Source organism: Streptomyces griseosporeus, assembly GCF_014656055.1.
GTDB lineage: Bacteria > Actinomycetota > Actinomycetes > Streptomycetales > Streptomycetaceae > Streptomyces > Streptomyces griseosporeus.
Genome location: NZ_BNBR01000006.1, coordinates 343,682 through 455,910 on the forward strand (window position 1 = coordinate 343,682; position 112,229 = coordinate 455,910).

The 112,229-nt window shown below is 72.7% G+C and carries 107 protein-coding genes, 1 tRNA gene and 1 riboswitch (2 of these 109 running past the window's edge); of the genes, 50 read left to right on the plus strand and 58 right to left on the minus strand.

Annotated elements, in window-relative coordinates; all coding sequences use genetic code 11:
• The 4 genes in view from IE308_RS28140 to IE308_RS28155 are tightly spaced (at most 11 nt apart) and all read right to left on the minus strand, a layout consistent with a single transcriptional unit that may run on beyond the window.
• Positions 1–1,224, minus strand: the 5' portion of a protein-coding gene (locus IE308_RS28140; protein ID WP_190220065.1) for an ATP-binding protein. The gene continues 699 nt to the left of window position 1, outside the view; the window shows 1,224 of its 1,923 coding nt (coding positions 1–1,224); its start codon is at positions 1,222–1,224; its stop codon lies off the left edge, out of view.
• An 11-nt stretch (positions 1,225–1,235) separates the two neighbouring features.
• Complete coding sequence (locus IE308_RS28145; RefSeq protein ID WP_190220066.1) at positions 1,236–2,834, minus strand: acyl-CoA carboxylase subunit beta; 1,599 nt, start codon at positions 2,832–2,834, stop codon at positions 1,236–1,238.
• On the minus strand, positions 2,831–4,516 hold the full coding sequence (locus IE308_RS28150) for an acyclic terpene utilization AtuA family protein (RefSeq protein ID WP_190220067.1): 1,686 nt from the start codon (positions 4,514–4,516) through the stop codon (positions 2,831–2,833). Before IE308_RS28150 ends, IE308_RS28145 begins: the two co-directional genes overlap by 4 nt.
• A complete protein-coding gene (locus IE308_RS28155) occupies positions 4,513–5,307 on the minus strand; it encodes a TIGR03084 family metal-binding protein (RefSeq protein WP_190220068.1) in 795 nt (264 codons plus the stop codon). The genes IE308_RS28150 and IE308_RS28155 overlap by 4 nt, the downstream gene beginning before the upstream one ends.
• 196 nt (positions 5,308–5,503) lie before the next feature.
• Between IE308_RS28155 and IE308_RS28160 the strand changes: the two genes are divergently transcribed.
• Positions 5,504–6,247 (plus strand): class I SAM-dependent DNA methyltransferase, encoded by a 744-nt coding sequence (locus IE308_RS28160; protein ID WP_190220069.1) that lies wholly within the window; start codon positions 5,504–5,506, stop codon positions 6,245–6,247.
• Between the two features lie 35 nt (positions 6,248–6,282).
• Here the strand turns inward: IE308_RS28160 and IE308_RS28165 are convergent, their stop codons facing one another.
• The 3 genes from IE308_RS28165 to IE308_RS28175 all read right to left on the minus strand — a co-directional run bounded on the left by IE308_RS28165 (position 6,283) and on the right by IE308_RS28175 (position 10,691).
• Complete coding sequence (locus IE308_RS28165) at positions 6,283–6,729, minus strand: hypothetical protein (protein WP_190220070.1); 447 nt, start codon at positions 6,727–6,729, stop codon at positions 6,283–6,285.
• Between the two features lie 34 nt (positions 6,730–6,763).
• Positions 6,764–7,717 (minus strand): EamA family transporter, encoded by a 954-nt coding sequence (locus IE308_RS28170; protein WP_190220071.1) that lies wholly within the window; start codon positions 7,715–7,717, stop codon positions 6,764–6,766.
• An 88-nt stretch (positions 7,718–7,805) separates the two neighbouring features.
• Positions 7,806–10,691 (minus strand): FAD-binding and (Fe-S)-binding domain-containing protein, encoded by a 2,886-nt coding sequence (locus IE308_RS28175; protein WP_190220072.1) that lies wholly within the window; start codon positions 10,689–10,691, stop codon positions 7,806–7,808.
• Between the two features lie 160 nt (positions 10,692–10,851).
• On the opposite strand from IE308_RS28175, the gene serC reads away from it, so the two are divergent.
• Positions 10,852–11,970 carry a phosphoserine transaminase gene (serC, locus tag IE308_RS28180; protein ID WP_110628828.1) on the plus strand — a complete coding sequence of 373 codons (1,119 nt, stop codon included), beginning with the start codon at positions 10,852–10,854 and terminating at the stop codon, positions 11,968–11,970.
• A gap of 97 nt (positions 11,971–12,067) precedes the next feature.
• Here serC and IE308_RS37360 read toward each other — a convergent pair whose 3' ends face one another.
• Complete coding sequence (locus IE308_RS37360; protein ID WP_308440130.1) at positions 12,068–12,484, minus strand: zinc-binding dehydrogenase; 417 nt, start codon at positions 12,482–12,484, stop codon at positions 12,068–12,070.
• A 15-nt stretch (positions 12,485–12,499) separates the two neighbouring features.
• On the minus strand, positions 12,500–13,003 hold the full coding sequence (locus tag IE308_RS37365; protein WP_308440129.1) for an alcohol dehydrogenase catalytic domain-containing protein: 504 nt from the start codon (positions 13,001–13,003) through the stop codon (positions 12,500–12,502).
• Between the two features lie 66 nt (positions 13,004–13,069).
• Between IE308_RS37365 and IE308_RS28190 the strand changes: the two genes are divergently transcribed.
• Positions 13,070–13,486, plus strand: a complete 417-nt coding sequence (locus IE308_RS28190; protein ID WP_229909188.1) for a winged helix-turn-helix transcriptional regulator — start codon at positions 13,070–13,072, stop codon at positions 13,484–13,486.
• A 33-nt stretch (positions 13,487–13,519) separates the two neighbouring features.
• Here IE308_RS28190 and IE308_RS28195 read toward each other — a convergent pair whose 3' ends face one another.
• A complete protein-coding gene (locus IE308_RS28195) occupies positions 13,520–15,058 on the minus strand; it encodes a cellulase family glycosylhydrolase (RefSeq protein ID WP_190220074.1) in 1,539 nt (512 codons plus the stop codon).
• A 130-nt stretch (positions 15,059–15,188) separates the two neighbouring features.
• Positions 15,189–16,178 (minus strand): WD40 repeat domain-containing protein, encoded by a 990-nt coding sequence (locus IE308_RS28200; protein ID WP_190220075.1) that lies wholly within the window; start codon positions 16,176–16,178, stop codon positions 15,189–15,191.
• A 119-nt stretch (positions 16,179–16,297) separates the two neighbouring features.
• Between IE308_RS28200 and IE308_RS28205 the strand changes: the two genes are divergently transcribed.
• Positions 16,298–16,975 carry a GDSL-type esterase/lipase family protein gene (locus tag IE308_RS28205; protein WP_190220076.1) on the plus strand — a complete coding sequence of 226 codons (678 nt, stop codon included), beginning with the start codon at positions 16,298–16,300 and terminating at the stop codon, positions 16,973–16,975.
• Positions 16,976–17,085: 110 nt separating this feature from the next.
• Positions 17,086–17,670, plus strand: coding sequence for a Uma2 family endonuclease (locus IE308_RS28210; protein ID WP_190220077.1), 585 nt, complete (start codon positions 17,086–17,088; stop codon positions 17,668–17,670).
• Here the strand turns inward: IE308_RS28210 and IE308_RS28215 are convergent.
• Together IE308_RS28215 and IE308_RS28220 are read right to left on the minus strand one after the other, a co-directional pair.
• Positions 17,636–18,268 carry a class F sortase gene (locus tag IE308_RS28215; RefSeq protein ID WP_190220214.1) on the minus strand — a complete coding sequence of 211 codons (633 nt, stop codon included), beginning with the start codon at positions 18,266–18,268 and terminating at the stop codon, positions 17,636–17,638. The two genes, IE308_RS28210 and IE308_RS28215, sit on opposite strands and share 35 nt — an antisense overlap.
• A 131-nt stretch (positions 18,269–18,399) precedes the next feature.
• Positions 18,400–19,431, minus strand: a complete 1,032-nt coding sequence (locus tag IE308_RS28220; RefSeq protein WP_190220078.1) for a hypothetical protein — start codon at positions 19,429–19,431, stop codon at positions 18,400–18,402.
• A 1,192-nt stretch (positions 19,432–20,623) separates the two neighbouring features.
• On the opposite strand from IE308_RS28220, the gene IE308_RS37075 reads away from it, so the two are divergent.
• The 3 genes from IE308_RS37075 to IE308_RS28230 all read left to right on the plus strand — a co-directional run bounded on the left by IE308_RS37075 (position 20,624) and on the right by IE308_RS28230 (position 22,292).
• Positions 20,624–20,845 (plus strand): Scr1 family TA system antitoxin-like transcriptional regulator, encoded by a 222-nt coding sequence (locus IE308_RS37075; protein WP_229909192.1) that lies wholly within the window; start codon positions 20,624–20,626, stop codon positions 20,843–20,845.
• Positions 20,842–21,210: a DUF397 domain-containing protein gene (locus IE308_RS37370; RefSeq protein ID WP_190220079.1), complete on the plus strand. Its 369-nt coding sequence runs from the start codon at positions 20,842–20,844 to the stop codon at positions 21,208–21,210. The genes IE308_RS37075 and IE308_RS37370 overlap by 4 nt, the downstream gene beginning before the upstream one ends.
• Before the next feature lie 86 nt (positions 21,211–21,296).
• Complete coding sequence (locus tag IE308_RS28230; protein ID WP_190220080.1) at positions 21,297–22,292, plus strand: aldo/keto reductase; 996 nt, start codon at positions 21,297–21,299, stop codon at positions 22,290–22,292.
• Positions 22,293–22,440: 148 nt separating this feature from the next.
• Here IE308_RS28230 and thpR read toward each other — a convergent pair whose 3' ends face one another.
• Entirely contained in the window at positions 22,441–23,013 is a 573-nt protein-coding gene (gene thpR / locus IE308_RS28235; protein ID WP_190220081.1) for an RNA 2',3'-cyclic phosphodiesterase, read from the minus strand.
• 42 nt (positions 23,014–23,055) lie between these two features.
• Here thpR and IE308_RS28240 point away from each other — a divergent pair, with 42 nt between their 5' ends.
• Positions 23,056–23,583, plus strand: a complete 528-nt coding sequence (locus IE308_RS28240; RefSeq protein ID WP_190220082.1) for a GNAT family N-acetyltransferase — start codon at positions 23,056–23,058, stop codon at positions 23,581–23,583.
• Positions 23,584–23,593: 10 nt separating this feature from the next.
• Here IE308_RS28240 and IE308_RS28245 read toward each other — a convergent pair whose 3' ends face one another.
• Positions 23,594–24,937, minus strand: coding sequence for an MFS transporter (locus IE308_RS28245; RefSeq protein ID WP_373314612.1), 1,344 nt, complete (start codon positions 24,935–24,937; stop codon positions 23,594–23,596).
• A gap of 27 nt (positions 24,938–24,964) precedes the next feature.
• Entirely contained in the window at positions 24,965–25,402 is a 438-nt protein-coding gene (locus tag IE308_RS28250) for a MarR family winged helix-turn-helix transcriptional regulator (protein WP_110628840.1), read from the minus strand.
• A gap of 165 nt (positions 25,403–25,567) precedes the next feature.
• On the opposite strand from IE308_RS28250, the gene IE308_RS28255 reads away from it, so the two are divergent.
• Positions 25,568–25,750, plus strand: coding sequence for a ribbon-helix-helix protein, CopG family (locus IE308_RS28255; RefSeq protein ID WP_110636649.1), 183 nt, complete (start codon positions 25,568–25,570; stop codon positions 25,748–25,750).
• Between the two features lie 30 nt (positions 25,751–25,780).
• Here IE308_RS28255 and IE308_RS28260 read toward each other — a convergent pair whose 3' ends face one another.
• Positions 25,781–27,232, minus strand: coding sequence for an NCS2 family permease (locus IE308_RS28260; RefSeq protein ID WP_190220083.1), 1,452 nt, complete (start codon positions 27,230–27,232; stop codon positions 25,781–25,783).
• A 113-nt stretch (positions 27,233–27,345) separates the two neighbouring features.
• Here IE308_RS28260 and IE308_RS28265 point away from each other — a divergent pair, with 113 nt between their 5' ends.
• Both IE308_RS28265 and IE308_RS28270 read left to right on the plus strand, forming a co-directional pair.
• The gene (locus IE308_RS28265) at positions 27,346–27,627 is read left to right on the plus strand and encodes a DUF2530 domain-containing protein (protein ID WP_110628842.1); all 282 of its coding nucleotides are present in this window, start codon (positions 27,346–27,348) and stop codon (positions 27,625–27,627) included.
• Between the two features lie 96 nt (positions 27,628–27,723).
• Positions 27,724–30,114: a cation-translocating P-type ATPase gene (locus IE308_RS28270; RefSeq protein ID WP_190220084.1), complete on the plus strand. Its 2,391-nt coding sequence runs from the start codon at positions 27,724–27,726 to the stop codon at positions 30,112–30,114.
• Positions 30,115–30,130: 16 nt separating this feature from the next.
• On the opposite strand, the gene IE308_RS28275 is transcribed toward IE308_RS28270, so the two are convergent.
• A complete protein-coding gene (locus tag IE308_RS28275) occupies positions 30,131–33,256 on the minus strand; it encodes a sacsin N-terminal ATP-binding-like domain-containing protein (protein ID WP_190220085.1) in 3,126 nt (1,041 codons plus the stop codon).
• A 706-nt stretch (positions 33,257–33,962) separates the two neighbouring features.
• Positions 33,963–34,886 carry a DUF3027 domain-containing protein gene (locus IE308_RS28280; protein WP_190220086.1) on the minus strand — a complete coding sequence of 308 codons (924 nt, stop codon included), beginning with the start codon at positions 34,884–34,886 and terminating at the stop codon, positions 33,963–33,965.
• A 302-nt stretch (positions 34,887–35,188) separates the two neighbouring features.
• Between IE308_RS28280 and IE308_RS28285 the strand changes: the two genes are divergently transcribed.
• The 4 genes from IE308_RS28285 to IE308_RS28300 all read left to right on the plus strand — a co-directional run bounded on the left by IE308_RS28285 (position 35,189) and on the right by IE308_RS28300 (position 38,748).
• The gene (locus tag IE308_RS28285) at positions 35,189–36,631 is read left to right on the plus strand and encodes an MFS transporter (protein WP_110628845.1); all 1,443 of its coding nucleotides are present in this window, start codon (positions 35,189–35,191) and stop codon (positions 36,629–36,631) included.
• Positions 36,632–36,735: 104 nt separating this feature from the next.
• Positions 36,736–37,212, plus strand: a complete 477-nt coding sequence (locus IE308_RS28290) for a DUF2771 domain-containing protein (RefSeq protein WP_110628846.1) — start codon at positions 36,736–36,738, stop codon at positions 37,210–37,212.
• Positions 37,213–37,226: 14 nt separating this feature from the next.
• Positions 37,227–37,901: a futalosine hydrolase gene (locus tag IE308_RS28295; RefSeq protein ID WP_190220087.1), complete on the plus strand. Its 675-nt coding sequence runs from the start codon at positions 37,227–37,229 to the stop codon at positions 37,899–37,901.
• Positions 37,888–38,748, plus strand: a complete 861-nt coding sequence (locus IE308_RS28300) for a 1,4-dihydroxy-6-naphtoate synthase (RefSeq protein ID WP_190220088.1) — start codon at positions 37,888–37,890, stop codon at positions 38,746–38,748. Before IE308_RS28295 ends, IE308_RS28300 begins: the two co-directional genes overlap by 14 nt.
• 32 nt (positions 38,749–38,780) lie before the next feature.
• Here IE308_RS28300 and IE308_RS37375 read toward each other — a convergent pair whose 3' ends face one another.
• Positions 38,781–39,164, minus strand: a complete 384-nt coding sequence (locus IE308_RS37375; RefSeq protein ID WP_110628849.1) for a cold-shock protein — start codon at positions 39,162–39,164, stop codon at positions 38,781–38,783.
• Between the two features lie 151 nt (positions 39,165–39,315).
• Between IE308_RS37375 and IE308_RS28310 the strand changes: the two genes are divergently transcribed.
• Positions 39,316–39,576 carry a hypothetical protein gene (locus IE308_RS28310; protein ID WP_110628850.1) on the plus strand — a complete coding sequence of 87 codons (261 nt, stop codon included), beginning with the start codon at positions 39,316–39,318 and terminating at the stop codon, positions 39,574–39,576.
• Here the strand turns inward: IE308_RS28310 and IE308_RS28315 are convergent.
• From IE308_RS28315 to IE308_RS28325, 3 genes are all read right to left on the minus strand, one after another.
• Complete coding sequence (locus tag IE308_RS28315) at positions 39,561–40,187, minus strand: HAD family hydrolase (RefSeq protein ID WP_190220089.1); 627 nt, start codon at positions 40,185–40,187, stop codon at positions 39,561–39,563. The genes IE308_RS28310 and IE308_RS28315 overlap by 16 nt on opposite strands.
• A gap of 31 nt (positions 40,188–40,218) precedes the next feature.
• Positions 40,219–40,875 (minus strand): Uma2 family endonuclease, encoded by a 657-nt coding sequence (locus tag IE308_RS28320; RefSeq protein ID WP_190220090.1) that lies wholly within the window; start codon positions 40,873–40,875, stop codon positions 40,219–40,221.
• A gap of 112 nt (positions 40,876–40,987) precedes the next feature.
• Entirely contained in the window at positions 40,988–41,998 is a 1,011-nt protein-coding gene (locus IE308_RS28325) for a hypothetical protein (protein WP_190220091.1), read from the minus strand.
• 74 nt (positions 41,999–42,072) lie between these two features.
• On the opposite strand from IE308_RS28325, the gene IE308_RS28330 reads away from it, so the two are divergent.
• Both IE308_RS28330 and IE308_RS28335 read left to right on the plus strand, forming a co-directional pair.
• The gene (locus IE308_RS28330; protein ID WP_190220092.1) at positions 42,073–44,598 is read left to right on the plus strand and encodes a helicase-associated domain-containing protein; all 2,526 of its coding nucleotides are present in this window, start codon (positions 42,073–42,075) and stop codon (positions 44,596–44,598) included.
• A gap of 56 nt (positions 44,599–44,654) precedes the next feature.
• Positions 44,655–46,298, plus strand: a complete 1,644-nt coding sequence (locus IE308_RS28335; RefSeq protein WP_110628855.1) for a DNA repair helicase XPB — start codon at positions 44,655–44,657, stop codon at positions 46,296–46,298.
• A gap of 40 nt (positions 46,299–46,338) precedes the next feature.
• Here IE308_RS28335 and IE308_RS28340 read toward each other — a convergent pair whose 3' ends face one another.
• A complete protein-coding gene (locus IE308_RS28340) occupies positions 46,339–46,731 on the minus strand; it encodes a hypothetical protein (RefSeq protein WP_190220093.1) in 393 nt (130 codons plus the stop codon).
• 48 nt (positions 46,732–46,779) lie between these two features.
• Complete coding sequence (locus IE308_RS28345) at positions 46,780–47,004, minus strand: hypothetical protein (protein ID WP_190220094.1); 225 nt, start codon at positions 47,002–47,004, stop codon at positions 46,780–46,782.
• A gap of 284 nt (positions 47,005–47,288) precedes the next feature.
• Between IE308_RS28345 and IE308_RS28350 the strand changes: the two genes are divergently transcribed.
• On the plus strand, positions 47,289–49,340 hold the full coding sequence (locus IE308_RS28350) for a HelD family protein (protein WP_190220095.1): 2,052 nt from the start codon (positions 47,289–47,291) through the stop codon (positions 49,338–49,340).
• Positions 49,341–49,806: 466 nt separating this feature from the next.
• Here the strand turns inward: IE308_RS28350 and IE308_RS28355 are convergent, their stop codons facing one another.
• On the minus strand, positions 49,807–50,508 hold the full coding sequence (locus IE308_RS28355) for a copper homeostasis protein CutC (protein ID WP_190220096.1): 702 nt from the start codon (positions 50,506–50,508) through the stop codon (positions 49,807–49,809).
• 106 nt (positions 50,509–50,614) lie between these two features.
• Positions 50,615–51,286, minus strand: a complete 672-nt coding sequence (locus IE308_RS28360; RefSeq protein WP_190220097.1) for a maleylpyruvate isomerase family mycothiol-dependent enzyme — start codon at positions 51,284–51,286, stop codon at positions 50,615–50,617.
• Between the two features lie 58 nt (positions 51,287–51,344).
• On the opposite strand from IE308_RS28360, the gene IE308_RS28365 reads away from it, so the two are divergent.
• The gene (locus tag IE308_RS28365) at positions 51,345–52,016 is read left to right on the plus strand and encodes an HD domain-containing protein (RefSeq protein WP_190220098.1); all 672 of its coding nucleotides are present in this window, start codon (positions 51,345–51,347) and stop codon (positions 52,014–52,016) included.
• A gap of 10 nt (positions 52,017–52,026) precedes the next feature.
• The gene (locus IE308_RS28370; RefSeq protein WP_190220099.1) at positions 52,027–53,148 is read left to right on the plus strand and encodes a GNAT family N-acetyltransferase; all 1,122 of its coding nucleotides are present in this window, start codon (positions 52,027–52,029) and stop codon (positions 53,146–53,148) included.
• A 6-nt stretch (positions 53,149–53,154) separates the two neighbouring features.
• On the opposite strand, the gene IE308_RS28375 is transcribed toward IE308_RS28370, so the two are convergent.
• Positions 53,155–53,418 (minus strand): DUF4031 domain-containing protein, encoded by a 264-nt coding sequence (locus tag IE308_RS28375; protein WP_190220100.1) that lies wholly within the window; start codon positions 53,416–53,418, stop codon positions 53,155–53,157.
• Positions 53,415–53,807 (minus strand): DUF8819 family protein, encoded by a 393-nt coding sequence (locus tag IE308_RS28380; protein ID WP_110628865.1) that lies wholly within the window; start codon positions 53,805–53,807, stop codon positions 53,415–53,417. The genes IE308_RS28375 and IE308_RS28380 overlap by 4 nt, the downstream gene beginning before the upstream one ends.
• 56 nt (positions 53,808–53,863) lie before the next feature.
• On the opposite strand from IE308_RS28380, the gene IE308_RS28385 reads away from it, so the two are divergent.
• Together IE308_RS28385 and murQ are read left to right on the plus strand one after the other, a co-directional pair.
• Positions 53,864–54,751 carry a MurR/RpiR family transcriptional regulator gene (locus IE308_RS28385; RefSeq protein WP_268256496.1) on the plus strand — a complete coding sequence of 296 codons (888 nt, stop codon included), beginning with the start codon at positions 53,864–53,866 and terminating at the stop codon, positions 54,749–54,751.
• A 29-nt stretch (positions 54,752–54,780) separates the two neighbouring features.
• Complete coding sequence (murQ, locus tag IE308_RS28390; RefSeq protein WP_190220101.1) at positions 54,781–55,740, plus strand: N-acetylmuramic acid 6-phosphate etherase; 960 nt, start codon at positions 54,781–54,783, stop codon at positions 55,738–55,740.
• Here the strand turns inward: murQ and IE308_RS28395 are convergent.
• A complete protein-coding gene (locus IE308_RS28395; protein WP_229909195.1) occupies positions 55,721–56,374 on the minus strand; it encodes a class I SAM-dependent methyltransferase in 654 nt (217 codons plus the stop codon). The genes murQ and IE308_RS28395 overlap by 20 nt on opposite strands.
• A gap of 97 nt (positions 56,375–56,471) precedes the next feature.
• On the opposite strand from IE308_RS28395, the gene IE308_RS28400 reads away from it, so the two are divergent.
• Positions 56,472–57,053 carry a hypothetical protein gene (locus IE308_RS28400; protein WP_110628869.1) on the plus strand — a complete coding sequence of 194 codons (582 nt, stop codon included), beginning with the start codon at positions 56,472–56,474 and terminating at the stop codon, positions 57,051–57,053.
• 6 nt (positions 57,054–57,059) lie between these two features.
• On the opposite strand, the gene IE308_RS28405 is transcribed toward IE308_RS28400, so the two are convergent.
• On the minus strand, positions 57,060–58,523 hold the full coding sequence (locus IE308_RS28405) for an MFS transporter (protein ID WP_190220103.1): 1,464 nt from the start codon (positions 58,521–58,523) through the stop codon (positions 57,060–57,062).
• Positions 58,524–58,787: 264 nt separating this feature from the next.
• Between IE308_RS28405 and IE308_RS28410 the strand changes: the two genes are divergently transcribed.
• The 3 genes from IE308_RS28410 to IE308_RS28420 all read left to right on the plus strand — a co-directional run bounded on the left by IE308_RS28410 (position 58,788) and on the right by IE308_RS28420 (position 61,907).
• Positions 58,788–59,267, plus strand: coding sequence for a hypothetical protein (locus IE308_RS28410; protein WP_190220104.1), 480 nt, complete (start codon positions 58,788–58,790; stop codon positions 59,265–59,267).
• A 157-nt stretch (positions 59,268–59,424) separates the two neighbouring features.
• Entirely contained in the window at positions 59,425–61,317 is a 1,893-nt protein-coding gene (locus IE308_RS28415) for a DUF6571 family protein (RefSeq protein WP_229909197.1), read from the plus strand.
• Positions 61,314–61,907, plus strand: a complete 594-nt coding sequence (locus IE308_RS28420; RefSeq protein WP_190220105.1) for a hypothetical protein — start codon at positions 61,314–61,316, stop codon at positions 61,905–61,907. The genes IE308_RS28415 and IE308_RS28420 overlap by 4 nt, the downstream gene beginning before the upstream one ends.
• Here the strand turns inward: IE308_RS28420 and IE308_RS28425 are convergent.
• From IE308_RS28425 to thrC, 5 genes are all read right to left on the minus strand, one after another.
• On the minus strand, positions 61,900–63,081 hold the full coding sequence (locus tag IE308_RS28425; RefSeq protein ID WP_190220106.1) for an NADH:flavin oxidoreductase: 1,182 nt from the start codon (positions 63,079–63,081) through the stop codon (positions 61,900–61,902). The genes IE308_RS28420 and IE308_RS28425 overlap by 8 nt on opposite strands.
• 207 nt (positions 63,082–63,288) lie before the next feature.
• Positions 63,289–64,911: a chaperonin GroEL gene (gene groL / locus IE308_RS28430; RefSeq protein WP_110628875.1), complete on the minus strand. Its 1,623-nt coding sequence runs from the start codon at positions 64,909–64,911 to the stop codon at positions 63,289–63,291.
• Between the two features lie 321 nt (positions 64,912–65,232).
• A complete protein-coding gene (locus tag IE308_RS28435; protein ID WP_004986573.1) occupies positions 65,233–65,436 on the minus strand; it encodes a cold-shock protein in 204 nt (67 codons plus the stop codon).
• Between the two features lie 411 nt (positions 65,437–65,847).
• On the minus strand, positions 65,848–66,123 hold the full coding sequence (locus tag IE308_RS28440) for a MoaD/ThiS family protein (RefSeq protein ID WP_110628876.1): 276 nt from the start codon (positions 66,121–66,123) through the stop codon (positions 65,848–65,850).
• Positions 66,120–67,403, minus strand: coding sequence for a threonine synthase (gene thrC, locus IE308_RS28445; RefSeq protein ID WP_110628877.1), 1,284 nt, complete (start codon positions 67,401–67,403; stop codon positions 66,120–66,122). The genes IE308_RS28440 and thrC overlap by 4 nt, the downstream gene beginning before the upstream one ends.
• Positions 67,404–67,421: 18 nt before the next feature.
• Positions 67,422–67,564, minus strand: a riboswitch (SAM riboswitch).
• A 158-nt stretch (positions 67,565–67,722) separates the two neighbouring features.
• Here thrC and IE308_RS28450 point away from each other — a divergent pair.
• Positions 67,723–68,667, plus strand: coding sequence for a glucosyl-3-phosphoglycerate synthase (locus tag IE308_RS28450; RefSeq protein WP_110636655.1), 945 nt, complete (start codon positions 67,723–67,725; stop codon positions 68,665–68,667).
• A gap of 119 nt (positions 68,668–68,786) precedes the next feature.
• Positions 68,787–70,184: an alpha,alpha-trehalose-phosphate synthase (UDP-forming) gene (locus IE308_RS28455; RefSeq protein WP_190220107.1), complete on the plus strand. Its 1,398-nt coding sequence runs from the start codon at positions 68,787–68,789 to the stop codon at positions 70,182–70,184.
• Here IE308_RS28455 and otsB read toward each other — a convergent pair.
• The 3 genes from otsB to IE308_RS28470 all read right to left on the minus strand — a co-directional run bounded on the left by otsB (position 70,172) and on the right by IE308_RS28470 (position 72,973).
• Positions 70,172–71,020: a trehalose-phosphatase gene (gene otsB, locus IE308_RS28460; protein ID WP_190220108.1), complete on the minus strand. Its 849-nt coding sequence runs from the start codon at positions 71,018–71,020 to the stop codon at positions 70,172–70,174. The genes IE308_RS28455 and otsB overlap by 13 nt on opposite strands.
• A gap of 426 nt (positions 71,021–71,446) precedes the next feature.
• On the minus strand, positions 71,447–71,674 hold the full coding sequence (locus tag IE308_RS28465; protein ID WP_110628880.1) for a DUF3263 domain-containing protein: 228 nt from the start codon (positions 71,672–71,674) through the stop codon (positions 71,447–71,449).
• An 18-nt stretch (positions 71,675–71,692) separates the two neighbouring features.
• Entirely contained in the window at positions 71,693–72,973 is a 1,281-nt protein-coding gene (locus IE308_RS28470) for an ABC transporter substrate-binding protein (RefSeq protein ID WP_444545360.1), read from the minus strand.
• A 127-nt stretch (positions 72,974–73,100) separates the two neighbouring features.
• Between IE308_RS28470 and IE308_RS28475 the strand changes: the two genes are divergently transcribed.
• The 4 genes from IE308_RS28475 to IE308_RS28490 all read left to right on the plus strand — a co-directional run bounded on the left by IE308_RS28475 (position 73,101) and on the right by IE308_RS28490 (position 76,832).
• Positions 73,101–74,045: an ROK family protein gene (locus tag IE308_RS28475; RefSeq protein WP_190220110.1), complete on the plus strand. Its 945-nt coding sequence runs from the start codon at positions 73,101–73,103 to the stop codon at positions 74,043–74,045.
• Positions 74,045–75,256 (plus strand): N-acetylglucosamine-6-phosphate deacetylase, encoded by a 1,212-nt coding sequence (gene nagA, locus IE308_RS28480; protein WP_190220111.1) that lies wholly within the window; start codon positions 74,045–74,047, stop codon positions 75,254–75,256. The genes IE308_RS28475 and nagA overlap by 1 nt, the downstream gene beginning before the upstream one ends.
• Positions 75,257–75,428: 172 nt before the next feature.
• A complete protein-coding gene (locus tag IE308_RS28485; RefSeq protein ID WP_190220112.1) occupies positions 75,429–76,358 on the plus strand; it encodes a 1-phosphofructokinase family hexose kinase in 930 nt (309 codons plus the stop codon).
• A 117-nt stretch (positions 76,359–76,475) separates the two neighbouring features.
• Complete coding sequence (locus IE308_RS28490; RefSeq protein WP_190220113.1) at positions 76,476–76,832, plus strand: peptidase inhibitor family I36 protein; 357 nt, start codon at positions 76,476–76,478, stop codon at positions 76,830–76,832.
• Between the two features lie 123 nt (positions 76,833–76,955).
• On the opposite strand, the gene IE308_RS28495 is transcribed toward IE308_RS28490, so the two are convergent.
• Both IE308_RS28495 and cdgB read right to left on the minus strand, forming a co-directional pair.
• Positions 76,956–77,891 carry a carbohydrate-binding protein gene (locus IE308_RS28495; protein WP_190220114.1) on the minus strand — a complete coding sequence of 312 codons (936 nt, stop codon included), beginning with the start codon at positions 77,889–77,891 and terminating at the stop codon, positions 76,956–76,958.
• A gap of 162 nt (positions 77,892–78,053) precedes the next feature.
• Entirely contained in the window at positions 78,054–79,724 is a 1,671-nt protein-coding gene (cdgB, locus tag IE308_RS28500) for a diguanylate cyclase CdgB (RefSeq protein ID WP_110628886.1), read from the minus strand.
• Positions 79,725–80,194: 470 nt separating this feature from the next.
• Here cdgB and IE308_RS28505 point away from each other — a divergent pair, with 470 nt between their 5' ends.
• Positions 80,195–80,686: a flavin reductase family protein gene (locus tag IE308_RS28505; protein ID WP_308440131.1), complete on the plus strand. Its 492-nt coding sequence runs from the start codon at positions 80,195–80,197 to the stop codon at positions 80,684–80,686.
• A 541-nt stretch (positions 80,687–81,227) separates the two neighbouring features.
• Here IE308_RS28505 and IE308_RS28510 read toward each other — a convergent pair.
• Both IE308_RS28510 and arfB read right to left on the minus strand, forming a co-directional pair.
• Positions 81,228–82,082, minus strand: a complete 855-nt coding sequence (locus tag IE308_RS28510) for a sigma-70 family RNA polymerase sigma factor (protein ID WP_190220116.1) — start codon at positions 82,080–82,082, stop codon at positions 81,228–81,230.
• A gap of 76 nt (positions 82,083–82,158) precedes the next feature.
• Positions 82,159–82,596, minus strand: coding sequence for an alternative ribosome rescue aminoacyl-tRNA hydrolase ArfB (gene arfB, locus IE308_RS28515; protein WP_110628889.1), 438 nt, complete (start codon positions 82,594–82,596; stop codon positions 82,159–82,161).
• Positions 82,597–82,761: 165 nt separating this feature from the next.
• On the opposite strand from arfB, the gene IE308_RS28520 reads away from it, so the two are divergent.
• The 3 genes from IE308_RS28520 (at position 82,762) to IE308_RS28530 (ending at position 85,838) form a co-directional block, all read left to right on the plus strand.
• The gene (locus tag IE308_RS28520) at positions 82,762–83,337 is read left to right on the plus strand and encodes a TerD family protein (protein WP_110628890.1); all 576 of its coding nucleotides are present in this window, start codon (positions 82,762–82,764) and stop codon (positions 83,335–83,337) included.
• A gap of 108 nt (positions 83,338–83,445) precedes the next feature.
• Positions 83,446–83,985: a GNAT family N-acetyltransferase gene (locus IE308_RS28525; RefSeq protein ID WP_110628891.1), complete on the plus strand. Its 540-nt coding sequence runs from the start codon at positions 83,446–83,448 to the stop codon at positions 83,983–83,985.
• A 218-nt stretch (positions 83,986–84,203) separates the two neighbouring features.
• Entirely contained in the window at positions 84,204–85,838 is a 1,635-nt protein-coding gene (locus tag IE308_RS28530; protein ID WP_373314615.1) for a M4 family metallopeptidase, read from the plus strand.
• A gap of 60 nt (positions 85,839–85,898) precedes the next feature.
• Here the strand turns inward: IE308_RS28530 and IE308_RS28535 are convergent, their stop codons facing one another.
• Positions 85,899–87,332: a M1 family metallopeptidase gene (locus IE308_RS28535; RefSeq protein WP_229909231.1), complete on the minus strand. Its 1,434-nt coding sequence runs from the start codon at positions 87,330–87,332 to the stop codon at positions 85,899–85,901.
• A gap of 7 nt (positions 87,333–87,339) precedes the next feature.
• Between IE308_RS28535 and IE308_RS28540 the strand changes: the two genes are divergently transcribed.
• On the plus strand, positions 87,340–87,840 hold the full coding sequence (locus tag IE308_RS28540; protein ID WP_110628893.1) for a hypothetical protein: 501 nt from the start codon (positions 87,340–87,342) through the stop codon (positions 87,838–87,840).
• Between the two features lie 7 nt (positions 87,841–87,847).
• On the opposite strand, the gene IE308_RS28545 is transcribed toward IE308_RS28540, so the two are convergent.
• On the minus strand, positions 87,848–88,489 hold the full coding sequence (locus IE308_RS28545) for a hypothetical protein (protein WP_190220118.1): 642 nt from the start codon (positions 88,487–88,489) through the stop codon (positions 87,848–87,850).
• A 2-nt stretch (positions 88,490–88,491) separates the two neighbouring features.
• A complete protein-coding gene (locus IE308_RS28550; RefSeq protein ID WP_110628895.1) occupies positions 88,492–89,262 on the minus strand; it encodes a pentapeptide repeat-containing protein in 771 nt (256 codons plus the stop codon).
• Between the two features lie 125 nt (positions 89,263–89,387).
• Between IE308_RS28550 and IE308_RS28555 the strand changes: the two genes are divergently transcribed.
• Together IE308_RS28555 and IE308_RS28560 are read left to right on the plus strand one after the other, a co-directional pair.
• The gene (locus IE308_RS28555; protein ID WP_110628896.1) at positions 89,388–90,566 is read left to right on the plus strand and encodes an NAD(P)-binding protein; all 1,179 of its coding nucleotides are present in this window, start codon (positions 89,388–89,390) and stop codon (positions 90,564–90,566) included.
• Positions 90,567–90,634: 68 nt separating this feature from the next.
• Positions 90,635–91,615, plus strand: coding sequence for a zinc-binding dehydrogenase (locus IE308_RS28560; protein WP_190220119.1), 981 nt, complete (start codon positions 90,635–90,637; stop codon positions 91,613–91,615).
• Between the two features lie 65 nt (positions 91,616–91,680).
• On the opposite strand, the gene IE308_RS28565 is transcribed toward IE308_RS28560, so the two are convergent.
• Together IE308_RS28565 and IE308_RS28570 are read right to left on the minus strand one after the other, a co-directional pair.
• Entirely contained in the window at positions 91,681–93,078 is a 1,398-nt protein-coding gene (locus IE308_RS28565) for an NAD(P)/FAD-dependent oxidoreductase (RefSeq protein ID WP_190220120.1), read from the minus strand.
• Between the two features lie 11 nt (positions 93,079–93,089).
• On the minus strand, positions 93,090–93,749 hold the full coding sequence (locus IE308_RS28570) for a rhomboid-like protein (protein ID WP_190220121.1): 660 nt from the start codon (positions 93,747–93,749) through the stop codon (positions 93,090–93,092).
• Between IE308_RS28570 and IE308_RS28575 the strand changes: the two genes are divergently transcribed.
• Entirely contained in the window at positions 93,748–94,665 is a 918-nt protein-coding gene (locus IE308_RS28575) for an aminoglycoside phosphotransferase family protein (protein WP_373314617.1), read from the plus strand. The two genes, IE308_RS28570 and IE308_RS28575, sit on opposite strands and share 2 nt — an antisense overlap.
• 62 nt (positions 94,666–94,727) lie before the next feature.
• Here the strand turns inward: IE308_RS28575 and IE308_RS28580 are convergent.
• Positions 94,728–94,801: transfer RNA gene (locus IE308_RS28580), tRNA-Thr, on the minus strand.
• A gap of 217 nt (positions 94,802–95,018) precedes the next feature.
• Between IE308_RS28580 and IE308_RS28585 the strand changes: the two genes are divergently transcribed.
• The 3 genes from IE308_RS28585 (at position 95,019) to IE308_RS28595 (ending at position 97,611) form a co-directional block, all read left to right on the plus strand.
• Positions 95,019–96,107, plus strand: a complete 1,089-nt coding sequence (locus tag IE308_RS28585) for an ABC transporter ATP-binding protein (RefSeq protein WP_110628900.1) — start codon at positions 95,019–95,021, stop codon at positions 96,105–96,107.
• A gap of 208 nt (positions 96,108–96,315) precedes the next feature.
• Positions 96,316–96,774, plus strand: coding sequence for a hypothetical protein (locus IE308_RS28590; protein ID WP_190220123.1), 459 nt, complete (start codon positions 96,316–96,318; stop codon positions 96,772–96,774).
• Positions 96,775–96,879: 105 nt separating this feature from the next.
• Positions 96,880–97,611, plus strand: coding sequence for a nucleotidyltransferase family protein (locus IE308_RS28595; protein ID WP_110628902.1), 732 nt, complete (start codon positions 96,880–96,882; stop codon positions 97,609–97,611).
• Between the two features lie 127 nt (positions 97,612–97,738).
• Here IE308_RS28595 and IE308_RS28600 read toward each other — a convergent pair whose 3' ends face one another.
• The 6 genes from IE308_RS28600 to IE308_RS28625 form a co-directional block, all read right to left on the minus strand.
• On the minus strand, positions 97,739–99,418 hold the full coding sequence (locus IE308_RS28600) for a DoxX family membrane protein (RefSeq protein ID WP_190220124.1): 1,680 nt from the start codon (positions 99,416–99,418) through the stop codon (positions 97,739–97,741).
• A 137-nt stretch (positions 99,419–99,555) separates the two neighbouring features.
• The gene (gene rlmB / locus IE308_RS28605; RefSeq protein WP_190220125.1) at positions 99,556–100,497 is read right to left on the minus strand and encodes a 23S rRNA (guanosine(2251)-2'-O)-methyltransferase RlmB; all 942 of its coding nucleotides are present in this window, start codon (positions 100,495–100,497) and stop codon (positions 99,556–99,558) included.
• A gap of 106 nt (positions 100,498–100,603) precedes the next feature.
• Entirely contained in the window at positions 100,604–102,001 is a 1,398-nt protein-coding gene (cysS, locus tag IE308_RS28610) for a cysteine--tRNA ligase (RefSeq protein WP_190220126.1), read from the minus strand.
• A 77-nt stretch (positions 102,002–102,078) separates the two neighbouring features.
• Positions 102,079–102,576 (minus strand): 2-C-methyl-D-erythritol 2,4-cyclodiphosphate synthase, encoded by a 498-nt coding sequence (gene ispF, locus IE308_RS28615; RefSeq protein WP_190220127.1) that lies wholly within the window; start codon positions 102,574–102,576, stop codon positions 102,079–102,081.
• Complete coding sequence (ispD, locus tag IE308_RS28620) at positions 102,566–103,318, minus strand: 2-C-methyl-D-erythritol 4-phosphate cytidylyltransferase (protein WP_190220128.1); 753 nt, start codon at positions 103,316–103,318, stop codon at positions 102,566–102,568. The genes ispF and ispD overlap by 11 nt, the downstream gene beginning before the upstream one ends.
• A gap of 311 nt (positions 103,319–103,629) precedes the next feature.
• The gene (locus IE308_RS28625) at positions 103,630–104,112 is read right to left on the minus strand and encodes a CarD family transcriptional regulator (protein ID WP_003953493.1); all 483 of its coding nucleotides are present in this window, start codon (positions 104,110–104,112) and stop codon (positions 103,630–103,632) included.
• A gap of 656 nt (positions 104,113–104,768) precedes the next feature.
• Between IE308_RS28625 and IE308_RS28630 the strand changes: the two genes are divergently transcribed.
• A complete protein-coding gene (locus tag IE308_RS28630) occupies positions 104,769–105,428 on the plus strand; it encodes a copper chaperone PCu(A)C domain-containing protein (protein ID WP_190220129.1) in 660 nt (219 codons plus the stop codon).
• Positions 105,429–105,511: 83 nt separating this feature from the next.
• Here the strand turns inward: IE308_RS28630 and phoP are convergent, their stop codons facing one another.
• Together phoP and phoR are read right to left on the minus strand one after the other, a co-directional pair.
• Positions 105,512–106,192 carry a two-component system response regulator PhoP gene (gene phoP / locus IE308_RS28635; protein ID WP_190220130.1) on the minus strand — a complete coding sequence of 227 codons (681 nt, stop codon included), beginning with the start codon at positions 106,190–106,192 and terminating at the stop codon, positions 105,512–105,514.
• Positions 106,189–107,481: a two-component system sensor histidine kinase PhoR gene (gene phoR, locus IE308_RS28640; RefSeq protein WP_110628910.1), complete on the minus strand. Its 1,293-nt coding sequence runs from the start codon at positions 107,479–107,481 to the stop codon at positions 106,189–106,191. Before phoR ends, phoP begins: the two co-directional genes overlap by 4 nt.
• A 237-nt stretch (positions 107,482–107,718) precedes the next feature.
• On the opposite strand from phoR, the gene phoU reads away from it, so the two are divergent.
• From phoU to IE308_RS28655, 3 genes are all read left to right on the plus strand, one after another.
• Positions 107,719–108,408 (plus strand): phosphate signaling complex protein PhoU, encoded by a 690-nt coding sequence (gene phoU / locus IE308_RS28645; protein ID WP_110628911.1) that lies wholly within the window; start codon positions 107,719–107,721, stop codon positions 108,406–108,408.
• 442 nt (positions 108,409–108,850) lie between these two features.
• The gene (locus IE308_RS28650) at positions 108,851–109,099 is read left to right on the plus strand and encodes an SCO4226 family nickel-binding protein (RefSeq protein WP_110628913.1); all 249 of its coding nucleotides are present in this window, start codon (positions 108,851–108,853) and stop codon (positions 109,097–109,099) included.
• A 198-nt stretch (positions 109,100–109,297) separates the two neighbouring features.
• Positions 109,298–109,879 (plus strand): hypothetical protein, encoded by a 582-nt coding sequence (locus tag IE308_RS28655; RefSeq protein ID WP_229909201.1) that lies wholly within the window; start codon positions 109,298–109,300, stop codon positions 109,877–109,879.
• 61 nt (positions 109,880–109,940) lie between these two features.
• Here IE308_RS28655 and IE308_RS28660 read toward each other — a convergent pair whose 3' ends face one another.
• On the minus strand, positions 109,941–110,870 hold the full coding sequence (locus IE308_RS28660; protein ID WP_110628914.1) for an NADP-dependent oxidoreductase: 930 nt from the start codon (positions 110,868–110,870) through the stop codon (positions 109,941–109,943).
• 130 nt (positions 110,871–111,000) lie between these two features.
• Here IE308_RS28660 and IE308_RS28665 point away from each other — a divergent pair, with 130 nt between their 5' ends.
• Positions 111,001–112,229, plus strand: the 5' portion of a protein-coding gene (locus IE308_RS28665; protein WP_190220131.1) for a class I adenylate-forming enzyme family protein. It continues 115 nt past the right edge of the window; only the first 1,229 of its 1,344 coding nucleotides appear in the window; the start codon lies at positions 111,001–111,003; its stop codon lies beyond the right edge, outside the window.

Genomic DNA, 112,229 nt, shown 5'->3' on the forward strand with positions numbered 1-112,229 from the left:
CTCCTCGTGCCGCAGGGAGCGCACGAGGAGGTCGCGGTTGGTGACCGGGCCGTGCACGGCGGCGCGTTCCAGCGCGCCCGCCAGCTTGCGCAGCGCCTCGGCGCGCGTGGGGGCGTGCGCGACGACCTTGGCGAGCATCGGGTCGTAGTGCACGCCGATCGTGTCCCCGTCGGTGTACCCGGTGTCCAGGCGCACCCCGTCGGGCACGGCGAGGCGGTGCAGGGTGCCGGTCTGCGGGGCCCAGTCGCGGGCCGGGTCCTCCGCGTACAGGCGGGCCTCGATCGCGTGGCCCCGCGCGCGGGGCGGCTCACCGGCGAGCGGGTGGCCCTCGGCGATCCGGATCTGCTCGGCGACCAGGTCGAGGCCGAAGACCTCCTCGGTGACGGGGTGTTCGACCTGGAGGCGGGTGTTCATCTCCAGGAAGTGGGCGCGTCCGTCGGCGACGAGGAACTCGACGGTGCCGGCGCCGACGTAGGAGACGGCGCGGGCGGCGCGCACGGCCAGCGCGTGCAGCTCGCGTTCGAGGCCGGTGCCGAGGCCGGGCGCGGGCGCCTCCTCGATCACCTTCTGGTGGCGGCGCTGCAGCGAGCAGTCGCGGGTGCCGAGCGCCCACACCGTGCCGTGCGCGTCGGCGAGGATCTGCACCTCGACATGGCGGCCGTGCTCGACGTACGGCTCGACGAACACCTCGCCGTCGCCGAAGGCGCTCGCGGCCTCGGCGCGCGCGCCCTCCAGCGCGGCGTCCAGGTCCTCCAGGCGGCGCACGATCCGCATGCCGCGCCCCCCGCCGCCCGCGGCGGCCTTCACCAGGACGGGCAGGTCGGCCTCGGTGACGTCCTTCAGGGCCTCGATGCCCATGAGTTCCTTGGCGCGGGTCTTGGACGCCATCGCCTCGATCGCCGACGGGGGCGGGCCGATCCACACCAGTCCCGCGTCCGTCACGGCACGCGCGAAGGCGGCGTTCTCGGAGAGGAAGCCGTAGCCGGGGTGGACGGCGTCCGCGCCGGCGGCGAGTGCCGCCTTCACGATGAGGTCGCCGCGCAGATACGTCTCCGCGGGGGCCGCGCCGGGCAGCCGTACCGCTTCGTCGGCCACGCGCGCGTGGAGCGCGTTCCCGTCCGCGTCGGAGTGCACGGCGACCGTGCGGATGCCCAGCTCGCGGCAGGTGCGGAAGATCCGGCAGGCGATCTCGCCCCGGTTGGCGACGAGCACAGAAGTGATCACTGGAAGGTCCCTCACATCCGGAAGACGCCGAAGCCGCCGCGCGCGCCCTCGTAGGGCGCGGTGTGCAGGGCGGACAGGCACAGGCCGAGGACGGTGCGGGTGTCGCGCGGGTCGATGACGCCGTCGTCGTACAGCCGCCCGGACAGGAACATCGGCAGCGACTCGGACTCGATCTGCTGCTCCACCATGGCGCGCAGCGCGGCGTCCGCCTCGTCGTCGTACGGCTGTCCCTTCGCGGCGGCGGACTGGCGGGCGACGATGGACAGCACGCCGGCGAGCTGCTGCGGGCCCATGACGGCCGACTTGGCGCTGGGCCAGGCGAACAGGAAGCGCGGGTCGTAGGCGCGTCCGCACATGCCGTAGTGGCCGGCGCCGTAGGAGGCGCCCATGAGGACGGACAGGTGGGGCACGCGCGAGTTGGAGACGGCGTTGATCATCATCGCGCCGTGCTTGATGATGCCGCCCTGCTCGTACTCCCGGCCGACCATGTAGCCGGTGGTGTTGTGCAGGAACAGCAGCGGGATGTCGCGCTGGTTGGCGAGCTGGATGAACTGGGCCGCCTTCTGTGACTCCGCGCTGAAGAGCACGCCCTGCGCGTTGGCCAGGATGCCGACCGGATAGCCATGCAGCGCGGCCCAGCCGGTGACCAGGCTCGTGCCGTACAGCGGCTTGAACTCGTCGAAGTCGGAGGCGTCGACGATCCGGGCGATCACCTCGCGCGGGTCGAAGGGGACCTTCAGGTCGCCGGGGACGACGCCGAGCAGCTCCTCCGGGTCGTGCTTCGGCGGCTCGGCCGGCCCCGGGTCCGGGTACGCCTTGCGGTGGTTGAGGCGGGCCACCACGCGCCGGGCCTGCCGCAGCGCGTCGGGTTCGTCGACGGCGAAGTAGTCGGCGAGGCCCGACACGCGCGCGTGCATCTCCGCGCCGCCCAGGGACTCGTCGTCGCTCTCCTCGCCGGTGGCCATCTTCACCAGCGGCGGCCCGCCGAGGAACACCTTGGCCCGCTCCTTGACCATGATCACGTGGTCGGACATGCCGGGGATGTAGGCGCCGCCCGCGGTGGAGTTGCCGAAGACGACGGCGATCGTGGGGATGCCGGCCGCGGACAGCCGGGTCAGGTCGCGGAAGATCGCGCCGCCCGGGATGAAGATCTCCTTCTGGGACGGCAGGTCGGCGCCCCCCGACTCCACCAGGCTGATGCAGGGCAGCCGGTTGGCGAGGGCGATGTCGTTGGCGCGCAGCGCCTTCTTCAGCGACCAGGGGTTGGAGGCGCCGCCGCGCACGGTCGGGTCGTTGGCCGTGATCAGGCACTCCACGCCCTCGACGACGCCGATGCCGGTGACGAGGGAGGCGCCGACGGGGTAGTCGCTCCCCCAGGCGGCGAGCGGCGACAGCTCCAGGAACGGCGTGTCGGGGTCGAGGAGCAGTTCGATGCGCTCGCGGGCGAGCAGCTTGCCGCGCTTGCGGTGCCGTTCGACGTACTTCTCGCCGCCGCCCGCGAGCGCCTTGGCGTGCTCGGCGGCCAGCTCGTCGAGCTTGGCGAGCATGGCCTCGCGGTTGGCCCGGTAGTCGGGGCTCGCGGGGTCCAGGGCCGTCTGCAGAACCGTCACAGCAGAACCTCCGGGATGTCCAGGTGGCGGGCGCGCAGCCACTCGCCGAGGGCCTTGGCCTGCGGGTCGAAGCGGTGCTGGGAGGCGACGCCGGCGCCGAGGAGGCCCTCGACGACGAAGTTCAGGGCCCGCAGGTTTGGCAGCACGTGCCGGGTGACGGACAGGTCGCGGCTCTCCGGGATCAGCTCCCGGAACCGCTCGACCGTCAACTCGTGGGCCAGCCACCGCCAGGCGTCCTCGGACCGGACCCATACGCCGACGTTGGCGTCCCCGCCCTTGTCCCCGCTGCGGGCTCCAGCGACGAGCCCGAGGGGCGCGCGGCGGACCGGCCCCGACGGAAGGGGGGTCGGCAGCCCTGGTTCCGGTACGGCGGTGAGCGGGCGGCTGTCGGCGGGCGGGGCCACCGGGACGCGGCGCCCGTCCGGCAGGACCGCGGTGTGGGCGACGGCGTCCTGGGGGACGTACGCCGCCTCGAACACCCCGTACGGCGCTCCCTTCCCGGGCGGGGCGAGCACGTGGAAGCCGGGGTAGCCGGCCAGCGCCAGCTCCACCGCGGCCCCGCTGAGCGCCCGCCCGACGGCCTCCTGCCCAGGGTCCCGGACGACGAGCCGCAGCAGCGCGCTCGCCTCCTCCTCGGTGCCGGCGTCGGGCCGGTCGGTGCGGACGAGCGTCCAGCGGGCCTCGGCGACCTTGCCGAGGACGGGCTCCATCTGCGCCCGCACGAGCGCGGCCTTCGCCTCGATGTCCAGGCCGGTCAGCACGAAGACGACCTCGTTGCGGAAGCCGCCGAGCCGGTTGACGCCGACCTTGAGCGTGGGCGGCGGGGCCTCGCCGCGCACCCCGTCTACGCGGACCCGGTCGGGGCCGTCCTGGGTGAGCCGTACGGTGTCCAGCCGGGCGGTGACGTCCGGTCCCGCGTACCGGGCGCCAGCCGTCTCGTACAGCAGCTGGGCGGTGACCGTGCCGGTGTCGACGAAGCCGCCGGTGCCGGGGTGCTTGCCGATCACGCTGCTGCCGTCGGCGTGGATCTCGGCGAGGGGGAAGCCGGGCCGCCGCAGGTCCCGCTCCCCGTCGTTGAAGAAGGCGTAGTTCCCGCCGGTGGCCTGGGTGCCGCACTCCAGGACGTGCCCCGCGACGACGGCGCCCGCGAGCTGGTCGTGGTCCGTCGGCGCCCACCCGAAGCGGGCGGCGGCGGGGCCGGTGACCAGGGCGGCGTCGGTCACCCGCCCGGTGACGACGATGTCGGCGCCCGCGCGCAGGCACTCGGCGATGCCGAAGCCGCCGAGGTAGGCGTGGGCGGCGAGGGCGCCGGGGTGCCGCGCGGTGAGGTCGTCGCCCTCGACGTGCGCGACACGCACCGGGAGCCCGAGCTGCCCGGCCAGCCTCCGTACGGCGTCGGCGAGCCCCGCCGGGTTCAGCCCGCCCGCGTTGGCGACGATCCGCACCCCGCGCGCGTGCGCGAGCCCGAGACAGTCCTCCAGCTGCCGCAGGAAGGTACGGGCGTATCCGGCAGAGGGGTCCTTCAGCCGGTCGCGGCCGAGGATGAGCATGGTCAGTTCGGCGAGGTAGTCGCCGGTGAGGACGTCGAGGTCGCCGCCGGTGAGCATCTCGCGGAGGGCGTCGGAGCGGTCGCCGTAGAAGCCGGAGAAGTTGCCTATGCGCAGAGGGCCCTCCGGGTTCACCTGGCCTCCCCCTTGGGTGTACGTCCGCTGCCGGGCGGCCCCGCGAAGGCCTGGGCGATGTCCAGCCAGCGGTCGGCGTCCGGGCCGGTGGCGGTCAGGGCGAGGTCGGCGCGGTGGGCGCGCTGGGTGACGAGCCGGCAGAAGTCGACGGCGGGGCCGGTGACGCGCTGGGCGGCGTCGGGCGGGCCGTAGCTCCACGTGCCGCCGTCCGGGGCGGCCAGCTCGACACGGAACTCCTCGCTCGGCGGTGTCAGCCCGTGCGCCCCGAAGGCGAAGTCGCGGGTACGGACGCCGAGACGGGCGATGTGCCGGAGCCGGTCGGTGGGGGCGAGGTGAACGCCGAGCGCATCCGCGATGTCCAGGCCGTGTGCCCAGGTCTCCATCAGGCGGGCGGTGGCCATGGAGGCGGTGGACATGGGCGGCCCGTACCAGGGGAAACGGGCCCCGGGCGGGGCGGCGCGCAGGGCCCGGTCGAGCGCCGCGCGCCCCTTGCGCCAGCGGTCCAGCAGCTCGGCGGGCGGCAGCGCGGCACCCTCGTCGGCGCCCTCGTCGACGAAGGTGCCGGGGGCGGCGAGGGCCTTGTCGACCAGGGCGCGGAAGGCGTCGGCGTCGGTGACGGCGGTCAGCGCGGACTGGTCGGTCCAGGCGAGATGGGCGATCTGGTGGGCGACGGTCCAGCGGGGGGCGGGGGTGGGGAGCGCCCAGCGCTCCGGCGCCAACTCGGCCACGAGCCGGTCGAGTCGGTCGCTTTCCGCACGCAGGTCGTCGAGGACGGGCGTCGGGTCGGCCATGGGGGGAGCATGGCAGCGGGGCCGGAAACAATCAAGCATGCTTGCATGATTTTTGGGAGTCGGGGATCAGCGGGGCGGAAAGACCGCGGCGGCGGCCGCCCCACAGCCCAGAATCGCGTCGCTCGTGCCGTCCCGCGCCGGCTGCCCGGTGGAAATTGGCGCGCCCCGGCCGGGGCGGTCGTCGTAGCGTCGGCGCATGCTCGATGAAGACGGTTACTTCGGGGAGTCCGTCGCCGCGTCTTACGACGAGTCGTCGGCGGAGATGTTCGATCCGCGGGTCGTGGAGCCCGCCGTGGACGTGCTGGCCGAGTTGGCCGGGGCCCGGGGGCGGGCGCTGGAGTTCGGGGTCGGGACCGGGCGGGTCGCGCTGCCGCTGGCGGCGCGGGGCGTCGAGGTGCACGGCATCGACTTGTCCCGGGCGATGGTCGAGCGGCTGCGGGCCAAGCCGGGTGGGGACGGGATCGGCGTCACCATCGGGGACTTCGCGACCACCGAGGTCGAGGGGACGTTCTCCGTCGCCTACCTCGTCTACAACACGATCATGAATCTGACCTCGCAGGACGCCCAGGTCGACTGCTTCCGCAACGCCGCCGCCCATCTGGAGCCCGGCGGCTGCTTCGTCATCGAGGTCGCGGTGCCCGATCTGCGGCGGCTGCCGCCCGGGCAGGACGCGGTGCCGTTCCGGGTGGAGGAGGGGCGGCTCGGCTTCGACCTGTACGACGTCGCCACCCAGTCCGTCACCTCCCACCACGTCACCGTCAAGGACGAATGCGGGCGCCACCTGGCCGTCCCCTTCCGCTACGTCTGGCCCGCCGAACTGGACCTCATGGCCCGGCTCGCGGGGATGCGGCTGCGGGCGCGGTGGGACGGGTGGACGCGGAAGCCGTTCACCAGCGAGAGCCGGCAGCACGTGTCGGTGTGGGAGAAGTGCGTGAGCTGAGCCGCTCGGGGGCGCGCGTCAGCAGCCTTACGACCTCACAGCGTCACCAGGCAGTACAGGTGCTCGCCCGCCTTCCGGGCGCCGGTGGCCAGCGCGGCGAGGTTCGTCAGGAAAACGGCCAGGTCCTCGGGGTCGGCTTCCCCTCCGAACTCCTCGATGCGGGCCCAGTGCGGGGCCGTCTGCCGGAGGCGCTCCGGCGGCGCGGTCGCCAGGGCGTCGCGGAGTTCGTCGGTCAGGGTGAGCAGCCAGCGGCTGTCCGCCTCCGGGGAGCTGAGGAGGTCGTTGAAGCGGGGGCGTTCGACGATGTCGTCGTACGGAACCTCGGTGAGCAGGCTCTCCACGGCGCCCAGCTGGACGTACGGGTCCACGCCCTTGACCAGCAGGGTGGGGAACCCGGCCGCTTCCGGACCGCCGTCGAGCCCGTGGGCGGTGAGTGCCGTGTCGTCGCCGGGCGCACTGAAGTACGCGTAGAGGTTGCCCATGGGCCCATCCTCGCGGACGCCACCGACAAGCCCCTCACGCCTCCGGTGCCACCCGCCTCCGTCTGCCCACCTGGGTTCGCACCGCGCCCATGCTTGCCGCGATCACCAGGGCGATGGCTATCGCCTCCGTCGCGGCCAGCGACTGGTGGAGGATGAGGAAGCCCGCCGTGGCGGCGAGGGCCGGTTCCAGGCTCATCATGATCGCGAAGGTGGAGGCGGGGAGGCGGCGCAGGGCGAGGAGTTCGAGGGTGTAGGGCAGGACCGAGGAGAGGACGGCGACGGCGGCGCCCAGGCCGATGGTCACCGGGTCGAGGAGCTTCGTGCCGGACTCGGCGATGCCCAGCGGCAGGAACAGCACCGCGCCGACCGCCATCGCCAGGGCCAGGCCGTCGGCCTGGGGGAAGCGGCGGCCGGTGCGAGCGCTGAAGATGATGTACGCCGCCCACATCGCGCCCGCGCCGAGCGCGAAGGCGACGCCCAGCGGGTCGAGGCCGGAGAAGCCTCCGCCGCCGAGGAGGAACACGCCGGCCAGGGCGAGCCCGGCCCACACCAGGTTGATCGCGCGGCGGGAGGCGAGGACGGACAGGGCCAGCGGGCCCAGGACCTCCAGCGTGACGGCCGGGCCGAGCGGGATGCGGTCGACGGACTGGTAGAAGAGGCCGTTCATCGCGGCCATGGCGATGCCGAAGACGACGACCGTGCCCCAGTCGGTGCGGGAGTGGCCGCGCAGGCTCGGGCGGCACACCAGGAGCAGGATCACGGCCGCCACCAGCAGGCGCAGCGACACCACGCCCAGGGCGCCGGCCCGGGACATCAGCTTCACCGCGAGCGCCCCGCCGAACTGCACCGAGACGCCCCCGGCGAGCACCAGCCCGACGGGTCCCAGCGCGGCCCGGCGGGACAGGGCGGGTCCTGTGGAGTCGGCGGGGGTGGCGGTGGTGGTGGTCGGCGTCGCCGGGGTGGTCGAGGGGGCTTCGGGGGTGGTCACGGGCGGTTCCAGGGGATCGGCACGGAGTGTTCATCGTGATGCACTGCAGGGTCCAGAGTAATGGACCCCGTCAGGTGTGTGAAGGCTTTTAGGGGCTGACCTCCTTGTCGGCGTCGCCGTCCTCCAGACTCGCCGCCAGTACCTCCGCGAGGTGCCGGCCCCGCACCCCGGCCAGTTGTTCCAGCTGGGTGCGGCAGGAGAAGCCGTCGGCCAGGAGCACCGCGTCCTCGGGGGCGTCGCGCACCGCCGGCAGGAGCTGGTCCTCCGCGCAGGCGCGGGAGACCTCGAAGTGGCCCCGCGCGAAGCCGAAGTCACCCGCCAGGCCGCAGCAGCCGCCCGCCAGGTCGCCGGTGAGGCCGGCCGCCTCGCGCAGGCGGCGGTCGGCGCCGTCGCCGAGGACCGCGTGCTGGTGGCAGTGGGTCTGGCCGGTCGCCGGGCGGTCGACGCGGGGCGGGGTCCAGTGCGGCGCGTGGCGTTCCAGGGTCTCCGCGAAGGTCAGGACGCGGGCGGCCAGGCGGGCGGCGCGCGGGTCGTCGTGGAGCAGTTCCGGCAGGTCGGTGCGCAGGGCCGCCGCGCAGCTCGGCTCCAGCACGACGACCGGCGCCGCCGTCTCCAGCACCGGCTCCATCAGGTCCAGGGTGCGCCGCATGACCGCACGGGCCCGGTCCAGCTGGCCCGTGGAGACGTACGTCAGGCCGCAGCACACCCGGCCCCTGCCCCGCAGCAGGCTCAGCGGGTCCAGGGCGACCGTGCGGCCGTCGCCCACCGGGGGCCGCTTCAGGTGCAGCGTGGGCGGCAGCGCCACCCGCAGGCCCGCCGCCTCCAGGACCCGGACGGCAGCCCGGCCCACCGAGGGCGACAGGTGCTCGGTGAAGGTGTCCGGCCAGAGGATCACCAGGTCGCCGTCGCGCCGCGTGGCCCGGTGGCGCTCCCACCAGCGGGTAAACGGCTCCCGGGCCAGGCGGGGGATCGTCCGCTCCGGGGCGATGCCCGCGAGGCTTTTCGCCACCCGGGCCAGCGGGCGGGTCGCCGTCAGCGCGTTGAGCAGGCCGGCCGTGCGGGTGCGGGACACCCAGCGCAGCCACTGCGGCAGGCGGCCCATCGAGTAGTGGGCGGCCGGGCGGCGGCGCCCCGCGTAGTGCTGGTGCAGGAACTCCGCCTTGTACGTGGCCATGTCGACCTCGACCGGGCAGTCGGAGCGACAGCCCTTGCAGGACAAGCACAGATCCAGCGCGTCCCGCACCTCCTCGGACCGCCAGCCGTCGGTGACCAGCTCGCCGGCGAGCATCTCGTGCAGCAGGCGGGCCCGCCCGCGCGTGGAGTGCGCCTCCTCGCCCGTCGCCCGGAAGGACGGGCACATGACGGCCGGGCCGGACACGGTCGCCGTACGGCGCTTGGCCACGCCCACGCAGCGGCGGACCGCCGCCGAGAAGTCGCCGCCGTCGGCCGGGTAGCCGAAGGCGACCGGAACCGGCTCGCGGGGGAGGACGGAGAAGCGGAGGTGGGAGTCGAGGGGGGCCGGGCGGACCAGGACACCGGGGTTGAGGAGGTCGTCCGGGTCCCAGACGGCCTTGGCCCGCTCGAAGACGCCCACCAGCTCGGGGCCGTACATCCTCGGCAGGAGCTCCGCGCGGGCCAGTCCGTCGCCGTGCTCCCCCGACAGTGAGCCGCCGTGCGCCACGACCAGGTCGGCCAGTTCCCCGGCGAAGCGGCGGTAGCGGGCCACGCCCGCGTCGGTCACCAGGTCGAAGTCGATGCGGACGTGGATGCAGCCGTCCCCGAAGTGGCCGTACGGCGTGCCGCGCAGGCCGTGGGCGGCGAGCAGCGCGCGGAAGTCCCGCAGGTAGGCGCCGAGGCGGGCGGGCGGCACGGCGCAGTCCTCCCAGCCGGGCCAGGCCTCCGAGCCGTCCGGCATCCTGGTCGCCGTACCCGCCGCGTCCTCCCGGATCCGCCAGAGCGCCCGCTGCCCCGCCGGGTCGGTGACGATCGCCGCGTCCCCCGCGTCGGCGGCCCGCACGATCGCCTCCGCACGCGCGCGTGCCTCCCCCGGCGTCTGTCCGCCGGTCTCCACGAACAGCCAGGCACCGCCCGCCGGCAGGGCCGCCGCCGACGGCACCAGGTCGGCCGCCATGCCCTCCACCGTCAGCGGCCGGAACGGCAGCAGGCTCGCCGCCGCCTCGGCCGCCGCGCCCTCCTCGCCGTACCCCAGCACCGCCAGCGCACGCGCCCGCGGCGCCTCCACCAGCCGTACCTCGGCCTGGGTGAGAACGCCCAGCGTGCCCTCGCTGCCGCAGAAGGAGCGGGCCACGTCCGCGCCCCGCTCCGGCAGCAGCGCGTCCAGCGCGTACCCCGAGATGCGGCGGGGCAGGTCCGGGAAGCCCGTGCGCAAGCGGGCCAGTTCCCCCTCGACCAGCTGCCGCAGGCCCTCCGGGGCGCCCGCCCAGCCCCGCCCCAGCCGCAGGCGGGCACCGCGCGCGGTGATCACGTCCAGCTCCCGCACGCTGTCCGCGGTGGTACCCCAGGCCACCGAGTGCGAGCCGCAGGAGTTGTTGCCGATCATCCCGCCGAGCGTGCACCGGCTGTGCGTGGAGGGATCCGGGCCGAAGCGCAGGCCGTGCGGCGCGGCGGCCTCCTGGAGGCGGTCGAGGACCAGGCCCGGCTGGACGACGGCCGTGCGCTCCTCCGGGTCCAGCGATACCAGCCGGTTCATGTGCCGGGTGAAGTCCAGGACCACGCCCGTGCCCGTCGCCTGCCCGGCGATCGACGTGCCCCCGCCCCGGGCCACGACGGGCACCCCGTGCGTCCGGCACACCTCCAGTGCCGCGGCCACGTCGTCGGCGTCCCGCGGGGCGACCACGCCCAGCGGGACCCGCCGGTGGTTGGAGGCGTCCATGGTGACGAGCGCCCGGGCGGTGACATCGAAGGCCACATCCCCCCGGACGGCCTTGCGCAGCGCCTGCTCCAGATCCGACATGCCTCCAGCATGCATCCGCTCACCGTCACCGGACGTTGTCCACAGCCCCGCCCTCCCGCTCATATCGTCGTACGAATTCACGAGTCCATCCCGCGACGCGCTCGTCTCATCCGACGGACACGTTTCCGTCCGGTTTCGCCCAGCGGATACCCTCCGACTCGTGGCCGACATCCAGATTCCCGCTGACATCAAGCCCGCCGACGGTCGTTTCGGCGCGGGTCCCTCCAAGGTGCGGACCGAGGCGCTGGACGCCCTCGCCGCCACCGGAACCTCCCTCCTCGGCACCTCCCACCGGCAGGCCCCCGTCAAGAACCTGGTCGGGCAGGTCCGTGAGGGCATCCGTGAGCTGTTCCAGCTCCCCGAGGGCTACGAGGTCATCCTCGGCAACGGCGGCTCCACCGCCTTCTGGGACATCGCGACCCACGGCCTGATCGAGAACAAGTCGCAGCACCTCACCTTCGGCGAGTTCAGCTCGAAGTTCGCCAAGGCCGCCAAGCTGGCCCCCTGGCTCGCCGAGCCCACCGTCGTCTCCGCCGACCCGGGCACCCACCCCGAGGCGCAGGCCGAGGCCGGCGTGGACGTGTACGCGTTCACCCACAACGAGACCTCGACCGGTGTCGCCATGCCGATCAAGCGCGTCCAGGGGGCCGACGAGGGCGCCCTCGTCCTGGTCGACGCCACGTCCGGCGCGGGCGGCCTGCCCGTCGACGTCGCCGAGACCGACGTGTACTACTTCGCCCCGCAGAAGTCCTTCGCCTCCGACGGCGGCCTGTGGATCGGCGTCTTCTCCCCCGCCGCGATCGAGCGCGCCGAGCGGATCCACGCCTCCGGCCGCCATGTCCCGGAGTTCTTCTCCCTGCCGACGGCGATCGACAACTCCCGCAAGAACCAGACGTACAACACCCCGGCCCTCGCCACCCTCTTCCTGCTGAACCAGCAGCTGGAGTGGATCAACGGCCAGGGCGGTCTGGACTGGGCCACCGCGCGTACCAAGGACTCCTCGACCCGGCTGTACGCCTGGGCGGAGGAGTCCAAGTACGCCACCCCGTTCGTCACCGACCCGGCCAAGCGCTCGCAGGTCATCGGCACGATCGACTTCTCCGACGAGATCGACGCCGCCGCCGTCGCCAAGGTGCTGCGCGCCAACGGCATCGTCGACACCGAGCCGTACCGCAAGCTCGGCCGCAACCAGCTGCGCATCGCGATGTTCCCGGCGATCGACCCGGCGGACGTCGAGGCGCTGACCAAGTGCGTCGACTACGTGATCGAGAAGCTGTAGCCACCCCGGTACGACGAGGAAGGGCGCCCGGTCCACACCGGGCGCCCTTCTTCCTCCGTCCCGGCAGGGGCACGCGCGCGTGGCCGCCCGCCGCCTCTCACGGCACCAGCACGAGTTTCCCCGTGGTGCGCTTCGCCTCGATCGCCCGGTGCGCCTCGGCCGCCTCGGCCAGCGGGTACGTCCGCTCGACCGCGACCCGCAGCCGGCCCGTCTCGATGCGTTCGGTCACCGGCTCCAGCGCCTGCCCGGCCGGCTCCGCGGTCACCCACGCGTACCGCAGGCCACGGGCCGCGGCGGTCGCCTCGTCCACGCCCGGGTCGATCGCCGCGCCGACGAGCAGCCCGCCGGGCCGCAGCACGTCCAGCGAACGCCCCCCGTAGGCGCCCCCGACCAGGTCCAGCACGACGTCCACCTGCGCCACGGCGTCACGGAAGTCCACAGCGGTGTAGTCGACGAGCTCGTCCGCGCCCAGCTCCCGCAGCCAGTCATGCTTGGCCGGCCGCGCGGTCCCGATGACGTGCGCGCCGCGCTACGCGGCCAGCTGTACGGCGACATGCCCGACCCCGCCGGCCGCCGCGTGGATCAGCACCCGGTCACCGGGCCCGACCCGGCCCAGCGCGTCGAGGGCGGTCCAGGCGGTGACCGCGGCCAGCGGCACGGCGGCGGCGTGCGGCAGGTCCAGGTTCTTGGGCTTGGGGGCCAGCGCGGCGGCCGGGGCCGCCGTGTACTCGGCGTACGCGCCGCGCCGCGAGACCGGCAGCATGCCGTACACCTCGGCGCCCGGCGCGAACCGGGTCACGCCGGGTCCGACGCGCTCGACGACACCGGCCACGTCGTTGCCCGGCGTCCAGGGCAGCGCGACGAGGTCGGGCACCCGGCCGGACCGCAGCACCGCGTCCCCCGGATTGACCCCGGCACCGCCGACCCGCAGCAGCACTTCCCCGGCGCCGGGCTCCGGCACATCGGTCTCGGTACAGGTGAGGACCTCCGGGCCGCCGAACGCCGTCTGGACAATGGCATGCATACGCGTCATGCCTTCATCGTCGGGGCGGCCGACTCCCCGGCGGAAGAAGGCACTTCACAGATATCGAGGTTCCTCGTGGATACCGGCTTCGACCTGAGGAAACACGGCGGCGTGGACGTCTTCCTGCGCGACTGCCCCACCCGCGCGGTGCTGGAGCTGATCGCGAGCAAGTGGACCATGCTGGTGCTGGTGGCGATGGAGGACGGACGGCCCATGCGGTTCGCCGAACTGCGCCGGCGTCTGGACGGCGTCACCCCGAAGGTCCTGACCCAGACCCTGCGCGCGCTGGAGCGCGAAGGCCTGCTGACCCGCACCCTGTACCCGACGGTGCCGCCCCGCGTGGAGTACCGGCTGACCGGTCTGGGCCGCGAGTTGGGCGGGCTGATCCAGACCCTCACCGACTGGTCGCAGGCGAACATCACCGCCATCCGGGCCGCTCGCCGGGAGTTCGACGAACGCGCCGAACAGGAGACCGAACCCGTACGGCGATGAGGGCGCCCGGCACCGGGGCCGGGCGCCCCGCTCTCAGGAGGCCGTGCAGCTCACACTGGGCGCCGCCCCGCCCCCGGGCGCTCCCCCGAAGCCGAAGCTCGTCGAACCGCCGGCCGACAGCGCGCCGTTGTGGGCCGCGTTGGTCGCGGTGACGCTCTGGCCGGACTGGGTGACGGTCGCGTTCCAGGAGTTGGTGATCTTCTGGGTGCCGGAGTAGGTCCAGGTCACCTTCCAGCCGGACAGCGCGACGGTGCCCGTGTTGGTCACCTTCACCTCGGCGTTGAAGCCGCTGCCCCAGTCGTTGGTGACGGTGTACGTGGCGCTGCACGCGCGCGTGCCGTCACCGCCGCCGCCCCCGCCTCCTCCGCCACCGCCACCGGTGCCTCCGCCCGTGCTCGGGAACAGCGGCGCCTTGATGCTCTTGAGGTACCCGTCCTTGACGGTGTCGACGGTCGTCCAGTCGCTGTTCAGGATGCCGCCGGTGTCACCGGAGTTGGGGTTCAGGGACCAGTACGTCCAGTGGAAGGAGTCGGCGCCGTACGCCGACGTGGAGCGCAGGTACGTCACCAGCACGGCCAGCCACTTCTGGTCCACGGTCGACTGGAGGGTCGTACCGAACTCGCCGACCCACACGGGCGCGATGTTCTGCTTGAAGATGTAGCCCCAGTACTTGTCCCAGACGCCGGGCATGTTGTCCGGGAACGACGGGTCGCTGAACCAGGTCTGCTGGGCGACGCTGGTGGCGTAGTCGTGGGCGGAGTAGACGAGCCGGTTCGGCACGTCCAGCTGGACCGGGTACTGGGCGACGCCCATCAGGTTGCCGCCCCACCAGCCGGAGACGCCGTTGACGGTCTGCACACCCTCGACGAAGACCAGCAGGTCGGGGTTGACGGACAGCACGGCGTTCCCGCCGCGCTGGGCGGCCAGCCGCCAGTCCTTCGTGGTGTCGCCGCAGCCCCAGCAGGCCGGGTCGTGGGGCTCGTTGTGCAGGTCGATGCCGATGACGGTGTCCTGGCCCTTGTAGCGGGCGGCGAGCGACTTCAGGTTGGCGATCCACGTCGACTCGGGAACGGACGCCGTGTACCAGAGGGCGCTCTGGCCGGCGGAGTCGGGCCGGTGCCGGTCGAGGATGACCTTCAGGCCGTCCTGTCCGGCGTACGCCACGATCTTGTCCAGGACCTGCAGCGAGGTGAGGCCCGCCAGGTCGGCGTTCATGCCGCTGGAGGTGTTGACGCTGTCCGGCATGGTGCCGGGCTTGAGGATGTCGTCGCTGAAGGGGATGCGGAGGGTGTTGTAGCCCAGCGACCTCATCTGGTCGATCATGCTCTTGTAGTCGCGGGACCACAGGCCGTGGACGACGTGGTTGGACGTCTCGAAGCCGAACCAGTTGATCCCGGCGATACGCACCGGCTGCCCGGCCGCGTCCAGGATCTGCCGGCCGCTGGTGTGCCAGTAGCCGGCGCCGGGAGCGGCGGCGGCGTCGGCGGCGGCACCGGCTGTCTGCGCACCGGCCAGCGGTATCAGGAGCGCCGCGGCCATCGCGCACAACGCTCTTCGCACACTGCGGAACATGACGCAGGTTCCTCTCGGGGTAGCGCGGCCCCGGAACGGATGGGAGCGCTCCCATGCACCGCGCACCACCCAGGTAACTGGCGTCTCAGGAGAGCGTCAAGTCTTACGGCACAGTAGGGAGTTGGGACTTTCAGGAACGACGGAAGAGCCGGCGCGCGCCGAACAGGGCGGCGCAGACCACCGCCACGGCGAGGGCGCCGTTCCTCACCCCGTCGCCGGAGCCGCCGTCGTCGGAGCCGCCCGAGCTGCCGGAACCGCCCCGCGCGCCGGACGGCTTCCCGCCCCCGCCGGACCCGCCGCCCCCGGGCGCGTCCTCGGCCTCCACCTCGCTGTCGGCGCCCTCGCTGCCGTAGAGGAGCTTGGTGCCGTCGGCGGAGTAGGTGACGGACTCGCCCTGGCGCTGGAACGGCACGTCGAGCTGCTCGACCCGCTGGAGCCGGCCGCCGTGGAAGTCGTAGAGGATCCCGCCGAAGTAGCCGCGCACGGCGAGGCGTTCGCCGTCCGGGGACAGGGCGGCGTCGGTGGCCCACAGGTCGACGCCGGCGACGGGCCGGAAGATGTTGGCGCCGGAGGCGGTGAGGTGGGCGGGGCCCTCGTACAGATGGCCGCCGTCCTCGTTCTTGTCGACGATGTAGACGCGGCCGGTCTTCGGGTGGACGACCAGGGACTCGGCGTCGCGGGGCCCGTCGGCGTACTTCACGACGTACTGCGTGGCGCGCACGGTCGCGTCCTTGAGCTGCTTCGGCTCGGGCAGTTCGTAGATCCACACGTACGGCCACCGGCCGCCGAAGTTGTCGCCGATGTCCCCCACGTAGATGCGGTTGTCCGGGCCGATGGAGATGGCCTCGACATCGCGCGGTGAGCCGATGCCCTTGAGGGTGAGGGTGGCCAGGGTGCGGCCGGTGGCGCCGTCGACGGCGTACAGGTAGGGGCCGTCGTCGCTGTCGTTGTGCGTCCAGAAGACGCCCGGGTGCAGCCGGGAAGCGGCCAGGCCGCTGGACTCGGTGATGCGCGGGTCCTTGATCGTGAACCCCTCGTCCCCTCCGGCGGCGGACGCGGCGGGCGCGGCGAGGGCACCCAGGAGGAACGCGGCGGAGAGCAGGGCGAAGGGTCGGCGCATGGGTCAAGCGTGCCATTGCGCGGGCGGGTTCGGCTCAGGCGCTCGGTGGACCGGGGGCGTGGCAGGCCTCACACGCCGGGGCGGGCGTGGAGCGGCGCACGATCCCGCATCATGAGCGGATGCTCAGGTTGATGCCCGTCGGTGACTCCATGACGATCGGCAGCACGGGCGAGCACACATGGCGTTACCGCATGTGGCAACACCTGTGCGCGACGTACGGCGACCCGTTCACGCTGGTCGGCCCGCGCGAGACGCTGTACGACCAGCATGCCGGGGCCCCGGTGTCGTACGCCTACGCCGAACCGGACTTCCCGCGCGCCCACCTGGCCGGCTGGGGCGAGGGCTGGCTGCACATGGCGCCGCTCGTCGGGGACGCGGTACGGCGGCACCGGGCGGACGTGCTCCTGGTCTCCCTCGGCCTGATCGACCTCGGCTTCTACACGAACGCCGAGCAGACCGCCGAGAACGTGCGCCTCTTCGTGGCGGAGGCACGGGCGGCCAACGCGCGCGTGCGCATGGTGCTGCTGCCGGTCATCCCCAATGTGCGCGCGCTGAACGACGAGCCCTTCGCCGCGCAGGTGGCGTCCTTCAACGAGCTGCTGGCCAAGACGGTGGCCGACCTGGACGAGCCCCGCTCGCCACTGCTGCTGGCGTCGACGCCGGACGGCTGGGACATCGACGGCGACACCTACGACGGCACGCATCCCAACGCGAGCGGGGAGCGGAGGATCGCGGGGGCGTTCGCGGACGCCATGCACCAGGCGTGGGGGCTGGGCGGGGCGTACGAGGGGGCGTGAGCCTCCTTGGTGACGAGGAGGTGTGAGCCTCCTCGGTGACCTGGTCACCGTGCGTATCGTTGTACTGCGCGGCTGCGCTCGCATCGGGGCAGCCGGCGAGGAGCGCCACGATGACCGTCGTCGAAGACAGGATCGAGATGGCCGATGACAGCGGCGAGCTGACTCTGGACGACCTGTTCGAGTCGCTTGAGCGGACCACCCCCGAGGGCTACAAGGTCGAGATCGTCGAGGGGGCCATCTTCATGTCGCCGCAGCGGGACACGCACTGGGAGATCATTCTCGACATCATCGAACAACTGAGGACCAAGTACCCCCGCAAGCGGGTCAAGTCCGACGTCCGCATCGACTACCCGGGGCACCTCAACGGTTTCGCGTCCGACGTGACGCTGGTGGCGGAGGGCGCCGAGAAGACGCCCGCCGGGCTGTGGCGGTGCAAGGACGTCGAGTTCGTCGCCGAGGTGATCTCGAAGGGGACCGCGCAGAACGACTACGGCCCCAAGAAGGCGGCGTACGCCGTCGCCGAGGTGCCCGTCTACCTGGTCGCCGACCCCTACCAGGGCAAGTGCCACCTCTATACCCAGCCCAAGGACGGCGACTACGTGAGCGAACTGACCGTCGCCTTCGGAGCGGACGTCGACATGGCCACGACGCACCTCGGCCTCACCCTGCGGACGGACGAGTTTCCCCGGGACTGACAGCGGAGGTCCGCAGCAGGTCGGCGTAGACGATGATGTTGTCCGGGCGGTGACCGTCGCGCAGGTCGCCGCCGCAGGTGATGACGCGCAGTTCGGGGCGGGCGGTGTCGCCGTAGACGCGCTGGGTTGGGAAGTGCTCCTTGTCCACCTGCTCCACGGTGCGTACGGCGAAGACGGCGGCGGAGCCGTCGGCGCGGTCCACGGTGATGGTGTCCCCCGGGTGGATCCGGGCGACGTCCCGCAGCACGGCGGGTCCCTCGACGGTGTCGAAGTGGCCGATCAGGACCGCCGGCCCGGTCTGTCCCGGCGTGACGCCCTCCCGGTACCAGCCGATACGGTCGGCGTCCGCCACGGACGGCACCTCGACACTCCCGTCGGCGGCCAGGCCGAGTTCCAGGACGGGCGCGGTGTCGACACCGGCGGCGGGGATACGGACGCGGACGGGCTTGGAGGCGGCGAGGGGGGCCGGCGGGGACGCGAGCACCGACGCCGTCGGGGTGGGGGCGGGGGTGGCCGCCCGGGCCGGGGCGGCGATGTTCGCGCCCGCTTCGTGGGCACGGGGAGCCGGGTCGCCGTCGTGCAGTGCGGTGACGGTCATCCACCCGCCGACGACGAGCGCGGCCGAGGCCACCGCCCCGACCCAGATCAGGCGGGGGCGGGAGGGGGCGGGGGCGGTGGCGTTCACGGTGTTCCTCGGCTGCTGACGGGGGGTCGGCTGGTGACGGTAAGTCAGATACGGCTGCTGCTACGGCGCCGGCGCACCGCGTAGCCCAGGCCGAGGACTCCGACGGCAGCCGTGGCGGCACCGCCCGCGAGCAGCGGGGTGTCGATGCCCGTGCCGCCGCCCTCGACGCCTGCGGCGACGCCGCCGACCGGGACGGTCTTGGTCTGGGTGGTGGTCGTGGTGGTCGTGGTGGCCGTGGTGGCCGTGTCGGCGGGCTTGGTGGTTCCGGCGCCCGTGTTCACGCAGTCCTTGGGGAGAGCGGGGAAGGGGGTCTCACGCCAGGGGGAGTCGCCGCCCTGGTTGTTGTCGAGGAAGACGGGGGTGGTGGTGTCGGCGCGCTTGATCCACAGGCCGTGTTCCTGGTCCTCCGGGTGGGCACGGTCGACGCTGGCGACGACCTTGCCCTCGTCGGTCTTCAGTACGGCCTTGGGGCCGGCGTCGAGGCTGTTGGTCAGGTCGACCGTCCAGCCGCCGAAGCGGGAGGGGATGGTCTGGAGCACCGTGCACTTGCCGATGACGGTGATGGGGCCGGTGCCCGGTTCGAGGACGGGCGGGGGCTTGGGCTTGTCGGTTCCGGTGGTCGGCTTGGGCGTCGGCGTCGGCTCCGGCTTCGGCTCCGTCTTGCCGCAGTCCTTCGGCAGGGCCGGGAACGGCGTCTCACGCCACGGCGCGGGGTCGCCCTGCGAGCGGTCGAGGAAGACGGGGGTGGTGGTGTCCGCGTCCTTGATCTTCATCCCGTTGGTCAGGTCCTCCGGGTGGGCGCGGTCGACCGTGGCGACGGCCTTGCCCTGGTCGTCCTTCAGTACGGCGGAGGGGCCGGCGTCCAGGCTGTTGGTCAGGTCGACCTTCCAGCCGCCGTAGGAGGCGTCGATCGTCTGCGTGACGGTGCAGTGCGCGGCGGTGCCGGAGGTGGTGGCGGAGGTGGTGCCGGTGCCTTCGGCGAAGGCGACGGCGGGGGTGAGGAGCGCGCCGGCGAGCGCGGCGGTGGCGACGGCGGCGCGGAGGACGATGCGGTGGCGTGACAGACCGCTGGACATGGAAGCCCCCAGGAGGAAATGACGTGGATGAACGGCACGACCCGCGCGGTTTTCCTCCGGTCCCCCCGGTCGGCCCTGGCGGTGTGCGATGTGATCAGTGTGCGGCCCGAGCGATCTTGCTCACATAGGGGAACCGTCACCACCGTGTAACAACCACGCGGTACCCGCGTCGAGTTGGGGGCGTACTGCTGACGTGGACTGGATGGTTGCCGTGGGGGCCGCCCGCTTCTCGGCCAGTGTCGTGCTTCCACGACCCGAGTCAAGGGCGCTCCACTCCGCTGCGCTGCGCTCCGCGTCGCCTACGGCGATCGGCCTACCGGCCGACCCTTGACACGGGCCGCGGAATCACGGGGAAGAAGCGAGCGAGCGGCCCGGAAAGCGGGTGGCCGAGGCGAGCCCACCCCTACCGGCGCTGCGTAGTCCCGCCGATTGCCGGGACGCGACCGCGCCTCGCCAGCACGCCGGGTCGGCTTAGCGGCTATCCGCCGGTGGTGGCGGGTGCGCACCCCCACCCCACCAGCACGCCGGGAGGGCTCGGCGGCCACCCGCCGGTGGGCCGGTGGGCGGCGATCGGCGGCGATTGGGACGAAGCTTCCATGTGCGCCACCCCCAGCCCGGGCCCGAGGCCCCTCGCATGCAAGGTCCGCGCCAATCATGCCCATCACCCCTCCCGAGCACCCGCTCCCCACCACCGAAAGCCGCCGAACCCACCCGGCGTCCTCGTGAGGTGCGGACGCGCCACCCCCACCGGCGGACAGCCGCCGCACCCGTCCGGCGTGCAAGCGAGGCGCGACCGCGCACCCCCCACCTGCCGTCAGCCGCCAAGCCGTCCCGGCGTGCAGGCGAGGCGCGAACGCGTCCCCCAGCCCACGGCCACAGGTCAACGCCGCCAAGGGCCCGAAGGGGTCGGGCCCCCCGCTCCCCTCCGGCCGCTCGCTCGCTTCTCCCCCGTGCTGGAGCGGGGTGTGTCAAGGGGCGGCCGGCAGGCCGATCGCCGTCAGGCGACGCGGAACGCAGCGCAAGCGGAGTGGAGCGCCCTTGACTCACCCCGCTCCAGCACGACAATGGCCCAGAAGCGAGCGGCCCCACGGTCACCTCACCACGCCGGTCGCCTTCCCCACCGCCTCCCGCAACAGCCCCCCTTCCACGAACGGCACCCTCGCCGACGGTTCCGACCGCCAGACCAACGGCCATGTCACGCCGGTCAGCGCCGGTATGCCGACGTACGCGCGAAATTCTGGAGACGACCGAGCACAGTCGGCTCGCCTACGTAGAAGGGCCTAGCGGCGGCTACTTCGTCAGTGAACAGCCGGACCTCACAGAGCTGTTCGCCCGGTATGGCATTCTGCGAGCGCAGGCTCTCAGCCCCGAGGAGTCCGCCAAGCTGATCGAAGAGGTGGCACAGGGACTATGAGCGCGGACCTCCAATGGTTCAAGAGCAGCTATAGCGGCGACCAGGGGGAATGCCTGGAGGTCGCCCTGGAATGGATGAGGTCGAGCTGGAGTGACGGCGAGGGCGAATGCGGAGAGATAGCCTCCTCGACTCACACCATCCACATCCGCGACTCCAAGAACCCCACCACGCCCCACCTCACCATCTCCCCCACTGCCTGGGCCGCCTTCCTGCGGAACAGTGCGGCCATGACGGACACGGTGAACGCGGCCCTGGAGGGTGCCATCAAGCGCCGTAAGCGAGCGTCCTTTCTGGGCTGGCTGGCAGAAGGTGGGCTGCCGGACCTCACTGGCCCGATCGAGCGCCCGGCCGACACCCGGCAGTGAGCCACCGTCCTGCCATACGACGGCGACTACCCCGGATGAGGACCCCCCTTGCTTCGAGCGCACTCCACGTCGTTGGCTGAGTAACCATGAAGTACACGCAGCTCGGACGCACCGGACTCAAGGTCAGCCGACTCGTCCTCGGCACGATGAACTTCGGTCCTCAGACCGACGAGGCCGACAGTCACGCCATCATGGACGCGGCGCTGGACGCGGGGATCAACTTCTTCGACACCGCCAATGTGTACGGCTGGGGCGAGAACAAGGGCCGTACCGAGTCGATCATCGGCAACTGGTTCGCCAAGGGTGGCGGGCGGCGCGAGAAGACCGTCATCGCCACCAAGGTGTACGGCAACATGGACCCGGACGGCGGCGCCGTCTGGCCCAACCACGACAAGCTCTCCGCGGTGAACATCCGGCGGGCCGTGGACGCGTCGCTGAAGCGGCTGCAGACGGATTACATCGACCTGTACCAGTTCCATCACATCGATCGGGCGACCCCGTTCGAGGAGATCTGGCAGGCCATCGACGTCCTGATCCAGCAGGGCAAGATCCTCTACGTCGGCTCCAGCAACTTCCCCGGCTACAAGATCGCCCAGGCCAACGAGATCGCCGCCCGCCGCGGCGGGACCATCGGACTGGTCAGCGAGCAGTGCCTGTACAACCTCTTCGAGCGCCGCGCCGAGATGGAGGTCATCCCGGCCGCGCAGGACTACGGCCTCGGCGTCATCCCGTGGTCGCCGCTGCACGGCGGCCTGCTCGGCGGTGTGATCAAGAAGGAGGCGCAGGGCGGGCGCCGGACCAGTGGCCGGGCCGCCGAGACGCTCGCCGATCCGGCGAAGCGCGCGCAGCTCCAGGCCTACGAGGACCTGGTCGACAAGCACGGCCTGGAGCCCGGCGAGGTCGCCCTGGCCTGGCTGCTGACCCGGCCCGGCGTCACCGGACCGATCGTGGGCCCGCGGACGGCCGAGCAGCTTCAGTCGGCGCTCAGGGCGTCCGAGCTGGAGCTGAGCGAGGAGCTGCTGGGCGCGCTGGACGACGTGTTCCCGGGTCCGGGGCCGTCCCCGGAGGCCTTCGCCTGGTAGGCGAGCCGAAGAGCAGGCAGGATCGCGCGACGGTGGTCGGCACAGGTTTCTACCTGCCGACCGCCGCCGCCACGATCACCACCACGAACATCAGCACGAGCGCACCGGCCATGATCCGGTTCCGGGTCTTCGGGTCCACGCCCCGAGCCTAACCGGCCCCGCCGAGCGGCCAGCGCGCGACCGCCTCGTAACGGGGCTCCTCGCCGGGCACCCCCGAGCGGGGCAGCCGGCTGCGGACCAGGACCAGCTCCTCCACCGTCCACGGCTGCCCGGCGAAGGTGCGCAGCGCCTCCACGTACGGTCGTACGTCCACGGCGCGGCGGCTGCGCGCGACCGTGAGGTGGGCCTTGTAGCGTCGGTGCTCCCCCATGTCCACGCCCGCCCTGCGGCCCGCCGCCTCGGCCCGGTCGGCGAGCAGCCCCAGCGTCGTCACGTCGCCGTCGGCGCCGGTCCACAGGGCGCGGCCGTGCCCGAACTGGCCGCCGCCGCTCAGCGCCAGCGAGAACGCCTCCGTGCGGTGCGCGGCGCGCTCCAGCCTGGCCGACAGCTCCGGCACCACGTCGTCGGCCACCTCGCCGTAGAAGGCGAGGGTGAAGTGCCAGCCGGGGCGGCCCGTCCAGCGCAGCGCGTCCGCGTCGGGCAGTGTCCGCAACCCGGCCACGGCGGCGGCCAGTTCCTCGGTGGCCGGGTCCGGGGGCAGTATGGCGGCGAAAAGTCTCATGCCCCCGATAATTACCGGCGGGCGGCTTCCGCGCCCGGCAGCATGGGCGCCATGACCGACATCACGATCAGGGCCGGAGGGCCCGCCGACATACCGGCCGTGCTCGGCCTCTTCGACGGGGCCATGGAGTGGCTGGTGGCGCAGGGGCGGACCGGGCAGTGGGGGACCGAGCCCTGGTCGACCAGCCAGGGCACGGTGGACATCGTCACGCACTACCTGACGAAGGGGCAGCCGTTCGTCGCGGAGGCGGGCGGGGTGCCGGTCGGTACGCTCACGCTCACCGAGGGGCCGGGGCCATATCTGCCGCCCGCCGGTGAGCCCGAGCGGTATGTGCATCTGCTGGTCACCGACCGGCGGCTGAAGGGGCGCGGCATCGGCGGCGCGCTGCTCGCGCACGCCGTGGCGGAGACCCGGCGGGCGGGCGTCGCGCTGCTGCGGGTCGACTGCTACGCCGGGGACGACCGCAAGCTGGTCGCGTTCTACGAGCGCAACGGCTTCACCCCGACCGAGACGTACACCGGCGAGGACGGCTGGCCCGGCCAGGTCCTCGCCCGGCGTGTACTCCCCTGACAGCCGGTCCTCACGCCGCCGCCGTCAGTTCCTCCCGGCGCTCCCTCGGCACGAACCGCACGTGCGGGTGGCCGCCGTTCCAGCCGACCGACAGGCGCAGGCCGCCGACGCGGGCCAGGACCAGGGCGATGGCCGTGGCGGCCAGGGCCGAGATCACGCCGCCGACGGCGAGGCCGGCCCGGACGCCGTACGCGTCGGTGATCCATCCGGCGATGGGCGCGCCGACGGGCGAGCCGCCCATGAACACCATCATGTAGAGGGCCATCACCCGGCCGCGCATGGCCGGGTCGGTGGCCATCTGGACGCTGGTGTTGGCGGTGACGTTGACCGTCATGCCGAACATCCCGATGGGTGCCATGAGCAGGGCGAACAGCCACAGCGACGGGGCGAGCGCGGCGACCGTCTCCAGGACGCCGAAGGTCACCGCGGCCGTGATCAGCACCCGCATCCGGGCCGTGCCGCGCCGGGCGGCGAGCAGGGCGCCCGCGAGGGAGCCGACGGCCATGAGGGTGTTGAAGAGGCTGTAGGAGCCCGCGCCCGCGTGGAAGACGTCGTCGGCGAAGGCCGACAGGTACACGGGGAAGTTGAAGCCGAAGGTGCCGATGAACCCGACGAGGGCGATCGTCCAGATCAGTTCCGGGCGGCCCGCGACATAGCGCAGGCCCTCCCTGAGCTGGCCCTTGCCGCGCGGGGCGCGCTCGACGACGTGCAGTTCGCGGGAGCGCATCAGCAGCAGTCCGGCGATGGGCGCGACGAAGGACAGCCCGTTGAAGAGGAAGGCCCAGCCGGTGCCGACGCCGGTGATCATCAGGCCGGCGACGGCCGGGCCGACGAGGCGGGCCGACTGGAAGTTCGCGGAGTTCAGGCTGACGGCGTTCTGCAGCTGGTCGCGGCCGACCATCTCGGTCACGAAGGACTGGCGGGCCGGGTTGTCGACGACCGTGGCGAGGCCGACGAGGAACGCGGCGAGGTAGACGTGCCAGACCTGGACGTGCCCGGTGAGGGTGAGGGCGGCCAGGGCGAGGCCGGTGACGGCCATCGAGGACTGGGTGAACAGCAGCGTGCGGCGCTTGGGGAGGCGGTCCACGAGGACGCCGCCGTAGAGGCCGAAGAGCAGCATGGGCAGGAACTGCAGCGCGGTGGTGAAGCCGACGGCGGTGGCGGAGCCGGTGAGGCTGAGCACCAGCCAGTCCTGGGCGATGCGCTGCATCCAGGTGCCGGTGTTGGAGACGACCTGGCCGAGGAAGAAGAGGCGGTAGTTCCTGATCTTCAGCGAGCTGAACATCGAGGAGGTGCGGGTGGGGGTAGTAGGGGTCGGTGCGGGGGCGGAAGGTGTTCCGGTTCCCGTACTCAAAAGCGTTCGCCTCCTTGTGGTACGTCCTTACAGATGCGCGAGCTTCTCCAGCACGGGGGCGGCTGCGCGCAGCTTCGCCCACTCGTCCTCGTCGAGGTTCTCCACCAGGGCGGCCAGGAAGGCGTTCCGCTTGGCGCGGCTCTCGGCGAGCATGGCCTCGGCCTGTTCGGTCTTGCTGACGACCTTCTGGCGCCGGTCCTCGGGGTGCGGCTCCAGCCGGACCAGTCCCTTGGCCTCCAGCAGGGCGACGATGCGGGTCATCGACGGCGGCTGGACGTGCTCCTTGCGGGCCAGCTCACCGGGGGTGGCCTTGCCGCAGAGGGAGAGGGTGCCGAGCACCGACATCTCGGTGGGGCTCAGCGACTCGTCGACTCGCTGGTGCTTGAGCCGACGCGACAGGCGCATCACGGCGGAGCGCAGGGCGTTCACGGCGGCGTCGTCGTCGCCATGGGTGAGGTCCGGCATGTCTTTAGCGTAACTCATTACTCTGACTAACAACCACCGGGGGTGGGCGGGTATGCCCGTGACTCCGGCCACTGATGCGCCGGGTGACCACCGAATCACTCATTCGGGTGATCGCAGAGCGGAACGTGACACACCGCCCGGAACACTGCGGCGACCCTCGTGTGCATGGGGACCAGCGTGCTCAGCCTGCGGATAGACGGGGAGCTGCTCGAACGGCTCCGGCACCACGCGGCGAAAAGAGGAATGAGCGTCCAGGACTATGTCGTCCGGACGCTCATTCGCGATGACTTCGACGAGCGGTTCCAGGCCGCCGTCGAGGAGACGGAGAAGTTCTACGGGCTCACCTAGGCCCCGGTCAGAGCCTAGGCACCCCCGGCATCAGGTCAGGCCCAGCGCCGGCATCAGGTAGTAGAAGGCGAACACCGCCGAGACCACGTACATCGCCGCCGGGACCTCCTTGGCCCGGCCGGCCGCCAGGCGCAGCAGGGTGAAGGTGATGAAGCCCATGCCGATGCCGTTGGTGATCGAGTAGGTGAACGGCATCATCAGCATCGTCACGAACGCCGGGATCGCGATGGTGTGGTCGGCCCAGTCGATCTCCTTGACGGAGCCGGCCAGGATCAGGAAGCCGACCGCGACGAGCGCGGGCGTGGCCGCCTGGGACGGGACCATCGTGGCGATCGGCGTCAGGAACAGGGCCACGGCGAACAGCGAGCCGGTGACCACGTTGGCCAGGCCGGTGCGCGCACCCTCGCCGACGCCCGCCGTGGACTCCACGAAGCAGGTGGTGGCCGAGGAGGAGCTGGCGCCGCCCGCGGCGACCGCGATGCCGTCGACGAAGAGGACCTTGTTGATGCCGGGCATCTGGCCCTGGGCGTCGGTCAGCTTGGCCTCGTCGGAGACGCCCATGATCGTGCCCATGGCGTCGAAGAAGCAGGACAGCAGCACGGTGAAGACGAACAGGACACCGGTCAGCACGCCGACCTTGTCGAAGCCGCCGAACAGGCTGACCTGGCCGACCAGGCCGAAGTCGGGGGTGGCGACCGGGTTGCCCGGCCACTTCGGGACGGTCAGACCCCAGGCCTGGCCGCCGGCGACCGCCTCGATGATCACCGCGACGACCGTCATGGCGACGATCGAGAGCAGGATCGCACCGGGCGTCCGGCGCACGATCAGCGCGAACGTCAGCAGCGCGCCGAGGATGAAGACGAGGACCGGCCAGCCGGTGAGGTGACCGGTGCCGCCGAGCTGGAGCGGGACGGTGGTGTGCGCGGCGTCCGGGATCCGGCTGACGAAGCCGGAGTCGACCAGGCCGATCAGCATGATGAACAGGCCGATACCGATCGAGATGGCCTTGCGCAGGCCGAACGGCACCGCGTTCATCACCCGCTCGCGCAGACCGGTGGCGACCAGCAGCATGACCACGAAACCGGCGAGGACCACCATGCCCATCGCGTCCGGCCAGGACATGCGCGGGGCGAGCTGGAGGGCGACGACCGAGTTCACGCCGAGACCGGCGGCGAGCGCGATCGGGACGTTGCCGATGACGCCCATCAGCAGGGTGGTGAACGCCGCCGTCAGCGCGGTGGCGGTGACCAGCTGGCCGTTGTCCAGCTGATGGCCGTACATGTCCTTCGCGCTGCCGAGGATGATCGGGTTCAGCACGATGATGTACGCCATCGCGAAGAAGGTGGCGAGACCGCCCCGGACCTCGCGTGCAAGGGTGCTGCCGCGCTCCGAGATCTTGAAGTAGCGGTCGAGGGCGCCGTAGGCGGGCGCCTTGCCCGGCTGCTCGGGCGCGGGGACCTTGGCGGGGGCCGAGGTGGACATTTGTGAGTTCCTACGAACAGAAGTGGTCAGAGGCAAACGGTTTCAGTATGAACATATGAGTTCCTTGATTGCCATCTCCGCGCGTAGACCTGATCGCGGCCTAAACTGACCCCATGGCGAAGTGGACCCCCAAGCACGAGGCGCCGGAGCCCCTGGAGGGCCCCGTGGTCGCCACCATCACCGGCGGCACGATCGTGTGGTTCGTCCTCTTCCTGGCCCAGCTCCCCTTCTACGGCTGGTTCGACGACCACGGCCACACCTGGTGGGTGTGGACCTGCCTGGCCGGCGGCGGGCTCGGCCTCATCGGCATCTGGTACGTGCGCAAGCGGGACGCCGCCATCAAGCGGGCCGCGGCCCGCGAGGAGACCCCGGGCGAGCCCACCCCGGCTGAATAGCCTGTACAACCACGGCAGGACACCCGGTCCTCCCCAGGTCGGATCTTCCGGGCACTCGGCGGGTGAAGCCGTGAAACCGCACGTACCGTCGAATGCATGACGCACACCGATGCCGAACTCGATCCGGTGCGTGCCGTGCGGGCTCCGGCGACCCCGGCCGGCGGACTGACCGCCGCCCAGGTCGCCGAGCGGGTGGCGCGCGGTGACGTCAACGACGTACCCGTCCGCAGCAGCCGCTCGCTCGGCGAGATCGTCCGGGGGAACGTCTTCACCCGGTTCAACGCGATCATCGGCGTGCTGTGGCTGATCATGCTGTTCGTCGCGCCGATCCAGGACAGCCTGTTCGGCTTCGTGATCCTCGCCAACACCGGCATCGGCATCGTCCAGGAGTGGCGGGCCAAGCAGACCCTGGACTCCCTCGCCGTCATCGGCGAGGCCAAACCCATGGTGCGCCGGGACGGGGCCGCCGTCGCCCTGCACACCTCGGAGATCGTCCTCGACGACCTCCTGGAGATCGGCCCCGGCGACAAGATCGTCGTCGACGGGGTGTGCGTCGAGGCCGACGGACTGGAGATCGACGAGTCGCTGCTCACCGGCGAGGCCGACCCCGTCGTCAAACACCCCGGCGACCCCGTCATGTCCGGCAGCTTCGTCGTCGCGGGCGGCGGCGCCTTCCAGGCCACCAAGGTGGGCCGCGAGGCCTACGCCGCGCAGCTCGCCGAGGAGGCGTCCCGCTTCACCCTCGTCCACTCCGAGCTGCGCTCCGGCATCTCCACCATCCTGAAGTACGTCACCTGGATGATGGTGCCGACCGCGATCGGCCTCGTCATCAGCCAGCTCGTGGTCAAGGAGCACGGCTTCAAGGACTCCGTCGCCCGCACGGTCGGCGGCATCGTCCCGATGGTCCCGGAGGGGCTGGTCCTGCTCACCTCCGTCGCCTTCGCGATAGGCGTCATACGGCTCGGCCGCCAGCAGTGCCTCGTACAGGAACTCCCCGCCATCGAGGGCCTCGCCCGCGTCGACACCGTCTGCCTCGACAAGACCGGCACCCTCACCGAGGGCGGCATGGACGTCACCGAGCTGCGGCTCCTCGACGGCAGCGACGGCACATACGTCCGCCGGGCGCTCGCCGCGCTCGGCGAGTCCGACCCGCGCCCCAACGCCTCCCTGAAGGCGGTCATCGACGCCTTCCCCGACAACGACGACTGGCGCTGCACCGAGTCCCTGCCCTTCTCCTCCGCCCGCAAGTACAGCGGCGGCACCTTCAGCGAGGGCGACGGCGAGTCCAGCACCTGGCTGCTCGGCGCCCCCGACGTGCTGCTGCCGCCCGGCGACCCGGCGCTCGCCGACACCGAACAGCTCAACCGGCGGGGTCTGCGCGTCCTCCTCCTCGCCCGGGCCGTCCGCGACCTCGACGACCCCGAGGTCGCCCGGGGCGCCCGGCCCGCCGCGCTCGTCGTCCTCGACCAGCGGCTGCGGCCCGACGCCGCCGACACCCTGCGCTACTTCGCCGAGCAGAACGTCCACGCCAAGGTCATCTCCGGCGACAACGCGGTCTCCGTCGGCGCGGTCGCCGCCAAGGTCGGGCTGAACGGGGCCGCCGTGGACGCGCGCCGGCTGCCCGCCGAGCGGGACGGCATGGCACGGGAACTGGAGCAGGCCACCGTCTTCGGGCGGGTCACCCCGCAGCAGAAACGGGACATGGTCGGCGCGCTCCAGTCCCGCGGGCACACCGTCGCGATGACCGGCGACGGCGTCAACGACGTCCTCGCACTGAAGGACGCCGACATCGGCGTCGCCATGGGCTCCGGCTCCGAGGCCACCCGGGCCGTCGCCCAGATCGTGCTGCTGAACAACAGCTTCGCCACGCTGCCGTCGGTGGTCGGCGAGGGGCGGCGGGTCATCGGCAACATCACCCGCGTCGCCACGCTGTTCCTGGTCAAGACCGTGTACTCGGTGCTGCTGGCGCTGCTGGTGGTGTGCTGGCAGGTGGAGTACCCCTTCCTGCCGCGCCATCTGACCCTGCTGTCCACCCTCACCATCGGCGTCCCCGCGTTCTTCCTCGCGCTCGCCCCCAACAAGGAGCGCGCGAAACCCCACTTCGTGCGGCGGGTCATGCGGTACGCGATCCCCGGCGGGGTGGTCGCCGGGGTCGCCACCTTCGTGATGTATCTGGTCGCGCGGCACCACTACACGGGGCCGGGGTCGCTGGACGCGGAGACCAGCGCGGCGACGCTGACGCTGTTCCTGATCTCCATGTGGGTGCTGGCGATCATCGCGCGGCCGTACACGTGGTGGCGGGTGGCGCTGGTCGCGGCGATGGGGGCCGCGTTCGTGGTGGTGCTGGCCGTGCCGTGGCTGCAGGAGTTCTTCGCGTTGAAGCTGGTCGGGATGTCGATGCCGTGGACCGCCGTCGGCATCGCGGTGGTGGGAGCGGGGGTGCTGGAGGTTCTCTGGCGGGCGGTGGACCGGCGGTTTCCGGCGTAGACCGCCCTACCAGGCGTCAGTCGAACCAGCGGTCCCTCGCCAGCTCCTCCGTGCGTGAGGGATCTTCGAGCAGGGCCGCCACCTCGAAGCGGCGCGGCCACTGGCCCGCCGACCATGCCAGGCCCGCCGCCACGCCCTCCAGGGTGGACGCGTGCAGGACGCCGTCCGCGGTGACGCGCCAGTCGATCTCCACGCCGTCCACGACCAGTTCGTCGTGCTCGAGGTAGGTACCGGGCGTACGCGGGCCCAGCAGGACCCGTACCGACTCGGGTACGTCGTGTTCCGTGCCCTCGGAGTGGACCTCACCGGTGACGGACTCGCTCAGGCGGCGCACCTGGAACAGCTCCGCCAGGTCGGCCGCGCGGGACGGGCGCACCGGCAGCAGCGGCACGCCCTCGGTGAACGGCAGCAGGTCGGGCGAGTCGACGACGACCGCGTCGGCCGCGTCCACCACCCGCACCTCGCCGTCGACGACGGCCCGCAGCTCGTCCGGCAGGGTCACCTGCTCCGGGTCCAGCTCGGCCAACGCGCCGTACAGGCCGTGCAGTTGAGCCGCCGTCACGGGGCGGTCCGGGTCGGCGAGACGGTCGAGGAGTTCGGCCGCGCCGCCGGGCTCGTCGAGCAGGGCCGCCACCGACGTCCGCACGCCCAGCGCCCGCAGCACCTGCTCGTCGTCGAACCCGGTCGCGTCGGCCTCGTCGTACAGGCCGCGCAGCAGCGGGTCGCCGCCGGCCGCCAGCAGGCCCGCCGGGCGGCGGCCGTCCAGCACCGGGTGACCCCGCAGCCACCACGCGGTGTACGGCCGTACGACCTCGTGGGTGCCGTCGGGGAGGAGGATGCGGACCGGCTGGACCAGGGCGTCCCGCAGGGGCGGGCGGGAGAGCAGCGCGAGGGCCTGCGGCCAGTGGTCGTCGTCGACCAGGTCCAGGTCGCGCACGGCGACCAGTTCCGTGGCGACCGGCGGGACCGGGGTGTCCGGGAAGCGGTCGAGGATGTCCTCGCACCACACGTCGACCGCGTCGAGCAGGCCCGCGTCGTCGGGCTCGGCGAAGTCGCCCTCGCGGGGCTCCAGTTCGTCCGGGTCGAGGACGACGTCGGTGGCGCGGACGAGCGCGAACGTGGCGAGGACACCGCAGGCGGCGAGGGGCTGCTCGCCCCACTTCTCGGCCAGTTCGGCGTCCACGCAGGCCAGCTCGCCCTCCCGCATGACCTGGTGGAAGGGGCTGCCGGGCAGGACCAGCTCGCCCGCCGGGGCCGGCTCGCCGTCCTCGTCGGGCAGCGCGAGCGCGCCCAGCCAGGGCTCGTCGCCGGGCTCCAGACCGGCGTCACGGACCAGGGCGAGAACGGTGTCGGCGAGTTCCTCGGCGTCCGGGGTGTCCTCGTCCCAGCCGCCGGCGTCCTCGTCGAGGGAGGCGGCGACCGCCGCCCGCACCTGCGGCGTGGTGAGGATCGCGCGCGGGGTGGCGGGCAGCGCGCCCAGCTTCTCCAGCAGCGGGTGCGCGGCGTCCTCGTGGGCGACCTTCAGACCGAGCCGGGCCAGGATCTCCGGGTCGACCCCGGTGGTGTCCGCGGTGGGCAGCAGGACCTGCCGGGGGCCGATGGTCGTGCGGCCGTCGGCGAGCGGCACGGGCAGCCCGGAGAGCCGGTCGGGGTCGACGCCGGCGAGGCTGTCGTAGAGCCGCCGCCACCAGCCGGGATCCTTCTCCAGGCCGGCGAGGCGGTCGATGGCGTCGGTGAGCGGCACACGGGCCACGCCCAGCGTCCGCAGTTCGATACGGCGTTCCAGTCCGGCGGGCAGCAGCGTGGGCAGCACCTCGGCGAGGACCCGTACGGTCTCCACGCCCGCGCCCTCCACGACCTCCGCGTCCCGGGGCCGCAGCGACTCCGGCAGGTCCTCGTGGTCGGGGGCGGGCTCGGCGGCCGGCGGCAGGAAGGAGGTGCGCGGCAGGCGCTCCAGGATGGCCTGGCGCAGCGCGCCGTCCAGCTCGCCCTTGCCGAGCGGGCCCGGCACGAGGTCGATGATGCCGGTGCTCACCGGCCGCCAGTCGGCGAGGAGTTCGGCGTACGCGTCCGCCGCCCGCTGCACCAGGAAGTCGGTGAGCGGTCCGGCCGCGGTGTGCCGGCGGGTGGAGTCCAGCGGGAACGAGGCGATGAGCAAGGCGGGCACGCCCAGCGGTTCGTCGCTGGGGGTCGGGGCGTGCACGACCGGGCTGGTGCGGGGGCGGGCCGGGGTGCTGTCGGTGGCGTCGACCGGGACGGCCCAGGTCAGCGACCAGTGGGGGCGCAGCCGCTCCTCCACGGGGCGGTCGGCGAGCAGGTCGGGGGTGAGCGGGCCGTGCGCGGAGGACGTACGCCAGTGGGTGGTGCCGTTCTCCGAGTCCTCCACGACCGTGAAGGGGCCGTCGGTGCGGCGGCGAAGGGTGCGGGCGGGCCCGTCCCCGATCTCGACGACGACCTCCTCCAGGCCCGGCAGGGCGAGCAGCAGGGCGTCGTCGACCGCGGTGAGCAGGCGTTCGGCGAGGTCGGCGGCGGCCGCGTCGCGCAGCGGGAGCACGACGACCGTGTCGTAGGGGCCGGGGGCGGTGCCCTCGGCGGCGAAGGGGAGGCGCAGGAGCGGTACGTGCCCGTCGCGGCGGCGGATCTCGTCGCCGAGGCCGGGGCTGTGCCGGGCGGTCTCGGCGGCCAGTTCGCGGGCCTCGGCGAGGGACCAGCGCACGCCGCCGTGCCGGCCGAGGACGGCGGGCTCGTCGCTGACGGAGAGGACGGCGGCGAAACCGACGCCGAAGCGGCCGACGGCGCCCTGGTGGGTGTCCCGCTTCGCGGAGGCGCGCAGGGTGGCCAGCGACTCGACGCCGGCCGCGTCCAGGGGGGCGCCGGTGTTGGCGGCGGCGAGGACGTTGTCGCGGAGGGTGAGGCGGAGGCGGCCGGGGGTGCCGGCGCGGGCGGCGGCGTCGGCGGCGTTCTGGGCGAGCTCTACGACGAGGCGGTCGCGGTAGCCGCCGAGGACGAGTTCCTCCTCGGCGTTGGCGTCCTCGCGGAAGCGGGCGGGGCTGGTGGCCCAGGCGTCGAGGACTCCGCGGCGCAGACGGGCCGTCCCGAAGGGGTCGGCACCCTCGGCCGCCGGCCGCACGAACTTGCTCACGACGTTCACTCTCCTCATCGGGGTGAGCACGAAGGTACCGTGCCCGGCCCGACCGTCACGGGGCTCCGCCCCGCACCCCGCCAGGGGCTCCGCCCCTGGACCCCGGCCTTCGCCCACCCACCACCCGACTCGGTGGGTCGAGAAGTGCGCCAACGGGCCACCTTTGGCCCACCAAGTCACACGCCGCCGGGCGGCAACCTTCCACCCGCCCGAGACACACGCCCCGGGCGGCAACCTTCCAGCCGACCGAGACACGCCCCGGGCGGCACCCCCCACCCGACCGAGACACACCGACCGGGCGGCAGCCTTCCAGCCGGCCGAGGCGCATGCCCCGGGCGGCAACCCTCCAGCCGACCGAGACACACCGGCGGGGCGGCAGCCTTCCAGGCGACCGAGACACACCGGCGGGGCGGCAGCCTTCCAGCCGACCGAGGCACGCCCCAGGCGGCAACCCCCCACCCGACCGAGGCGCACGCCCCGGGCGGCACCCCCCACCCGACCGAGACACACCGGCCGGGCGGCAGCCTTCCAGCCGGCCGAGGCGCATGCCCCGGGCGGCAACCCTCCAGCCGACCGAGACGGGTGGTGGGTGGGCATAGGCGGGGTCCAGGGGCGGAGCCCCTGGCGGGGGGCTGGGGGCGGAGCCCCCAGGGCCTCGGGGGTCCGGGGGCGCTGCCCCCAGGGCCCTTGTGAAGCCCGGCGGAGCCTACGAGTGGCCCAGTTCCGCCGACTCCTCGTCCGTCGTCTCCGGTACGGACCCGGACGGCGCCGGCCGCAGCGGGAACGGGTCGACCCGCGTCTCGTCGATCACCGGCGGAGCCGGCTGCGGCGGCTTCGGCATCACCGCCGCCTCGGAGTGCCCCCCGCAGCCGTACGCGAGGGACACGACCCGCCCGTCCGCCGGGGAGAACTCGTTGGCGCACACCCCGAACGCCTGTCCCAGCGACCCACCGATCGGCACCAGGAACCCGCAGCTCACGCACGCCGCGGGCGCGGCCTGGGCCATCGGGGTCTTCGAGCCGAACGCCTCTTCCCAGCGGTCCGCGGCGACATGCAGGCCGTACCGGGACAGCACCCGGGCCCGGCGCATGCCCAGCTCCTCCGCGACCGCGGCGATCGAGCCGCGGGACGGCGCGGTGGCGAGGCCGGCGGGCGGGCCCTCGGTGACCTCGGCGTCCTCCGCCTCGACCAGCTCGGCCATGTCGGCGGAGACGGCCGAGTTCGGCGGGGGCTCCTCCTCGCCGGTGAAGCCGGGCTCCAGGCGCAGGTCCTCGGCGTCGGTGGGCAGCAGGTCGCCGGGGCCCATGTCGCCGGGGCGCAGCCGCTCGCTCCACGGCACCCACTCCGGCGCGAGGACGGCGTCGGGGCCGGGCAGCAGCACGACCTCGTCGAGCGTGACGATCTTGGCGCGGGAGGCGCGGGCCACGGTGACGGCCCAGCGCCAGCCGCGGTAGCCCAGCTCCTTGCACTCGAAGAAGTGCGTGACCACGCGGTCGCCCTCGGAGACCAGCCCGGCGTGCTCGCCGACGACGCCGGGCGCGGCGGCCTCCTCGGCTGCAGCGCGGGCGAGGTCGACGGCCTCGGCGCACAGGCGGTCGGGGGTGCGGCTTCGCGTGCTCGCTGCGCTCACAGGTATCGCTTCTCTCCAGTACGCCGTCTTCCGGTGCGGGTGCCTCCGGCGGCGGGGCGGAAGACGGAGCGGACACCTGGACCGCTTCGACGTCTGCGCACGCTCGCGCTCGGGCGCACCTCACCATCCATTCTGCGGGATGGCCGAGATACGCACGCTACCTGTTCGCCGCCGCTGGGCCTACACCGACGTCTTCGTTCGCCGCTTCGCGGCGGTTCTTTCCCCCTCCCCCACCCGACCCGCTTGGCCGCAAACGCGCCGTAACGGCACTACGTCCACCTATCTCGGGGCACTATGACGAGGTGGCAGCCGCGAAGTCCCCCGAAGGTGCCACCGGGATCGGTGGGGTCAAAGGAAGCAAGGCGAGCAAGGGGAGCAGCCGAGGCGGCGGTTCGGGCCGGTTCCGGGGGTCCGTCCGCTCGGTCGGGCGTGCCCTGCACTTCCCGGTGACCGGTCCGGCCCGCGGCATCCGCAAGGCGACGCACGCGCACGGCGCAGGCGAGTCGGGGCTCGGCCAGCTGATCGAGCTGCACGGGGTGAACGGCGCCGGGGATGTCATGATCACCGTCGCGCTGGCGTCGACGGTGTTCTTCTCGGTGCCGACGGACGAGGCGCGCGGGCGGGTCGCGCTGTATCTGGCGATCACGATGGCGCCGTTCACGGTGCTGGCCCCGGTGATCGGCCCGCTGCTGGACCGGCTGCCGCACGGCCGCCGGGCGGCGATGGCGGGCGCGATGCTGGCGCGGGCGCTGCTGGCGCTGGTGCTGTCGGGGGCGGTGGTCACCGGCGGTCTGGAGCTGTATCCGGCGGCGCTCGGCGTGCTGGTGGCGTCGAAGGCGTACGGCGTGGTCAGAAGCGCGGTCGTGCCACGGCTGCTGCCGCCGAAGATCTCCCTGGTCAAGGCGAACTCGCGGGTCACGCTGGGCGGGCTGCTCGCCACCGGGGTGGCCGCGCCCATCGGGGGCGGGCTGCAGGCGATCGGGGCGCGCTGGCCGCTGTACGGCGCGTTCGTGATCTTCATCGCCGGGATGTTTCTGTCGTTCTCGCTGCCGCCGAAGGTGGACTCCGCGAAGGGCGAGGACACCGCGCTGCTCGCGGCGGACGAGCAGCATCTGCACGGGCCGCATCTGAAGCCGGTGAAGCGGCCGGGGCTGCGCACGGTCGGCCCGGCGGTCACGCACGCGCTCGGCGCGAACGCGGCGATCCGCTGCCTGACCGGCTTCCTGATCTTCTTCCTGGCGTTCCTGCTGCGCGAGCACCCGATAACGGGGCAGAGCGCGGCGGTGTCGCTGGGCATGGTGGCGGTCGCGGCGGGCGCCGGGAACGCGCTGGGCACGGCGGTGGGCGCGTGGCTGCGGTCGCGGGCGCCGGAGATCATCATCGTGACGGTGGTGGCGGTCGTGCTGGGCGCGGCGGTCGTGGCGGCGGTGTTCTTCGGGGCGGTGCTGGTGGCGTGCCTGGCGGCGGTGGCCGGGTTCGCGCAGGCGCTGGCCAAGCTGTCGCTGGACGCGCTGATCCAGCGGGACGTGCCGGAGCTGGTGCGCACATCGGCGTTCGCCCGCTCGGAGACGCTGCTGCAGATGGCGTGGGTGTTCGGCGGGGCGATCGGCATCGTGATGCCGCTGAACGGCACGGTGGGTCTGTCGGTGGCCGCGGCGATCGTCGCGGTCGGCTGGCTGACGACCGTACGGGGCCTGCTGGCCTCGGCCCGCCACGGCGGCGCGTCCCGGGCGCGAGTGGCGTGAGAGTCCGCGGCCGTCCGGGGTGGAAACGCCCGCCTGGCGTAACGAACCGGGCACGTCGGCCCCCGCGTGGTCGGTGTGCGGTGGCCGCCCGATAGCCTTCGGGCATGACCATGCTGCAATCCGTCGTGCGACGCCGCCGCGCCGTCGCCGCCGCCGGCGCCGTTTCCGCCGGACTGCTCGTCCTGTCGGCCTGCGACAAGCCGACGCCGGTTTCCACGATCTCGATCGGCCGCGGCTCGGTCAGCTCCGAGGCCGCCTGCTACAACGACGGCAAGGCCCTGGACGCCAAGACGCTGACGAAGTGCGCCACCGACAAGTCCGACGTGAAGTCGATCGACCTGGGCCAGGACCAGGCGATCCGGATCGGCGTCGACCCCGAGATCGCCGAGAACGGCTGGACCATCCTGGTCAACGGCCGCCAGTTCGCCGACTTCAGCAAGAACACCTACCGGTCCGTGCCGGGCAGCGTGTTCTTCAACGAGCAGTACCAGACCGGTGGCGAGACCAACACGATCTCCATCCAGGAGGGCGAGAAGGCTCCCAAGGGCGTCTGGACGTTCAAGCTGAAGAAGGCCTACTGACCGGGGTCCGTCCGATGCGTGTCCTCGTCGCCACCGCCGTTCCCGCCGAGCGGGACGCGGTGGCGCAGGCGTTTCCCGCCGGGCGCGGCCCGGCCGCCCCGGGGCTGCTGGCCGCCGGCGTGGGCCCGGCACGCGCGGCCGCCGCCACCGCCGCCGCCCTGACCGCCGCCGAGCGCGACGGCGCCCCCTACGGGCTCGTCGTCAGCGCCGGTATCGGCGGCGGCTTCCTGCCCGGGGCGCCCCTCGGCTCGCTCGTCGTCGCCGACGAGATCACCGCAGCCGATCTGGGCGCCGAGACCCCGGACGGCTTCCTGCCCGTCACCGAGCTGGGCTTCGGCACCGTCACCCACCGCCCACCCGCGGCCCTGGTGCGGCGGGCCGCGGCCGCCACCGGCGCCCCGGCCGGGACCGTGCTGACCGTGACGACCGTCACCGGCACCGCCGCCCGCGCGGCCGAGCTGCGCGCCCGCCACCCGCGGGCCCTCGCCGAGGCCATGGAGGGTTTCGGGGTCGCCGAGGCCGCCGCCCTGCACGGGCTGCCCGTGCTGGAGATCCGCGCGGTGTCCAACCCGGTCGGCCCGCGCGACCGTGCCGCCTGGCGCATCGGGGAGGCGCTGGCCACGCTCACCGAGGGCTTCGGGAAGCTGGCACCCGTACTGGAGAGTTGGAACAGCCATGACGACCAGTGAGCCCGCGCGGTCCCTGCGGATCGCCTACTCGCCCTGCCCGAACGACACGTTCGTCTTCGACGCCCTCGCCCACGGCCGGGTCCCCGGCGCGCCCGCGCTGGACGTGACCTTCGCCGACATCGACCTCACCAACGGCATGGCCGAGCGCGGCGAGTTCGACGTGCTGAAGGTGTCGTACGCCGTGCTGCCGTACGTCCTCGGCGAGTACGCCCTGCTGCCGTGCGGCGGGGCTCTGGGGCGGGGCTGCGGGCCGCTGGTGCTCAGCCGCGAGGCCGGTCTCGATCTGACGGGGCGTACGGTCGCCGTGCCCAGCGAGCGGTCGACGGCGTATCTGCTGTTCCGGCTGTGGGCGGCGGACACCGTGCCCGGCGGGGTCGGTGACATCGTCGTCATGCCGTTCCACGAGATCATGCCGGCCGTGCGGGACGGCAAGGTGGACGCCGGACTGGTCATCCACGAGGCCCGGTTCACGTACCAGAGCTACGGCCTGCACAAGCTGGCCGACATGGGCGAGCACTGGGAGCGGACGACCGGGCTGCCGATCCCGCTGGGCGCGATCATCGCGCGGCGGTCGCTGGGCGCGGACACGCTGAAGGTGCTCGCCGAGTCGATCCGTACGTCCGTGCGGATGGCGTGGGACGAGCCGGAGGTCTCCCGGCCGTATGTCATGGAGCACGCCCAGGAGATGGACCCGGCCGTCGCCGACCAGCACATCGGGCTGTACGTCAACGAGTTCACCGCCGGGCTGGGCGAGGACGGCTACGCGGCCGTGCGCGGGCTGCTCACCCGTGCGGCGGCCGAGGGGCTGGTGCCGCCCCTCGGCCCGGACGCGCTGGAATTCCCGTAGGTCCTGTCCCGGTCCTGTCGCTGGGTGTCGGTTCAGACGTCGAGCTGGTCGGCGACCGCGCGGAGCAGGCCGGCGACCTTCTTGCCGGCGGTCTTCTCGGGGTAACGGCCGCGCTCCAGGGTCTGCGTGACGTTCTCCAGCAGGGTCGTCAGGTCCTGCACGATGGAGGCCAGCTCGTCCGGCTTCTTGCGCTGCGCGGCCGCCACCGAAGGGGTCGGGTCCAGCAGGATCACCGACAGGGCCTGGTCGCCGCGCTGTCCGGCGACGACGCCGAACTCCACGCGCTGGCCCGGCTTCAGGGTCTCGACTCCGGCGGGGAGGACCGAGGAATGGACGAAGACGTCACCGCCGTCGTCACGGGAGAGAAAGCCGAAGCCCTTCTCGCTGTTGAACCACTTGACCTTGCCGGTGGGCACGTCTGTCCTCGTCCTCGTACTCGTCGGAAAAATGCTCAATAACAACCCTGGCGGGTCGACCATGACCCGCCGGTACCAAGGCTAATGGTCTCCGGGCGGGTGACAAGACGTCGCCCGGTTGTTCCTTCGCGCTGGGAACTACCCTGGTCGGGTGCGTGACGAAACTCGAATGAATTCCGCCGAACCCGGTGACCGGCTGATCCGTGCCGGTGCGATCGTCTTCTTCCTCGGCGCCCTGGCCACTCTGGTCACCGTGGCTCCGCTGCTGCTCGGAACGACGCCTTTTCCGACGTACATGTTCGGGCTGAGCATGCTCATGGCCGTCGGATTCGTGCTCGCCGGTGCGGGCGTGCTGCGTTCGGCCGCGGCGGGGCGGCGGCAGGCGCGGGCGGCCGCTCAGGCGTCGAGGTAGGCCGAAAGCCACCCCGGGAACGCGTCGAGCGACGCGAGGACCACGTCCGCGCCGGCCTCGGCCAGCTCCTCGGGCGCGCACGGCCCGCTGGCCACGGCCACCGACAGCGCTCCGGCCGTGCGGGCGCCGCGGACGTCCCCGACGTGGTCGCCGACGTACACGTCGGCGCCGTACTCGCGCAGCGCCTCCGCCTTCTGCTCGGCCCACAGGTCGCCGACGACCACGTCGGCGTCCAGGCCGAGGTGTTCCACGTGCAGCTTGGCGTTGGCCTCGTACTTGGCGGTGACCACGACCGTCCGCCCGCCGGCGGCCTTCACGGCCGCGAGGGCCGCGCGGGCGCCGGGCATGGGCAGGGTGGCCGGGACGGCTATCCCCGGGTACATCGCGCGGTAGGTGTCCACCATGGCCTCGACCTGGTCCGCCGGGAACCAGTTCGCCATCTCCTCCACCAGCGGCGGCCCGAGCCGGGTGACGGCGAGATCGGCGTCGATGTAGGTACCGGTCCGCTCCGACAGCAGCTGGTACACGGCCCGGATGCCGGGGCGGGAGTCGATCAGGGTCATGTCGAGGTCGAATCCGACCACCGGAGCGCGGGACGTCATGACGGCCATTGTGCCGTGCGGCCCCGGCCGGCCGGCGCGGTCAGAACTCCGCGGTGTCCAGCTCGAAGCCGAGGGGGGCGGGCAGCGGCACGGTCTGCCCGAGCTTGTGCTTCGGCCCGTGCGCGTAGGAGTCGCCGGACGGCTCGGAGTAGACCCTCACCTCGCCCTCCTGCCGGTCGATCAGCAGGTAGACGGGGATGCCGGCGCGGGCGTAGCCGTGGATCTTCTTGTCGCGGTCGCGTTCGGCCGTGCTGCCGGAGGTCACTTCGGCGACGAGGAGAACCGGGGCGGGGTCGTGCCACTCGTCCTTGCTGTCGAAGCTGCCCTTGGGGGCGACGACCAGGTCGGGGACGACATGACCGGTACCGGAGGCACCGGGGACGTCCAGGCCGATGCCGGTGTAGTTGCGCAGCGAGCGGTCGTGGCGCCGTTCACCGACCTGGTGACTGAGTTCCGACACGAACTCCTCGTGTTCCCCGTTGGCCGGTGGCGTCACGTGGATCTCCCCTTCGATCAACTCCACGCGCCAGCCCCGGGGGGCCGCCGCACTGAAGAGCTCGAAGGCCTGCTCCACGCTCGCACCCGAGTAGTCGGGCACACCGCTGTCCGCGTCGCTGTCGCCGTCCGGGTCGTCGTAGGGGCCGTGAATGGCCTCGCCCTGGTACCCCGGCATGATGATCGGCTCCGCCGTCGCCATGACAGACCTCCCTCGCTCGACGCGACGTTCCCAGGGTAGGCGGGAAGCGCGTCCGGCGAATCCGGTGCGGATCACCCGAACGAGTGTGCTGTTACGTTTCCGCGCCTCGGCACTACCGCTGCCGCTGCGAGCGCCACACCAGGAACAGGGCCGACGCCAGCGCCGCGCCGCGCAGGACCCACGGCCAGGTCTCGGAGATCGCGTCGCTCATGTGGCCCTCGGCGATCGGCTCGCCCCAGCGGCCCGCGGTACGGCCCCACAGCCACACCACCCCGGCGGTCAGGGACAGGCCCGGGAGGATGACGACCGCCCACTTGGTCTCCGCGTCGGTCAGGCGGCGTGAGGCCCAGGCGATCAGCCAGCCCGCCGCCAGCGCGACCAGGTTGCCTAGCACCGCTCCGGCGACCAGGCAGGCGGCGGCGAGCAGCAGCAGGGGGTTGCTCCAGCGGGGCAGGGAGCGGGGGCGGACCCGCTCGATCACGCCGGGCTTCCCGTCGGAGGCCGGTTCGGCGTCCGTCTCGGGCTCCTCGTCCGGGGTCCCGGCGGGCTCGGTCTCCTTCTCCGCCGGTTCCTTCCGCGGTGGCTTCAGCAGGTCCGGGATCTCCACCCCGCCCACGAACCCGGGCACCTCGTCCGTGCCGGCGTCCCCGAACGGTCCCGGCTGCACCCGCCACCAGTCGGGCTGTACGGCGCTGCGGCCCAGCTCCTGGGCGCTGGCCAGGTGCGGCGGGGCGGGGACCTCGGGCGCGGGGGCGTTCTCGGGGGAATCGGCGGGCCGCGGGCGGGGCACGCGCCGCCGCTTCGCGCGGGGTGCCTTCCGTTCGTCCCGCGCGTCCTGGTCGGTGTCCCGCTGCACCGGTACCGCCGCCGCCGGTGGCTGCGGGGCCGGCGTGCCGCCGTCGACGGCGGCCGTGACCACGTCGTCGGGGCTGCCGAGGCGGTCCAGGATGCGGCGCACGGCCGCCGGGCTGTCGACGACCGCCCGGGCCCGGCGCCGGTCGATCTCGTCCCTCAGCTGCGACACGAGCCGCATCCGGGCGGCCGACGGCAGCTGTTGTTGCTGCGCCACGTCACCGACGCGGCTCAGGTACTCGTAGACGACCTTGTCGCTCTCGATCCCCACGGGAAGAAGCTATCGCGCGGCCCCCCGCCCCGGGCACGGCCGCGCTGTCGCACCCACCCGCTACCGTGGGTCGGATGAGCCCCGAGGACACGCCGGCCCCCCGCTCGCTCGCCGAAGCGCTCCGCGCGCGCGACGACGCCTCCCTGGCCGCCCTCCTGCGCAGCCGCCCCGACCTCATCACCCCCGTGCCGACCGACCTCACCCAGCTCGCGACGCGTGCCGGGACCCGGGCGAGCGTCGTGCGCGCGCTGGAGCGGCTGGACCGGTTCGCGCTGCAGACCGCGCAGGCGCTGGCGGTGGCCGCCGACCCGGCGTCGTACGAGGAACTGCTCGGGCTGATGGCCGGGGACGAGCGGGACCCGGCGGTCGCCGCCGCGCTGCCGCACGCGCTCGGCGTGCTGCGCGAGCAGGCGCTGGTGTGGGGCGGCGACGACCGGCTGCGGCTGGTGCGCACCGCGCGCGAACTGCTCGCCCCGTCCCCGCAGCACCCCTCGCCGACCGGGCTCGGCCCGACCGTGCAGGAGGCGACCGCGGGCATGTCGCCCGGGCGCATCCAGGAGATCGTGACCACCGCGGGGCTGGCCTCCACCCACGACTCGGTGTCCGCGGTCACCGCGCTCACCGCGCTGTTCGGCGACCGCAAGCGCATGGCGGCCCTGCTCGCCGGCGCGCCGGAGGAGTCCCGGCAGGTGCTGGCGCGGCTGGTGTGGGGACCGCCGTACGGGCAGGTCACGGCCGACCCGGCGGCGCATCTGCGCTGGCTGCTGGACCGCGGGCTGCTGCTGCCGACCGCGCCCGGCACGGTCGTGCTGCCCCGGGAGGTGGCGCTGCATCTGCGGCAGGGCCGCGCGCACCGGGAGCCCGAGCCGCTGCCGCCCGCCGTCGAGGCCGTGAAGGTCCACCGTCCCCAGGTGGTGGACGCCACCGCCGCCGGGCAGGCGCTGACCGCACTGGCCACGGTGGAGGAGCTGCTGAAGGACTGGCACGAGGGCGGCCCCGCCGTGCTGCGGGCCGGCGGGCTCAGCGTGCGCGACCTGAAGCGGACCGCGGTCGCGCTGGACGTGCCGGAGCCGGTGGCCGCGTTCTGGGTGGAGCTGGCGTACGCGGCCGGGCTGCTGGCCTCCGACGGCGAGGCCGACGAACGGTACGCCGCCACCCCGGCCTACGACGAGTGGCTGACCCTGCCCGCGCAGGAGCGGTGGGTGCGGCTCGCGGAGGCGTGGCTGGCGGCGACCCGCACGGCGGGGCTGGTCGGCGGGCGGGACGCCAAGGAGCGCGCGCTGTCGGCGCTGGGCCCGGGCCTGGACCGGTCCGCGGCGCCGGAGGTACGGCACCGGGTGCTGACGCTGCTCGCCGCGCTGCCCGAGGGCGCCGCGCCGGACCCGGAGTCGGTGCTGGCGCGGCTTCAGTGGGAGCGGCCGCAGCGCCGGGAGGACGACCTGCGCACCCGGCTCGCCCGCTGGACGCTGGACGAGGCGGAGTTGCTGGGCGTGACCGGGCGGGGCGCGCTGGCGGCCCACGGCCGGGCGCTGCTCGGGCTGCCCGCGCCGGACCACACCCCGCGCGCGGAGGAGCCCTCCGGCCCCGGCGACAAGCTGCCCGTCCACCACCACCGCCGGCCCGCCCCCGCCGCGCCCCTGTCCCCCGCCGAGCAGGCCGCCGCCTCGGCCGCCGCCGCGCGGCTGCTGGCGCCGCTGTTGCCGGAACCGCTGGACCACGTGCTGCTCCAGGCCGACCTGACGGCCGTCGCGCCGGGCCCGCTGCAACGCCCCCTCGCGGACACGCTCGGCGTCCTCGCCGACGTCGAGTCCAAGGGCGGCGCGACCGTCTACCGCTTCACGCCCGCCTCCGTACGGCGTGCCCTGGACGCCGGGCGCACCGCCGCCGACCTGCACGCCTTCCTCGCGGCGCACTCGCGCACGCCGGTGCCGCAGCCGCTGGCGTACCTGATCGACGACGTGGCCCGCCGCCACGGCCATCTGCGGGTCGGCGCCGCCTCCGCGTACGTGCGCTGCGACGACGACGCCCTGCTCAACGAGATCCTCGCCGACAAGCGGTCCGCCGGGCTGCGGCTGCGCCGCCTCGCGCCGACGGTCCTGGCCGCGCAGAGCGACCCGGCGACGCTCCTGGAGGGCCTGCGGGCGATGGGCTTCGCGCCGGCCGCGGAGTCCGCCGAGGGCGATGTGCTGATCGCCCGCCCCGACGCCCACCGCACCCCGCCACGCACCCCGCCGGAGCCGGTGCCGGACGGCCCGCCGATGCCGGACGCGGCACTGCTGTCGGCGGCGATCCGCGCGATCCGGGCGGGCGACCTGGCCTCCACCACCCCGCGCAAGCCCACCGACGACACCCCGCTCGCGCCGGGCGAGCTGCCGCGCACCTCGGCCGCCGAGACCCTCGCCACCATGCAGGCCGCCGTGCTGACCGGCGAGGCGGTGTGGATCGGCTTCGTCAACGCCGAGGGCGCCGCCAGCCAGCGCGTCATCGCGCCGGTCCGGGTGGAGGGTGGCTTCGTCACGGCGTACGACCACACCGCGGACGAGGTCCGCACCTTCCCGCTGCACCGGATCACGGGAGTGGCGGAGCTCGCGGACGACTGACGCCCGGGTGCGGCACACTGGACGTTTGGGCCGTTGTGGAAAGGTGTGTGCCGCGCGTGAACGGACCGCTGATCGTCCAGTCCGACAAGACCCTCCTCCTGGAGGTCGACCACGAGCAGGCCGACGAGTGCCGTCGGGCCATCGCGCCGTTCGCGGAGCTGGAGCGGGCGCCCGAGCACATCCACACCTACCGGGTGACGCCGCTCGGCCTGTGGAACGCGCGGGCCGCCGGGCACGACGCCGAGCAGGTCGTGGACGCGCTGGTGCAGTACAGCCGCTACCCGGTGCCGCACGCGCTGCTCGTCGACATCGCCGAGACGATGGACCGCTACGGGCGGCTGTCGCTGGTCAAGCACCCGGCGCACGGGCTGGTGCTGACCTCCACGGACCGGCCGGTCCTTGAGGAGGTGCTGCGCTCCAAGCGGATCGCCCCGCTGGTCGGCGCCCGCATCGACCCCGACACCGTCGTCGTGCACCCCTCCGAGCGCGGGCAGATCAAGCAGACGCTGCTGAAGCTGGGCTGGCCGGCCGAGGACCTCGCCGGGTACGTCGACGGTGAGGCGCACCCGATCGAGCTGGCCGAGGACGGCTGGGCGCTGCGGCCCTACCAGAAGCAGGCCGTGGAGAACTTCTGGCACGGCGGCTCCGGCGTCGTCGTCCTGCCCTGCGGCGCCGGCAAGACGCTGGTCGGGGCCGGGGCGATGTCCCAGGCCAAATCGACCACGCTGATCCTCGTCACCAACACCGTCTCCGCGCGGCAGTGGAAGCACGAGCTGGTGAAGCGGACGTCGCTGACCGAGGACGAGATCGGCGAGTACAGCGGCACGCGCAAGGAGATCCGGCCGGTCACCATCGCGACGTACCAGGTGCTGACGACCCGGCGGAAGGGTGTCTACCCGCACCTGGAGCTGTTCGACTCCCGGGACTGGGGTCTGATCGTCTACGACGAGGTGCACCTGCTGCCGGCGCCCGTGTTCAAGTTCACCGCGGACCTCCAGGCGCGGCGGCGGCTCGGCCTGACCGCGACGCTGGTGCGGGAGGACGGCCGCGAGTCGGACGTGTTCTCGCTGATCGGCCCGAAGCGGTTCGACGCGCCGTGGAAGGAGATCGAGGCGCAGGGGTACATCGCGCCCGCGGACTGCGTCGAGGTCCGGGTGAACCTGACCGACTCCGAGCGGCTGGCGTACGCGACGGCCGAGGCGGAGGAGAAGTACCGGTTCTGCGCGACGACGGACACCAAGCGGAAGGTGACCGAGGCGATCGTCCGGCGCTTCGCCGGGCAGCAGATCCTCGTCATCGGGCAGTACATCGACCAGCTCGACGAGCTGGGCGAGCACCTGGGCGCGCCCGTCATCAAGGGCGAGACGTCGAACGCGCAGCGGGAGAAGCTGTTCGACGCGTTCCGGGAGGGCGAGATCAGCGTCCTGGTGGTGTCCAAGGTCGCGAACTTCTCCATCGACCTGCCCGAGGCCACGGTCGCCATCCAGGTCTCGGGCACGTTCGGCTCCCGGCAGGAGGAGGCCCAGCGGCTGGGCCGGGTGCTGCGGCCCAAGGCCGACGGGCACCAGGCGCACTTCTACTCGGTGGTCGCCCGCGACACGATCGACCAGGACTTCGCGGCGCACCGGCAGCGGTTCCTGGCGGAGCAGGGGTACGCGTACCGGATCATGGACGCGGACGAGTTGCTGGCGGAGAGCTGAGGGGCCGACGCCGGCCGCCTTCGGTCGGCTCGGTTCCCGGTCACCCCTGCGGCAGTGTGAACACCAGGAGCAGGACGAACACCGGCGGCAGCAGGGAGGCCACGGCCAGCCAGGCGCGCAGGGCCGACCAGCGGCGGGTCCAGGGCAGCACCCAGGACGTGAGCCAGGTGCCGAAGGTGAGGAAGCTGCCGAAGAACAGCGTGCCGTAGATCAGGGACAGCGCGGTCTCCAGCGCCTGTGAGCAGTCGTCGGGGCCGCAGCTGTCGGTGGCCATCGCGGACAGTCCGCCGAAGAGCAGCGCGGCCGGGCCGAGGACGAGCAGGAGCAGGGTCGCGACGGTGGGCGCGATCCAGGCCAGGCGGTCGCGGTCGGCGGTGGGCGGCGGGAACGCGGGCGGCGGTGCGGCGAAGTGCGGGAGGTGCGGTGTGCTCATGGGGCCAGTGAAGCCGCGCCGGCCGGCCCGGCGCACCGGCCCGGGTACTCATCCGTCGCCGGTGCTCATACTCATCTCCTCCGGACGTCCCCTGCGGCGTACGACCGTCTCCTCGCCGTACTCGCCGAGGACGACCACGTCGAAGGCGGCACGGGCGTAGACACGGACGGCGCGGAGGGTGTCGCCGAGGAGGTGGCGGTGGCTGCCGGTGACCGGCGAGGCGCCGTGGGGGCGGGTGGGGCCGGTGGCTGGGTAAAGGGTCGCTGTGCTCATACCTCCATGGTGCGATTGCGGACATAAGATGCGCATCGGTCTGGGGGATGCTGTGTCCCTTAGGGCGGGGTGGGGCGTCCCCTAGGGGCCGGGTCGGGCCGGGCCGGGGGTTCGCGGTTGTGCCTCGGGGGTCGGGAAAAGCGTTCGCGGTGGGAATGCGCGGTCGCCTACAATCTCCGCTCTTGCCCGCCTCCCTTCGCCGGAGTGCTGTCGTCCGGTCGGAAACCGGGCGGCCCGCCCACTCGTCCAGGAGTCACCCCCGCAGGTTTTCCGGAGGCACCGCCTTGTCCACGCCCGTGTCCCAGCCCACCGACGACCCCCTGGCGCGGGAGCGCGCCCACCTCGCCGAGTCACGGGCCGCGCTGCGCGCGATGCGCGAGGACGTCGAGTCGCTCGACATCCGCGACGTCACCGCGAACTGGGTCAACGCCGAGGTGCTCTCCCGCCAGATCGACGAGCGCATCAAGGCCCTGGCCGACCTCAGCGACACCCCGCTGTTCTTCGGCCGGCTCGACTACCTCCACGCACCCGGCGCCGACCGGGCGGAGGGCGCGGAGGGCGAGCGGTTCTACATCGGGCGGCGGCATGTGCACGACGCCGACGGGGACCCCATGGTGATCGACTGGCGGGCGCCGGTCTCGCAGCCGTTCTACCGGGCGTCCAAGAAGGACCCGATGGACATCGGGCTGCGCCGCCGCTTCGGCTACACCGGCGGCGACCTCACGGCGTACGAGGACGAGCACCTGTCCGACCCGGCGGAGGCGGCCCGCACCAGCAAGCTGCTCCAGCAGGAGATCGAGCGGCCGCGTGTCGGCCCGATGCGGGACATCGTCGCGACCATCCAGCCGGAGCAGGACGAGATCGTACGGTCGGGGCTGGGCGGCACGGTGTGCGTGCAGGGCGGCCCCGGCACCGGAAAGACCGCCGTCGGCCTGCACCGGGTGGCGTACCTGCTGTACGCCCACCGGGAGCGGCTGGCCCGCACCGGCACGCTGGTGATCGGGCCGAACCGGTCCTTCCTCCACTACATCGAGCAAGTGCTGCCCGCGCTGGGCGAGTTGGCGGTGCAGCAGGCGACGGTCGACGATCTCGTGGCCCATGTCGAGGTGCGCGGCACGGACGACGCGCCCGCCGCGCTCGTCAAGGGCGACGCCCGCATGGCCGAGGTGCTGCGGCGGGCCCTGTACGCGCACGTGACCATGCCCACCGAGCCGGTCGTCGTGGTGCGCGGCTCGCGGCGGTGGCGGGTCCCCGCGTACGAACTGGAGGAGATCGTCCGGGAGTTGCTGGACCGGGACATCCGGTACGGCGCCGCCCGCGAGGCCCTGCCGCAGCGCATCGCGCACGCCGTGCTGGTGCAGATGGAGCGGGCCGGAGAGGCGCCGGACGACCGTGTGCAGGACGCCGTCGCCCGCAACAGCGCGGTGAAGGCGGCCGTGAAGGCGGTCTGGCCGGCCGTCGAGCCGGCCAAGCTGGTCCTGCGGCTGCTCACCGACGCGGATTTCCTCGCCGAGCACGCGGAGGGGATCCTCGACGCGGAGGAGCAGAAGACGATCCTGTGGGCGAAGCCCGTCCGGAGCGTGAAGTCGGCGAAGTGGTCGGCGGCGGACGCCGTGCTCATCGACGAGGTGACGGACCTCGTGCAGCGCACGTCCTCCCTCGGGCACGTGGTGCTGGACGAGGCGCAGGACCTGTCGCCGATGCAGTACCGGGCGGTGGGGCGGCGCTGTACGACCGGTTCCGCGACGGTCCTCGGCGACCTGGCGCAGGGGACGACGCCGTGGGCGACGAGGAGCTGGGAGGAGGCGCTGGCCCATCTCGGCAAGCCGGACGCGGTGGTCGAGGAGCTGACGGCCGGTTTCCGTGTGCCGACGGACGTCATCGCCTACGCCTCGCGGCTGCTGCCGCACATCGCGCCGGGGCTGACGCCGGTGGCGTCGGTCCGGGAGAACCCCGGGTTCTTCGAGGTGCGGGCGGTGGTGGGGGCGGGGGATGTCGTGGCCGCGTGCGAGGAGCTGCTGCGGAACGAGGGCTCGACGGGTCTGATCGCGGCGGACGCGCGTATCGCCGCGCTGGCGGAGGCGCTGGACGCGGCGGGGATCGGGTACCTCTCCCCCGGTGAGGAGACGACGCGGGAGACCCGGCTGACGCTGGTGCCGGCGTCGCTGGCGAAGGGTCTGGAGTACGACTACGTCGTCCTGGACGAACCGCAGGCGGTCGTGGACGGGGAACCGGACGAGCGGACGGGGTTGCGGCGGCTGTACGTCGCGCTGACGCGTGCGGTGTCTGGGTTGATCGTGACGCATGGGGCGGGGTTGCCGGGGCAGTTGACGTGACGTGGTGGGGTGCGGGTGCCTGCGGGGGCCTGTGCGGGTGCCTGCGGCGGCCTGTGCGGGTGGGTGGGTGGTTGCTCGCGCAGTTCCCCGCGCCCCTGAATGCCTGCGGCGGCCCGCGCGGGGCAGTGGGTGGCTGATGTAGCGCCATCCGCTGGTGGGTGGGTCGGGGCCGCGCCGGGGGGTATCCGTCCTCGGTGCGCCGCTGCGTCGGTCAAATCCGCACCGCCACTTTCCGCCGCCCGCTGCGGGCGGACACCCCCCGACACGTCCCCTGCCCGCCGTACGCGTCTACCGGCCACCGTGACTGCGGCAGGCCGCCCCGCTGGGGTAGCGGGTAGCCGGCGCCGCCTCGCGACTCAGCTGCGGGCAGTCGTGCCGCTGGGGCGGCACGGGTGGGCGCAGCGGCACCCGTTAGCGCCGGGCTGCGCCGCCCACCCCCGGCCCACCGCAGCGCACGGCAACCCGGTCAGCCGTCCGCGCCAGCGTCCAGTACCGACCTCCACTCCGCCACCGCCTCCACAGACACCGGCCCCTCCCAGCCCCCCGGCCGAGCCGCGCCGCCGATGTGGAAACCGGAGATGCCCGCGTCCAGGAGCCGCGGTACGTGGTCCAGGCGGAGGCCGCCGCCGACCAGGATGTGCTGCTCGTACCCCGGTTCCCCCTGCCGCCGCGCCTCCGCCAGCAGCGTGGGGAGCCCGGCGTCGACGCCTCCCGCCGCACCCGCCGTGAGGTAGGTGTCCAGCCCCGGCATCCCGTCCAGCGCCTTGCGCAGCGCGTCGCGGTCCGCGGCGCGGTCGATCGCCCGGTGGAAGGTCCAGCTGCACCCGTCCAGGGCGGACAGCACGCGCTCGACGGTCCCCAGGTCCACACTGCCGTCCGCCGACAGGAAGCCCAGCACGAACTCCTGCGCCCCCGCGGCGCGCAGCTCCCCCGCGAGCCCGACCAGCCGTGCGACATCCCCCGCGGCGAAACCGTCCGCCAGCCGCAGCATCACGCGCAGGTCGAGGTCGACCGCGGCACGGATCCCGGCGAAGGTCGCCACGGACGGGGTGAGCCCGTCGGCGGCCATGTCGGTGACCAGCTCCAGCCGGTCCGCACCTCCGGCCTGGGCGGCGACCGCGTCCTCGGGGTCGAGGGCGATCACCTCCAGGACTGCACGCTTGCTCATGGGACCCCATTCCTCGGTCGTCGACGGCGGCTACAGCCGATAAAGGGATACAGGTCTAGTCCAATCCCGAAGGGAAAGACTACGCCCGCCGCCGCGCACGCCACAGTCACCCGAAGATGTTCAGCTCCCGAGGCTCCACTCCGGTCAGCTCGTACGCCGCCCCGGCCGTCGGGCGGCCCGCGTAGAGGCGTACGAGGGTCGCCGAGTCACCGATGAAGCGCGCCACGTGCCGGTGCTGGTCCACTCCGACCCCGCCGAGCCGCAGCGGCTCGTCCACGTCGTCCAGGTCCGCCTGAAGTGGGATGTGGCCAAGAGTCTGCGTTCCCCACGCGAGGAGGGTCAGTGCGTGCGGGAGTCCCGGCCCGCCGTAGGCGTTCGGCTCGCCCAGTGCCTCCCGTACGTCTCCCGCGTGGACCCATTCGCCCAGCGCGATCAGGTCCATCCGGCCGTCCGAGCCGGCCATCACCGGGCCCGCCTCCGTCATGCCGCGCTCCAGCTCGTCGACGATCCGCGCGTTGCTCCAGGCGGACCGTTCCGCGATGTCCCTCGCGTTGTTCTCCGGCGTGAACACGCCCGGCTCGTACCGGCCCTCCACCACCCGCTTCAGCGCGGCCGAGCAGTGCGCCAGCACATCCCGTACCGACCAGCCCGGACACGCCTCCACCGGCCGCGCGTAGTCGTCGTCGGCGCGCTGTCGCAGCAGCGGGACCAGCGCGTCGCGTTCCGTGGTCAGCAGCCGTCCCGGCAGTTCCGGATCCCGTTCCCGTACGTCAGTCATGGCCCCCACGCTAGGCGCCGCACCCCCGCGCCCGGCGCAACAGCGGAAGAATGTCCCCATGGCCGACCCCGATCTCGACGCCCTCCGCAGTCGCTTCACCCGCGCCCTCGTCGCGGTGCGCGGAGACGCCCCCGCTCCGGCCCCGGAGCCCTACGCCGACAATCTGCTCGCCCGCTGGCGGGAGCCGCAGCGGCGGTATCACACGCTCGCCCACCTCACCGCCGTCCTCGATCACATCGACGGGCCGCTGGAGGAGTACGCGGGCGCGCCGGACCTGGTGCGGCTCGCCGCCTGGTTCCATGACGCCGTGTATCTGCCGGAGCGGTCCGAGAACGAGGAGCGGTCCGCCCGGCTCGCCGAGCGGGCCCTCGCCGAGGCCGGCCTCCCCGAGCGGGCCGTCGCCGAGGTCGCCCGGCTCGTCCGGCTGACCGAGACGCACGATCCGTCCGACGACGACCGCGACGGGCAGGTGCTCTGCGACGCCGATCTCGCGGTCCTCGCCGCGCCGCCGTCCGCGTACGCCGCGTACACCGCCGCCGTCCGCGAGGAGTACCACTTCGTGCCCAACGACGCCTTCCGGTCGGGGCGGGCCGCGATCCTGCGTCAACTGCTTGAGCTTCCGCGGCTGTTCCGTACGCCGTACGGGCGGGAGCGCTGGGAGGCCACCGCCCGGTACAACCTCGCGGCCGAGCTGGAAATGCTGTCGACCGCGGCGGATCCGACCGCCTAGGGTGCCGCTCATGCGTGCATGGGGCGGGGACGAAGTGGAAGAGGCCGTCGCGAGCTGTGTCGCGGCGCTGCGGCCGGCGGTCGACCGGGACTGGGCGTCGGTGCGGGCCGGGCGGGTCGAGTGGAGCTGTCGTACCACAGCGGCCCACATCGCCAGTGATCTCGTGGGGTACGCGGGGCAGTTGGCGGGGCGGGTGCAGGATCGGTACGCGCCCTTCGACATCACCGTCGACGGCAATGAGGACGGGTGGCCCGCAGCCGACAACCCCGGGCTTCTGGAGGTCATCGAGACCACCGGTGCCCTGCTCGCCGCCGCCGTCCGTACCGCGCCCCGGGACGCCCGCGGCTTCCACCCGTATCCCTTCCGCAGTGCGGACCGGGAGGGTTTCGCCGCGATGGGCATCGCGGAGGTGCTGCTGCACACGCATGACATCGCCGAGGGGCTGGGGCTGTCCTACGAGCCGCCCGCGCAGCTCGTCGAGGACCTCCTCACCCGGATCTTCCCGCACGTGCGGCCCGGCCCGGCCGCCTGGCCGACGCTGCTGTGGGCCACCGGGCGCGGTGCGCTGCCCGAGCGCGAACCGGTCACCAAGTGGCACTGGTACAACAACCCCGCCCTGCCCGCCGGGCCGCTCACCCTGTACGGCGTGACCCCGGCCGCCGCCCGTGACCTCGCCGTCGGCGGGGACGGAGGCTTCGACTGGGTCGAGGACGGGCCCTTCGACGGCACGCGGGACGCCGCCGGCATGGTGGTCAAGGCGTACGAGGCGGGCGTACTGCGTCCCGAGTGGGGGATGTTCGTGATGGTGCGCCAGGAGGACGGGCTCGCCGTGGGGGGCATCGGGTTCCACGGTCCGCCGGACGACGAGGCGCGCGCCGAGGTCGGCTACGACCTCGCCCCCTCCGCCCGCGGCCACGGCTACGCCACCGAGGCACTGCGCGCCCTGTCCGACTGGGCGCTGGCCCGCGACGACGTACAGATGCTGCTCGCGGTGATCGACCACGACAACACGGCCTCGCAGGGCGTGGTCACCCGCGCCGGATACACCCGGGCGACGACGGACGAGGAACGCGTCGCGCAGGACCAGCACGGCATGGAGGCCGCGCAGCAGTTGTACGTCCGGCGCGTCTGACGGGCGTCACGCGCCGCGCTTGCGGCGGCGCAGGCCCGCCCCGTGCAGCAGCCGGACCACCTCCCGGCTGCTCACCTCCACCGCGCCCGCGCGCACCGCGTCGGAGTACCGGTGGGAGGGCAGGTCGTAGTGGTCGCGTTCGAAGGCCCGCCGGGGCACGCCGAGGCGCTCGGCGAACCGGTGGAGTTCGTCGTACGACGTGTCGCTGACGAGGTGGGACCACCACCGGCCGTGTCCCGGCCAGTTCGGCGGGTCGATGTAGACCGTCACGACGAGGGCGTTCCGCCGGCCGCCCGGCCCAGTCCGCCGATCGCCGCGACCTTCACGCCGGCCTTGTGGCACACCCAGTGCGGGTCGGGGCCGAGTTCCGGTTCGACCTCCAGGGCGTGCGGGTCGCCGGAGCCGCACACCGGGCACAGCGGCCAGCGGCCGTACCGCTCCAGGAGGGAGTCCTGTACGTCCTGGGCGATCAGCCCGGCGAGGAACCCGGCGCCCTCCGGCCACTGTTCGACCCACCACCGCCGCTGCGCGACGGACTCCTCGACCATCGAGACGACGTCCGCCTCGGCGACCTCGCGCGCGACGAGGTCCGCGAGGACGAGGGCGCGCGCCGCGTGCAGGGCCTGCTCCAGGGGGCTGATGGGGTCCGTGCCGTCCATGCCCCCTATTGTGCGCACTCTTGACCCCGACCCCGAGCCGAAAATATCTTTCACTGGTGACCCAGGATGTGAAGGAAATTTTCGGGGGTGCCCTCGCCGCCAAGGTGCGCACGCTCGCCCCCTCGATGACCCGCTCCATGCAGCGCGTCGCCGAGGCCGTCGCCGGCGACCCGGCCGGCTGCGCCGCCCTCACGGTCACCGGCCTCGCCGAACTCACCGGCACCAGCGAGGCGACGGTGGTCCGCACCGCCCGCCTCCTCGGCTACCCCGGCTACCGCGATCTGCGGCTGGCCCTCGCCGGGCTCGCCGCCCAGCAGCAGTCCGGGCGGGCGCCCGCCATCACCACCGACATCGCGGTGGACGACCCCATCGCCGACGTCGTCGCCAAACTCGCCTACGAGGAGCAGCAGACGCTCGCCGACACCGCGGCCGGCCTGGACACCGCGCAGCTCGGCGCCGCCGTCGCCGCGGCCGCCACGGCCCGCCGTATCGACGTCTACGGCGTCGGCGCGTCCGGGCTCGTCGCGCAGGACCTCACGCAGAAGCTGCTGCGCATAGGGCTGATAGCGCACGCGCACAGCGATCCGCACCTCGCCGTCACCAACGCCGTGCAACTCCGGTCGGGGGACGTGGCGATCGCCATCACCCACTCCGGCTCCACCGGCGACGTCATCGAACCGCTGCGGGTCGCCTTCGAGCACGGCGCTACGACGGTCGCCATCACCGGGCGGCCGGACAGCCCCGTCACCCAGTACGCCGACCACGTGCTGACGACGTCCACCTCCCGGGAGAGCGAGCTGCGGCCCGCGGCGATGTCGTCCCGCACCAGTCAACTGCTGGTGGTGGACTGCCTGTTCGTCGGGGTCGCGCAACGGACGTACGACACGGCCGCCCCGGCGCTGGCGGCGTCGTACGAGGCACTGGCGCACCGGCACCGGAAGTAACCCAGGACCCGAAGAGAGCCGCCCCCCTCATGACTTCCTCCTCCACCTCCGACCCCCGGGACCTCCTGCCGGAACTGTCGGCGCTCAGCACCGAGGCCTTCCGCCCCGAGCTGGCCGACATCGACCGGCTGCCCACCCTCGACATTGCCCGCCTGATGAACGGCGAGGACACCCGCGTCCCGGCCGCGGTCGCCGCGCGGCTGCCCGAGATCGCCGCCGCGATCGACGCCGTGGCGGAGCGGATGGCCCGCGGCGGCCGGCTGGTGTACGCCGGTGCCGGCACCGCCGGCCGGCTCGGCGTGCTGGACGCCTCCGAGTGCCCGCCCACGTTCGACACCGACCCCGGGCAGGTCGTCGGACTGATCGCGGGCGGCCCGGAGGCGATGCTGACCTCGATCGAGGGCGCCGAGGACGACCCGGAGCTGGCCCGGGCCGACCTGGACGCGCTGCGCCTGACCCCCGACGACACGGTGGTCGGCGTCTCCGCCTCCGGCCGCACCCCCTACGCCGTCGGCGCGGTGACGCACGCCCGCGCGCTCGGCGCCCTGACCGTCGGGCTCGCCTGCAACGAGGGCAGCGCGCTCGCGGCGGCCGCTGAGCACGGCATCGAGATCGTCACCGGGCCCGAGCTGATCACCGGCTCGACCCGGCTGAAGGCGGGCACGGCGCAGAAGCTGGTCCTCAACATGATCTCGACGATCACGATGATCCGGCTGGGCAAGACGTACGGGAACCTGATGGTCGACGTGCGCGCCTCCAACGACAAGCTGCGCGCCCGCTCCCGCCGGATCGTCGCGCAGGCCACGGGCGCGGGCGAGGCCGAGATCGAGGCCGCGCTGGCCGCCACCGACGGCGAGGTGAAGAACGCCGTCCTGCTCCTGCTGAGCGGCGTCGACGCCGCCGAGGCCACCCGCCTGCTCAAGGAGTCCGGCGGCCGACTGCGCACGGCACTGGAGGCGGCGAGGGCCCTCAGGGGATCCGCTGGGTGATCTCCCACAGACGGCGCGGCAGCTCGCCCTCCTCGAAGGGGCGCACCTCGTCCAGCACCCAGCCCTCGGCGAGCGAGTCGACGAGGGCGCGGGAGAAGAAGTGCACGGCGAAGCCGCCGTGCTCCCAGATGTCGTCGCCGTGCCCGACGCCCGCGCCGAAGTGCGCGTCGCCGGTGTGCCGGACGGTGTAGACGAACACCCCGCCGGGCCGCAGCACCCGCCGCACCTCGGCGACGAGCGCGCGGATCTCCGCGGTGGACAGCGCCATGCACAGCAGCATGTGCGCGAACACGGCTCCGGCGGAGCGGTCGGGCAGCGGCAGCGGCTGCCGTACGTCGTGGACGGCGGCCGTCACCGGCAGTCCCGCGCGCCGGGCGGCCTCGCGGAGCTGCCCGATCCCGGCGGGGCTGAAGTCGGTGGCGTGCACGGTGAAGCCCTGCCGGGCGAAGAACAGCGCGTCGCGGCCGTGCCCCGCGCCGAGTTCCAGGACGTCCCGCACGCCGTGCGCGCGGAAGATCCCCGCGGCGTGCACGGCGGCCGCGGAGGGCTGTTCGCCGTACATCCCCGGGTGCTCGGTGTACGTCCGCTCCCAGTGCGCCCGCTGCCCGCCGGCGGGCCGCCCGTCCGCGCTCACGCTCGCCCTGCCCTTCGTCGACGGGGACAGCGTAGGCCGCTCCCGGTGACCGGCGGCCGGATCCCCCGTCCGGGGGCCGGCACGGCACACTGGGTGCATGAACCACGCCCAGCTCACCGCCCTGGGCCGTGCCCTCCGGCTGCTCGGGGAGCACGGCGAGTCCCTGTCCGCCGACACCCCCGACGCCAAGTTGCACGAGGTCAGGGCGGATCTGCGGCGTGCGCTGGACCTGCTGGAGGACAGTGTCACCGGCGGCGCGCCCAGCACGCGCTGCGCCGAGCACCCGCAGGGGCCCGTCGACGAGAGCGCCCCGGATCTGTGCCTGCTGTGCGAGACCCGGCGCCGTGCCGCCCGCCGCGCGGAGGTGGGCGGCTCCTACGCCCGGCCGCGGGGCCTCGCCGAGCCGGTCGAGCGGACGCCGACCCGCTACGGCGTGCGCGGCGACCGGCCGCAGCCGCAGCAGCGCTGGCTGGCGGAGATGTGGAACGGCCGCGAGTGGCAGCTGTGTGGCACCCCGCGCCACGACCGCCGCGAGGCCGAGCTGTACCTGGCGGCGCAGCGGCGCGGGCCCCGGCCCGCGATGGCGTACCGGCTGGTGCACGAGTTCACCGACTACGAGGTGCTGCGGGTGTGGGGCACGCCGGTGAAGGTGGACATCGAGCCGATGGGCAACCTGTGAGGCCGCTCAGGCGGTGACCTCGGAGACCTCCGCCTCGTCCGTCCCGCCGGCCGCCGCCGGGGCCTCCGCCGCCGTCCGCTGCCGCGGGATGAACGCGGCCACCGCGAACGCCAGCAGCGCCGCGCCCGCGCCGACCGCCAGCACCGTGCGGAAGCCCTCCCGGGACGGCAGGGACACCGGGCCGAGCCTGGTCGTCATCTGCGCGAGGATCACACCGGCGATCGCGCTGGCGGTGGACGTGCCGATGGACCGCATCAGCGTGTTGAGGCTGTTCGCGGCGGCCGTCTCGGACGGGTCGACCGCGCCCATGATGAGCGCGGGCATCGAGCCGTAGGTGAAGCCGATGCCGGCGCCGATGACGCACGAGACCAGCACGAAGTGCCAGACGGCGTCCATGAGGACGATGTTCAGGCCGTAGCCGGCGGCCACGATCAGCGCGCCGATCATCAGGGTCACCTTGGGGCCGCGGGCCCGGGACACGGCCGCCGAGACGGGCGCGGTGGCCATCATCACCAGGCCGGAGGGGGCCATGACCAGGCCCGCCGCGAGCATGGACTGCCCGAGGCCGTAGCCGGTGGTCTCGGGCAGCTGGAGCAGCTGCGGGATCACCAGGGACATCGCGAACATGGCGAAGCCGACGGCGATGGACGCGAGGTTGGTGACCAGCACCTGGCGGCGGGCCGTGCTGCGCAGGTCCACCAGCGGCTGCGGCGTCCGCAGCTCCCACCGGCCCCAGGCGAGCAGCACCACGACGGCCGCCGCGAACAGCCCGAGGGTGGTGCCGCTGCCCCAGCCCCAGTCGGCGCCCTTGGAGACGCCGAGCAGCAGGCAGACCAGGCCCACGGCCATGCCGATGCCGCCGACGACGTCGAAGCGCCCGCCGGTGCGCACCTTGGACTCCGGTACGAGGGCCAGGACCAGGCCGGTGGCGACGACGCCGAGGCCCGCGGAGGTCCAGAACAGGGCGTGCCAGTCGAGGTTGTCGGCGATGAGCGCGGCGGCGGGCAGGCCGAGGGCGCCGCCGACGCCGAGGGAGGCGCTCATCAGGGCGGTGGCGGAGCCGAGCCGTTCGGCGGGCAGCTCGTCGCGCATGATGCTGATGCCGAGCGGGATGACACCGGAGGCCAGGCCCTGCAGGGCCCGTCCGGCGATCATCGGGGCGAGCGAGTCGCTGAGGCCGGCGGCGACGGACCCGGCGACCAGCAGGACGAGGCTGACGAGCAGCATGCGGCGCTTGCCGACCATGTCGCCGAGGCGGCCCATGACCGGCGTGGCGACGGCGGCGGCGAGCAGGGTGGCGGTGACGGCCCAGGCGGTGTCCGAGGCGTCGGCGTGCAGCAGCCGGGGCAGCTCGGGGACGATCGGGATGACGAGCGTCTGCATGAGCGACACGACGATCCCGGCGAGGGCCAGCACCGCCACCACGGCGTTGGGCCTGGGCGGCGGGGACACGGCGGGGACGTCGGACATGGCGGAGCCTCCTCGGGTGCGGCGCGTCGCAGGGCGCCACGGGCGCAGGTGCTTGACTCAGGCAACTTTAAGTCAGTTGCTTGACTTAAACAACGCCGAGGCAAGGGTGGGCGCCTACCGGCGTGACCGCCTCCGCTTCTGGACATTCCATGGGGAGATGCGCCGCGCTGGGAGCCGAATCACCCCCCGCGGGCGTCCCCTGGGGCAAGGTACGACTGACGCGAGCGACGAACCGGACGATCCGAGCAAGGAGCAACGGGGGCCATGGCGTGGGACGAATGGGAACAGCTCAAGGCGGAGGCGGCGCAGCGGCACGCCACGGGCATGCAGATCGACCATCTGCCGCCGGACGGCGGCGGCAGCGACGGCGGCGGGAACAGCAAGACCTCCTTCGGTGATCTGAAGGTCGGCCAGGACGACCTCGCGGCGATCGGCGACCGCGCGTTCCAGCTCTTCGACAAGCTGGGCACCCAGGGCAAGGTCGCGGAGGCCAGCACCGGCGGCGCCGCGACCGATCTGAAGACCCAGGGCTTCGCGCTCGGGGACGCCCTCGACCGCGTCGACCAGCAGTGGCAGAAGCAGCTGCGGTCGCTGACGGAGGCGTGCGCGCACATCTCCAACCACATGGAGTTCTCGGGCAAGGTGCACCAGGGCAACGAGTACCACGTCATCGGCCTGGTCAGCTCGATCGCCGAGCTGGACAAGGGCTTCGACGAGAACCCGGCCAACCCGGAGAGCCGATGAACCTCAACACCCTCCGCTTCGGCGAGTTCGGCAAGCTGGCGACGGCCCTCGCCGACTGGAACACCCTGGTGACCAATCTGGAGCCCTGCAGCGGGAGGCCGCGGAAGGCCTGAAGGGGTTCGCCGACAAGGCGGACTGGGCCGGGGTGAACTCCCAGGTGTCGAGGGAGTTCATCACCAAGACGGCCGGCGAGTTCTCCGACGCGTACAGCCAGGCCAAGACGGTCCGCAACATCCTCCAGGACACGCACGACGAACTCGTCGGCCACCGCGACCGATTGAAGACGACCCTGGACAACGGCCTGAAGAAGAACCTGACCGTGATGGACACCGGCAACGGCACCTTCACGGTCACCATGAACGTCCACCCGGACCGGGCGGCCGAGGGCCACGCCCCGCCCGAGCACACGCCGGAGGACATGACCGCGCTGCGCGACGAGGTGGCGCGAATCCTCGGCGACGCCACCACCAGCGACAGCACCGCGGCGGAGGCGCTGAAGATCATCGTCGGCCAGTCCGAGCTGGGGTTCTCCGACGCCTCGTTCGCGGACCGGGACGCGGCGGCGCAGTCCCTGAAGGACGCGCAGCGCGTGGCGGACCTGATGAAGAAGGGCGACGACATGTCGCCCGAGGAGTTCGACGAGGCCAACCGGCTGCTGGCGGCCCACCGGGCGGACCCGCTGTTCCAGGAGAAGTTCGCGACGACGCTGGGCCCGCGCGGCACGATGGACTTCTGGGCGGACCTGTCCGACGGCAGCGACGGCGGCGGCCTCCAGCGGGCCCGCCTCGGCCAGCTCGCCGACCTGCAGAAGAACCTCGGCATGACGCTCGCCGGGGCCACCCAGTCCGACTCGCCCGCCATGCGCTCCTGGTCCGACCAGCTGATCCAGCTCAGCGACCAGCGGTTCACCCAGCGCGGCGGTGACGTCTACGGCTTCCAGATGATGAGCAACCTGATGCGGACCGGCGACTGGGACAACACGTTCCTGAACCGCTACGGCGACAAGCTCGTCGCGACGGAGAAGGAGATGAAGATCCCGGACCGCTTCTACCAGATGGAGCCGACGTTCAAGACGAACTTCATCGGCGAGGAGCGCGGCCTGGACCCGATGTCCGGCTTCATGACGGCCCTGTCCAACAGCCCGGACGCGGCGACCGAGTTCTTCCGGGACGACCAGCCGCAGGACAACGCCCGCTGGGTGCTGAAAGACCGGCCCTACTTCGACGACAGCCCGTTCAAGGACGGCCCGAACGAGGCGAAGGACGCGGCCGGCCGGGCGCTGCTCGCCGCCGCCACGGGCATGAACCCCAACGACCCGAACGCCCGCTTCGTCGAGCACACCGACGGCCACCGGGCCGTCCTCGACCGGTCGCTGGCGATCCTCGCCGAGACGAAGGACGACTTCCCGGCCGAGTTCCGCGACGACATGGCGAAGATCCTGGCGAACCACGGCGACTCCGTGCACCACACGATGAGTTCGCTCGCCGCGGACGACAACGACCCGCGGCAGCTGGACCGCAAGCAGCTGCTGGAGGTCACCAAGCAGATCTCCCGCGACCAGGCCGCCTACGGCATGCTCAACGAGGGCCTCACCCACGAGATCGTCCGGGACATCCGCTACGACCGGCCGGACGACCCGAGGGAGACCCTGCTGCGGGCCGGCGCCACGATGGGCTTCCTGGAGGAGGCCCGCTACCAGGCGCTGGAGGTCGACAAGGACGACCCGACCTGGACGGCGAAGTGGGTCGAGAGCGGCGTCGGCGCCGCGGTGAGCTTCATCCCCGTGGTCGACGGTGTCGTCGACAAGGGCGTCGGCCTCGCCGTGGAGGCGTGGAAGCAGGACGAGGAGCAGCGCATCAACGAGGAGAACCAGCGGATGAAGGGCGACACCTTCACCGCGCGCGAACGCCAGCTCCAGGCCCTGGCGGACGAGTGGATCGCCGCGAACCAGGGGCACCTGGACGGCGGCAACCGCTACACGATCACCAACGACATCAACGGTGCCGCGTTCGACGGCAACAACCGGGCACAGGGGCTGGTGGGCAAGTGACACCGCGACGCGTCGGGCGCGGCGGCACGCGCGCGCTGGTGGCGGCCGTGACGGCCGGGGTGCTGGCGGTCGGCGTGGCCGGGTGCGGGGACTCCGGGGACCGCGCCGTGCCCGGCCGGGTGTGCGGCGTCCCCGTGGACGCCGACGCGCTCGCGCCGCTGCTGCCCGGCGACGGGAAGGTGGCCGACCGCCGCACCGACAAGGGCGCCGGGAGCGTGTCCTGCCGGGTGAGCGTGGACGGCTCCCCCGTCCTCTACCTCGCCGGGGACGTCACCGACCCCGGCACCGGTGCGCGGGCGGTGTCCCTGGCGGACCGGGGGCTCAGGCGGCTCGGGAACCCGGCCCTCGTCAAGGGGGCCGGGGACACGGCCGCGGTGGCCGACCGCGGGGCGAAGGCCGCGGCGCGGTGCACCTGGCAGGGCCGGGCGCACGACTTCGTGGGCCTCGTCCAGCTGGAGGGCGAGGACCCGGTGCCCGCCGGGACCGAGGACCGCAGGGACGCGCTGCTGGCGTTCCTGAAGTCCTGGTTCCCGGCGGCGGCGCGGGCGCAGGGCTGCACCCCCGGGTCCGGCGGATCCGGCGTCAGCTGAGCGTGTTCACCGCGGCGGCGTCGTACGGCTGCAGCTCGTCGAAGCGGCCGGCGAGCACCTTCTCGGCCCACTGCGGGTCCTGGAGCAGCGCACGGCCGACGGCGACGAGGTCGAACTCCTCGCGCTCCAGCCGGTCGAGGAGGTTGTCGAGGTCGCCGACCTCGGCGCCCTGGCCCTGGAAGGCCTTGATGAAGTCGCCGTTCAGGCCGACGGAGCCGACCGTGATGGCGGGCTTGCCGGTGAGCTTCTTGGTCCAGCCCGCCAGGTTCAGGTCGGCGCCGTCGAACTCCGGCAGCCAGTAGCGGCGCGTGGAGGCGTGGAAGGCGTCGACGCCGGCCGCGGCGAGCGGGGTCAGGATGGCCTCCAGCTCCTCGGGGGTCTCGGCGAGGCGGGCGTCGTAGGCGTCCTGCTTCCACTGCGAGTAGCGGAAGATGACGGGGAACTCCGGCGAGACCGCTTCCCGTACGGCGGCGACGATCTCGGCGGCGAACTTCGTCCGGGCGACCGGGTCGCCGCCGTAGGCGTCGGTACGCCGGTTGGTGCCGGCCCACAGGAACTGGTCGATCAGGTAGCCGTGCGCCCCGTGCAGCTCCACGCCGTCGAAGCCGATGCGCTCGGCGTCGGCGGCGGCCTGCGCGAACGCGCCGATGACGTCGTCGATGTCCTTCTGGGTCATGGCCTTGCCGGCGCCCTCGGTGCCGTCGGTGCGGATCCCGGAGGGGCCGACGACGGGGGCGTCCGCGAAGGGCGGCCTGCCCTCCTTGCGGACCATGCCGATGTGCCACAGCTGCGGCACGATCATCCCGCCGGCCGCGTGCACGGCGTCGGCGACCTTCGCCCAGCCCGCGAGCTGCTCCTCGCCGTGGAACCGCGGCACCCGGCTGCTCTCCCCGGCCGAGTCGTGCCCGACGTACGTCCCCTCGGTCACGATCAGCCCGACGCCGGCGGCGGCGCGGCGCGCGTAGTACGACAGCACGTCCTCACCCGGGACGCCGCCCGGGGAGAACATGCGGGTCATGGGCGCCATGACGATGCGGTTCGGGACGGTGAGGCCGTTGAGGGTGACGGGCCGGGAGAGGACCTCGGCGGCCCGGTTCACGGCGGATTCGGCGGCGGTCACGTGGGCTCCTCGGGGGTGGGGGACTGTGAGACCAGACGGTATGTGCACGCGCATTGTTGCACCGACTTAAGCAAACCACCATGGGCGTCCGCGGATTCCGCCCCCGGCCCCCCATGCCTGTGATCTGGGCCACGGGCCGACCGCCCGCCTCGCCGCAGTCGCGTCCCGCCACCGCTGACACGCCGAAGGGCGGCACCCCCCGCGCTGCGGGGAGTGCCGCCCTTCAGGCACTCAAGAACTGGTGATCAACCCTGGGGCCGATCAGAAGTCCATGTCACCGCCCGGCATGCCGCCGCCGGCCGGGGCCGCGGCCTTCTCCGGCTTGTCGGCGATGACGGCCTCGGTGGTGAGGAACAGCGCGGCGATGGAGGCGGCGTTCTGCAGAGCGGAACGGGTCACCTTCGCCGGGTCGATGATGCCCTCGGCGACCAGGTCGACGTACTCGCCGGTCGCGGCGTTGAGGCCGTGGCCCGGGGTGAGGTTGCGGACCTTCTCCACCACGACGCCGCCCTCGAGGCCGGCGTTGACGGCGATCTGCTTGAGCGGGGCCTCCAGGGCCAGCTTCACGGCCTGGGCACCGGTCGCCTCGTCGCCCTCCAGCTCCAGCTTCTCGAAGACCTGGGAGGCCTGCAGCAGGGCCACGCCACCACCGGCGACGATGCCCTCCTCGACGGCCGCCTTCGCGTTGCGGACGGCGTCCTCGATGCGGTGCTTGCGCTCCTTCAGCTCCACCTCGGTGGCGGCACCGGCCTTGATGACCGCGACACCGCCGGCGAGCTTCGCCAGGCGCTCCTGCAGCTTCTCGCGGTCGTAGTCGGAGTCGCTGTTCTCGATCTCGGCGCGGATCTGGTTCACACGGCCGTTGACCTGGTCCGAGGAGCCGGCACCGTCGACGATGGTGGTCTCGTCCTTGGTGATGACGACCTTGCGGGCGCGGCCCAGGAGGTCCAGGGTCGCGTTCTCCAGCTTGAGGCCGACCTCCTCGGAGATGACCTCGCCGCCCGTGAGGATGGCGATGTCGCCGAGCATGGCCTTGCGGCGGTCACCGAAGCCCGGGGCCTTGACGGCGACGGACTTGAAGGTGCCGCGGATCTTGTTGACGACCAGGGTCGACAGGGCCTCGCCCTCGACGTCCTCGGCGATGATCAGCAGCGGCTTGCCCGACTGCATGACCTTCTCCAGCAGCGGGAGCAGGTCCTTGACCGAGGAGATCTTGGAGTTGGCGATCAGGATGTACGGGTCGTCGAGGACGGCCTCCATACGCTCCATGTCGGTGGCGAAGTACGCCGAGATGTAGCCCTTGTCGAAGCGCATACCCTCGGTGAGCTCCAGCTCCAGACCGAAGGTCTGGGACTCCTCGACGGTGATGACGCCTTCCTTGCCGACCTTGTCCATGGCCTCGGCGATCAGCTCGCCGATCTGGGTGTCGGCGGCGGAGATGGAGGCGGTGGAGGCGATCTGCTCCTTGGTCTCCACGTCCTTCGCCTGCTCCAGCAGGGCGGCGGAGACTGCCTCGACGGCCTTCTCGATACCGCGCTTCAGAGCCATCGGGTTGGCGCCGGCGGCGACGTTGCGCAGGCCCTCGCGGACCAGCGCCTGGGCGAGAACGGTCGCGGTGGTCGTACCGTCACCGGCGACGTCGTCCGTCTTCTTGGCGACTTCCTTGACCAGCTCGGCGCCGATCTTCTCGTACGGGTCCTCGAGCTCGATCTCCTTGGCGATGGAGACACCGTCGTTGGTGATCGTGGGCGCGCCCCACTTCTTCTCGAGGACGACGTTGCGGCCCTTGGGGCCGAGCGTCACCTTCACGGCGTCCGCGAGCTGGTTCATGCCGCGCTCGAGGCCGCGCCGCGCCTCCTCGTCGAACGCGATGATCTTGGCCATGTGAAGTGGTCCCTCCAGGACTGGGGGTGATTCCTTCGGACCGCGCCCGCGCCCGCGACGGACGGCTCGCCGGCCTCGTGGTTCCTTGCCCCACCCGGCCCGCGGGCCTCACCGACCCGGTCCTTCACTGTCACTCTCACCTTCAGAGTGCTAACGCCAATGATTAGCACTCGCCCCCATCGAGTGCAAGCGCCTCCCGGGATCCGGCGGGCCGCTCCGCCCCCCGCGAACAGCGGAACCGGTCCGGGTTCCGGGGCCTGCCCCGGGCATGGCGAGGGGCCCGCACCCTGTGCCGGTGCGGGCCCCTCGTCGTAGAAACGTTCAGGCGGTGACGCGAACCATGTCGGCCTGCGGGCCCTTCTGGCCCTGCGAGATCTCGAACTCGACCCGCTGGCCCTCTTCCAGGGTGCGGTAGCCGTCCATCTGGATCGCGCTGTAGTGGACGAATACGTCCGCACCACCGTCGACCGCGATGAAGCCGTACCCCTTCTCCGCGTTGAACCACTTGACGGTGCCCTGAGCCATGCCTAACTCCCCTATTACTGGCCCTTGCACAGATCCACACTTCGCGGATCCGGGTCAGACCTCACCCCCCAGTCAGCGGGGGCGTGCGCCGGAACGCGTCGACCGCGGCTGAATGTATCTGTCCAACTGCCGTCTGCAACAGGTCAATCGGACGAGAATTCTGGACGCGCACGGTCCGGAATGTAGTGAGAATTCCACTGAATTCAGGTCAAGTCGGGCGCCACAAAAAACACAAAAGCCGCGAAAGACACGCACACTTTGGCTGCTTCTTGTCGGGCTCGCGGCAGGAATCCAGGGCCCGCCGATCAGCGATCGGGGCCGTGTTCCCCAACTCTACCGCGCTCAATCACGCAGAATTGCCCCCTCCGTTTCTCTTACGGAGGGGGCAATCCGGGGAACTGTCGGTGACGCTCAGCCGCCGGCGACGGCCGGAATGATCGACACGCCCGCGCCGTCCGGCGTCGGCGTCTCCAGACCCTGCTCGAAACGGACGTCGTCGTCGTTGACGTACACGTTCACGAACCGGCGCAGCTTGCCCTGGTCGTCCAGGACGCGCGCGGCGATCCCGGTGTGGTTCTTCTCCAGGTCGGAGATGACCTCGGACAGGGTCGCGCCCTCGGCGGCGACCTCGGCCTGCCCGCCTGTGTAGGTGCGCAGGATGGTGGGGATGCGGACGGTCACGCTCATGCGAGGCCAGCCTCTCGGAAGGAGTCCAGGTTCGGGCGGATGGTGGCGGTCAGGCCGGTGCCGGCCACCGCGTCGAGGGTCTTCAGGCCGTCGCCGGTGTTCAGGACGACCGTGGTCTTCGTGGGGTCGAGGACACCGTTCTCGATCAGCTTGCGGGTCACACCCACCGTCACCCCGCCGGCGGTCTCCGCGAAGATGCCCTCCGTGCGGGCGAGCAGCTTGATCGCGTCGACGACCTGCTCGTCCGTGACGTCCTCCACGGCGCCGCCGGTGCGCCGGGCGATGTCGAGGACGTACGGCCCGTCGGCCGGGTTGCCGATGGCCAGCGACTTGGCGATGGTGTTCGGCTTCTGCGGGCGGACGACGTCGTGCCCGGCCTTGAAGGCGGTGGAGACCGGCGAGCAGCCCTCGGCCTGCGCGCCGAAGATCTTGTACGGCCTGTCCTCCACCAGACCCAGCTTGATCAGCTCCTGCAGACCCTTGTCGATCTTCGTGAGCTGCGAGCCGGAGGCGATCGGCACGACGATCTGGTCGGGCAGCCGCCAGCCGAGCTGCTCGCAGATCTCGTACGCGAGCGTCTTGGAGCCCTCGGCGTAGTACGGCCGCAGGTTGACGTTGACGAAGCCCCAGCCCTCGCCGGCCGGGTCGCCGATCAGTTCGGAGCAGAAGCGGTTGACGTCGTCGTAGTTGCCCTCGATGCCGACGAGGTCGCCGCCGTAGATCGCGGCCATGACGACCTTGCCCTGCTCCAGGTCGTGCGGGATGAACACGCACGAGCGGAAGCCGGCCCGGGCCGCGGCGGCGCCGACGGCGCCGGCCAGGTTGCCGGTGGAGGAGCAGGACAGGGTGGTGAACCCGAAGGCGCGCGCGGCCTCCAGCGCCTGCGCGACGACCCGGTCCTTGAAGGAGTGCGTCGGGTTGCCGGAGTCGTCCTTCACGTACAGCCCGCCGGTGACGCCCAGCTCACGCGCCAGGTGGTCGGCCTTGACGAGCTTGGTCCAGCCGGGGTTCAGGTTCGGCTTCTCGGCGACGTCCGCCGGGACCGGCAGCAGCGGGGCGTAACGCCAGATGTTCGCGGGTCCCGCCTCGATGCGCTTGCGCAGCTCCTCCGTGTCGTAGGAGGAGAAGTCGTACGCGATCTCCAGCGGGCCGAAACACTCCTCGCAGGCGAAGACCGGGCCGAGGGGCACGCGGTGGCCGCACTCGCGGCAGCTGAGGGCCGCGGCCGGGCCGAGGTCGACGGTGGAGTCGGTGGTGCTTGCAGCGGTCTGCACAGCCATGTGAGGCGAGGCCCTTTCTCCTCATCTTCCTCACGACGCATCTCGCCGTGAGACGGAATTGGCACCTTCCCTGGCCGGGAGCCTCGCGTGAACGAGTCCGGTGATCAGGGGGGTTGCCGGGGCTTCATCGGGCCGTGTCCCTCTGCCCCTCTGGATGAGCGGTATGTGGTTGTGAACGCGGGGCCACCCCGACATGCGATGGTCACCGGCGTTGTTCAAGACTGTAACCGAAGGCCAGGACAGTTGAGATAGTCGTCCGAAGCGCGAGATGGATCACACGGTCACCCGGTGTGATCACGACAGTGAGGAGCCGCAGACCGTGCTTGCCGAAGTAGAGCGCTGGCTGACCACCCGCTCCTGGTCCGCGACCGATCGCCCGCTGCACCAGATCCTGGCCGCGAAGCAGCGCACCGGCCAGACCGTCTCCGTCGTCCTGCCCGCCCTGAACGAGGAGGAGACGGTCGGCGACATCGTCGCCGTGATCCGCCACGACCTCATGCAGCAGGTCCCGCTCGTCGACGAGCTCGTCGTCGTCGACTCGGGCTCCACCGACCGCACCGCCGAGGTGGCCGCCGCGGCGGGCGCCCGGGTCGTCCACCGCGACGACATCCTCCCGCGCATCCCGGCCGTCCCCGGCAAGGGCGAGGTCCTGTGGCGCTCACTCCTCGTCACCACTGGGGACATCGTCTGCTTCATCGACGCCGACCTGCGCGAGTTCTCCTCCGACTTCGTCTCCGGCATCGTCGGCCCGCTGCTCACCGACCCCGGTGTGCACCTGGTGAAGGGCATGTACGACCGCCCGCTCGCCGGCGCGGCCGGCCAGGGCGGCCGGGTCACCGAACTCATGGCCCGCCCGCTGCTCAACATGCACTGGCCGCAGCTCGCCGGCTTCGTCCAGCCCCTCGGCGGCGAGTACGCCGCACGCCGGTCGCTCCTCGAACAACTCCCCTTCCCCGTCGGCTACGGCGTCGAGCTGGGCATGCTGATCGACGCCCTGCACCTGGTGGGCCTGGACGCCCTCGCCCAGGTCGACGTCGGCGTCCGCAAGCACCGCCACCAGGACGGCCAGGCCCTCGGCCGGATGGCCGCGGCGATCTACCGCACCGCGCAGCTCCGCCTCGCCCGCGGCCACCTCATCCGCCCCGCCCTGACCCAGTTCGAACGCGGCGAGGACGGCTTCGAGCCCCGCACGTACTCCGTCGACACCGAGGAACGCCCGCCGATGATCGAGATCGCGGAGTACGCGGCCCGGAAGGTGGCGTAGGGCGTGTCCGCAACCCGGCGGCACCCGGGATTCCGCCGGTCGTATACGGAATTGCCCGCATGGCCGGGGAGACCGGCCCGTACGTTTGAGCGTTTCCGGGCCGGGCTAGGTTGAGGGCTATGGCTTCCACGCACGGTGCTGAGGTACTGGTCGCGTCCAACCGCGGCCCGGTTTCGTATCAGGTGCGCGAGGACGGCTCGCTCGGCGCGAAACGCGGCGGCGGCGGTCTCGTCTCGGGCCTGTCGGCGATCGGACCCGACGCGGGCGCCCTGTGGGTCTGCTCGGCGCTCTCCGACGGAGATCGCGAGGCGGTCCGGCAGGGCGTGGGCGAACCGGGCGTCCGCATGCTGCCGATCCCGCCGGACGTCCACGCCGACGCCTACAACGGCATCGCCAACTCGGTCCTGTGGTTCGTCCACCACATGCTGTACCAGACGCCGCTGGAGCCGGTCTTCGACGCGGAGTTCCGCCGCCAGTGGGCGTCGTACGAGACGTACAACCGCGCGTTCGCCGAGGCGCTGGCCGAGGAGGCGGCGGAGGGCGCGGCGGTGCTGGTCCAGGACTACCACCTGACCCTGGTCCCCGGCATGCTCCGCGCGCTCCGCCCCGACCTGCGCATCGCCCACTTCTCACACACCCCCTGGGCACCGCCCGAGTACTTCCGGCTGCTCCCCGACGACATCGCCCACCAGGTCCTGACCGGCATGCTCGGCGCGGACCGCCTCGGCTTCCTGACCCGCCGCTGGGCGGACGCGTTCACGGCGTGCGCGGAGCGGTTCGCGGACGGGCTCGGGGGAACGGAGATCGGCGTGCACGGTCTGGGCGCGGACGCGGACTTCCTGCGCCGCAGGGCCCACGAACAGGACGTGAACGAGCGCATGGGCGGCCTGCGCGAGGAGATCGGCGAGGGCCGGAAGACGATCGTCCGAGTGGACCGCACGGAACTCTCGAAGAACATCGTCCGGGGCCTGCTGGCCTACCGCGCCCTCCTCGAAGAGCACCCGGAGTGGCACACCCGCGTCGTCCATGTGGCGTTCGCCTACCCCTCCCGGCAGGACCTCGCCGTCTACCGCGACTACACGGCCGAGGTGCAGCGGGTGGCGCAGGAGATCAACGACGCCTTCGGCACCCCGGACTGGACGCCGGTCGTGCTGCACGTCAAGGACGACTTCGCGCGCTCCCTGGCCGCCTACCGGCTGGCGGACGTGGCCCTGGTCAACCCGATCCGCGACGGCATGAACCTGGTCGCCAAGGAGGTACCGGTCGTCTCCGACGAGGGCTGCGCGCTGGTGCTGTCCCGGGAGGCGGGGGCGTACGAGGAGCTGGGCGAGGACGCGCTGGTCGTCAACCCGTACGACGTGACCGGCACCGCCCGCGCGCTGCACGAGGCGCTGACGATGCCGGCCGGGGAGCGGGCCGAGCGCGCCAAGCGCCTCATGGCGGCGGCGACTGCCCTCCCGCCGAAGCAGTGGTTCCTGGACCAGCTGCAGGCGCTGCGCGGGGCTCAGCCCAGCTGACGGGCGAGCGCCGCGAGCAACCGCACGACCCCCTCGGGCCCGTCGACCACGAGGTCGGCGCGCTCGGCCAGCTCGCTGACCTCGCTGCTGCCGCTGCACACGAGCAGCCCCGGCAGGCCGTCCGACCTGAGCTTCTCCACGGCGGCGAAGGCGGGCAGGTCACCGAGGTCGTCGCCGGCGTACAGCACGCAGGAGGCGCCCAGCTCACGGACGTACTCGGTGAGCGCGACGCCCTTGTCCATGCCGGGCGGGCGCAGCTCCAGCACCATCCGGCCGGGCTCGACGATGAGCCCGTGCCGGGTGGCGAGGGCGGTCAGGGGCTCGCGGAGCGCGTCGAACGCGCCCTGCGGATCCTGGGCCCGCCGCGTGTGCACGGCGACGGCCCGCCCCTTCTCCTCCACCCAGGCCCCGTCCGCGACCCCGGCCGACTCGATCACCCCGGGCAGCCAGGCCCGTACGGCGGCGACGCCCGGATGCGGGGGCGGTGCGCTGACCTGCCCGCTCCTCGCATCCCAGCGCTCGGCGCCGTAATGCCCGAGCACGGACAGGTGCTCCAGCCCCGGCACGCCGGCGAACCCGCCGTACCGCACGGCCACCTCGGCGGGGCGCCCGGTGACCACGGCGACGGCGGCGAGCTTCGGGGCGAGCGCCGCGAGCGCGGGTACGGCGTCGGGGTGCGCCCTGGCCCGGTCCGGGTCCGGCACGATCGGCGCGAGGGTCCCGTCGAAGTCCAGCGCGACCACGGCACGGGCCGGCTCCGCGAGCAACTTGCTCAGCCCGTCCCGCCCCTGCGGGGTGCGCGGACTCGGAAGGTCGTCTACATGCTGACTGCCCATGCGGTGACCCTATCCACCGAGGCCTCCCCTGAACCTGCACCCTGCACTGCGGCCGGCCGGAGGCGGTTCGCGCAGCCCGGCGCCAACGGGGTGCCGCTGCGCCCACCCGTGCCGCCCCAGCGGCACGACTGCCCGCAGCTCAGTGGGCTGAGTGGGACAGCCGCCGACGGCGGGAAGGGGACGTGTCGGGGGGTGTCCGCCCGCAGCGGGCGCCGGAAAGAAGCGGCACGAATTTGACCGTACCCAGCGGCGCACCGAGGACGGATACCCCCCGGCGCGGCCCCGACCCACCCACCAGCAGACGGCGCAACACCAGCCACCCACCCACAGAAGCGGGCCGCCGCAGGCATATAGGGGCGCGGGGAACTGCGCGAGCAACCACCCACCCACCCGCACCGGCGACCCCGCGCCCAGCCCCCACCGGCCTCAGCGTTCCGTGCGGCGCGAGTCCCGCACCCGGCGCAGCCTGTTCACCGTCACCGGATCGTGCGCCAGCGCCCGCTCGTCGTCCAGCAGGGCGTTCAGGAGCTGGTAGTAGCGCACCGGGGACAGGCCGAGTTCCTCACGGATCGCCCGCTCCTTCGCGCCCGGGCCGGCGAACGGCCGCCGTTCCAGCGCCAGGATCCCCAACTCCCTCGCACCCAGCTCTTCCATACCGGAACGGTAGCGCGCCTACTCCGCCGCCTGCGCCGCCGTAGCCGCCGTCTGCAACTGCCGCAGCACCCCCGAAGGACTGCCCCCCGCCTGCACCGCGGAGCCGATCCGCCGCTTGATGTCCGCGCTCACCGCCGCCCACGACGTCTTCCCCACCGGATACAGCTCGGACACCGGCAACTGCTCCAGGAACGGCGCGAGATCCCGGTCCTGCGGCGACGAGGACATCACCGCGGACGCGGACGTCGTCACCGGCAGCAGGTCGTACTCACGGGAGAAGGCGAGCACGTTCTCGTCGTTGTAGACGAAGTCGAGGAACGCCCCGACCTCCTCCCGGTGCCCGTTCTGCCGGAACGCCGTCATCCAGTCGGCCACGCCCATCACGGACCGGCTCGGCCCGTTGACCCCCGGCATGGGCACCATGCCGAACTTCACGCCCTTCTTCGCGGCCATCTTCATCAGCGAGGGATGCCCGTTCAGCATCCCCACCTCCCCGTCCGCGAACGCGGCGAACGCGGCGGCCCGGTTGAGCTTCCCCGGCGCGACGGGCCCGGTCAGGTCCTTGCCGACCAGCTCGTTCTTCAGCCAGGTGAAGGTGTCGATGTTCTGCGCGGAGTCGATGGCGTAGGAGTTGACCGTGTCGGTGTACCCGCCGCCACCGCTCAGCAGCCACTGCATCGTCTCGGCCTGCGCCTCCTCCGGCCCGAGCGGCAGCGCGTACGGGTACTTCACGCCCTCCGCCTTCAGCGCGGCCGCGTCCGCCGCCAGCTCGCTCCAGCTGGTGGGCGGCGTGATGCCGGCCTTCCGGAACAGCGTCTTGTTGTAGAAGAGCAGCCGCGTCGACGCGGCGAACGGAATCCCGTACTGCTCCCCGCGCACCTCCCCCGCCTCCACGAACTGCGAGGCGAAGTCGGCCTGCGTGGGGATGGAGAGCACCTCGGACGCCGGGTAGAGCTGCCCGGCCGCCGCGTAGTCGGCGTACGCGCCGATCTGCGCCATGTCGGGCGCGTGCCCGGCGTCGACCATCTCCTTGACCTTGCGGTCGACGTCGTTCCAGGAGTAGACGCTGACCTCGATGTTCACGTCGGGGTGGTCGGCCTCGTACGCGGCGACGAGGTCGTCCCAGTACTTCTGCGTGCTGTTGGCCGCGCTGTCGCCGTAGTCCGCGGCGACGAGCCTGAGCGTGACGTCGTCGCCACCGGTCACCCCGCAGCCCCCGAGCACCGCCGTCAGTCCGATGACGGCTCCCACCGCGACAGCCCCCGTACCGAACCTCTGCGCCCGCCGCTCCCGCTGCACCGTTCCGTTCCCCAACCCTCACCGGCCGGCCACCGACCGGTCTCCACCTGTTTCCGAATACCGGATTATGGTCTACACCATGCAAGTGGACTAGACCTCTTGCGGGTCCTAGGTCCACACTGTTCCCGTGAGACACGTCATCGCCCTGGATGTGGGCGGCACCGGCATGAAGGCCGCCCTGGTCGGGGCGGACGGCGAGCTGCTGCACCAGTCCCGCCGGCCCACCGGCCGCGAGCGCGGCCCGGACGCGGTGGTCGACGCCGTCCTCGGCTTCGCCGCCGACCTGCGCGCCCACGGCGAGCAGCACCTCGGCGAGCCCGCGAGCGCGGCCGGCGTCGCCGTCCCCGGCATCGTCGACGAGCGGGACGGCATCGCCGCGTACTCGGCCAACCTCGGCTGGCGCGACGTACCGCTGCGCGAGCTGCTCGCGCGGCGGCTCGGCGGCATCCCCGTCGCCCTCGGCCACGACGTGCGGGCCGGCGGGCTCGCCGAGGGCCGGATCGGCGCGGGCCAGGGCGCCGACCGTTTCCTGTTCGTACCGCTCGGCACCGGCATCGCGGGCGCCATCGGCATCGGCGGCCGGGTGGAGGCGGGCGCGCACGGCTGTGCGGGCGAGATCGGCCATGTCGTCGTACGCCCCGGGGGCACCCCGTGCCCGTGCGGGCAGCGCGGCTGTCTGGAGCGGTACGCGTCCGCCGCCGCGGTCAGCGAGGCGTGGGCGGCGGCGAGCGGCGACCCGGACGCGGACGCCGCGGACTGCGCGAAGTCCGTCGCGTCCGGTGACCCGAACGCCGTCCGGGTCTGGCGGGAGGCCGTGGACGCCCTCGCCGACGGTCTGGTCACCGCGCTCACCCTGCTGGACCCCCGCGCCATCGTCATCGGTGGCGGGCTCGCGGAGGCGGGGGAAACCTTGTTCACACCGTTGCGGGACGCCGTCCGGCAGCGGGTCACCTTCCAGAAACTGCCGGAGATCGTCCCGGCCGCCCTGGGCGACACGGCGGGCTGCCTGGGCGCCGGACTCCTGGCCTGGGACCTGCTCGGCACCACCGACCGCAAGGAGGAGACGGCCTGATGGCAACCGCCCCAGGGGCGCGGGGAACTGCGCGAGGAACCACGGACATCCCGCAGCCGGCGACGGACCGCACCCCCCTGGTCCTCTCCGGGGCCACGGTGGTCCTGCCCTCCGGACCGGTCGAGGCCGGCCAGGTGGTCGTGGACGGCACCCGCATCTCCGCCGCGGCCCCCGAGAACGCCCAGGTCGTCGACGTGTCCGGCCACTACCTGGTCCCGGGCTTCGTCGACCTGCACAACCACGGCGGCGGCGGCGCGTCCTTCACCTCCGGCACCGTCGAGGAGGTCCTCACCGGCATCGCCACCCACCGCCGGCACGGCACCACCACCCTGGTCGCCTCCACGGTCACCGGCGACATGGACTTCCTCACCCACCGCGCTGGCCTGCTGTCGGAGCTGGCCGAGCAGGGCGACATCGCGGGGATCCACTTCGAGGGGCCGTTCATCTCGCCGTGCCGCAAGGGCGCGCACTCGGAGGAGCTGCTGCGCGACCCTGACCCGGCGGAGGTGCGCAAGCTGGTCGACGCGGCGCGCGGCCACGCGAAGATGGTCACGCTCGCCACGGAACTGCCGGGCGGCATCGACTCCGTACGCCTCCTCGCCGAGCACGGCGTGATCGCGGCGATCGGCCACACGGACGCGACGTACGAGCAGACGGTGCAGGCCATCGACGCGGGCGCCACGGTCGCCACGCACCTGTTCAACGCGATGCCCGCGCTCGGCCATCGCGCGCCCGGCCCCATCGCGGCCCTGCTGGAGGACGAGCGGGTCACGGTCGAGCTGATCAACGACGGGGTGCATCTGCACCCGGCCGCGCTGGAACTGGCGTTCCATCACGCGGGCGCGGACCGCGTCGCGTTCATCACGGACGCGATGGACGCGGCCGGTTTCGGCGACGGCCGCTACATGCTCGGCCCGCTGGAGGTCGAGGTAGCCGACGGCGTCGCCCGTCTGGTCGAAGGCGGCTCGATCGCCGGTTCGACGCTCACCCTGGACCGCGCGTTCAAGCGGGCGGTGACCGTCGACGGGCTCCCGGTGGAGGCGGCGGTGGCGGCCCTGTCGGCCAACCCGGCCCGTCTCCTCGGCCTCGCCGACCGCGTCGGCTCCCTGGAGCCGGGCAAGGACGCCGACCTGGTCCTGCTGGACGAACAGTTCGAGGTGCGGGGCGTGATGCGCCGCGGCACCTGGGTGGTTGCCCCCCGACTGGGCTGATTCCTCCACCTCACGGCAGACGGTGGCCGGTCCGGGGACTGGGCCGACCGCCGTCTCTTTGGCATGATCGGGCCCGGGAAACCCCACATCACCAACCGTTCTGGTGCTGTCCCCGTTCCAGTTCAGTTCTCATTCTCGTTCTCGTTCTCGTTCTCGGGGGAGGTCGGCCCGGGTGATCCTGACGGTCACGCTGAACACCGCTCTCGACATCACCTATCACGTACGGTCCCTGCGCCCGCACGCCTCCCACCGGGTCTCCGAAGTCCTGGAGCGGCCGGGCGGGAAGGGCGTGAACGTGGCGCGGGTCCTGGCGGCCCTGGGCCACGAGGTGACGGTCACCGGTTTCGCGGGCGGCGCGACCGGCCGGGTCGTCCAGGAGCTGCTGACGGCGACGCCGGGCGTCGCCGACGCCCTGGTGCCGGCCGCGGGGGCCACGCGCCGCACGATCGCCGTCGTGGACGAGGAGTCCGGCGACACCACCCAGCTGAACGAGCCGGGCCCGGCGATCACGCCGGTCGAGTGGAACGCCTTCCAGGACCGGTACGAGGCACTGCTGGCGTCGGCGAGCGCGGTCGCCCTGTGCGGCAGCCTGCCGCCGGGGCTGCCGGTGGGGGCGTACGCCGGGCTGGTCCGCACGGCCCGCGCCGCGGGCGTCCCCGTCCTGCTGGACACCAGCGGTGAGCCGCTGCGCCGCGCGGTCGCGGCCCGCCCCGACCTGATCAAGCCGAACGCCGACGAGCTGGCCGAGCTGACCGGTTCGCACGAGCCGCTGCGGGCCACGCAGGACGCCCGCCGCCGAGGCGCCCGCGCGGTGGTGGCCTCGCTCGGCGCGGAGGGCCTGCTGGCGGTCACCCCGGAGGGCCGCTGGCGCGCCACCCCGCCGGTCCGGCTGCGCGGCAACCCGACCGGCGCGGGCGACTCGGCCGTCGCCGGCCTGCTGTCCGCCGAGGCGGAACACCTGCCCTGGCCGGACCGCCTGGCCCGCGCGGTGGCCCTGTCGGCGGCGACGGTGACGTCCCCGACGGCGGGCGAGTTCGACCACCGCACCTACGAGAAGCTCCTGGCCCAGGTGTCGGTGACGACCGAGGCGCACGCGGCGTGAGCACGATGACCGGAGCCGCCTGACCGAGAAACACCCTTGCACGCAGGTCAGCGAAATGATCGGATGATCATTTGTTCGGTGTATGACCAGCACCGAAGGATGCAAGGGGAACATCACATGAGCATGCTCAAGAAGAGCCTGACGACGATGGCCGTGGCCGGCGCGTTGCTGAGCGGCGTTTTTGCCACACCGGCTGTGGCGGCCGATCCCAACACCTGCCCGCAGGGGAAGGTCTGCGGGTGGTCGGGGAAGAACAGGACCGGCACCAGGACCGTCCTCTCCCTGGCGCCCGGCTGCTATCCCTTCGACACGGCCCGGTCGGTCTCGAACCAGACGTCTTACCGCATCGAGTTCTGGCACATCACCCCGGGAACCGGCTGTGGAGTCGGCACCAAGCTCGTCACTCTGAAGCCGCACACCTACTCGGACGACACCCACGGCACCGTGACCGGGATTGCGGTCTACGGCGGTTGATTCCGAATAGCCCGAGCCTCACCGGAACGGTCCACCGCTGTACGGGCGGACCGTTCCGGTGTCAGGGCCTTACTGCACCCAGAGTGATCGGTGAGAGTGGAGGCGAGCACGGCCTGAGCGGCCCTACGCTCCGTCCTTCCCGGTGAGCCACAGCTGGTCGAGGTTGGCGTTGCACTGGTTGCCCTGCTGGCAGGACAGCTCGATGGTGTTGGTGCCCTCGGTCAGGTTGACGATGGCCCAGGTCGTCTTCCAGCCCTTCTCCCAGTCGCCCGCGGGCGACCCGCCGAAGTTCTTCATGTTCAGCGGACTGGTGTTGGGGGTGCCGTTGACCGCCAGGGTCGCGTTGGCGTCCACCCCGGGGATGCCGTAGCGCACGTAGAGGCGGTAGGTGCCGGCCTCCTTGATGTCGCTGACCGTCCAGGTGACCGTGGCTCCGACCTGGTTGAACCCGGTCACGTACACGCCGCCGTCGGCCTGGGCGCCCTTCACGTCGGAGGCGAGGGCCGTGCCGCCCGCCAGGCGGAGGGCCTTCGCGTCGATCTTGGGCAGCTCCGCCTCCGCGTCGCCGCTGTTGCTCGCCGACGGGCTCGGTTCGGTGGGCTGGGACTGGGTGGGGGTCGGGCCCGCGTCGGTGTCGGTCTTCTTGTCGTCGGAGCCGTTCATCATGGCCACGCCGATGCCGATGACCACCGCCGCGACCACGGCGACCGCGCCGATCAGCAGGCCCTTGGTGTTGGGGCCGCGGCCCCGGCCGGAGCCGCCACGGGCCGGCTGCTGTGGGGCGGTGGGGGCGCCGCCGCCGGGCAGCGTCTCGGGGGCGGCGTAGTGCGGGTTCGGCCTGCCGTACGCGCCCTGCTGCGGCGGGACCTGGCCGTAGGGCGCGGTGGGCTGCTGCTGGCCGTACTGCCGCTCCCCGACCGTGCGGACCCGGCTGACCGAGTTGGGGTAGCCGTAACCACCGGAGGGCGGCTGCGCTCCCCTGGCCTGGCCGTCGGCGTAGAGGTAACCGAACGGGTCGTCGTCCTCAGGCGTGCCAGGGCCGTTGTTGCCGGGCGTCATCCCTTCGTACTCCTCAACAGGTGCGGGGCGGATGCGGTCGTACGTCGCGGTGTCGCGTCTTGTCGCGTCTCGTGGCTCGTCGTGTGTCGCAGAGGGCGAGCCTACCCGTTTCTCAAGCCCCAAACGGGTGACTCAGCCCGCACCGATGCCCTGACCTGCGCTTCATCCCGCACGCCTGTGCTGTTTGGGACGAGATCGTTTCTCGACGTACATACGTTCGTCGGCTGACTTGAGCACCTCGTCGGCCGTCATGCCGCAGTGCGCCCACCCGATGCCGAAACTGGCGCCCACCCGGACGGCCCGGCCCTCGGCGCGGATCGGCTGGATGATCTCGTTGCGCAGGCGTACGGCGAGGTCCTGCGCGTCGGCCCGGCCGAGCCCGTCGGCGAGGATGACGAACTCGTCGCCGCCGAGCCGCGCGACCGTGTCGCCGTCCCGCACCCCGCGCGAGAGCCGGCGCGCGACCTCGATGAGGACCGCGTCGCCCGCGTTGTGGCCGAACCGGTCGTTGATCGACTTGAAGCCGTCGAGGTCGCAGAAGAGGACCGCGAGCCCCTTCGTGCCGTCGTCCCGGTCGCCCTCGGGGGCGACGGTGTGCACATGGTGGTCGTAGGCGTCGTACGGCTCCGCGCCCGGCCGGAAGTCGAAGCCGTGGCCGTTGGCGTCGTAGACGGCGGGGTGGGTGTACGCGGAGTCGTACGACTCGTACGCGTCCACCTCGGCGGGGTGCGCGGACTGCGGCCGCCGGCACAGGCGGGCCGAGAGGCGGGCGCGCAGCTCGGCGGAGTTCGGCAGCCCGGTCAGGGAGTCGTGGGAGGCACGGTGGGCGAGCTGGAGCTCGCGGCGCTTGCGCTCCTCTATGTCCTCGACGTGGGTGAGGAGGAAGCGGGGGCCGTCGGCGGTGTCGGCGACGACGGAGTTGCGCAGGCTCACCCAGACGTAGCTGCCGTCGCGGCGGCCGAGCCGCAGCTCCGCCCGGCCGCCCTCGGCGGAGGTGCGCAGCAGGGTGCCTATGTCCTCCGGGTGGACCAGGTCGGAGAAGGAGTAGCGGCGCATGGCGCTGGCCGGACGGCCGAGCAGACGGCACAGCGCGTCGTTGGTGCGCAGGATCCGGCCGTGCTGCTCGCCGCCCATCTCGGCGATGGCCATGCCGGAGGGGGCGTACTCGAAGGCCTGCCGGAAGCTTTCCTCGCTGGCCCGCAGCGCCTGCTGCTCGCGCTCCAGGCGAACCAGGGCGCGCTGCATGTTGGAGCGCAGGCGGGCGTTGCTGATGGCGATGGCCGCCTGGAACGCGTACATCTGCAGAGCCTCGCGGCCCCAGGCGCCGGGGCGGCGGCCGTTGCGCGGGCGGTCCACGGAGAGCACGCCGAGCAGCTCGCCGCGCGGGTTGCCCTGGCCGCCGGGCGCGTACATCGGGGCGAAGAGGCGGTCGGCCGGGTGCCACTCGTCGTCGAAGCGGGGCGCGGGGCCGTCGGTGTACCACTGCGGGACGTCGTCGTCGTCGAGGACCCAGCCCTCGGTGTGCGGGATGAACACCAGGTCGCCCCACATCTCGCCCATGCTCAGCCGCCGCTCCCAGGACTCGCGGGAGCCGACGCGGCCGGTGATGAGGGCCTCCGCGGCGGCGTTCCCGGCGAAGGCGGCGACGACGAGGTCGCCGTCGGGGCGGACGAGGTTCACGCACGCCAGCTCGTACCCGAGGGCGGTGACGACGCCGTCCGCGACGGTCTGCAGTGTGTCGGCCAGGCTGCGTGCGGTGTTCATGTCCGCCATGACCTGGTGCAGCTGTCGCAGGGACGCAAGACGGACGTAGGGCTCCGACTCGGTCTCCATGCTCGCCCTCCCCCCGAGACCTCGCAGCGAATCAAGGGTTGTGTACGGCGTACTGTCGTTGCCGTGTGATGTGCGGTGCGGTGTGCCGTGTGCGGTGTGCGGTGCGGTGTACTTCCAGCGGTCTCCGCCACTGAATCACAGCGCGCTGCCCACTCGGTACACAGGGTCAACAATTAATGGCCCTTGTGACTCAAGTCACAGCAGAACGTGAACAATTGGGTGCAGTTTCTGCGTTTTTCCTGTGCGTCTCATGAACACACCCTTTGCGAGTATGCGGCATGCGGGGGTGGTGGACCTAGGTCGTGTCGCTTAGGCCGGGTCGGGCGGGGGACCGATGCGGGGGCCGTCGAGCGGAGACTAGCGTTTCCGGCGTGTTGAACAGCTCCCGTGCCGCCGCCCTGCCCGTCCCCACCGTCCCCGCTCCCGCCGGGCATGCTGAGGGGGTGACCGCCGACGAGTTCCGTGCCGCCATGTCCCGGCTGGCCGCCGGCGTGGTCCTGGTGACCGCGCAGGAGCCGCCGCTCGACCCCGACGACCCGAGCGCGCCCGGTGGTGAGGACGTCGGCATGACGGCCACCGCGTTCCTGTCCGTCTCGCTGGATCCGCCGCTGGTACTGGTCAGCCTGCGGGAGGGGTCCCGCATGGACGACCTGCTCGCGGAGCAGCCGCTGTGGGCGGTGTCCGTACTGACCGAGAGCCAGCGGCATGTCGCGGGGCGGTTCGCGATGAAGGGGCGGATCAGCGACCGGCTGCTGTTCGAGGACATCCCGTATGTGCGGGGTGAGGTGAGCGGGGCGCCGCTGGTGGGCGGGGCGCTGGCGACGCTGGAGTGCCGGACGGAGCAGCGGGTGGCGGCGGGTGACCACACGCTGGTCATCGGGCGGGTGCTGTCTGCGCGGGTGCCGAGTGCGGAGGGTGGGCCGCTGATGTATTTCCGGGGGCGGTACCGGCAGCTGGGGTGAGGCGGTTACCTGTGTGCGGGCCGGTGGGGGCTGGTCGCGCAGTTCCCCGCGCCCCTGAATGCCTGCGGCGGCCCGTTTCTGTCCGTGGGTGGTCGCTGTAGCGCCTACGGCCCGTGGTGGGGTCGGGGCCGCGCCGGGGGGTATCCGTCCTCGGTGCGCCGCTGGGTACGGTCAAATTGGCACCCTCTCTTTCCGGCGCCCGCTGCGGGCGGACACCCCCCGACACGTCCCCTTCTCGCCGTACGCGTCTACCGGCCGCCCTGGCTGCGGCAGCGGGGCCGCCCCGCTGGGGTAGCGGGAAGCCGCCCCGCTGGGTCGCTCTCGCCGACTTAGCCGCGGGCGGCCGCACCGCTGGGCCGGCGCCCACCCGGCAGCGGCCGTCAGTCCGCCTAGCTGCGGGCAGTCGTGCCGCTGGGGCGGCACGGGTGGGCGCAGCGGCACCCCGTCAGCGCCGGGCTGCGCCACCCACCCCCGGCCCGCACCAGCGCCGGGGCGATGACTTTGGGGGCCTGGGGACGCCGTAGACCCAGGCCCGCGCAGCTCACTGCAGCCGGATGTCCAGCGCAGCCACCCGTTCCGGTGTCAGTGCGATGTCGATCACCGCGATGCGGTCGCGGACGAACGTGAAGGACAGGGCCCGTACCGGGCGGCCCTCGGAGAGGACCGCCACTCCGGGGACGCCGTCGATGAGCGCGGCCGTACCCTCGGGGCCGAAGCGGGCGTACGTCATCGCGCCGGAGGCCACCGTCCGCGCCCCCGCGCTCACCCCGGACTCGGTCCGCGCCACCACGTCCGGGTCCAGCACCCGCAGCAGCCCGTCGAAGTCCCCCTCCCGCGCCGCGCTGAGGAACGCGTCCACGATCTGCCGCTGCAGCGCCAGGTCGGCCTCCGGCTCCGGCGCGCCCTGCACCCGCCGCCGCGCCCGGCTGGCCAGTTGCCGGGCAGCCGCCGGGCTGCGGCCCACGATCGCCGCGACCTCCTCGAACGGCACCCCGAACAGATCGTGCAGCACGAACGCCAGCCGCTCGGCCGGCGTGAGCGTGTCCAGGACGACGAGCAGCGCGACGCCGACGGAGTCCGCGAGCAGCGCGTCCTGCTCGGGGCCCGCGCCGCCCGCCGACAGGGGCGTGTCGTCGAGGGGTTCCTCGGCGCGGGAGCGGCGCGAGCGGAGAATGTCGAGGCAGATCCGGCCGACGACGGTGGTCAGCCAGCCCGCGAGGTTGTCGATCTGCCCGGCACCGGACCGGCCGAGCCGGAGCCACGCCTCCTGCACCGCGTCGTCGGCCTCGGCGGTGGAGCCGAGCATCCGGTAGGCGACGGCCCGCAGCCGTCCCCGGTGCGCCTCGAACTGCCGGGCGAGGAAGTCGTCACCGGCCTCGGACGGGTCGTTCGTCATCTGTCACAGTCCCTCGGTCGTCCCAGTGTCGTACGGATGACGGAGGGGAGGGGGGAGATGTGACAGGGCGGGTCCGTCAGGTCCAGTCGCGGCCCGAGCGGCCCCGCTTCACCTCGGCCCGCTGCTTCTTCGTCCGCAGCCGCCGTTCGTTGATCCCGCGCGGGATCCGGGTCGGCTTGCGCGGCTTCGGCGGCGGGGCGGTCGCCTCGGCGAGCAGCGCCGCGAGGCGTACGGCGGCGGTCTCGCGGTTGCGCCACTGCGAGCGGTGCTCGGAGGCCCGTACGGAGATCACCCCGTCCACGAGGCGTGGCGCTAGGCGCTCCAGGGCGCGCCGCTTCCAGACCTCGGGCAGGGCCTCGGTGCCGGCCAGGTCGAAGCGCAGCTCGACCTGGGAGTCGGTGGTGTTGACGTGCTGTCCGCCGGGCCCCGAGGACCGCGAGAAGCGCCACAGCAGCTCGGCCTCGGGGAGCGCGACGGAACCGCGGATGAGATAGGGACCGGACATGCCGTCCATGTTCCCGCCCGTGTCCGGTTCACGTCACGCGAATATCGCGCGAGCGGGAGCCCCGGCGGCTCGGTAAAGAAAGTAAAGGACGCCGGAACCTTTGGTGGGGCTCTCTGCGTTCATACCGGTAGCTGTAGCTTCATGCCGTAAGCATCACGAGGGAAAGGACTCCCCATGGCTGTAAGCCTGTCCAAGGGTGGCAACGTCTCGCTCACCAAGGAGGCTCCGGGCCTGACCGCTGTCACCGTGGGCCTGGGCTGGGACGTCCGCACCACCACGGGCACCGACTTCGACCTCGACGCGTCGGCGATCGCGGTCAACGCGCAGGGCAAGGTCTACTCGGACGCCCACTTCGTGTTCTTCAACAACAAGCAGACCCCGGACAACACGATCGTCCACACCGGCGACAACCGCACGGGTGAGGGCGCCGGCGACGACGAGGCGATCAACGTCAACCTGGCGGCCCTGCCGGCCGACATCGACAAGATCGTCTTCCCGGTCTCCATCTACGACGCGGAGAACCGCTCGCAGAACTTCGGCCAGGTCCGCAACGCCTACATCCGCATCATCAACCAGGCGGGCGGCGCCGAGATCGCGCGGTACGACCTGTCGGAGGACGCCGCCACGGAGACGGCCATGGTCTTCGGCGAGCTGTACCGCAACGGCGCCGAGTGGAAGTTCCGCGCCGTCGGCCAGGGTTACGCCTCGGGCCTGGTCGGCATCGCCCAGGACTTCGGCGTCAACGTCTGACGCGCGGCACACCGCCGCCCGTTCACGGCAGCCCCCGGCCATCGTCCGTCGCAGAACGCCGGGGGCTCCGGGCCGCCTCGCGTCAGGGGCACGCGCTAGCGTCCTGGCGTGATCATCGAGCCTCTTGTCACCGGCCCTGACGGCGGTGTCCCCGCCCCGCTCCTCGCCGAGCTGACCGCGCTGTACGCGTCGAACCGCGACTTCCACGCCCTCAGCGGCGACTTCCCCGATCCGGACGACGTCCGGGAGGAGCAGGTCGCGGCGGCGCTCGCGGACGACCTGGCGCACCCGGACGCGGAGGTGCTGCTGGCCCGTTCGGAGGGCCGGCTCGTCGGCGTGGCCGTCACGCTCGCCCGCCACCCCGACCCCGCCGATCCCGATCCGTGGATCGGCCTGCTGATGGTGGACGCGGGCACCCACCGGCGCGGGTACGGCCGCCGGCTCGCCGCCGCCGTGGAGGACCGGTTCCGCGCCGCCGGCCGGTCCGCCGTACGCCTCGCCGTGCTGGAGAACAACCCCAGGGCGCTCGCCTTCTGGACCTCCCTCGGGTACGAGGTGATCGGCCACCGCCGCGACCGCCAACTGGACCGTCCCTGCGTCGTGCTGCGCAAGCCGCTGCCCGCACCGGGCGCATTCCGGGAGGGGTGACATTCCACGCCCCAACAGCGCTGTAGAGAAAGGGAATTGACCCCTCCACAGGTCGTCCGCATACCGGATCCGCACCACCGTCTTTCGGATACGAACACGTAAAATCTTGACTGCGCCCTGTCAAACGACAGTGGCAGGTGTCACCCTCTCCTCACTCGCCGCTAACTCTGTGCCCCACCTGTGCCTCAACCACGAGGCCAGCGACCCCAGGAGACCGAGTGAGACAGCAGTCCCGCGCCACCCGCACCACCACGCTCCGCGCCGCCGCCCTGATCGGCTCGGCGGCGATGGTGGTCCTCGCCCTGCAGAACGGCTCCGCCACCGCGGCCCCCGAGCAGAGCAGCACGGCCCCCGCGTCCGCCACCGCCCTCACCCTCTCCCCCTCGGCCCGCGCCGCCGCGCTGCAGACGGCGCAGGACGCCGCGCCCGCCGCCGCCCGTCAACTCGGGCTCGGCAGCGCGGAGAAGCTCGTCGTCCGGGACGTCGTCAAGGACGCCGACGGCACGGTGCACACCCGCTACGAGCGCACCTATGCCGGCCTGCCCGTCCTCGGCGGCGACCTGGTCACCCACGTCAAGGGCGGCGCCCTGAAGGGCGTCACCAAGGCGACCGGCGCGCGCATAACCGTGGCGTCCACGGACGCCGCCGTCCCCGCCGCCACCGCCAAGGCGGGCGCCCTCAAGGCCGCCGACAGCGCCTCCGCCGCCGCCTCCGGCGCCCGCAAGGTGATCTGGGCCGCCGGCGCCAAGCCGGTCCTGGCCTGGGAGACCGTCGTCACCGGCCTGCAGCACGACGGCACCCCGAGCGAGCTGCACGTCATCACCGACGCCACCTCCGGCAAGGAGCTGTACTCCTTCGAGGCGATCGAGACCGGCACCGGCACCAGCCAGTACAGCGGCACGGTCACCCTCGGCACCACCGCCTCCGCCTCCGGCGGCTTCGACCTGATCGACGGCGGCCGCGGCGGCCACAAGACGTACGACCTCAACGGCGGTACCACCGGCACCGGCACCCTCTTCCACGACGCCGACGACGTCTGGGGCAACGGCACGGTCACCAACCGCCAGACCGCCGCCGTCGACGCCGCCTACGGCGCCCAGGTGACGTGGGACTTCTACAAGTCCGCCTTCAACCGCAGCGGTATCGCCGGTGACGGCAAGGCCGCCTACTCCCGCGTCCACTACGGCAACGCGTACAACAACGCGTTCTGGTCGGACTCCTGCTTCTGCATGACGTACGGCGACGGCGCGAACAACGCCAAGCCGCTGACCTCGCTCGACGTGGCGGGCCACGAGATGAGCCACGGTCTGACCGCGGCCACCGCCGGCCTCAACTACCGCCGCGAGTCCGGCGGTCTGAACGAGGCCACCTCCGACATCTTCGGCACCTCGGTGGAGTTCTTCGCCAACAACTCCGCCGACCAGGGCGACTACCTGATCGGTGAGAAGATCGACCTCCGCGGCAACGGCACCCCGCTGCGGTACATGGACAAGCCCAGCAAGGACGGCAGCTCCGCCGACTACTGGTCCTCCGGCGTCGGCCGCCTCGACGTGCACTACTCGTCGGGCGTGGCGAACCACTTCTTCTACCTGCTGTCCGAGGGCAGCGGCGCGAAGACGATCAACGGCGTCAGCTACAACTCGCCCACCTACGACGGCTCCACGGTCACCGGCATCGGCCGGGACAAGGCCTACCAGATCTGGTACAAGGCCCTGACCACGTACTTCACCTCCACCACGGACTACGCGGGCGCCCGCGCCGGCACCCTGCAGGCCGCCGCGGCCCTGTACGGGTCCGGCAGCGCCGAGTACAACGCGGTGGCGGCGGCCTGGAAGGCCGTCAACGTCAACTGACGTCGTCTCGCGACGGTCGGCCGGGCCGTCCCTCCTGGGGGGCGGTCCGGCCTTCCGTCTTCAGGGGCGGTCCGGCTTTCCGTCGCCGTACAGCCAGTCCTTCCAGATGCCGCTGAAGTCCACGTCCGGGGCCTGCTTCTCGACGAAGGCGGTGAAGTCGGCGGTGGAGACGTTGCCGTGCCGGTGGGCGGCGGCCCAGCCCTGCACGAGGTCGTAGAAGGCGTCGTCGCCGACGGCCTGCCGGATCTTGTGCAGGACCATCGCGCCGCGCTCGTAGACCGGGTGGGCGGAGATGTGCGCGGCGCCGCTCGGCTCGGCCGGCGGGAAGTCCCACAGGTCCGCGTACGCCTCCACGCCGTGGTCGTACAGCTCCCGGAAGGTCTCCTCGGCGGTGTCGCCGCCGTGGTCCTCGCCCCACAGCCACTCCGCGTACGTCGCGAAGGACTCGTTCAGCCACATGTCCCGCCAGGTCTTCGGCGTGACGGAGTCGCCGTACCACTGGTGGGCCAGCTCGTGCACCAGGGTGAAGGTGTCGGTGGGGCCGGGGAAGACGGGCCGGTTCTGCGTCTCCAGGGCGTAGTCGGCGTCCTCCTCGCGGTCGACGATCACGCCGGTGGAGGAGAACGGGTACGGGCCGAAATTGGTCTCCAGCCAGTCCATGATCTCCGGCAGCTGGGCCAGCACCTTCCTGCTGGCGGCGGCGCTGACGGGGTCCACGGCGACATACGCCGGCAGGTGCCGCTCGCCGACCGTGGGGGTGGTGACCTCGAAGCGGCCGATGGCGAGGGTGGCGAGATAGCTCGCCATGGGCTCGCCGGTGTGCCAGGCGAAGGTGGTGCGGCCGCCGCTCGACGTCCGGTCGCGCAGCTCCCCGTTGGACACGGCCGTCAGCCCGTCGGGGACGGTGACGGTGATGTCGTACGACGCCTTGTCGGAGGGGTGGTGGTTGCCCGGGTACCAGGCCATCGACCCGGTCGGCTCGCCCAGCGCGAGCGCGCCGTCGGCGGTCGGCAGCCAGCCCTCCTTGGAGCCGTCGGCGTCGGTGACGGTCTGCGGGGTGCCCGCGTAGCGGACGGTGACCTGGAAGGTCTCGCCGCGGTCGAGGTCCTCGCGGGGGCGGACGGTGAGTTCCTGGCCGGCGCGGCTGAAGCGGGCGGGGCGGCCCTCGACGGTGACCTCTTCGACGGTCAGGCCCGTGAGGTCCAGGTCGAACGCGGAAAGGTCCTTGGTGGCGCGGGCGGTGAGCTGCGCGGTGCCGGTGAGGTGGCGGCGGGCCGGGTCGTAGGACAGCCGCAGGTCGTAGTGGCCGACGTCGTAGCCGCCGTTGCCGGCCTTCGCGAAGTACGGGTCGCGCACGCCGGCGCCGCCCGGTGTTCCGTGCACCCCGCCGCCGCCTCCGGCGCTGCACGCGGTCAGGGCGAGGGCGAGCAGGGCGGCGGGGACAACGGGCGCGAATCGGGACACGACCGTGATCCTATGCGGGCATGACACCATTTCCCCCGTGCTCGACATCGGCTACGCCCTCTCCACCCGCTTCCCGGACCCGCCCCAGACGGACTACCGGCGCGCGGACGTCCACGCCCTGCGCCACGACCTGTTCTGCGGCGACGTCTACCTCGCGGACACGGAGGCCGACCGGGAACTGTCCACAGCCTGGGGATGGGTGCCCGTGCTGGACTTCGCGTGGGCGCTGTGCGACATCGTCGAGCGGCTCGACCGGGACCCGGCGGGCTCCCGTGCCTCCCGCCCCCAGCACGCGGAGCTGGACTTCACCGAGTCCACCGACCGCCTGCTCTTCGAGCGCCGCTTCGGCTGGGTCGACATCGAGTCCGACTGGATGCCGGCCGAGGAACCCCCGCTCACCTTCTCCCACGCCGAACTGCGCCGCGAGGCCCGGGATTTCCTCCACGATCTGATCGCCGACCTGTGCGACCTGCACGAGGACCTGGCGGAGAACCCGGCCATCTGGACCCTCCAGGCCACCTTCCCCCGCCTGCCGTGACGCCCGCTCAGCCCTGAGCGGCCGGCCACCGCGCCGGCCCCACCAGCACCAGGTCCCAGGGCACCACTCCCCGGGGCAGCCTCCCCTTGCCGATCTCGTCGTATCCGTAGGCCAGGCGCGCCGGGTCCAGGCCGAGGCAGGCCATCACCTCCGCGTGCTGGGCCTCCGCGAACACGTACCGGCCGTCCTCGCCGTCGTCCGGGTCGAGCGGCACACCCCGCAGCGCGGACAGCAGCCGCTGCCGGTCCACGGGCCCGGCGGCCAGCCGCAGGAAGGCGTCCGGGTCCACCCCGACCGGTTCCGGCCACACGAAGGCCGCCTCCTCGTCGTGGTCGCCGTCCTCCTCCGGCACCGGGTCGTCGTCGAAATAGCCGGGACACGAGTCGTAGTGGACGAGCACCTCGCCGTCGTCGCACACCCCCATCACCAGCACGTCGGAGTCGTACAGGAACATGCCGAGCGCGGGCGCCCGCAGCAGCCGGCTCAGCGGGGCGGCCAGGTCGGGGCAGGACGTCTCCGGGTCCAGGTACAGCACCGTGTGCTCCGCGCCCGCCGGTACCGCGTACCCGTGGAAGTCCTCCCCGGCCAGCAGCGGCAGCACCTCCGCGCACGCCCTGGCCACCAGCACGTTCCCGTAGAACGCCCCCACCGTCAGTCCTCCACCCTGATGCCCAGCTCGCCCGCCAGCAGCGGGGCCAGGTCCAGCAGCTGTCCCGTGCTGATCACCGCGCCGGACAGGCGGTCCAGGCCGCGGGTGATCTCCAGGGGGGCCGCGCCGCGCAGGTCCACGTCGGTCAGCGCGGCCGTGCCGAAGTCGGCGGACTTCACGGCGCAGTCCACGAACGCGACCCGCTCCAGGCGGGCCCCCGCGAAGTCCGGCTCGACCAGCACGCAGGACTCGAAGACGACGTCTCTCAGGCGGGCCCTGCGCAGGTTCAGGTAGTCGATCTTGCCGCCGCGGACCAGGACCCGCTCCAGCACCGCCCCGTGCAGCTGCGTCCCACCCAGCCGGGCGTCGAGCAGCTCCACGTCCCTGAGCGTCGCCTCCGCCAGGTCCGTGCCCACCCCGCGCACGCCCGTCAGCACCGAGTCCAGCACACGCGCGTGCCGCAGCCGCGTCTCGTCCAGCGCGCACCCCGCCAGCCGGCAGTCCATGAACCGGGCCCCCGCCCCGTCCTGCCCGCCCAGGTCCGCGTCCCGGAACTCCAGCCCGTCGTAGTCCCCGTCCGGCTCCAGGCCGCCCCCGCGGAACCCCCGCAGCTCCGGCAGGCGCACCTCGGGCCGCCGCGCCGCCTTCACACCCGGCCTCACACCCGTGCCCACCCCCGCTCTCGCGCCCGTCCGCGCACCCCTCTTCGCACCGGCCCCCGCACCCGGCTCCGCCCCTGTCCTCGCACCCGCGCCCTCGCGCCCGCCTGCCATGGCCCCATGCTGCACCCCGCCACTGACAATCGCCCTGACCTGCGCAAACCCCGCCCGTGTCACATTTCGGCGCCGTATCCGGTCGTACTCGTGAAAGCCGCGCACCCGCGAGGAGGACCACCGACATGCGCCACCCCCGCCCCGCCCACCGCCTCACCGTCATCGGCGGCGGCTTCGCCGGACTCACCGCGGCCATCACCGCCGCCGAGGCCGGCGCCAAGGTCACCGTCTTCGAAGCCCACCACACCCTCGGCGGCCGGGCCCGCACCGCCGACGGGCCGTACCGGACCAACGACGGCCCCCACGCCCTCTACAGCGGCGGCCCCCACTGGTCCTGGCTGCGGCAGCGCGACCTCATCGGGCCGCTGGCCCCGCTGCCGCCCCTGGAGGCCGCCCGGCTGCGGCTGCGTCACAAGGGCGTCCTGCGCCGCACCCCGCCCTTCGCGCTGCTCAAGCTGCTGCGCCCCGGCATCCGCCACGCCCCCGTCGACACCGACTTCCTCACCTGGGCCACCGGCGTCGCCGGCGAGGAGGCCGCCCGCGCCGCCGCGAACTACTCGGCCGTCGCGCTCTTCCACCACGACCCCGGCGCCCTGTCCGCCGCCTTCGTGCAGGAACGCCTGCGCCGCGCCACCAAGCTGCCCCCCGAGGCGCACTACCCGCGCGGCGGCTGGGCCACCGTCATCGACCGGATGGCCGCCCGCGCCTGGAACCTCGGCGTCCGTATGGAGACCCTGTCCCGCGTCGACACCCTCCCCACCGACACCCCCGTCGTCGTCGCCACCTCCCTCGACGCCGCCCGGCGCCTCCTCGCCGACGACTCCCTGACCTGGCCGAGCGGCCGAACCGCCCTCATCGACCTCGCCGTCCGCACCCGCCGCGGCGACGCCTTCGCCGTCTCCGACCTCGACTCCCCCGGCTGGCTGGAGCGCTTCACCGCGCAGGACCGCACCCTCGCCCCGGCCGGCGAGCAGCTCGTCCAGGGCCAGATCCCCCTCGCCCCGCACGAGACCCGCGCCGACGGCACCGCCCGCGCCGAGGACCTGCTCGACCTGGCCTTCCCCGGCTGGCGCGAGCGCGTCACCTGGCGCCGCGAGGCCACCGCCAACGGCCGCACCGGCGCCGTCGACCTCCCCGGCACCAGCTGGCGCGACCGACCCGCGATCGACCGCGGTGACGGCGTCTACCTCGCCGGCGACCAGGTCGCCGCCCCCGGCGTCCTCTCCGAGGTCTCCTTCAACAGCGCCCTGACCGCCGTCTCCCTCGCCCTCGGCCGCAACGCCCTTGACCTCAAGCGCGCTTGAGGTTGAACAGTGGGGCGCGCCGACCCACGAGAACCCGGGCCGACCCACACAACCCAGAGGGGGACCCCATGCGCGCCATCCGTCTGCACGCCTTCGGCCCGGCCGAGAACCTCATCCACGAGGAGGTCGACGACCCCCGCCCCGCCCCCGGCCAGGTCCGTGTCAAGGTCGCCGCGGCCGGCGTCCACCTCCTCGACACCGCCCTGCGCGAGGGCATGCGCGGCCCCGCCCCCGAACTGCCCACCCTGCCCACGATCCCCGGCCGCGAGGTCGCCGGCACCGTCGACGCCCTCGGTGAGGGCACCGACCCCGCCTGGCTCGGCCGGCACGTCGTCGCCCACCTCGGCTTCGCCCCCGGCGGTTACGCCGAACTCGCCGTCACCGACGCCGCCCGCCTGCACAGGATCCCGGCGGGCCTCGACGCCGCGCGGGCCGTCGCCATGATCGGCACCGGCCGCACCGCCCTCGGCATCCTCCAGTTCGCCGACCTCGGCCCCGGCGCCGTCGCCCTCGTCCCGGCCGCCGCCGGCGGCATCGGCACCCTCCTCGTGCAGTACGCCAAGAACGCCGGCGCCACCGTCGTCGGCCTCGCCGGCGGCCCGGAGAAGACCGCACGCGTCCAGGCCAACGGCGCCGACCTCGCCGTCGACTACACCGACCCCGACTGGCCCGGCAAGGTCCGCGCCTACCTCGGCGGACCCCGTGCCACCGTCGTCTTCGACGGCGTCGGCGGCGACACCGCCCGCGCCCTGGTCGGCCTGCTCGCCCCCGGCGGCCGGCATCTCGTCTTCGGCTGGTCGTCCGAAGGCCTCCGCGACGGCACGGGCTACCACCTCGACGGCGTGTCCCAGTCCGTCCTCGGCCCCGCCATGCTCGCCCGCGCCGGCGGCCCCGACCCCCTGCGCACCCTCGAACTGCGCGCCCTCACCGAAGCCGCCGAGGGCCGCCTCACCCCCGCCGTCCACCGCTTCCCGCTCGCCGAAGCGGCGGCCGCCCACCGCGCCCTGGAGACCCGCCGCACCACCGGCAAGGTCGTCCTGGAGCCGTAAGCCCGACGAGGACGCCTGGAGCCGTACCCGCGCAAGGTCGTCCTGGAGCCGTAGACCACCAGGTGTCAGTGCCGCCCCGCCACCCGGTCCGCCAGCCGCGCCAGCCGGGACGGGGCCATGCTGTGCGACACCCGCTCCCGCCGGTCCGCCGACCGGTACGTCGCGTACATGCCGTGCACACCCAGCCAGCGCAGCGGCTCCGGCTCCCACTTGCGCACCCGGTGTCCCACCCACGGCAGCCCGGTCAGGTCCGTGGCGCCCGCCTGACCGGAGTCCTGCTGCACCAGGTCGCACAGCGTCCGCCCGGCCAGATTGGCGGTGGCGACACCCGAACCGACGTACCCGCCGGCCCAGCCCAGCCCCGTCGCACGGTCCAGCGTGACCGACGCGCACCAGTCCCGCGGCACCCCCAGCACCCCCGACCACGCGTGCGCGATCCGCACCCCGGCCAGCGCGGGAAAGAAGTCGACGAGGATGCCGCGCAGCGCCTCCACCGTCTCCCGCTGCGTCCGCCCGTCGTTGTCCGTGCGCGAGCCGAACCGGTACGGCACCCCGCGCCCACCCAGCGCGATCCGGCCGTCGGCGGTGCGCTGCGCGTACATGTAGGCGTGCGCCATGTCCCCCAGCGTCTCCCGGCCCGCCCAGCCGATCGCCGCCCACTGCTCCTCGCTCAGCGGCTCGGTCGCCACCATCGACGAGTTCATCGGCAGCCACGTCCGCCGCTGCCCCTTCAGCGACGCCGTGAACCCCTCCGTGCAGCGCAGCACGTACGACGCCCGGACCGTCCCGTACGGCGTCACCGCGTGCCCCGGCCGGATCTCCGTCACCGGCGTCGACTCGTGGACCGTCACGCCCAGCGCCTCGACCGCCGCCGCGAGCCCCTTGACCAGCTTCACCGGATGCACCCGCGCCCCGTGCGGCGTCCACGCCGACCCCACCGCGTCGGCCACCCGGATCCGCTCGGCGGTCTCCCGGGCGCCGTACAGCTCACGGTCCTTCTCGCCGTACGACAGCTCCTGCTCGTGGAAGGCCCTCAGCCGCGCCAGCTGCGCCGGCGTCCGTGCCACCTCCAGCACACCGCCGCGCACGATGTCCGCATCGATGCCCTCCTCGGCGGCGGCCCGCACGACCTCCGCGACGGTGTCGTTCATCGCCTTCTGCAGCCGTACGGCGGCGTCACGGCCGTACAGCTTCGCGTACCGGTCGCGGCCCGCGATGCCGTTGTAGAGCCAGCCGCCGTTGCGTCCCGAGGCGCCGTACCCGCAGAACTTCTGCTCCAGGACGGTGATCCGCAGGAAGGGTGCCGCCTTCTTCAGGTAGTAGGCGGTCCACAGCCCCGTGTACCCGCCCCCGACGATCACCACATCGGCCGTCGCGTCACCCGGCAGCGGCTCCCGCGCGGCCGGAAGGCCGTCGTCCGCGTACCAGAAGGAGATGCCGCCGTTCACGACAGTGCTGGTCATGGCCAGGGACGTTAATCGCTGCCGACCGCCGCTGTCTCCTTCGGATTCCGTGTTTTTCCGGGCCGCCCGCGCACCAGCGGACGGCACGCCAGCCCGGTCAGCAGGCCCACCCCGTGCCCGAGATCGGTGAACGTCGGCCCCAGCGCGAGCGGCACCCCGTACACCGCGAGAACGGCGAGCAGATACCCGTACCGCCACGCCGTCCCCGGGATCCGGTACACCAGCACGCCCACCACCCCCGCCAGCGCGTAACTCACCCCCACGTCCATCGCGTCCACCGCCGACCCCGGCGCCACCCCCGCCCGGATCGCCCACAGCAGCGCCCCCTGACTGACCAGCGTCGCGCCCACGTGCGCCACCCCGCACACCGCCAGCCAGCGCACCGTCCCCAGCCACCGCTCCGCCTGCGCGTGGAACACGCTGTACAGCACCGCGTACGGCACCCACCGCCCGCCCTCGATCCACATCGCGCTCGCGATGAGCACCCGCACCGGGTCGCTCGACAGCTCCCGAAGGTTCGTCGACCGCGCCCGCAGGAACTCCTGCTCGAACTCCGGCGACATGTGGTGCAGCGCCACGGTGGTCAGGAACAGCACGCCCAGCCACAGGTACGTCCCCGGGGCGTCCCGCACATACCCCCACACCCGCCGCAGCCCGCGCGAAATCCACATGAACCGATTCACGCACGCCGGTAGGGTCGCCCGCGTGACCGACATCCCGGCGGCCCTCGCCGCGTCGCTGACACACTTCCACGGCCCCGAAGGCCGCGCCTTCCTCACCGCCCTGCCCCGCCTGGCCGCCGGCCACCTCGACCGCTGGGACCTGCGCCCCGACGGCCCCCCGATGCACGGCCGGTGCGCCCTCGTCCTGCCCGTCACCCGCGCCGACGGCACCCCGGCCGCGCTCAAGCTGCAGATCCGCGACGAGGAGACGGAGGGCGAGCCGACAGCCCTGCGCGCCTGGGCCGGCGACGGCGCCGTACGCCTCCTCGACCACGACCCGGCCACCGGCACCCTGCTCCTCGAACGCCTCGATACGGCCCGCCGGCTCGCCCACGACCCCGACGACCACCGCGTCGTCCTCGTCATCGCCGGGCTCCTCGCCCACCTCACGGCCCACCCGGCCCCACCGGACCTGCGCCGCACCCTCGGCGACGTGGCACGGGACCTGCTGGAACGCACCCCGCGCGCCCTCCCCCGCATCCCCGACCCGGCCACCCGCCGCCTCCTCGCCGACTGCGCCGCCGCCGTCCGCGAGGTCGCCGACACCCCCGGCGACCGCCTCCTGCACTGGGACCTGCACGACGAGAACGTCCTCGGCGCCCCCCGCGCCCCCTGGCTCGCCATCGACCCCAAGCCGCTCGCCGGCGACCCCGGCTTCGACCTGTGGCCCGCCCTCGTCAACCGCTTCGACCCCGGCGACGTCCGCTGGCGCTTCGACGCGATGACGGACGTCCTGGCCCTGGACCGCGCCCGGGCCCGCGCCTGGACCCTGGCCCGGCTCCTGCAGACGTCCCTGTGGAGCGTGGAGAACGACAGGGCCCCGGACAAGGAATGGCTGGAGACCGGCCGCCGCCTGCGCCCCTGATCCCGCCCGGCCCCGGACATGACGAAGCCCAGGTCAGAACCACTCTGACCTGGGCTTTCCCGAGCCCCCTGTCGGATTCGAACCGACGACCTACGCATTACAAGTGCGTTGCTCTGGCCAGCTGAGCTAAGGAGGCCTGCGCGGGTACGGCGCGGCGCGCCAGTGCAGTGTACCCAGGTCGCCCGGGCGCTCCGTCGAAAATTTCCGCGAAGTTCACAGGGGTCCAGGTGCTGACAGACCAGGTGGACGCCAGGTACCGTCCTGACCCAGTTCACGCGTGTGGACTACACCAACCACCTTCCTACAACGGATCGTCCGGCACGTTCCTGCCGGTAGAAGGGGGCCCATTCACCATGGCCACTGTCACGTTCGACAAGGCGACCCGGATCTACCCGGGTTCCACCAAGCCCGCCGTCGACGCCCTGGACATCGAGATCGCGGACGGCGAGTTCCTCGTCCTGGTCGGTCCGTCCGGTTGCGGCAAGTCCACCTCCCTGCGGATGCTCGCCGGTCTGGAGGACGTCAACGGTGGCGCGATCCGCATCGGTGACCGCGACGTCACGCACCTGCCGCCGAAGGACCGGGACATCGCCATGGTGTTCCAGAACTACGCGCTCTACCCGCACATGACGGTCGCCGACAACATGGGCTTCGCGCTCAAGATCGCCGGCGTCAACAAGGCGGAGATCCGGCAGAAGGTCGAGGAGGCCGCGAAGATCCTCGACCTCACCGAGTACCTGGACCGCAAGCCGAAGGCGCTCTCCGGTGGTCAGCGCCAGCGTGTCGCCATGGGCCGCGCCATCGTGCGGGAGCCGCAGGTCTTCCTGATGGACGAGCCGCTGTCCAACCTGGACGCCAAGCTCCGCGTCAGCACCCGTACGCAGATCGCCTCGCTCCAGCGCCGGCTCGGCATCACCACCGTCTACGTCACCCACGACCAGGTCGAGGCCCTGACGATGGGCGACCGCGTGGCGGTCCTCAAGGACGGTCTGCTCCAGCAGGTCGACACCCCGCGCAACATGTACGACCGGCCCGCGAACCTCTTCGTCGCCGGCTTCATCGGCTCGCCGGCGATGAACCTGGTCGAGGTGCCGATCACCGACGGCGGTGTGAAGTTCGGCAACAGCGTCGTGCCGGTCGACCGGGACGCCCTGTCCGCGACCACCGACAAGACGGTCACCGTCGGCGTCCGTCCCGAGCACTTCGACGTGGCCGGCCCCGACTCCGACCTGGGTGTCGCGGTCACCGTCAACGTCGTCGAGGAGCTGGGCTCCGACGCGTTCGTCTACGGCACCGCCAAGGTCGGCAGCGAGACCAAGGACCTCGTGGTCCGCGTCGGCGGCCGTGAGGTGCCGGAGAAGGGCAGCACGCTGCACGTCGTGCCGCGCTCCGGTGAGACCCACGTGTTCTCCACGTCGACGGGCGCGCGCCTGTCCGACTGAGGTCGTGGCGACCCGGTGACGCACCCCGGTTGACGAGAAGGGCCCCGCACTCCGGTGCGGGGCCCTTTCCCGTGTCACCGGATACCCCGGCAGAGCGGACGTTTCGAGCCCTGTACGTCAACCCCGTACCCCGGAAATGCCGCCTTCCCGTCCCCCGAACCGGTGACTAAATGTCGCCAAATCATCACCGGGCGCTACCCTCACTCGCGTGAAGCACTCCACCACCCAACAGACGCGACGCGGCCACCGGGGCCCAGCCCGCCGGATCGGCCGCTCCCTCGCCCTCGTCCTGCCCGTCGTCCTGGTGCTCTCCGGGACCCTCGCGGTCACCCGGGTCAACTGGTCGGGGGACCCCCACGACTCGGTGCTCGCCGCCACCGACGTCTCCACCGCGGCCGACGGCAAGAACGCCGCCCCGCGCACCCCGCAGGACGTGCTGCGCGACCAGCTGCTGACCGAGCTGCAGGCGAAGGACCCGGGCGTGGCCCTGACCCACCTCCAGCAGGCCGTCGACGAGCGTCCCTCGCTGGCGAAGCACTGCGTGTCCATCGCCCGCGCCCTGGGCCGCGCCGCGGTCCGTGTGTACGGCCCGTCGCGCGCCCAGTCCTTCGCCCGCCCGGTGTGCGACACGTCGTTCGCGTCGGGCGTGCTGGCGGCCCGCGGCTGAGCCGGCCCAGCCGCCCTGCGGCGGTCCGGCGCCTCCCCGCACCCCATCCACGCTCAGCAGCCCCCGCCCCGCCGGGCCCGGGGGCTCTGCGCGTACAGTGCGGGCATGACCGACCCCACCGCCGCCAAGCGCCCCACCCAGGCCGTGATCCTGGCCGGGGGCCAGGGTTCCCGGCTGCGTCCCTACACCGACGACCGGCCCAAGCCGATGGTCGAGATCCCCGGGACGGGGACGCCGATCATCGGCCATCAGCTCACCTGGCTCGCCGAGGAGGGCGTCACCGACGTCGTCGTCTCCTGCGGCCATCTCGCCGAGGTGCTGCAGAAGTGGCTGGAGACGGCCGATCTGCCGGTGTCGGTGACGACGGTCGTCGAGAACGAGCCCCTCGGCCGTGGCGGCGGCCTGAGGTACGCCGCGGCCCGGCTGCCGCACCCCGACCGGCCCTGGTACGCCACCAACGGCGACATCTGGACCCGCTTCTCGCTGCGGGACATGGCCGACTTCCACACCGAGCGGGACGCCATAGCGACGCTGGCGCTGGCCCGGCCGCGCATCCCGTGGGGCGCCGTGCAGACCGACGGGTTCGGTCACATCACGGACTTCATCGAGGCCCCGCCGTCGACGTTCGAGATCAACGCGGGTGTGTACGTCTTCTCCCCCGAGTTCGCGGCGCGGCTGCCGGAGCGGGGCGACCATGAGCGCACGACGTTCCCGCAGCTGGCGCGGGAGCGGCGGCTGTTCGGCTATCCGATCCCGCAGGGCGCGTACTGGCGGGCCATCGACACGGCGAAGGACCTGACGGAGGCGGCGAAGGAGCTGGCGGCGCTCGGCCGCTGACCCCACCGCACGGACCCCGCTCACGGCACAGACGACGAGGCCCCGCTCCCTGACCGGGAGCGGGGCCTCGTCGTGCGGGCGGGGTGTCAGCCGGCGGGCTCGCCCAGGATGCCGCCCACCGGCCGGGTTACCCCAACAGGCCGCCCACGAGGCCGGACCGGCCGTCGGTGGAGCCGCCGGAGCCGCCGCCCGAGCCGCCCGTCGAGCCGCCGCCGGAACCACCGGAGGAACCGCCGGAGCCGCCGCTGGTGGCGCTGCCGCCGGAGGTCGGGCCCGAGCTGCTGCTGGGCCTGTCGTCGGCCGGGGTGGACTGCCGGGGCGGGGCCTGGCCGGTGCCCTGGGTCTCGCTGGGGGTGCCGGCGGTCGCCGTACCGGTGTCGCGGGTGGCGTCCGGGGTGGAGGCGGCGCCCTCGGTCGGGGCGGCCGAGGTGGCGCCCTGGGTGGGCGAGGCGGCCGCGGACGGGGAGGCGCCGCGCCGGTGCTTCTCCGGGTCCTGCGGGAGCGGGGAGCCGGGCAGCTGGTTGCGGGGGGCCTCGCCAGGGCCGGGGACGACCACCCGGTCGGCGTCGCGGACGGCACCGCCGAGCAGGGAGCCCAGCAGCAGGGTGAGGCCGGTGACGATGGCCGTGACGAGGGCGCCGCGGCGCAGGACATAGCTGCGCAGGTCCCAGATGTCGGAGCGGGGTCCGAGGCGGCGCCAGGCGCCGGCGGCGAGGCGGCCGTCGACGGAGTAGACGGGGGCGCCGGCGATGATCAGCGGGGACCAGGCGGCGAGGAAGATGATGTCGGGCGCGTCGTAGACGGGGACGGTCTTCCAGCTGACGGTGACGATGAGCGCGGCGGACAGCATGGCGCCGACGACGGCGGCCACGCGCTGCCAGCAGCCGAGGACCGTCAGGACGCCGACGACGACCTGGAGGAAGGCGATGACGAGGCCGGAGCCGACGGGGTGGTGGAGGGCGAACTGGCGCAGCGGTTCGGCGACTTCCCAGGGGTGGAGGGTGTTGAGCCACTTCACCATGGAGCCGCGCTTGCCGCCGTCGAAGTAGACGGGGTCGCAGAGCTTGCCCATGCCGGCGTAGATGGAGATGAAGCCGAGGAAGATGCGCAGCGGGAGCAGGACGACGCCGAGGTTCATGCGGCGGCCCGGGTAGTAGGCGTGCCGGGCGGGGTCGTCGCCGTGGCGCCTGCCGCGGGCGGCACCGGTGCCGTCGCGGTCGTCGGCGTCGTCGACGTCCTGGTCGTCGTAGCCGGATTCGTCGTAGCCGGGTTCGTCGTAGGCGCTGCCGACGGTGCGCATGGCGGGCAGCAGGCGGTCGCCGTGAGTGCGCTGGGCGCCGACGACGGGGGTCTCGACGGTGGCGTCGAGGGCGTCGTAGGCGGCGTCGTATCCGGGGTCGGTGCCGTCGACGCGGGGGATGACCTGGGTGGCGCCGGCGTCGGCGGGTTCGGCGTGGCTGACGCTGCCGGCCCGCACGGCCTGGAGGAGGCGGTGGGCGCCGGTGTCGTCGGGCGCGGACCTGCCGCTCCAGACGACGGGCCGGCGGCGGGCACCGGCGGGCGTCGCGGCCGTGGCGCCGGCGAAGGGCATCCGTGCGGTGTCGCCGGTGGCACTCAAGTGCCGCGCGATCCGCGGGGATTGGGCACGTCTTGCGGACGCGCCCAGCTGCACGCGGAAGCTCGCGTGGTTCACGATGATCTGCGCCGGGTCGCTCGGCACCTTCACCATGCTCAGCGCGGGAGCGTCGTCGAATCCCGACGAGCGGTCCCCCGTGGGTGTGCGGGGTGTTCTGGTGTCCACACTCATCTAACCGAGTGACGTGTGGTTAGGACACTGCTTTGACCCGCCGGATCTGTCCGGACCCCGTCAAGGTTGTCCGTGCTGCCCGGAATCCCCCAGGTGGGTGACGAGCCCGAACGCCAGTCCGGGCTCGTCCGTGTGGTTCACGCGCGGCGGCGTGCCGCCTCGTACAGCACGACGCCCGCCGCGACACCGGCGTTCAGCGACTCGGCGCCGCCCGGCATGGGGATGCGCACCCGGAAGTCGCAGGTCTCGCCGACCAGCCGGGACAGGCCCTTGCCCTCGCTGCCGACGACGATGACGACCGGTCCGCCCAGTGCCTCCAGCTCGCCCACCTCGGCCTCGCCGTCGGCGGCAAGCCCGATGACGGTGACGCCCGCCTTCTTGTACTGCTCCAGCACGCGGGTCAGGTTGGTGGCGCGGGCGACCGGCGTGCGGGCGGCCGTACCGGCGGAGGTCTTCCAGGCACCGGCGGTCATACCGGCGGCGCGGCGCTCGGGCACGACCACGCCGTGGCCGCCGAAGGCGGAGACGGAGCGGACGACGGCGCCGAGGTTGCGCGGGTCGGTGACCCCGTCGAGCGCGACGATCAGCGGGTCCTCGCCCTCGTCGGCGGCGGCGTCGAGGAGGTCCTCGGGGTGCGCGTACTCGTACGGCGGGACCTGCAGGACCAGGCCCTGGTGGTTGAGGCCGTTGGTCATGCGGTCCAGCTCGGGGCGGGGGGCCTCCATGAGGTTGATGCCGCCGCGGTCGGAAGCGAGCTGCAGTGCCTCGCGGACCCGCTCGTCGTTGTCGATGAACTGCTGGACGTAGAGCGTGGAGGCGGGCACGCCGCCGCGCAGCGCCTCGACGACCGGGTTGCGGCCGACGACCAGCTCGGAGGCGGACTTGCCGCCGCGGCCCCTGGGCGCCTGGCGGCGCACCGACTGCTTCGCCTTGGCGTTGGCGAGGCGGTTCTTCTTGTGGCCCTTGCGCATTTCGGCAGGCGGGGTCGGCCCCTTGCCCTCCAGGCCCTTGCGCCGCTGGCCGCCACTGCCGACCTGCGCGCCCTTCTTGCCGGACATGCGGCGGTTGTTGGCTGCCATGACCTACCTGTCTTTTCGGGGTGCTCTGAAACTCGATACGGAGACGGGCGTACGCACGTCAGTGCAAGTGTGCCGCCCGAAGGGCCGGGCGGCACATCCGCGGTGGTCAGCGGCTGATGCTCCAGCGCGGACCCTGGGGGCTGTCCTCGATGGCGAGCCCGGACTGCTTGAGCTGGTCGCGGATGGCGTCGGCGGTGGCCCAGTCCTTGCGGGCGCGGGCCGCCTCCCGCTGGTCGAGGACCAGACGGACGAGGCTGTCGACGACGCCGTGCAGGTCCTCGCTCTGGTCCGACTCGCCGGCCCAGTGCGGGTCGAGCGGGTCGAGGCCGAGGACGCCGAGCATGGCGCGGACCTCGGCGAGACGGGCGACGGCGGCGTCCTTGTCGTCGGCGGCCAGGGCGCTGTTGCCTTGCCGGACGGTGGTGTGGACGACGGCGAGCGCCTGCGGGACACCGAGGTCGTCGTCCATCGCGTCGGCGAAGGCCGGCGGCACCTCGGCGGCGGGCTCGACCGGCCCCCCGGCGAGCTCGACGACGCGCTGCACGAAGCCCTCGATCCGCGCGAACGCGGACTCGGCCTCGCGCAGGGCCTCCTCGCTGTACTCGATCATGGACCGGTAGTGCGGGGTGCCCAGGTAGTAGCGGAGCACGATGGGGCGCCACTGCTTGACCATCTCGGAGACCAGCACGCTGTTCCCGAGCGACTTGGACATCTTCTCGCCGCTCATGGTGACCCAGGCGTTGTGCACCCAGTACCGGGCGAACGCGTCGCCGAAGCCCTTGGCCTGGGCGATCTCGTTCTCGTGGTGCGGGAAGATCAGGTCGATGCCGCCGCCGTGGATGTCGAACTCGCTGCCGAGGTACTTGTGCGCCATGGCGGAGCACTCCAGGTGCCAGCCCGGCCGGCCGCGGCCCCACGGGGTCTCCCAGCTGGGCTCGCCCGGCTTGGCCGCCTTCCACATGGCGAAGTCACGGGGGTCGCGCTTGCCGGTCTCGCCGTCCTCGGAGGGCTGGAGGAGGTTCTCCAGCTCCTGGTTGGACAGGGCGAGGTAGCCGGGCAGGGAGCGCACGTCGAAGTAGACGTTGCCGTCGGCCTCGTAGGCGTGGCCGCGCTCGATGAGCCCGCGCATCATCTCGACCATCTCGGTCACGTGCCCGGTGGCGCGCGGCTCGTAGGTCGGGGGCAGGCAGCCGAGCACGGTGTAGGCGTCGTCGAAGGCGCGCTCGTTCTCGTAGCCGATGGACCACCAGGGGCGGTTCTGTTCGGCCGCCTTCCTGATGATCTTGTCGTCGATGTCGGTGACGTTGCGGATGAACGTGACGTCGTAGCCGCGGTAGGCGAACCAGCGGCGCATGATGTCGAAGTTCAGGCCCGAGCGGATGTGCCCGATGTGCGGTGCGGCCTGCACGGTGGCGCCACACAGGTAGATCGAGACACAACCCGGCGTGAGCGGGGCGAAGTCACGGATCTGCCGGGCGCTGGTGTCGTACAGGCGAATAGTCACGAGACCTAGGGTAGTGGGCGCGGGGGTGTGCGTGGAGCCGCCTTGGGGCACCGGGCGTCACCCGTCGTGCCCCGCCGTCACGGGACGCGCACGACCAGGGCCGTCGCCACCGCCATCAGTCCCTCGTCCCGGCCGGGGAAGCCGAGTCCGTCGGTCGTCGCGCCGGACACCGACACAGGTGCTCCGGCCGCGTCGGAGAGGATCTTCTGCGCCTCGTCGCGCCGCTTGCCGATCTTCGGGCGGGGTCCGACGACCTGGACGGCGATGTTGCCGACGCGGAAGCCGGCCTCGCGGACGATGCGGGCGGCCTCGGTGAGCAGGGTGACGCCGGAGGCGCCGGACCACTCGGGGCGGCCGGTGCCGAAGTGCTGCCCGAGGTCGCCGAGTCCGGCGGCGGAGAACAGCGCGTTGCACGCGGCGTGGGCGACGACGTCGGCGTCGGAGTGGCCGGCCAGGCCGGGGCCCTCGCCCTCCCACTTCAGGCCGGCGCACCACAGCTCGCGGCCCTCTTCGAAGGCGTGGATGTCGGTGCCGATGCCCACCTGGGGCAGCACGATGTCCGGTTCAGAAGCCATCGTTGAGCCTCCTGCGGGCCAGGACGGCCTCGGCGAGGACCAGGTCGAGCGGGCGGGTGACCTTGAAGGCCTCCTCGTGCCCGGCGACCGCGACCACGGGCTCGCCGAGCTGTTCCACCATGCCGGCGTCGTCGGTGACGGCGCCGGTGATCTGCTCGTGGGCGCGGACCAGGGTGGCCCGCGCGAAGCCCTGCGGGGTCTGCACGGCCCGCAGCCGCGCCCGCTCCGGCGTGGCGAGGACGGGCTCCGGCTCGCCCGGGGCGGCCGGCTCGACCTCCTTGACGGTGTCGGCGAGCGGCAGCGCGGGCACGGCGGCGACGGCGCCCTCCCGTACGGCCTCGATCACGGTGTCGACGGTGTCGACCGGGACGAGCGGGCGGGCGGCGTCGTGGACGAGCACGATGCCGTACTCGGGCGGCAGCGCCTCCAGGCCGAGGCGGACCGACTCCTGCCGGGTCTCCCCGCCGGGGACGACGACGAAGTCGGTGCGCTCGGGCAGCGCGTGCGTGTCCAGCAGGGACTTGACCTCGGCGGCGCCGTCGGGCGGGGCCACGACGACCACCAGGGAGACGGCGCGCGAGGCGGCCATCGCCCGGACGGCGTGGATGAGCATGGGCACGCCGCCCAGGGTGCGCAGCGCCTTGGGGGCGCCGGGCCCGAGCCGTACGCCGCGGCCGGCGGCCGGGATGACGACGGCCGTGCGGGCGGCCTCGGCGGGCGGGGGAGACGAAACGTCAGACATCGGTTCCTGTCAGGTTTGTGTGCTGGGCTGGCTTGGGTATGGCCTCAGCGTGCGCCGGACGGGACACGTTCGACCGGACCCTTCCGTGACCATGGTCGAACCGGTTGCCCGGCCCCGGCACACAGGATCGGGGGAAATCTCCCCGTTGTACGGCACGGACGCGTCGTCTCTGCGCAGGAAGTCGTGACTGCGTACGAACATGCCGCAGCGCCCGGCGACGGATTGTCACGTCATCGGGCACCGCGGCATCGCCATGTCAGCGCATGTAGGTCATGTACGTCATGGCAGGTACTGAGCGGCCTGCGCCGGCGTCAGGACGCGAGGACCTCGTCGAGCAGGGCCTCGGCCTTGTCCTCGTTCGTGTTCTCCGCGAGGGCCAGCTCGCTCACCAGGATCTGCCGGGCCTTGGCGAGCATGCGCTTCTCACCTGCGGAGAGTCCGCGCTCGCGCTCGCGACGCCACAGGTCGCGCACGACTTCCGCGACCTTGATGACATCGCCGGAGGCGAGCTTCTCCAGATTTGCCTTGTAGCGACGCGACCAGTTCGTGGGCTCCTCGGCGTACGGCGCGCGCAGCACCTCGAAGACCCGGTCCAGCCCGTCCTGACCGACCACATCACGCACGCCGACGAACTCCGCATTGTCCGCTGGCACACGTACCGTCAGGTCACCCTGGGCGACCTTCAGCACCAAGTAGGTCTTGTCCACGCCTTTGATCTGGCGAGTTTCGATGGCCTCGATCAGCGCGGCCCCGTGATGGGGATAGACCACGGTGTCGCCAACCTTGAACGTCATGTGACAGGTACCCCTTCCGTGGCTATCCAGGGTAACACGGATACGGCGTCTTCTGAATGGCGTTTTCGCAGGTCAGGGCATATCTCGGGGCTTGACAACAGCAACAGGAACGTGCTGCGCGGGCCGAGCGGAAGCGGGTATTCGCAGGTCGGAGCGGCTGTGCGGGGGAGGTGAAACGCGTACGTTACACGCATCCGGAGGCTCCCTCAGGCGGCCGAACGTCCCCAAATGTCCGGTTCCGGATGTGCGACTTCCGCTACTCCGTTCGGTGTCCCGGAGGTGGATACGCGCCGAATCCGGAATTGATCACGGGCACCGCACAAGGCCGGACGCTACCCGCGTTGATCAATTCCCGGACAGCGGCACCGGAGGGCCGCGCATTCCTTCACGGAAAATCCGCGCGACAGCGCAGGTGAGACCGGCGGCGACTTATGTGAATGGCGGACCGGTGGCCGGTCAAAGTGACTGATGGGTCAGTTGTGGCGGAGGTGATCGCGCCGCCTCGCGCGCCTGCACGAGGGAAGCCGGAACGCCCGGGGGAGGGTCGGGTGCGGCGGCCGGGGGACGGCTCGGTAACCTAAGGCCGCTGACAGACCCTTAGGGCGGCTTTGTGACACGCGCCGCTCTGTCCCTGCGTTCAAGGAGTTGCCGCCGCCGTGAGCAGCAGCCTTCGACGCGGCGCCCTCGCCGCCTCCGTCATCGCCGTCTCCATCGCCTCGCTGGCCGCCTGCGGCGCCGGGAACGACTCGCAGACGCTCCAGATCAAGCCGGACAACGCGGCCACCAGCGTCGGCGACATCAAGATCCAGAACGCCGTGGTCGTCACCCAGCCCGAGCGTGAGTCGACGGGTCCGGCGGCGATCTCCGCCACCGTCTTCAACACCGGTGACACCGCCCAGACGCTGGACGCGATCAAGGTGGCCGGTGTCGACCAGCCCGCCGAGATCAAGGCTCCCAAGGGCGGCAAGCTGACCGTCCCGGCCGGCGGCTCCGTCGTCATCGGCGGCAAGGGCAACGCCGTGGCCACCGTGGAGAGCGGCCACGAGGCGGTGCGGGACGGCAACGTGCAGAAGGTCACCTTCACCTTCAGCAAGACCGGTGACGTGGCGCTGGACGCGTTCGTCGTCCCGGCCGAGAGCTACTTCTCCGAGTACGGCCCGAGCGAGGTGCCAAGCGCGTCCGCCGAGGCGCCCTCCGGCAAGCCGTCCGAGTCCGCCTCGGGCAAGCCGTCGGCCTCCGCCTCCGGCACCCCGACCGACCAGGCCTCCGCCAGCGCTTCGGCGTCCGCGTCGGCCTCGGAGTCGGCCGGTCACTGAGACACCTTGGATACGCCGGAAGGGCGGGACCTCTCCGTGAGGTCCCGCCCTTCCGGCGTACCGGCGTGTCCGCCCCGCGGTGTCTACGGCTCGAACTTGTAGCCGAGGCCGCGCACGGTCACCAGGTAGCGCGGGGCGCCCGGGTCCGGCTCGATCTTGGCGCGCAGCCGCTTGACGTGGACGTCGAGGGTCTTGGTGTCCCCGACGTAGTCGGCGCCCCAGACGCGGTCGATGAGCTGCATGCGGGTGAGCACCCGGCCGGCGTTGCGCAGCAGCATCTCCAGCAGGTCGAACTCCTTCAGCGGCAGGTCGACCTTGGAGCCGCCGACGGTGACCACGTGCCGGTCGACGTCCATGCGGACCGGGCCGGCCTCCAGCGCGGTCGGGGTCACCTCCTCCGGCTCGCCGCGGCGGCGCAGGACGGCGCGGATGCGGGCGACCAGCTCACGGGAGGAGAAGGGCTTGGTGACGTAGTCGTCGGCCCCTATCTCCAGGCCGACGACCTTGTCGATCTCGCTGTCCTTGGCGGTCACCATGATCACGGGGACGTTGGAGCGGCCGCGCAGCTGACGGCACACCTCCGTGCCGGGCAGCCCCGGCAGCATCAGGTCGAGGAGGACGAGGTCGGCGCCGTTGCGCTCGAACTCGTCGAGTCCGTCGGGTCCGGTGGCCGCGACGGCCACCTCGAAGCCCTCCTTGCGGAGCATGTACGACAGGGCGTCGGAGAAGGACTCCTCGTCCTCGACGACGAGCACACGGGTCACGGAAGGACCTCCGGGGCGGAAAGCGTTTCGTACGCGGTCGGATCAGGGGGTGACGCAGTGGATGAGGCAGAGGTGGTGCGGCGGGTGCCCGCCTCGTCGTCGAGGGCGGGGTGCTGCAGGGCGCGGTCCCGGTCGCGGGCCGCTCCCGCCTCCGGCAGGCGCAGCGTGAAGGTGGAGCCCTGTCCCTCGGCGCTCCACACCGTGACCTCCCCGCCGTGCGAGGCGACCACGTGCTTGACGATGGCCAGGCCGAGGCCGGTGCCGCCGGTGGCCCGGGACCGGGCCGGGTCGACCCGGTAGAAGCGCTCGAAGATGCGCTCCTTGTCCTTGTCGGAGATGCCGATGCCCTGGTCGGTCACGGCGATCTCGATCATGTCCCCGCCGGGCGCGGTCACCCGGCGGGCGGCGATGCCGACGCGGGTGCGGGCCGGGGAGTAGTTGACGGCGTTCTCGACGAGGTTGCCGAGCGCGGCGGCGAGCTGGCCGCGGTTGCCCCACACCCGCAGGTCGGCCGTACCGCCCGCGGTCATGGTGATGTTCTTGGTGCCGGCCTGGTGGCGGCAGCGGTCGATGGCCTCGTTGACCAGTTCGTCGACGCCGACGGGTTCGGCGTCCTCCAGCGGGTCGTCGTTCTGCACGCGGGAGAGGTCGATCAGCTCCTGCACGAGGTTGGTCAGCCGGGTCGCCTCGATCTGCATGCGGCCGGCGAAGCGCTGCACGGCCTCCGGGTCGTCGGAGGCGTCCATGACGGCCTCGGACAGCAGGGAGAGCGCGCCGACGGGCGTCTTCAGCTCGTGGCTCACGTTGGCGACGAAGTCGCGTCGTACGGCCTCGATCCGGCGGGCCTCGGTGAGGTCCTCCACGAGGAGCAGCACGAGCCGTGAGCCGAGCGGGGCGACGCGCGCGGAGACGGCGAGCGCCTCCCCGCGGCCGGTGCCGCGCCGGGGCAGGTCCAGCTCGACCTGGCGTATCTCACCGTCGCGTCGCGTGTCCCGGGCCATCTGGAGCATGGGCTCGACGGCCAGTTTGCCGCCGCGGACCAGACCGAGGGCGTACGCCGCCGAGCTGGCCTTGACGACGCCGTCCGCCTCGTCGAGGACGACGGCGGAGGAGCGGAGCACGGACAGGACGGTGTCGACGCCGGGCGGGAGCACCGGGTCTGTGTGCAAAGAGGTGCGGGTCGGGCGCTTCAGCTCCCGCTCGCTCCAGCGGAACGCCAGCATGGCGATGACACCGGTGAGCACCCCGGCGATCGCTGCCGCTGCGGCGACCGCCGCGTTCACGTCCATGGCTCCAGGTTAGGCACGGGATGCGGGCTGCCCACAGCCGTCCGGGTGCGACCTCGAACACTCGTCGCCCAGAGTTCACCTGGGAGCCAGTACCGGTTCATTTGGGGTGACGGAATCCGACGCGTACGGCGTCGAACGTGGGAGCGTGGGGTTCTGAGCCCCGTCGACAAACCTGAGAAGACGTACGGGAAACCGCCGTACCGGAACCCCCGGCGCACACGTGAGAGAGGGACCCTGATGCGGGACGCGTACCACGAGGAACTGGATTCGATCGGCGACGGTCTGGTGGAGATGGCCCGGCTGGTCGGCTCGGCGATCGGGCGCGCCACGACGGCGATCCTCGACGCCGACCTGAAGCTGGCCGAGAGCGTGATCGAGGCCGACCAGAAGGTCGACGAGCTGCAGCACGGCCTGGAGGCGCGGGCGATAGCGCTGCTGGCCCGGCAGCAGCCGGTGGCGACGGATCTGCGGATCGTCGTGACGTCGCTGCGGATGAGCGCCGACCTGGAGCGCTCGGGCGACCTCGCCCAGCATGTGGCGAAGCTGGCGCGGCTGCGGTTCCCGGAGCGGGCGGTGCCGCAGGACCTGCACGCGACGATCCTGGAGATGGGGCAGCTCGCGCAGCGCCTGATGGCGAAGGCCGCGGAGGTGATCATCACCAAGGACGTCGACCTGGCGCTGCAGCTGGAGCAGGACGACGACGCGATGGACCTGCTGCACCGCACGCTCTTCCAGCACCTGATCGACGAGCGGTGGAAGCACGGCATCGAGACGGCGGTGGACGTGACGCTGCTGGGCCGCTACTACGAGCGGTACGCCGACCACGCGGTCGCGGTGGCCAAGCGGGTGGTGTACCTGGTGACGGGTGAGCACGCGGACGAGCTGCAGCAGGACACGCAGACGGTGACGGGGGTGGAGGGCGCCTGAGCCCCGCTCCGGGTGGTGTTCGGGGGCGCGTGCCTGGGGCGGTGCGCTGATGTGCGCCGTTGATGCGCCCAGCCGGGCGGGCATGCAATGGGCACAGGCACCAGCCGAGGAGGGACCATGGCCGAATCCCCCAGCACCCCCAGCACCCCGCCCGACCCCACGCAGGAACGCCCGACCGAGCAGCCCGCCGAGATCAGGAACCTGATGCTGATCGGCGCGTGCGGGTGCGGTTCGGGGTGCGGGTGCGGTTGCCAGTCGGGCAATCCGTGCCAGTGCGGCTGAGGGTGGTGGCGTAGCCGCCGGTACGACGACGAGGGCCCGGGTGCGTTCTGCGCGCCGGGGCCCTTCGTCGTCGTGGCCGCGCGGTCGCCGTGGAGACCGGTGGGGCGCAGGATGAGGGGAGGAAAGGACAGGGCGGGACGGCACGGAAGGAGGTGCGGGGATGGCTCGGTACATGGACATCCACCGTGGCATGAAGGGCATCACGGCCGACCAGCTGAAGCAGGCCCACGAGGCGGACCTCGCCATCGAGAAGGACGAGGGCGTCCACTTCGAGCGGGCCTGGGCCGACCCGGAGACCGGCACGGTCTACTGCCTCTCCGAGGCCCCCTCGGCCGAGGCGGTCCAGCGCATCCACGAACGCGCGGGCCACAAGGCGGACGAGGTGCACGCGGTACCGCTGCAGGTCTGACCACACGAGACCCACCGGAACGGGGACGGCACGCCGGCGCCGTCCCCGTCGCGCGCGCCCGCGCTGCGGTCGCGTGGGCGACACATACTGGTCACGCTTGGGTCGCGGCCGGGCGATCAGCGGCTTTCGGCCTTGACCGGGAAATGCTCTTAGGTGAGGCTTACCTAAATCTTGCTATGTACGTCCTAGGAGCCCCCTGTGTCCGTCCTGCCCTCGGAGACATCCGTGCCCCCGTCGGCCGCGGCCACCCGCCGCCTGGGGCTGTACGACACCTGGTGGACGGTCGCGGCCGGCGCACTGGCCGCCTGCCTCGGCATCGCCGCCTGCGCCTGGGTCTCCCTGCACCTGCACGCCGACGCCGCCCTGCACAGCGCGGCCCTGTTCCTCCATCTCGCCGCGCTGGTGCTCGGCTTCGGCGCGGTGCTCGTCGCCGACTACTACGCGCTGCTGTTCCTGACCGGCCGGTGCAGCCTGCGCGACGCCCTCACCACGACCGGACGCCTGCACGCCCCGATCTGGGCCGGCCTCGTCGGCCTGGTGGCCAGCGGCGCGCTGCTCCACCCGGACCTCGGCTCCGTCCTCACCCGCGTGAAGCTGGGACTGGTCCTCGCCCTCACCCTCAACGGCCTGCAGGCCGGCGTCCTGAACCGGCGGATGCGGGACGAGACGGGCACCCCGCTCACCGGCCGCCTCCTCGCCTGGGGAGCCGGGACCGCCCTGGTGTCCCAGGTCTGCTGGTGGGGAGCCGTGCTCATCGGGTTCCGCAACAGTCAGCGCTAGGCCTGTCGCGGAAGTCCCGTCGTCCGCCGGAGGACGGGCTCGGCGGTGTCCGGGTCAACGGTCAGGGCACCAGGACCAACTTGCCCGTCACATGGCCCTCTTCGCCCAGGGCGTGGGCCCGCGCCGCCTCCGACAGGGGGATGACCTCCTGCACGTGGGCCCGCAGGGCGCCCTTGCGGGCCAGGTCGGCGACGGCCGTCATGCCGGTGTGGTCGTGCTCCACCAGCATGGCGGCGTACCGGACGCCCCGGTCGGCGCAGGCGGCCAGCTCCTCCTCCGTCGCGCCCGGCAGCAGGGCGACCAGCGTGCCGCCCGGCCGCAGTACCTCCACCGTGCGGATCCGGGTGGCGTCCGTCATCGGCACCAGCGCCACGTCCACGTCCCGCACCACGTCACGGAAGTCGGTGGTGCGGTAGTCGACGACCTCGTCGGCGCCCAGCGAGCGGACGAAGTCGTGCTTGGCCGCGCTCGCCGTACCGGTGACCCGGGCGCCCAGATGCTTGGCGATCTGCACCGCCAGGTGACCGACCCCGCCCGCCGCCGCGTGGATCAGCACATGCTGCCCGGGCCGCACGTCGGCGGTGTCGACCAGCGCCTGATACGCCGTCAGCGCGGCCAACGGCAGCGCTCCGGCCTGGACATGGTCGATCTCGTCCGGCTTGGCCGCGAAGGCGCGGGCCGGTCCGACGGCGTACTCGGCGTGCGAGCCGACCCCGTGCGGGTAGGGCAGCATGCCGAACACCTCGTCGCCCGGCCGGAACAGGGTGACGCCGAAGCCGACCTGCTCCACCGTGCCCGACAGGTCCCAGCCGAGGACCCGCGGCGGCTGCTCGAACCACACCCGGCGGGCCCGGTTCTTCCAGTCGGTCGGGTTGACGCCCGCGGCCCGTACCCGCACGAGGATCTGACCGGGTCCGGGCTGCGGCACCGGCAGGTCCACCTCCTGCAGGACGTCCAGGCCTCCGTACCGCTGCTGGCTGATCGCGCGCATGGTGCTCCTCAGGGAAGAAGACGGGGTGGTTCCGTCACCGTAGGGCGCGGGCGGGCGGCGTAGGTGGTGGCCGTGACACCAGGATCCGCACCCACTTCCTGGCCCTCTTCGCGGCCAGCACGATCGAGACATGATCCAGTCACTGACAGAGGCGCTGCGGTCGCACGAGGACCGAGAGGCGATCATCTTCCATGGGCAGAGCACGAGTTATCGGACGCTGCTGACCGGCGTCGAGAAGTGGCGGGCCCGGCTGAACGAGTACGGCATCCGCCCGGGGCAGGTCGTCGCGCTGGAGTCGGCGTACTCGCCGCAGGCCTGCGCCGCGCTCGTCGCCCTCATCGAGACCGGCGCGATCATCGTCCCGCTGGTCACGCTGCCGGACGCCAAGCGGGCCGAGTTCCATGAGATCGCCGAGGTTGAGGCGGTCATCACGCTCGACGGCAGCGAGGCCGGCTGGACCATCACCACCACCGGCCGCACCGCCGGCCACGAGCTGTTCACCGCGCTGCGCCGCGAGCGGCACCCCGGCCTGGTGCTGTTCAGCTCCGGCACCACCGGCCGCAGCAAGGCCTCCGTGCTGGACTTCACCAAGGTCCTCGCCCGCTACCGGGGCGGCCGGCCCGCGCGGACGCTGTCCTTCCTCAACCTCGACCACATCGGCGGCGTCAACACCCTGCTGCACACGCTGGTCCACGGCGGCGCGGTCGTCACCGTCGCCGAACGCACCCCGGACAGCGTCTTCGCCGCGATCGAGGCACACCGGGTGGAGGTGCTGCCGACCACGCCGACCTTCCTCACCATGGCCGTGGTCTCCGGCGCCGTCCGCCGCCACGACGCGTCCTCGCTGCGCCTGGTGACGTACGGCACCGAGCCGATGCCCGAGCAGACGCTGCTCGCCGTGCACGAGGCGCTGCCCGAGGTGCGGCTGAAGCAGACGTACGGCCTGTCGGAGCTGGGCATCCTGCCGACCCGGTCCAAGGACGACTCCTCGCTGTGGGTCAGGCTCGGCGGCAGCGGCTTCGACTACAAGATCGTCGACGGGGTGCTGTGGGTCCGCTCCGAGATGGCCATGCTCGGCTACCTCAACGCGCCCGCCCCCTTCGACGAGGACGGCTACTTCAACACCCAGGACATGGTGGTGGTGGAGGGCGAGTACCTGCGGATCCTCGGCCGCCGCTCCGAGATCATCAACGTGGGCGGCGAGAAGGTCTACCCGGCCGAGGTCGAGAACGTCGTCCTGGAGGCCGGCAACATCGCCGACGTCACCGTCTCCGGCCGGCCCAGCCCGGTCACCGGCATGGTCGTGCAGGCCACGGTGAAGCTGGTGCGCCCGGAGGACGAGGACGCCGTCGCGGCCCG

Coding starts and splice junctions, on each gene's coding strand:
- IE308_RS28155 (WP_190220068.1), bottom strand. CDS start 5,307: ATGGCCGACCCGACGCCCGTCCTCGACGACCTGCGTGCGGAAAGCGAC.
- IE308_RS28160 (WP_190220069.1), top strand. CDS start 5,504: ATGCTCGATGAAGACGGTTACTTCGGGGAGTCCGTCGCCGCGTCTTAC.
- IE308_RS28165 (WP_190220070.1), bottom strand. CDS start 6,729: ATGGGCAACCTCTACGCGTACTTCAGTGCGCCCGGCGACGACACGGCA.
- IE308_RS28175 (WP_190220072.1), bottom strand. CDS start 10,691: ATGTCGGATCTGGAGCAGGCGCTGCGCAAGGCCGTCCGGGGGGATGTG.
- IE308_RS37365 (WP_308440129.1), bottom strand. CDS start 13,003: ATGACGCGTATGCATGCCATTGTCCAGACGGCGTTCGGCGGCCCGGAG.
- IE308_RS28195 (WP_190220074.1), bottom strand. CDS start 15,058: ATGTTCCGCAGTGTGCGAAGAGCGTTGTGCGCGATGGCCGCGGCGCTC.
- IE308_RS28200 (WP_190220075.1), bottom strand. CDS start 16,178: ATGCGCCGACCCTTCGCCCTGCTCTCCGCCGCGTTCCTCCTGGGTGCC.
- IE308_RS28205 (WP_190220076.1), top strand. CDS start 16,298: ATGCTCAGGTTGATGCCCGTCGGTGACTCCATGACGATCGGCAGCACG.
- IE308_RS28210 (WP_190220077.1), top strand. CDS start 17,086: ATGACCGTCGTCGAAGACAGGATCGAGATGGCCGATGACAGCGGCGAG.
- IE308_RS28215 (WP_190220214.1), bottom strand. CDS start 18,268: ATGACCGTCACCGCACTGCACGACGGCGACCCGGCTCCCCGTGCCCAC.
- IE308_RS28220 (WP_190220078.1), bottom strand. CDS start 19,431: ATGTCCAGCGGTCTGTCACGCCACCGCATCGTCCTCCGCGCCGCCGTC.
- IE308_RS37075 (WP_229909192.1), top strand. CDS start 20,624: ATGTCACGCCGGTCAGCGCCGGTATGCCGACGTACGCGCGAAATTCTG.
- IE308_RS37370 (WP_190220079.1), top strand. CDS start 20,842: ATGAGCGCGGACCTCCAATGGTTCAAGAGCAGCTATAGCGGCGACCAG.
- IE308_RS28230 (WP_190220080.1), top strand. CDS start 21,297: ATGAAGTACACGCAGCTCGGACGCACCGGACTCAAGGTCAGCCGACTC.
- thpR (WP_190220081.1), bottom strand. CDS start 23,013: ATGAGACTTTTCGCCGCCATACTGCCCCCGGACCCGGCCACCGAGGAA.
- IE308_RS28240 (WP_190220082.1), top strand. CDS start 23,056: ATGGGCGCCATGACCGACATCACGATCAGGGCCGGAGGGCCCGCCGAC.
- IE308_RS28250 (WP_110628840.1), bottom strand. CDS start 25,402: ATGCCGGACCTCACCCATGGCGACGACGACGCCGCCGTGAACGCCCTG.
- IE308_RS28255 (WP_110636649.1), top strand. CDS start 25,568: ATGGGGACCAGCGTGCTCAGCCTGCGGATAGACGGGGAGCTGCTCGAA.
- IE308_RS28260 (WP_190220083.1), bottom strand. CDS start 27,232: ATGTCCACCTCGGCCCCCGCCAAGGTCCCCGCGCCCGAGCAGCCGGGC.
- IE308_RS28265 (WP_110628842.1), top strand. CDS start 27,346: ATGGCGAAGTGGACCCCCAAGCACGAGGCGCCGGAGCCCCTGGAGGGC.
- IE308_RS28270 (WP_190220084.1), top strand. CDS start 27,724: ATGACGCACACCGATGCCGAACTCGATCCGGTGCGTGCCGTGCGGGCT.
- IE308_RS28290 (WP_110628846.1), top strand. CDS start 36,736: ATGACCATGCTGCAATCCGTCGTGCGACGCCGCCGCGCCGTCGCCGCC.
- IE308_RS28295 (WP_190220087.1), top strand. CDS start 37,227: ATGCGTGTCCTCGTCGCCACCGCCGTTCCCGCCGAGCGGGACGCGGTG.
- IE308_RS28300 (WP_190220088.1), top strand. CDS start 37,888: ATGACGACCAGTGAGCCCGCGCGGTCCCTGCGGATCGCCTACTCGCCC.
- IE308_RS28315 (WP_190220089.1), bottom strand. CDS start 40,187: ATGGCCGTCATGACGTCCCGCGCTCCGGTGGTCGGATTCGACCTCGAC.
- IE308_RS28320 (WP_190220090.1), bottom strand. CDS start 40,875: ATGGCGACGGCGGAGCCGATCATCATGCCGGGGTACCAGGGCGAGGCC.
- IE308_RS28330 (WP_190220092.1), top strand. CDS start 42,073: ATGAGCCCCGAGGACACGCCGGCCCCCCGCTCGCTCGCCGAAGCGCTC.
- IE308_RS28340 (WP_190220093.1), bottom strand. CDS start 46,731: ATGAGCACACCGCACCTCCCGCACTTCGCCGCACCGCCGCCCGCGTTC.
- IE308_RS28345 (WP_190220094.1), bottom strand. CDS start 47,004: ATGAGCACAGCGACCCTTTACCCAGCCACCGGCCCCACCCGCCCCCAC.
- IE308_RS28355 (WP_190220096.1), bottom strand. CDS start 50,508: ATGAGCAAGCGTGCAGTCCTGGAGGTGATCGCCCTCGACCCCGAGGAC.
- IE308_RS28360 (WP_190220097.1), bottom strand. CDS start 51,286: ATGACTGACGTACGGGAACGGGATCCGGAACTGCCGGGACGGCTGCTG.
- IE308_RS28365 (WP_190220098.1), top strand. CDS start 51,345: ATGGCCGACCCCGATCTCGACGCCCTCCGCAGTCGCTTCACCCGCGCC.
- IE308_RS28370 (WP_190220099.1), top strand. CDS start 52,027: ATGCGTGCATGGGGCGGGGACGAAGTGGAAGAGGCCGTCGCGAGCTGT.
- IE308_RS28380 (WP_110628865.1), bottom strand. CDS start 53,807: ATGGACGGCACGGACCCCATCAGCCCCCTGGAGCAGGCCCTGCACGCG.
- murQ (WP_190220101.1), top strand. CDS start 54,781: ATGACTTCCTCCTCCACCTCCGACCCCCGGGACCTCCTGCCGGAACTG.
- IE308_RS28400 (WP_110628869.1), top strand. CDS start 56,472: ATGAACCACGCCCAGCTCACCGCCCTGGGCCGTGCCCTCCGGCTGCTC.
- IE308_RS28405 (WP_190220103.1), bottom strand. CDS start 58,523: ATGTCCGACGTCCCCGCCGTGTCCCCGCCGCCCAGGCCCAACGCCGTG.
- IE308_RS28410 (WP_190220104.1), top strand. CDS start 58,788: ATGGCGTGGGACGAATGGGAACAGCTCAAGGCGGAGGCGGCGCAGCGG.
- IE308_RS28425 (WP_190220106.1), bottom strand. CDS start 63,081: ATGCGCGTGCACATACCGTCTGGTCTCACAGTCCCCCACCCCCGAGGA.
- groL (WP_110628875.1), bottom strand. CDS start 64,911: ATGGCCAAGATCATCGCGTTCGACGAGGAGGCGCGGCGCGGCCTCGAG.
- IE308_RS28435 (WP_004986573.1), bottom strand. CDS start 65,436: ATGGCTCAGGGCACCGTCAAGTGGTTCAACGCGGAGAAGGGGTACGGC.
- IE308_RS28440 (WP_110628876.1), bottom strand. CDS start 66,123: ATGAGCGTGACCGTCCGCATCCCCACCATCCTGCGCACCTACACAGGC.
- thrC (WP_110628877.1), bottom strand. CDS start 67,403: ATGGCTGTGCAGACCGCTGCAAGCACCACCGACTCCACCGTCGACCTC.
- IE308_RS28455 (WP_190220107.1), top strand. CDS start 68,787: ATGGCTTCCACGCACGGTGCTGAGGTACTGGTCGCGTCCAACCGCGGC.
- otsB (WP_190220108.1), bottom strand. CDS start 71,020: ATGGGCAGTCAGCATGTAGACGACCTTCCGAGTCCGCGCACCCCGCAG.
- IE308_RS28465 (WP_110628880.1), bottom strand. CDS start 71,674: ATGGAAGAGCTGGGTGCGAGGGAGTTGGGGATCCTGGCGCTGGAACGG.
- nagA (WP_190220111.1), top strand. CDS start 74,045: ATGGCAACCGCCCCAGGGGCGCGGGGAACTGCGCGAGGAACCACGGAC.
- IE308_RS28490 (WP_190220113.1), top strand. CDS start 76,476: ATGAGCATGCTCAAGAAGAGCCTGACGACGATGGCCGTGGCCGGCGCG.
- IE308_RS28495 (WP_190220114.1), bottom strand. CDS start 77,891: ATGACGCCCGGCAACAACGGCCCTGGCACGCCTGAGGACGACGACCCG.
- cdgB (WP_110628886.1), bottom strand. CDS start 79,724: ATGGAGACCGAGTCGGAGCCCTACGTCCGTCTTGCGTCCCTGCGACAG.
- IE308_RS28505 (WP_308440131.1), top strand. CDS start 80,195: ATGTCCCGGCTGGCCGCCGGCGTGGTCCTGGTGACCGCGCAGGAGCCG.
- IE308_RS28510 (WP_190220116.1), bottom strand. CDS start 82,082: ATGACGAACGACCCGTCCGAGGCCGGTGACGACTTCCTCGCCCGGCAG.
- arfB (WP_110628889.1), bottom strand. CDS start 82,596: ATGGACGGCATGTCCGGTCCCTATCTCATCCGCGGTTCCGTCGCGCTC.
- IE308_RS28520 (WP_110628890.1), top strand. CDS start 82,762: ATGGCTGTAAGCCTGTCCAAGGGTGGCAACGTCTCGCTCACCAAGGAG.
- IE308_RS28535 (WP_229909231.1), bottom strand. CDS start 87,332: ATGGTGTCATGCCCGCATAGGATCACGGTCGTGTCCCGATTCGCGCCC.
- IE308_RS28550 (WP_110628895.1), bottom strand. CDS start 89,262: ATGGCAGGCGGGCGCGAGGGCGCGGGTGCGAGGACAGGGGCGGAGCCG.
- IE308_RS28555 (WP_110628896.1), top strand. CDS start 89,388: ATGCGCCACCCCCGCCCCGCCCACCGCCTCACCGTCATCGGCGGCGGC.
- IE308_RS28560 (WP_190220119.1), top strand. CDS start 90,635: ATGCGCGCCATCCGTCTGCACGCCTTCGGCCCGGCCGAGAACCTCATC.
- IE308_RS28565 (WP_190220120.1), bottom strand. CDS start 93,078: ATGACCAGCACTGTCGTGAACGGCGGCATCTCCTTCTGGTACGCGGAC.
- IE308_RS28575 (WP_373314617.1), top strand. CDS start 93,748: ATGAACCGATTCACGCACGCCGGTAGGGTCGCCCGCGTGACCGACATC.
- IE308_RS28570 (WP_190220121.1), bottom strand. CDS start 93,749: ATGTGGATTTCGCGCGGGCTGCGGCGGGTGTGGGGGTATGTGCGGGAC.
- IE308_RS28585 (WP_110628900.1), top strand. CDS start 95,019: ATGGCCACTGTCACGTTCGACAAGGCGACCCGGATCTACCCGGGTTCC.
- IE308_RS28595 (WP_110628902.1), top strand. CDS start 96,880: ATGACCGACCCCACCGCCGCCAAGCGCCCCACCCAGGCCGTGATCCTG.
- IE308_RS28600 (WP_190220124.1), bottom strand. CDS start 99,418: ATGAGTGTGGACACCAGAACACCCCGCACACCCACGGGGGACCGCTCG.
- rlmB (WP_190220125.1), bottom strand. CDS start 100,497: ATGGCAGCCAACAACCGCCGCATGTCCGGCAAGAAGGGCGCGCAGGTC.
- ispF (WP_190220127.1), bottom strand. CDS start 102,576: ATGGCTTCTGAACCGGACATCGTGCTGCCCCAGGTGGGCATCGGCACC.
- ispD (WP_190220128.1), bottom strand. CDS start 103,318: ATGTCTGACGTTTCGTCTCCCCCGCCCGCCGAGGCCGCCCGCACGGCC.
- IE308_RS28625 (WP_003953493.1), bottom strand. CDS start 104,112: ATGACGTTCAAGGTTGGCGACACCGTGGTCTATCCCCATCACGGGGCC.
- phoR (WP_110628910.1), bottom strand. CDS start 107,481: ATGGACGTGAACGCGGCGGTCGCCGCAGCGGCAGCGATCGCCGGGGTG.
- phoU (WP_110628911.1), top strand. CDS start 107,719: ATGCGGGACGCGTACCACGAGGAACTGGATTCGATCGGCGACGGTCTG.
- IE308_RS28650 (WP_110628913.1), top strand. CDS start 108,851: ATGGCTCGGTACATGGACATCCACCGTGGCATGAAGGGCATCACGGCC.
- IE308_RS28660 (WP_110628914.1), bottom strand. CDS start 110,870: ATGCGCGCGATCAGCCAGCAGCGGTACGGAGGCCTGGACGTCCTGCAG.